Below are 111387 nucleotides of genomic sequence, written 5' to 3' on the forward strand. Positions count from 1 at the left end.
CGTCAGGATGGTGACCTCACCGCCGTGCGCCTCCTTGATCTTCAACGCCTCCTCGATGGCGTACTCGTCCATCTCGTTGATGACGTTGTTCGCCGAACCGCGGTCGACGGTGTTGTCGTCAGAACGCAGGCTGCGGTCCGCGCCCGAATCAGGCACCTGCTTGACGAGTACGACGATGTTCATCGCGCTTCGACGACCCTCCTGTTTGGGTGTAGCGATCACTCGCCCGGTCACGGGCGCAGCCTCCCGCGTGACTTAACGATCGGTCAACCGCGGGCTGCTGTGCAGTTGCCCACGGGCCTATGTTACCCACAAGTAGCATCACCGCTCCGGAGGCTCAGAGTGACACAGGTCACGGAGCGTCGCTACGGCGGGTAGGCTCCCAATCGGGAGGTGACGTACATGTCGGGAGACAGGGCTTCGATGAGCGGGCGCGATCCGGCGGGAGGCATGCGTACCTCCCGCCGGGCCTGTCGCCGGATGATCCCGGACACCTACCGGTGTGCCTGCGGCCGGGTCCGCGACCGCTGCGTACGGGCCAGCGTCCGCGCGCTCTGGTCCGCCGAGCCGATCAGGCGGGTCCGGCCAACGCGTCCCTGATCTTGTCGATCACCGCCGCCTCGCTGCCCGACACCCCCCGGTGCGCCTGCGCCACCTGGTCCGCCGCGGCGAGCACCACCGACCGGTACGCCTCGACGTCCGCCGGGGACTTCGCCCGGAGGATCTCCACCGCCCGGCGCAACGCGGGCAGCACCGTCGCCTCCACCTCCAGCGCGGAGTCCCGGGGCAGCTGCGGCAGCGGGCCGCTGGTGAGTGCCTCCTTCACCACCCCGCTGGCGTCGCCGAGCGCCCCGGACGCCGCGAAGCTCTCCCGCAGCAGCGAGAGCATTCCCGGCTCGGCGTTGGAGACCAGGAAGACGGCGCCGAAGGCCCCGGTCTTGAGGGTGAGCCGTTCGTCGCCCGTCAACGGTTCCATGATCACGGAGTGTAGACGTACGGAGTGGTCGTGGTGACCACAACGAGCCCCAGCCGCTCCAGGATCGGGCGGCTGTCCGGCGAGCAGTCCACCTGCACCAGGGTCTTGCCGCGCTGCTCGGCCAGCCGCGCCCGGTACGCCACCAGCGCCCGGTAGATGCCCTTCTTCCGCCACTCCGGCAGGGTCGAGCCACCCCAGAGCGTGGCGAAGCTGGTGTCGCGCAGATAGCGCACCCAGCCGGCACTGACCACCACGCCGTCCGCCTCGGCGACGACCACCGTGATCGACTGCGGGTCGGCCGCGATCTCCTTCGCCAACCCGATCACCAGGTGGCTGCGGTCCTCCTGCCAGACCGCCTCCTCCATCGCGGCGATCCGCTCCAGGTCCTCGCGGGCGGTCACCTCACGCAGCCGTACCCCCTCGGCCAGGACCGGGACGGCGGCGGCCAGGGCCGCGACCGGACCGACCACGACGGTCTCCAGATCCTCCGGGACGAAGCCGGCGGCGCTCAGCCGGTCGCCCAGGTCGGCCGGCTCGTCGTGGCCGTTGAGCTTCCACTCGACCCCCTCGCCCCGGCTGCGGAAGAACTCGACCTGCCGGGCGATGAGCGCGTCCAGCTCCGCGCCGGCCAGCCCGTCCAGGGTCCGGTAGGTGATGAAGCCGCGGTGGTCCAGGCCCAGGAGGCGGACCAGGGGACCATCCCGGTCGACGGTCACGCCGGCCGGCAGCGGGTTCGGGATCTCCGGGCGGATCTGTGCGTCATAGATAGCGCGCAGACCGCGCGCGTCAAGATCAGTCATCTCACCAGGCTACGCACGGGGCAAAGCGGATAATCGATGACGTGTGGAAGGCGATCCGAAGCTGGTTCGACCCGCGCGAGCTGCGGTCGGTCGGCACCACGCCCGACTACCGCTTCTCCCTGGCCAACGAGCGGACCTTCCTGGCCTGGCTACGGACCGGCCTGGCGCTGATCGCCGGCGGGCTGGCCGCCGCGCAGTTCCTGCCCCGGCTGCCGCTGGCCCACCTGCGCGAGGTGATCGCCGTCGCGCTGCTGCTGCTCGGCGCCGCGGTCGCGGTCCGGGCGGTCGACCACTGGGCGCGTACCGAGCGGGCGATCCGGCTCGGGGAGGAGCTGCCCGCGTCCCGGTTCCCCGCGATCCTCGCCCTCGCCGTCGCCGTCGGCGCGCTGCTGCTCGTCGTCGCGGTCCTGGCCCGGGGGGTCGGGTGACCGGCGACCCGGGGCTCCAACCGGAACGGACCCGGCTGGCCTGGCGGCGTACGCTGCTGTCCCTCACCGGGGTCACCCTGCTGCTGGTCCGGCTCGCGCTCACCGGCGGCCGCCCGGGCGCGCTGCTGGCCGGGCTCGCCGTGCTGGCGTGGCTGGCCGCGCTCGCGACGACCTGGCGCCGGGCCACCGGCACCGGCCCGTCGCGGGGCCAGCGCTGGTCGTTCCCGCTCGCCGCGCTGACCGCCGCGGGTCTCGCCCTGCTCGGCGTCGTGGTGGTGGTGGCCGGGCTGCGCTGAACCGCGACGGTGGGCCATGATGTGCGGCATGGTTCGCCTGTACGGGCTTCTGTTCATGGCGCAGATCGTGCTCGCCATCTTCGCGCTGATCAGCTGTCTCTCCGCCGAGGAGGGTGAGATCCGGGTGCTGCCCCGGATCGCCTGGGTGCTGATCATCCTGTTCTTCCCGCTGATCGGCTCGGTCGCCTGGTTCGCCGCCGGCCGGGAGCACACCGCCCGCCGGCCCCGCACCGCCTGGCCGATGGGCAACGGGTTCTCCGAACAGGACCGCCGCCGACCGGTGGCGCCGGACGACGACCCGGCCTTCCTGTCCTCCCTGGCCGAGCGGTCCCGCCGCGACGACCAGGAGCTGCTCCGACGCTGGGAGGAGGACCTGCGCCGGCGCGAGGAGGAGCTGCGCCGCCGGGAGAGCGACAAGAATCGGCCGGAGGTCTGAGCGCGGCGACCAAGCGCCGGCCGGGCAGAATCGACGGTGTGCGGATCAGCCTGCTCGGCCCCTTGGAGCTGCGCGCCGACTCCGGTGCGCCGTTGCCGCTCGGCGGCGCCCGGCTGCGCCGGCTGCTGATCCTGCTCGCCCTGGAGCCCGGCCGGACGGTCACCGTCGGTCGGCTCGCCGAGGCGGTCTGGCCGGATGCCCCGCCGACCGCCAACGCGCTCCAGGCCCTCGTCTCCCGGCTGCGCCGCAGTGCCCCCGGGCTGCCGGTCGAGGCGCGACCCGGCGGCTACCGGCTGGCCCTGACGCGTGACGAGGTGGACCTGCACCGGTTTGAGGACGCGGTACGCGCCGGCCGCGCGATCCTGGCGGAGGATCCCGCCGACGGGTGCCGGCGGCTGACCGAGGCGTTGGCGCTGTGGCGCGGGCCAGCCCTGGCCGACGTCGCGGACGCCGACTTCGCGCGCGCGCCGGTGGCCCGCCTCACCGAGCTGCGGCTCGCCGCCACCGAGGACCTGCTCGAGGCGTGGCTGGCCGGGGAGCCGCCGGACGCGCTGCTGCCGCAGCTGCGCGAGATGGCCGCCGCCCACCCGCTGCGGGAACGGCCGACCGCGCTGCTGATCCGGGCGTTGCACCGAGCCGGCCGCTCGGCCGAAGCCCTGGCCGAGTACGAGCGGCTGCGCACCACGCTGGCCGACACCCTCGGCACCGACCCGGGACCCGAGCTGGCCGCCCTGCACCTGGAGGTCCTGCGCGGCGGGCGGGAGCCGGCGCACCCGGCTACCGGCGCTCCGCCGGTAGCCGCCGTGCGGGTGGCCCCCACCCGCCGGCCTGCCCGGCCCCACGGTGGTCTCCCGGCCGACCCGACGGAGGCGCTGGAGGCGAACGATGCGGCAGCAGCCTCGCGTGTGGTCAGCACCGGCCCGGCCGCGAGCGACCACCGCGCCGCGACCAGCGGATCCGGCCGGCTCCCCGCGCCAACGCGGGGCAACCTGCCCAACACGCTGACCAGCTTCGTCGGCCGGGAGGAGGCCGTCGAGCGGGTCGCCGCGCTGCTCGACCGGCACCGACTGGCCACGCTCACCGGCCCCGGCGGGGCGGGCAAGACCCGGCTGGCCGTCGAGTCGGGCCGGGCGGCTGCGGACCGCTTCCCGGACGGGGTCTGGCTGGTGGAGCTCGCCCCGGTCACCGACCCGGCCGAGGTGCCGCAGGCCGTGCTCGCCGCGCTCGGCCTGCGCGAACAGGCGCTGCTGGCCCGCGTCGGCCGGGGTGCCCCCGAGCCGGTCGAGCCGGTCGGCCGGCTGATCGACGCGCTCGCCAGCCGCTCCGCCCTGCTGCTGCTGGACAACTGCGAGCACCTGCTCGACGCGGCGGCGGGCCTCGCCGAGCGGCTGCTCACCGCCGGCCCCGGGCTGCGGGTGCTGGCCACCAGCCGGGAGCCGCTGGGCGTCACCGGGGAGGCGCTGCGACAGGTGGAGTCCCTGGCCCTGCCGCCGGCCGACGCGGACCCGACGACCGCGCTGACGTATCCGGCGGTGCGGCTCTTCGCCGACCGGGCCGGCGCGGTCCGCCCGGGCTTCGCCGTGGATGACACCACGGTCGGCCCGGTGGTGCGGATCTGCCGCGCGCTGGACGGCATGCCGCTCGCCATCGAGCTGGCCGCGGCCCGGCTGCGCGCGATGACCGCCGCGCAGGTGGACACCCGGCTCGACGACCGCTTCCGGCTGCTGACCGGGGGCAGCCGGACCGCGCTGCCCCGGCACCAGACGCTGCGGGCGGTGGTGGACTGGAGCTGGGACCTGCTGGACGACGGGGAGCGGGCACTGTGGCGGCGGCTGGCCGTCTTCGCCGGTGGGGCAACCGCGGACGCGGTCGAGCGGGTCTGCGCCGACTCGCCACCACTCCCGCTCGCCGCGGCTGCCGCCGGGCAACCGCCCGGAGCCGTCGCGGACGTGCTCGACCGGCTCTCCGCGCTCGTGGAGAAGTCGCTCGTGGTCGCGGGCGGCGAGGCCGAGCCGCGCTACCGGATGCTGGAGACCATCCGGGAGTACGGCCTGCAGCGGCTGGCCGAGGCGGGCGAGGCGGACCGGATCCGGCGGGCGCACGCCGCCGAATACCTGGCCCTCGCTGAGACGGCCGAGCCACGGCTGCGCAGCGGGGAGCAACTCGACTGGCTGCGCCGGCTCACCGCCGACCACGACAACCTGCACGCCGGGCTGCGGCATGCCATCGCCGCCGGGGACGCCCCGGTCGCGGTCCGGTACGCCGCCGCGCTCGGCTGGTACTGGTGGCTGAGCGGCCAGCGCGCGGAGGGTGCGGAGCTGGCCGCTCAGGTGCTCGCGCTGCCCCGGGTGGACGAGCAGGCCGACCCCGACCGGCTCGCCGTGACCCTCACCATGGCTGCGCTCAACCTGGTCTCCACCCACAAGGACACCGCCACCGGCATGGGTTGGCTGGAGCGCGCGGCGAAGCTGGCCGTCGGGCACGAGGCCAGGCATCCGGTGCTGCGGCTGGTCGGACTGGTCGTCGCGGCGTTCCGCAACGGATTGCCGCCGCAGGCGCCGGAGGTGCTCGTCGCGCTCTTCAAGGACCCGGACCCGTGGGTGGCCGGCACCGCCCGGCTGTTTCAGGCGCACGCGTACCTGAACGCGGGACTGTCCGACGAGACGGCCGAGGCGGACCTGCTCGCCGGGCTGGAGCATTACCGCACGGTCGGGGACCGCTGGGGCATGTCGTTCGGGCTGACCTCGCTGGCCGACCTGTTGGACCGACGGGGTGAGGCGGCCCGGGCCACCCCGTTCCACGAGGAGGCCCTCGCGTACTTCGAGGAGCTGGGGCTCGAGGAGGACGTGCCGGAGATGCGGCTGCGCCTGGCGCAGAACCTGTGGCGGCGCGGTGACCACGATCGGGCCCTGGCGGTGCTGGCCCGGGCCGAACGGGAGGCGGAACTGAGCCGCTCCCACGAGACCCGCGCGGCGGTGGTGCACGGGCGGGCCGAGATCCTGCGGGCCCAGGGCGACTGGGCCGGGGCGCGGGCGTGTCTCGCGGAGAGCATCGGGCTGCTCGGCGACCGTACCGTCGCACCGCAGTGGCGGGCGCTGCACGCCAGCAACCTGGCCGCCCTCGACGCGGTCGAGGGCGACCTGGTGAGCGCCCGGGCCCACCACGACCGGGCGCTCGAACTGGCCCTCGGCTCGCAGGACGCCCCGGTGGTGGCGGCAGTGCTGGTCGGCTTCGCCGACCTGGCGGTATGGCTGGGCCGCCCGGCCGCCGCAGCCCGACTGCTCGGCGCGGCGAGCGGCGTCCGGGGCGGCCCGGATCGCGCGAACCTCGACCGTCCCCGGGTGGAGGCCGCCGCCCGCGCCGCGCTCGGCGAGGCTGGTTTCGCCGAGGCGTACGCGGACGGGCTGGGTTACCGGTTGGAGACCGCTGGTGAGGTGGTCCGGGTCACGCTCGACGCCTGAGCGCCCGGACCGCGAGCGGGGCGAACACGGCGAGCAGGACGGCCGCCCAGATCAGCGAGCGAGCCACTGGGCCGGCCACCGGGCCGGAGACCAGCAGGCCGCGCAGCGCGTCGGCGAGGATGGTGGCGGGGTTGATCTCGACCCACCGCTGCAGCCAGGACGGCATCTTGTCGGTCGGTACGAACGCGTTGCTGGTGAAGGTGAGCGGGAAGATCACCATGAAGCCGAAGATCTGCACCTTGTCAGGCTCGCTGACCAGCACCCCGACCAGCACCGAGATCCACGAGGCGGCCAGGGAGAAGACCAGCAGCAGGGCGAAGGCGGCCAGCAGCCCGGCGAACCCGGTGCCCACCCGGAACCCGAGGAGCATCCCGACGCCGAGCAGCAGCGCCACCGACCACGCCTGCTTGACGGTGTCGGCGACGATCCGACCGGCCAGCGGTGCCCAGCGGGCGACCGGCAGCGCCTGGAGCCGGTCGAACACCCCCTTGGTCAGGTCGTTGTTCAGCCCGAAGCCGGTGGTCATGGTGGCGAAGAAGGCGTTCTGCACGATGATCCCGGGCAGCGCGAACGTCAGGTAGTCGCCCGGGGAGCCGGCGATCGCCGTGCCGAAGACGTACGTGAAGAGCAGCACGAACATCACCGGCTGGATGCTCAGGTCGAGCAGTTCCATCGGGTTGTGCTTGATCTGTACCAGGCTCCGCCAGGCCAGGGTGAAGGTGTGCCGCAGCCCGGCGGCGAGGCTCGGCCGGCGGGCTGGGGCGAGCGGAGCGGCGAGGGTTGCGCTGCTCATACGGGGATCCTTTCCAGGTCAGCGTCGGTTGGGGCGTCCTGCTCGGCCCGGTGACCGGTCAGGGAGAGGAAGACCTCGTCCAGGCTGGCGCTGCGCAGGGCCAGCTCGGCGACGGCGATTTCGGCGGCGTCGAGCCGGCGGACCACGGCCGGCAGCACGGCCGGGTCGTTCACCGGCACCGCGACGGTGGACTGGGCGACCTCGGGAGCGGCCCCGGTCACCTCGCCGATGATGGCCAGCACGGTGGGCAGGTCGGCGGGGTCGATCGGCCGCACGGCGAGCACCTGGCCACCGGTGCGGGCCTTCAGCTCCTCCGGCGTGCCCTGGGCGATGACCCGGCCGTGGTCGACCACGGCGATCTCGCCGGCGAGCTGGTCCGCCTCCTCCAGGTATTGGGTGGTGAGCAGCACCGTCACCCCGTCGGCGACCAGGTTGCGGACGATGTCCCACAGCTCGTTGCGGCTGCGCGGGTCGAGCCCGGTGGTCGGCTCGTCGAGGAAGAGCACCTGCGGCCGGCCGACCAGGCTGGCGGCCAGGTCGAGGCGGCGGCGCATGCCGCCGGAGTAGGTCTTGGCCGCCCGCTCGGCGGCGTCGGTGAGCTGGAAATCGGCGAGCAGCTGCCGTGCGCGGGACCGGGCGTCGCCCCGGGACATCCCGAGCAGCCGGCCGATGAGCAGCAGGTTCTCGGTGCCGGTCAGGTTCTCGTCGACCGAGGCGTACTGGCCGGTGAGGCCGATCAGTTGGCGCACCCGGTGGGCGTCGCGGCGGACGTCGTACCCGCCGACGGTGGCGTGTCCCTCGTCGGCGGCGAGCAGGGTGGCCAGCACCCGGACGGCGGTGGTCTTGCCCGCCCCGTTCGGCCCGAGCAGCCCGAAGACCGTCCCGCTCGGGACGGCCAGGTCCACCCCGGCCAGGGCGGTGGTCGCGCCGAAGCGGCGGACCAGGCCCTCCGCGCGGATCGCGTACGTCATCGACAACTCCTGTCGTTCTCGCTGGTCACCCCACCTTGAGCGACGGCGCTGACGTTACGGCGACAGCCGCTGACAAACCGCTGATTTACCTGCGGGCAGAAACGACGCGACCGCCGTCGCCGGTCACCCGGCGACGGCGGTCGCAGTCCGGTCGTCAGGCCAGGTTGGACGAGCGGGGGTACGCGTCAGCCGGGTCGGTCAGCACGTTGACCAGGTACGGCACGCCGGCGTCGAAGGCGCGGGTCAGGGCCGGGCCGAGGTCGGCGGTCTTCTCCACCGTCTCGCCCGCGCCACCGAGCGCCTCGACCACCTTGTCGTAGCGCAGCCCGGGCTGGAGGTCGGCGGCCACGTCGTAGCCGTACATGGCCCGCATCGGGTGCTTCTCCAAGCCCCAGATGCCGTTGTTGCCGACCACGATGACCACCGGGAGCTGCTGCCGGACCAGGGACTCCACGTCCATCAGCGAGAAGCCGGCGGCGCCGTCGCCCATCAGCACGCAGATCTGCCGGTCGGGGTGGCTGACCCGAGCCCCCATGGCGTAGCCCATGCCGGTGCCGAGGCAGCCGTACGGGCCGGGGTCGAGCCAGGTGCCCGGCTGCGCCGGCTCCAGGTACTTCCCGGCGTACGAGACGAAGTCACCGCCGTCGCCGATGGTGATCGCGTCGGCGGCGAGCACCCGGCGCAGCTCGCCGTAGACCCGGGCCGGGCGGATCGGATCGGTCTCGGCGGCCATCTCCTCGGCGTCGCGGGCCTTCGCGGCGTCCTCGGCGACCCGCAGTTGGGCGATCCAGTCGGCGTGATCGGCCCGCTCGCCGGGGTGCTCGGCCAACGCGGTGAGGATGAGCCGCAGGTCACCGGCGGGGCTGGCGGCCGGCTGGACGTGCCCGGCACGCTGGCTGGGCGCGTCGACGATGTGCACGACCTCGGCGTCGCCGAAGTCGCCGAAGCTCAGCCGGAAATCCAGCGGGGTGCCGATGACCACGACCACGTCGGCGCCCTTGAGGGCGACCCGGCGGGCCTTGGCGAAGGCGAGCGGGTGCTCCGGAGGCAGGGCGCCCCGGCCCATGCCGTTGGTGAAGACCGGCACCTGGAGCGACTCGGCGGCGGCGCGCAGGGCGTCGATCGCGTCGCCCGCGTAGACGTCGGAGCCGGCGATGATCACCGGGCGGGTCGCACCGGCGACCAGCCCGGCGGCCCGCGTGACCTCGTCCGGGTCCGCCTCCAGCGGGGCGACCGGGGCGACGGCCGGCAGGTCGGCGTCGCCGACCGAGAAGACCGCTTCGAGGGGGAAGTCGAGGAAGGCCGGGCCGCGGTGCGGGGTGAGCGCCGCGGTGAGGGCGGCGGTGACCGCGCGCGGGATGTCGTCGGCGCTGAACACCGTCTCGGCGTGCTTGGTCACCGGGGCGACCAGGGGCAGGTGGTCCATCTCCTGCAGGCTGCCGGAGCCCCAGCGGAACTGCGGGGCCCGCCCGCCCAGCACCAGCACCGGCGAGGCGTTGAAGAAGGCGCTGGTCAGGCCGGAGACGCCGTTGCTGACGCCGGGGCCGGCGGTGAGCACGGCCAGGCCGGGGCGGCGCTGGAGCTTCGCCACGGCCTCGGCGGCGAAGACGGCGGACTGTTCGTGCCGGACGTCGTAGATCGGGAAGCCGGTCTTGTGCGCGGCGTCGTAGAGCGGGAAGACGTGCCCACCGGAGAGGGTGAACATCTCCCGTACGCCGTGCGCGCGCAGCGCCGCCAGCGCCAGTTCGCCGCCGTGCCCCTCGACCCGTTCCGTCATCGCCGCTTCCCTTCGTAGCAGGACCGGAGTCACACGCTACTGGCCGGTAGCCCGGATGTGAACCGGCCCCGGGTCGACGGCGGCAGGTGGCCCGTCGACCCGGGCCGCGGCTCAGCGGCCGGTGAAGTTCGGCTTGCGCTTCTCGACGAACGCGGCCATCCCCTCGCGCCGGTCGTCGGTGGCGAAGAGCGCCGCGAAGAGCTGGCTCTCCCAGGCCAGGCCGGAGTTGAGGTCCATGTCCAGGCCACCGTCGACGGCCAGCTTGGCGGCCCGCAGGGCCTGCACCGGGCCGGTCAGGAACGGCTTGGCGTAGGCGACGGCGGCGTCGTAGACCTCGGCGGCCGGGACGACCTGGTCGGCCAGGCCGATCCGCAGGGCCTCCTGCGCGTCGACCATCCGGCCCGTCATGATCAGGTCCTTGGCGCGCGCCGGGCCGACCAGTCGGGCCAGCCGCTGGGTGCCGCCCGCGCCCGGGATGATGCCGAGCTTGATCTCCGGCTGGCCGAGCTTGGCGTCCTCGGCCACGATCCGCCAGTCGCACGCGAGGGCCAGCTCGCAGCCGCCGCCGAGGGCGTATCCGGTGATCGCGGCGACCACCGGCTTCGGGATCCGGGCGATGGCGCCCAGCGCGCTGGACAGGTCGGCGGCACGCGCGGCCATGTCCACGTAGGACATGTCGGCCATCTCCTTGATGTCGGCACCGGCGGCGAAGACCTTCTCGCCGCCGTACACGATGACCGCGCGGACCTCTGCGTCGGCGGTGGCCGCGGCCGCGGCGGCGCGCAACTCCTCCTGCACCTGGGTGTTGAGCGCGTTCATCGGCGGCCGCTCCAGCCGGATGGTGCCGATGCCGTCCTTCACTTCCAGCCTGACGAACTCGCCCACGCTGCCCTCACTTCCTCGTCGAAGTCGCGTGCCAACCTTACGACCCGGGTCGTTGGGCAAGTAGTCTGGTACACGCCCCGCCACCGGGAGTCCGGCCATGATCACCTATTACGACGACAGGTCCGTGCAGGTCACCTCGACCGCCGTGCGCGTCAACGGCCGGACGTTCCCGCTCGCCGAAATCAGCGTGGTCTGGCACCGCCGGGGCAGCCGCTCCTGGCGGGTGCTCGCCGGCCGGGGCGCCATCGGGGCCGCCCTCGCCGGGCCGGTGGCCGCCGCGCTGGTCGGGGTCGGGCTGGCGATCTGGCTGCGGCCCTCGCCCGTGGTGATGGTCGCCGTCGTCGGCGCCTCGGTGCTGGTCGGCCTCGGCGTCGGGCCGCTCGCCGACGTCCTCTTCGAGCACCTCGACCGGTCCTACGACCGGGGCAGCCGGGAACTGGAGATGTGGGCGCGCTGGCGCGGCCGGCCGGTGCGGTTGCTGCGCAGCGGCGACGCGCTGCGGTTCGGCCAGATCTACCGGGCGGTACAGCGCGCCATGGAGAGCGGGCCGGCACCCCGGCGTCAGAAGGCGAGCGGCTCGTCCGGCAGCATCGTCAGGCCGCGCAACAGGCCGTAGAGGTCCTGCTCGCCCCAGAACTGGACGATGCGACCGCCGGCCAGCCGGTACATCTTGCAGGCGCTCTGCACGGCGGTCGCCCCCGTGGCGTCCCGGCGGTACGTCTGCGCCATCGAGACGACCACCCGGTCCTCCGCCGCGAACAGCTCCAGGATCTCCTGGTCGATGACGGTCAGCCCGGGCGAGGAGATCGCGCCCTCGACGTGGTGCCGGCCGCGCACCGCCGCGCCCGAGCCGTAGATCTGCACGTCCTCGGCAACCACCTCGGCCAGCTCGGCCAGGTCCTTGGTGACGAACGTCCGCAGGTACCGCCGGACCACCTCGACGTTGCGCTCCTGCTCGCTCTCCCCCGCCGGGCCGCCGGCGCCGTTCCGGTCCGTCATGGGCCCGGAGGCTACCCGGCCGGTCGTCCCTCCGCTGCCCCAGCGGCTGCCGGGTCGAGTCGATATCGCAAGCGATCAGCTCCACGGGAGGCGCGCACCAACCTGGCCGCCGGCCTGTCGCCGACGACAGACACTTGAACCGGGGTGGTTAGCCTTAATGATGGCCCTCTATTACCGGGACGACGCGGTACAAGTCACCTCCGAGGCCATCCGTGCGGGTGGGCACGTCGTCGCTCTCGCCGAGATCACGTACGTCTGGCACGCGCGCGGCCCGACCACGCTGGCCGTCCGGTCCCGGGTCCTCGGCCGCGGTGTGCTGGTCCTGCTCCTGTCGCTACCGCCGCTGGTGGCGGTGGTCTGCGTGCTGTCCCTCGCCTGGGCCGCGCAGGACCGGGGCAACTGGAAGCTGGCCCTGGTCGTCCTGGCGGGCTGCGCGGTCGCCGCGCTGGCGCTCGCCCCGTTCCTGGAGGTGCCGCTCGGCTGGCTGGACCGCTCCTACGACCGGGGCAACCGGGTGCACGAGCTGTGGGTGCAGCACCACGGGCGGGAGGTGATGCTGCTGCGTACGCCGGACGCGCTGCGGTTCGGGCAGATCTATCGGGCCGTGCAACGCGCTGTCGAGCAGCAGGGCGACCGTCGGTGACCGGCCGCCGCCACCCGGCGGTGCTGGCCGCGGCGACGCACACTGGTGGGCATGGCAATTCCCCTCCCCCGCCCCGGCGCCGTCGTCGGCCTCACCCGTTCCGCCCTGGACCAGGCGCTCGGCTCGGCCGCCGCGTTCGCCGCCGTGCCGGCCCGCGCCTTCGCGGTGCTCGACGACGTGGAGGCGCTGCTGCGGCGGATCAACGCGGTGGTCGACCGGATCGAGGGCACCCTCGACCGCACCGACCGGGTGCTCGCCGACGCGGAGACGGCGGTCAAGGAGGTCGCCGTGATCAGCGCCGCCGCCACCGAGGCCGTCGAGACCGCCACCGGAGTCGGCACCGCCGCCGCGGTGCTGGTCGGCGAGGCCGAGCGGGTGACCCGGGCGGCGGGCACGGTGGTCGCCGAGGCCGACGCGGTGGCCGGGCGGGCGGCCGGCACGGTGGTCGCGGCCGCGGCGGCGGCCGGCACCGCCGCCGAGCTGCTGGCGGCGTACGAGCCGGCGCTGCGGCGGGCCGCGCCGATGGCGGCCCGGTTCGTCGAGCAGCTCAGCCCGGAAGAGGTGACCGCCGCGATCCGGCTGGTCGACGAGCTGCCGAAGCTGAAGGAGCACCTGACCTCGGACGTCCTGCCGATCCTGGCCACCCTGGACCGGGTCGGCCCGGACCTGCACGACCTGCTCGCCGTCACCCGGGACCTGAAGCTGGCCGTCGCCGGCATCCCCGGCCTCAACATGCTGCGCCGGCGGGGCGAACGCCGCAGCGACGAGCCGGCCGATCGCGAGGGCGTGGCCGACTGAGCCGGGCCGCCCGCTGGAGCCGACCGGACGAGGCCGGGGCACCTGCTGGCGTCAGCAGTCGCAGACGGCGGCGGCGCGGGGCGCGGTCAGCTCGTCCACCCGGCGGCGGACGGTCCCCTCCGGGGTGACAACCGGCAGACCTTCCCGCGCCCAGTACTCGAAGCCGCCGATCATCTCCTTCACCGGCCAGCCGAGCCGGGCGAACTCCAGCGCCGATCGGGTGGCCCCGTTGCAGCCCGGCCCCCAGCAGTACGTCACGACCGTCGACCCGGCCGGCACCAGCTCGGCGGCCCGGGCGGCTGTCTCGGCGGTGGGCAGGTGCACGGCACCCGGCAGGTGGCCCTGCCGCCAGGCCGCGGCGCCCCGCGAGTCGACCACCACCAGGCCGGGCGTGCCCGCCTCCAGCGCCGCGTGCACGTCGCTGACGTCGGTCTCGAAGCTGAGCCGGGCGAGGAAGTGGGCGGCGGCGGTCGCCGGGTCGGCCGGCGGTACGGAGAACGTCATGCGGTGATCCTGCGGCCTGGGCGGGCAGCGGCGGGAGTGGCGTGATCGCCGTTCTCCGCTAACATCCCGCCATGGCTCCCGTCGACCGGACCGTGGCGGTGCTCGCGTACCCAGGGATGTCGGTCTTCGAGACCGGCATCGTGACCGAGGTCTTCGGGCTGCCCCGGCCCGAGCTGGAGGTCGACTGGTATCAGCTCATCGTCTGCGCGGAACGTCCCGGGCCGGTGCCGGTCGTCGGCGGCGCCGCCCTGCACACCCCGTACGGGCTGGCGGCCCTCGCCGGGGCCGGCACGGTGATCGTGCCTGGGGTGCCGGACGTCACTGCCGACCCGTCGCCGGAGCTGGTGGCCGCGCTGCGCCGGGCGCACCGCCGGGGCGCCCGGCTCATGTCGATCTGTTCCGGCGCGTTCGCCCTGGCCGGCGCGGGTCTGCTCGACGGTCGGCGGGCCACCACCCACTGGCGCTACGCGGATCTGCTGGCCCGCCGTCACCCGGCGGTCACCGTCGACCCGGACGTGCTCTACCTAGACGACGGCGACATCCTCACCAGCGCGGGCAGCGCCGCCGGGCTGGACCTCTGCGTGCACGTCGTCCGCCGCGACTTCGGCGCGGCGGTCGCCAACGCGGTGGCCCGCCGGCTGGTGATCCCGCCGCACCGCGACGGCGGCCAGGCCCAGTTCATCGAGGCGCCGGTGAGCGTCGACCCGGACGACGACCGGATCGCCGCCAGCATGGCCTGGGCGGTCCGCCACCTGGCCGAGCCGCTGACCGTGGCGGCGCTGGCCCGGCAGGCGCACATGTCGACCCGCAGCTACCTGCGGCACTTCGCCCGGGCCACCGGTGTCAGCCCGATCCGCTGGCTGATCGACCAGCGGGTTCGGGCCAGCCTGCCCCTGCTGGAGACGACCGACGCGCCGGTGGCGGAGATCGCCACGGCGGTGGGTTTCGACAGTCCGGTCACCTACCGGCACCACTTCGGCCGGGCGATGCGCACGTCGCCGTCGGCGTACCGGCGGGCGTTCCGGGCCGGCGCGGCGTAGCCGGTCAGGCGGGCGGGGAGTACAGCTCGTCGATCTCCACCCGGCGGGGCAGCGCCACCCACGCGCCGAGCCGGCGTGCGCAGGCCGCCCCGGCCGCGGCTGCCCAGTGCACCGCGTCGAGCAGGTTTCGGCCCTCGCCCCAGCCCACGGCGAGGGCGGCGGTGAAGGCGTCCCCGGCGGCGGTCGAGTCCACCACGTCGACCTTCACCGCGGGGACGTGCACCGACGCGCCGTCCCGGTCGCCGTACCAGGCGCCGTCGGCGCCGAGGGTCAGCACCGCCCGGGGCACCAGTTCGAGCAGCGCGTCCGGCTCGTCCCGGCCTCGCCCGGTGAGGGCGTACGCCTCGGGCTCGTTGACCACCAGCAGGTCCACCGCGGCGAGCAGCTCCGCCGGCAGCGGCCGGGCTGGCGCCGCGTTGAGCACGACCCGGGTGCTGGCCGCCCGGGCCGCGACCGCCGCCTCGGTCACCGTTTCGACCGGCACCTCCAGCTGCGCGACCAGCACGTCCGCCGCGCGTACGGCGTCCAGCTCGCCCTCGGTGAGGCCGGTGAAGGCGCCGTTGGCGCCGGGGGTGACCAGGATGGCGTTCTCCCCCGCCCCGCCCACCATGACCAGGGCGACGCCGGAGGCCCCGTACACCACCCGGAGCTGGCCGGTGTCGACGCCGGCCGCGGTGATCCGGGCCTTGAGGGTGACCCCGAAGGCGTCCGAGCCGATCGCGCCGAGGAAGACGCAGGACGCGCCCGCGCGCACCGCGGCGATCGCCTGGTTGGCGCCCTTGCCGCCGGGCAGCATCACGAAGTCGCTGCCGAGCACGGTCTCGCCGGGGCGGGGCAGCGCGGCGGCGGTGCCGACCAGATCCATGTTGGCGCTGCCCACCACGGCGACCCGGGTCTGCGGCACGCTGCTCCCTCCTCCGCTCAGGCGGCGCGGGCGGTCCACCGATCGCCGACGCGCTGCACGACCAGCGGCAGGCCGAAGGTCTTCGACAGGTTGTCGGCGGTGAGCGTGTCGGCGAGCAGGCCCTGGGCCACCACCCCGCCCTCGCGCAGCAGCAGGGCGTGGGTGAAGCCGGGCGGGATCTCCTCGACGTGGTGGGTCACCAGCACCAGGGCCGGGGCGTCCGGGTCGTACGCCAGCTCGGCGAGCCGGGCGACCAGGTCCTCGCGCCCGCCCAGGTCGAGCCCGGCGGCCGGCTCGTCGAAGAGCAGCAGCTCCGGGTCGGTCATCAGGGCGCGGGCGATCTGCACCCGCTTGCGCTCCCCCTCCGACAGCGTGCCGTACGCCCGCTCGGCGAGGTGGGCGACGCCGAGCTGGCGCAGCAACGCCTGGGCGCGGATCTCGTCGGTGCGGTCGTAGCTCTCCCGCCAGCGGCCCACCACCGACCAGGCCGCGGTGACCACGACGTCGGCGACCCGCTCGTCGGCGGGGATCCGCTCGGCCAGGGTGGCGGTGGAGAGGCCGATCCGGGTACGCAGCTCGTTGACGTCGGTGCGGCCGATCCGCTCGCCGAGGACGTGCACGGCGCCGGTGGTCGGGTGCAGCCGGCCGGCGGCCAGGTTGAGCAGGGTGCTCTTGCCGGCGCCGTTCGGGCCGAGCACCACCCAGCGTTCGTCCAGCTCGACCCGCCAGTCGACGTCGTGCAGCAGCGCGTTGCCGGAGCGCTTGACACCGACCCCGTCGAGGCTGACCACCAGATCCAGGTCATCAGTCACCGGTCCATCCAACCACGCGGCCCGCGAGGTGCCCCCCACGGGCGGGGTCGCCGCCATAGGGTGGGGCACCGTGTCGTTGGTCACCACACCCGGAGGATGGTTCATGCCCGACACCTTCCAGGAGCCGCGGGGATGACCGCGGTTCTCGAGATCGCCGGTCTCCACAAGGCGTTCCACTCGCTGCGCCAGGGGCGCCGGGTCGCCGTCGACGGCTTCGACCTGCTGGTCGAGTCGGGGCAGATCCACGGCTTCCTCGGGCCGAACGGCTCGGGCAAGACCACCACGCTCCGCGCCCTGCTCGGGCTGGTCCGCGCCGACGGCGGCCGGATGAGCGTGCTCGGGGCGAGTTCCCCGGAGCGGCTGCCGGAGGTGTCCGGGCGGGTCGGCGCGATCGTGGAGAGCCCGCAGTTCTTCGGCAACTTCACCGCCCGGCGCACGCTGCGGCTGCTCGCCGTGGCCGGGGGCGTGCCCACCAGCCGGGTGGACGAGGTGCTGGAGCAGGTCGGCCTGCGGGACCGGAGCGAGGAGCGGGTCAAGGGCTACTCGCTGGGCATGAAGCAGCGGCTGGCGGTCGCGTCGGCGCTGCTCAAGAACCCGGAGCTGCTGATCCTCGACGAGCCGGCCAACGGGCTGGATCCGGCCGGCATCCGGGAGATGCGGGACCTGATGCGCTCCCTCGCCGCGTCCGGGGTGACCGTGCTGCTGTCCAGCCACATCCTGGCCGAGATCCAGCTGATCTGCGACCACGTGACGATCATCAGCCGGGGCCGGCGCGTGGCGTACGGGCGGGTGGACGAGGTGCTGGCCGGCTTCGACCAGCACGAGTGGCAGGTCCGGGTGGCCGAGCCGGAGCGGGCCGTGGAGCTGCTCGCCGAGGCCGGCATGGCGGTCACCGTCCACCCGGAGCACCTGGTGGTGGCCGGGGTGGACGAGCCGGAGCTGATCACCCGCACGCTGGGCGAGCAGGGTCTCTGGGTGCGCGAGCTGATCCCGCTCCGCCCCGATCTGGAGAGCGTCTTCCTGGAGCTGACCGGGACCACCCCGCACCCGGCGGTGCCCCGGCAGGTGGACGGGTCGGTACGCCCACCCGCCCACCCGGACGACGTGGTGATCGATCTCGACGCGCGCGAGAACCAGGAGGTGGACGCGTGAACCTGGTCCGTGCCGAGCTGGAGCGGCTGACCGCCCGCCGCTTCGTGCAACTGATGGTGGTGCTGCTGCTGGTCGCCTTCGCGGTGACCGCCGCGACCACGCTGGCCGGCTCACACAAGCCCTCGACGGAGGAGCTGAGCCGGGCCCGGACGCAGGCCGCGGAGCAGATCGCGCAGCTGGAGGCGACGCACGACCGGTGCCTGGCCATCAAGGCCGGGACGGTGCAACCAGAGGAGCACGACTACGTGCCCAAGGACTGCGCCGAGGTGGACCCGGCGCGGATGGAGAAGCTGCCGACCACGGCGGACTACCTCACCGGGGTGTTCGTCTTCGCCACCGAAGCGAAGCCGCTGCTCTACTTCCTGGTCGCGTTCCTGGTGCTGTTCGGCTTCCTGGTCGGGGCCTCCTACATCGGCGCCGACCTGAACTCGGGCGGCGTGGTCAACCTGCTGTTGTGGCGGCCGCGCCGGTGGGCGGTGCTCGGCGCCAAGCTCGGCACGCTGCTCGGCGGGCTGCTGGTGTTCTCCGCGGTGGCCTCGGCGGCGTACCTGACGGTGTTCTGGCTGATCGGCCAGACGGTCGGGCATCCCGGCCTGGTGAACGGATCGTTCTGGGCGTCGCTGGGTGCCCAGCACGGGCGGGGGATGGTGCTGGTGCTGATCGCCGCGGCGATCGGCTTCGCCATCGCGACGCTGGGCCGGCACACCGCCGCAGCGCTCGGCACGGTGGCCGCGTACGTGGTGGTGTGGGAGCTGGGCGCGCGGCTGGTGCTGCAGATCCTCGACGCGGCCCGGCCGGACCGGTGGATGCTCTCGAGCTACCTGGGCGCCTGGCTCAGCGGTGAGGTCGAGTTCTGGGACAACCACGCCTGCCAGGGTGACACCGCCGGCTTCTGCGAGGGCTTGTACACGCTGACCTGGCGGCCCGGGCTGGCGGTGCTGCTCGGGTTGGCGGTGGTGCTGGTCGGGGCCGCGTTCGCCGCGTTCCGCCGCCGGGACCTGATCTGAGTCGGCCGGTGCGGCCCCGGCGGTGGGGCCGCACCGGCAACTCCTTGCAGAGGCTCGCCAGCTGGTGAAGAATTCCTTCACATGGCGGGGTGGGCGACGACGAGCGGACGGTCAGCCGACCGTCGAGCCGAACACCTCGTCGCGCACCGCGTCCAGCGCGGTGCGCAGCGCGCCGCGCAGGATCGGCTCCTCGGTGAGCCCGGTGGCGACCACCCGCGGCCGGACCAGGGTGATCGCGGCGACCTCGTGCTGCACCCGCTCGGCCAGCGCCGCCCCACCCGCCTGGCCCACGTCGCCGGCGAGCACCACCAGCGGCGGGTCGAGCACCACGCAGGTGCTGGCCACCCCGAGCGCGAGCCGGCGGGCCAGCTCGTCCAGCATCGGTCCGCCGGTCGTGCCGGCGGCGATGGCGGCGCGTACCGCGTCGGCCGCACAGGCGGCGGCGAAGCCGTGCTCGGCGGCCACCGCGCGGACCGCGTCCGCGCCCGCGAGCTGCTGGAACGCCGGCTTGGCCCGCTTGGAGACGTCCCGCGGAATGGGTACGCCGGGCACCGGCAGGTAGCCGATCTCGCCGGCCGCGCCGCTGCTGCCGTGGTGCAGCCGGCCACCGAGCATGATCGCCAGGCCGACGCCCGCGCCCACCCAGACCAGGACGAAGTCCGAGACGCCCTGTGCCGCGCCGGACTGGGCCTCGGCGACGGCGGCCAGGTTGACGTCGTTCTCGAAGACCACCGGGGTGTGCAGGTCCTCGCGGAGCGCGGCGAGCAGGCCACGGTGCCAGCGCGGCAGGTTGAACGCGAAGGTGATGTCGCCGGTGCCCGGGTCCACCAGGCCGGGGGTGCCGAGCACGACCCGCCGTACGCTCGACAGCTCCGCGCCGGCGCTGCTCGCCGCCTCGACCACCGCGTTGTGCACCACACCCACCGGGTCGTCGGTGTCCTTCGTCGACTGCTCGACCCGGCCGATCACCGCGCCGGTGATGTCGGCGCACGCCGCCACCACGCGCTCGGCGTCGACGTCGACGCCCACCACGTACGCGCTGCCTGGGCGGACCGCGTAGAGCTGGGCGTTCGGGCCCCGCCCGCCGGCCTGCTCGCCGACCCGGGTGACCAGACCGCGCTCCTCCAGCCGCTCCACGAGCTGGGAGGCGGTCACCTTGGAGAGCCCGGTCAGCTCGCCGAGCCGGGCCCGGGTGAGCGGCCCGCGTTCGAGGAGCAGTTCCAGCGCCGCGCGGTCGTTGAGCGCCCGCAACAGGCGGGGGGTGCCGGGCAGCCGGGTCGCACTCATGCCAGGTCCTCTATTTTCAGTAAAGTTTGCTAACCACAAAAGTCCTGCCGAGGGTGTCCGCTAGCGTATCGGCCACCCCGATCCGGAGTCGTCGGACGACCCGGCAGGGAAAGGGGAGACTCGTGGGCCTGGATCCAGGACTTCGCCGGCTGGCGCTGGGCACGTTGCTGGCCGCGTACCCCGGCCCGGTCCCGCCCGACTGGGCGGTGGACCTGCTCGCCGAGGGACTCGCCGGACACACCCTCTTCGGCACCAACATCCACGACCCGGCCCAGGTGGCGGCGACCACCGTCGAACTGCGGGCCGGCCGCCCGGACGCGATCATCGCGATCGACGAGGAGGGCGGCGACGTCACCCGGCTGGCCCACGCCACCGGCAGCCCGTACCCAGGCAACGCAGCGCTCGGCGCGGTCGACGACGCGACGCTGACCCGGCAGGTGTACGCGGCGATCGGCGCCGAACTGGCCGCGCTCGGCATCACCCTCGACCTGGCGCCGACCGTCGACGTGAACACCGCCGACGAGAACCCGGTGATCGGCACCCGCTCGTTCGGCGCCGACCCGGTCCGGGTGGCCGCCCACTCGGCGGCGGCGGTGGCCGGCCTGCAGTCCGTCGGGGTCGCCGCCTGCGCCAAGCACTTCCCCGGCCACGGCGCGACCGTCGCCGACTCGCACTACGAACTGCCCACCGTCGACGTGCCCCCGGCGGTGCTGCGCGAGCGGGACCTGCCGCCGTTCGCCGCCGTGGTCGACGCCGGAGTACGCGCCATCATGACCGCGCACATCCGGGTGCCGGCGCTGACCGGCGACGGTCCGGCCACCTTCAGCCGGGCGGTCCTGGTCGACCTCCTGCGCCACGAGTACGGCTTCACCGGCACGGTGATCACCGACGCGCTGGAGATGAAGGGGGCCGCGCTGGCCGCCGGCGGGGTCGGTCCGGCCGCCGTACGCGCCCTGGCCGCCGGGGCGGACCTGCTCTGCATCGGCGCGAAGGTGGACGCCGACCTGGTGGAACGGGTGGTCGAGGAGATCGTCGGCGCGCTCGGCGACGGCCGGCTGGACCGGGCCCGGGTCGAGGAGGCGGCCGGTCGGGCCGCCGAACTGGCCGCCTGGACCGGCGCCGCCGGCACGCCGACCCCCGGCCCGGACGGCCTCGGCTACGCCGCCGCCCTGCGCGCGGTACGCGTCGAGGGCGACGTCACCGGCCTGGCCGCGCCGCTGGTGGTGCAGGTGCACGCCACCTCCACCATCGCCGAAGGGCGGGTGCCGTGGGGCCTCGGGCCGCACCTCGCCCGGGCCGAGGAGGTCCGCGCCGTCGCGGGCGAGACCGACCCAGAGGAGCTGCGCCGGCAGGCCGGAGACCGGCCCATCGTGCTGGTCGGCCGCCACCTGCACCGACTGCCCGGAGCGCGGGAACTGGTCGAGGCGCTGGCCGCCGCGCACCCGGTGACCGTGGTGGAGATGGGCTGGCCGGGGGCCTGGCGCCCCGCCGGCGCCCGCGCTTTCGTCACCACCTACGGCGCCAGCCACGCCAACGGTCGGGCGGCCGCCGAGGTGCTCGGGCTGATCGGCTGAGCCGCCGCACCGCAGCGGTGGGGGCTCGGCCTGGCCGGCTGAGCCGCCCCACCGCACGGTCGCCGCCGAGCGCGGATCGGGCCCTCTGCTCGGTCCGTGAGCACCACCAGGCCCGACCAGACGGGCCGGCTGCCGCCGCAACCGCGACGTCGCCCCCGCCCGGCGCCGCGTCGGCGTAGCCGGGATCGAGCGTCGTCGTGTCGGGCGACCCACGTGACGTGGCCGCCGCCTCCGCGGTTCGCGGGCGCCAGCCCGATGAGCGTTCGTGGGGCGACGCGCCACCCCGGCCACCAGCAGCCCGAGGGCGAGCACGCCGGCCGCCGGTCGGGTCCCTGCTCGGCCCCTACAGACCTGATGGCGTGAACGATTCAGCCCGGTCGCCGTGGCCGAGTCGTTCACGCCATCAGCTCGACAGGGCCCGACGAGGGCAACCTCCGTCGGCCGATGCGTTCACGTCATCAAGTTCGTAGCACCGCGACAGGAACCCGCTGACGGATCGGTTCCGCTTCGCCGGCCGCCCGCTCCGGCGCGGCCGGCGACCCGTCCGCGCGGCCGCGCCCCGGCGTAACCCTCTCTTGAACGCGTTCAAATCCTGTCGTACGCTGAGCGCGACCTCAATTTGAACGCGTTCAAGAAGGGCGACGAGATGGACGTGAAGGTCTGGATGTACCTGGCCTACCTCGCGGTCAGCATCGGTCTGACCGTGTGGGTGGCCCGGGCGCTGTCCCGCAACGGGCTGGTCTTCCTGGAGGACGTCTTCGCTGACAAGCGGCTGGCGGACGCGGTCAACAGCCTGCTGGTGGTCGGCTTCTACCTGCTCAACCTCGGCTACGTGACGGTGGCGATGAAGGAGGCCGACGCGGTGGGCACCACCAGCCAGGCGCTGGAGGAACTGTCCATGAAGGTGGGCTGGGTGCTGCTGGTCCTCGGCGCGCTGCACTTCTTCAACGTCTTCGCGCTCGGCCGGTACCGGCGCGGCCGGCTCCGCCAGCAGCAGGCGGCCGCCCACCCGCCGCTCGCCCCGGTGGGCTACCTGCCGGCGCAGCCCGGCGCCCGGCCGGTCAACCCCGCCACCCCGATGCCCCAGACCGCCGCGATGCCCCAGACCGGCCCGACGCCGCCCACCGGGCCCACGCCACCGGCCGGCCCGACGCCTCCGGTGCGATGACGCTCGTGCCGAGCGGGCAACCAGCGGATCCCACCGGGCACGGGGCCGGTGGGATCCGCTGGTTCACCGTCCTCTACGACGCGCACTGCCCACTCTGCCGGGCCGCCCGGCAGTGGCTCGCGTCGCGCGCTCAGCTCGTACCCCTGGAGTTCGTGCCGGCCGGCTCGGCGGAGGCCCGGCGGCGTTTCCCCGGGCTGGACCACGACGCGACCCTGCGGGACCTGACCGTGGTGGCCGACACCGGCGCGGTGTACGCGGGCGACGGCGCCTGGTTCGCCTGCCTCTGGGCACTGGCCGACCATCGCCGGACGGCGGACCGGCTGGCCCGCCGCGACCTGCTGCCGCTGGCCCGGCGGGTGGTGGCGACCGCCTCCTCGGTACGCGAACTGGTCCGCCAGCCCTGGCCGGACCCGGGATACGGTGACGACGATGACCGAGCAGACTGCGGCGACGACCGGTGCGGATGGCCCGACCACCGGGGCGACGGCCCGGGGTGAGCAGACCCGGCAGCTGATCCTGGAGACCGCGATGCGGCTGTTCCGGGAGCGGGGCTACGCCCGCACCACCATGCGCGCGATCGCCCAGGAGGCCGGCGTGGCGGTGGGCAACGCCTACTACTACTTCGGCTCCAAGGAACACCTGATCCAGGAATTCTACACGGGCACCCAGCACGAGCACCGGGCGGCGGCCGCGCCGGTGCTCGCCCGGGAGCGGGACTTCGCCGCCCGGCTGGCCGGGGTGCTGCACGCCGGCGTGGACGTGCTGACGCCGTACCACTCGTTCGCCGCCACCTTCTTCAAGACGGCGGCGGAGCCGACCTCGCCACTCAGCCCGTTCTCGGCGGAGTCGTCGGAGCCTCGGGAGGCGTCGATCGCGCTCTTCCGCGAGGTGGTGGAGGGCTCCACCGCCCGGGTGGACGCCGAACTACGGCCGGCGCTGCCGGAGCTGCTCTGGCTCGCGTACATGGGTGTGGTGCTCTACTGGGTGCACGACCGCTCGCCGGGGCAGCTGAAGACGCGGCAGCTGATCGACGGCGCCGTGCCGCTGGTCGACCGGCTGGTCGGGCTGTCCCGACTGCGCGTGCTGCGTCCGGTGACCCGCCAGGTGCTCACCCTCATCCACACGCTGCGTCACTGACCCGCCGAGGCGGCCGGCCCGGAGTAAACCCGCAGGTCAAGTCCACTACCGGACAGCACTGAACCGCCGATCACCCCTTGCTCCGGTACCTCGCCGGCACTTAGCGTTACCCATGACGGGACCTGGGAGGAGAGGCTGCGGACCGTGGATCCGGCCCGGGATCCACGGTCCGCGCCCACCCGCGCTCCGGGCTCACCGGTCAGCGGGGGAAGACGCCGTACGAGGTCCAGCCCCGGTCCGGGAAGCCGGCCGCCTCGGCCACCCGCGCCGAGGCGTGGTTGTCGAAGTTGTGCAGGTAGGTGGGCACCGCTCCCTCGTCGAGCACCCGCCGGGCCGCCTGCGCCACCAGCCGCCGGGCCAGGCCCCGGCCCCGGGCGCCCGGCACCGTGCCGACGGCCAGCTCGTGCCCGTACGCGTCGTGCCGCTTGATCCCCGCGCCGGCCAGGTAACGGCCGTCGGCGTCGCGGACCACCAGTACCTCCCGGTCGAAGAGCCGCAGCCAGGGCGGCAGACCGGGCGCGGTCGGCGGGATCCACTCGCCGGCGTCGGGCAGCGGCGCCGGGGCGGTGCTCCACCGGAACCGGCCGGCGTGGGTGGTGAACTCCGGCAGCCCGACCGCCGCCGGCAGGGCCGGCAGCAGCTCCTCGACCGACCGCGCGGGCACCAGGGCCCGGACCGCCGGAACCCGGTCGGGTGGCACCGAGAGGATCGCGCAGTCGGGCGACGCGACCGCGTGGGCTGGCCGCAGCCGCCCGTCCCAGGCCGGCCGGGCCCGGCGGTGCGAGCGGACCACGTGCAGCCCGGGGCCGGCCGGCCACTGCCCCAGCCAGGTCGCCAGGTGCAGGAACAACCGCCGGTCCAGCACCGGGGCCACACCTCCTCGCCTGGCCGCGCGCCCTGTCGTGATCACGGTACGCCCGGCCGATCCGTCCGTAAGGAACTCGCAATAGATCGGCTACCCGACCCGTCGATACGCTGGCCCGACGACGGGAGGTACGCGGTGGCGCAGCGGGTGCTCGTGGTCGACGACGATCGGACGGTCGCCGACGTGGTCTGCCGGTACCTGGAGCACGCGGGCTACGCGGTGAGCCACGTCGGGGACGGGGCGAGCGCGCTCGCCTCGGTGGCCCGGCAGCCGCCGCAGCTGGTGGTGCTCGACCTGATGCTGCCGGTGCTGGACGGGCTGGAGGTGTGCCGACGGCTGCGGGAGCGGCCGGACGACGTACCCATCGTCATGTTGACCGCGCGTGGCGACGAGGCCGACCGGATCCTCGGCCTGCAACTGGGCGCGGACGACTACCTGAGCAAGCCATTCTCCCCCCGGGAGCTGGTGCTGCGGGTCCGCTCGGTGCTGCGCCGGGCCGGCGGTGAGCCGGCCGGCGTACCCCCGGAGGTGCTGGCCGACGACGGCCTGGTGGTGGACACCGGGCCCCGGGTGGCCCGGCTGCACGGCCGGGAGCTGACCCTGACGCTGCGGGAGTTCGACCTGCTGGTGCACCTGATGCGGCATCCGGCGCGCGCGTTCCGCCGGGCCGAGCTGCTGGAGCGGGTGTGGGGGTGGAGCTTCGGCGACCAGTCCACAGTGACGGTCCACGTGCGACGGCTGCGGGAGAAGGTCGAGGCAGATCCGGCGAACCCGCGCCGGATCGTGACCGTCTGGGGCGTCGGCTACCGGTACGAGCCGGGCGATGCGTGACCTGGCGCTGATCTTCGGGGTGGCGCTGCTGGCGGCGCTCGGCGTCGGGCTGGTCGGCGCGGTCGCCCTGCGGCTGCTGCGCGGCCGGTCGATCACCGGGCACATCGTCGTGCTGCTGGCCGTCACGGTGGGGGCGGTGGTCGCCGGGGTGGCGGTGGTCGCCGAGGCGATGTTCCTCTCCCCGCACGACCTGGAGGTGGTGTTGATCACCGTCTCGGCCGCGGCGGTGGTGAGCCTCGCGGTCGGCTGGCTCTTCGGCCGCCGGCTGGCCGCCGCGGCGGTGTGGGCGGATCAGGCGCGGGAGCGGGAACGGCGGATCGAGAAGGGCCGCCGGGACCTGGTCGCCTGGGTCTCGCACGACCTGCGCACCCCGCTCGCGGGGCTGCGGGCGATGGCCGAGGCGCTGGAGGACGGGGTGGTCGGCGACCCGGAGACGGTGGCCGAGTACCACCGCCGGATCCGGGTGGAGACCGACCGGATGACTCGGCTGGTGGACGACCTGTTCGAGCTCTCCCGGATCAACGCGGGCGCGCTGCGGCTGTCGCTGTCCGCGGTGCCGCTCGGCGACGTGGTCTCGGACGCCCTGGCCAGCACCGCGCCGCTGGCCGCCGCCCGGCGGATCCGGCTGGTGGCCGCCGAGTCGGGGTGGCCGACGGTGACCGCGAGCGAGCCGGAGTTGGCCCGGGTGGTGGGCAACCTGCTGCTCAACGCGGTCCGCTACACCCCGGACGACGGCACCGTCCGGGTGAATGCCGGCGGCGACTCCGACACCGCGTGGCTGGCGGTGACGGACACCTGCGGCGGCATCCCCGAGGCGGACCTGCCCCGCCTGTTCGACGTGGCGTTCCGGGGCGAACCGGCGCGCACCCCGCGCCCGGGCAACGGCGCTGTCGAGGCGACGGGCGGGCTGGGGCTGGCCATCGTCCGTGGGTTGGTTGACGCGCACGGCGGGCGGGTAGACGTACAGAACGTCGCCGGCGGCTGCCAATTCATCGTCCGGCTCCCGGCGGCGGGAACCTGACGCATCGACGCTGCGTCATATCCATTTCCATACATGTACAAATTTTTTTGGGACGGTAATGGTCATGCCGAATCAGCCGAATGACCGGTACCAGCAGGACACTGAGCGCAGCTGGCCGGCGGACGGGCCGGCCGGGCAGTTTCCGGCGCAGCCCGCGTACCGGGAGGCGCGGAGCGGTGGGCGGCTCTCCTGGGCCCAGCTGAACGCGCTGCCGGCCGGCGCCTCGACCCGGCACGGCCTCAACACCCGCTGAGGCTCCGCTGGCGGACCGGGGCGAAAGCGACGACACACCCGGGCGCTCCACCCGGGCTCTTCGCACATGTGTGCGGTAGCGTCTTGTGGTCCGAAATCCCGGTCTACGACAGGAGAAGCTCCGCGCATGGGCAAGAAGACGATCCACGTCTCCGACTTCAGTGGCACGGTGCTGGGCGCCGACGACGAGGTGGTCAAGGTCGTCGTGCTGGAGCACCCTGACCTGGTCGCCGGGCCCGTGCAGCTGGACGCCACCCCGGTCGAGGTGGAGAGCATCGACGACGCGGCGCTGGACGTGGCCGTGGTGGAGATCCACGACAGGCACGGGGGCGGCGAGCCGCGCCGGGTGGTGCTGACCGCCAGCGAGTTCGACGCGATGGCCACCGACGTGCCCATGGCGCAGCTCCTGCGTACCGCCGAGCGGGTCAAGCCGCCGAAGGCTCGGCGGAGCGCGGAGAAGGTCGACTACGGCACCATCGAGCACGCCGGGAAGCCGCACCGCGGCCGGGTCACCGAGGAGGAGGCGCGGCTGGTGCGCGAGCGCCTCGACGAGGTCAACAAGCGCCTGGCCGACGCCGGCATCCGCCAGATCGACCCGGCCGACCCGGAGCACGCCGAGCGGTACGGCTTCCCCACCGCCGGCTGACGTCGCCGGACCGGCCGGGTACGCGTCGCGTGCCCGGCCGGCGGCGCCACCCGGCCGACCGCCGACCCATGCCCGCGCCGGTGGTCAGCGCTGCCGCGTGATCTCGGCCAGAGCGGCGGCGACCGCCGTCTCGATGGCACCCTTCTCCAGCCCGAGGCCCGTCAGCACCCCGTCGCCGTCCTCCTCCTCGAGCAGGGCGAGCAGGATGTGCTCGGTGCCGATGTAGTTGTGGCCGAGCCGCAGCGCCTCCCGGAAGGTGAGCTCCAGGACCTTCTTGCCGCGGGCACCGTAGGGGATCAGGTCGGGGACCTGGTCGGCCTTCGCCGGCAGGGCCGCGGTGACGACCTCCCGCAGCCGCTCCAGGGGTACGCCCTGCGCCGCGATCACCTGGGCCGCCAGCCCGTCCGGCTCGGCGAGCAGGCCGAGTGCCAGGTGCTCGGGGCCGATCTCGGCGTTGCCGGCCGTGCGGGCCTCCTGCTGCGAGGACATCACCACGTTGCGCGCCCGCGAGGTGAAGCGGCCGAACCCGGCGTTCGGGTCGAGCGCGGCGGCCGTCTCGGCCTTCGCCACGGACCGCTTCTGGGCGGCCTGCTTGCTGACCCCCATGCTGCGTCCGATCTCCGTCCAGGAGGCGCCCGAGCGCCGGGCCTGGTCCACGAAGTGACCGATCAGGTGGTCGGCGATGTCGCCCAGGTGGTCGGCGACCAGGACGGCGTCGGCGAGCTGGTCCAGCGCGTCGGTGTGCGCCTTCTTGATGCCTTCGATCAGGTCGTCGAGGCGTACGGGGTGGGTCATCTTCAAGGGCTCGGTCATGCGTCAACCATAGGTTGACGGGTGCCGGCCGTCAACCACTGGTTGACGATGAGGCCGTCGTGGCGCGTCAGCGGTGGGCTACGACCACACCGCGAGTTCGTTCAGCTCGGTTATCTCCTGACCGCTCTGCTGGGACAGCCGAACGTATCTGGCGTTGGTCCCGGCCGGCAGGGTGACTTTGAGGAAGCGCGCCCGGCGGGCCTCCGCCCGCGGCGACCAGGTGGTTCCGTCGTCGCTCGTTTCGATCACGACCGGGCTCGACACGGACAGGCCATGCGCGAACACCGCCGCGACCGGACGTCGCGCGCCGAGGTCGACCTGGAGAAACGTGTTGGACCGGCAGGCTCTGGCCGATCGGGTCGCCGGCGGAGTTGGCGGAGTGCCGGAGGGACCCGTTTCCTGGCATCCCTGGTGGCGATAGGACTGTCCGTAGGCGCCGTCGGTCAGGGAACACGGCACGAGGGGTGTCGCCTGGCCCCGCTGGTCGGCGACCGCGCACTCGTCGTCACGTGACCGGGGCGGTCCGAGAGCCCCGACGAGCCTGACCCGCTGGCTGTCCTGGCGGGTGGTGTATTTCGTGCCGTTGTCCTCGATCTCAGCGGTCGCGCTGACGTAGAGGTAGCCGCGAAGGTCCCCGACTGCCCGCGCGTCCAACGCTTCGCCCGGCCGCACGCCCTCGGCCACCCACACCACATCGCCGGCTTCGTCGTCAGTGATCGCCGTGGCCGTGTACTGCGGGGATTTCCGACCCTGCTGGACCGGGCGGTCGGCCCACCTCACGCTGACCTTGCTGGGGTCCGGGCGGACGGCCAGGTCCGCCGGCTCCCAGAAGGCGAGGGTGGGTACGGCGAGCTCGGTGCGTTGGATCTTGAATCGGGCATGTACGGCGGGCCGGCCCGCCGTATCGCCGGGGAGTTGGGCACTGAGTGCCATTGTCGACGCGGTACCGAACGTGCCCTGGGTATCTCGACCGGTGAGCCGGAACGTGTAGGTGCCGGTGCTGTCGGTCTTCGCCTTCCGGGCGCCCTTGCACACTTCCACGGCGCGAGCGAGGCACAGCAGGCCAAGACTGGTGACCGTGGCCAGGACGCCACCGACGACCTCCGCCGCGTCCGGCTCCTTGTACAGCACGACGCTCACCCCGGCCGCCGGGGCACCATCGGCTCGGGTCAGCCGCCCGGAGACGGTCACCTCGGCGTCGTCCGGCACCTTGCTGGCCGTACAACCCGCGACGAGCAGGGCAACCAGTGCGAGAGGTGCGACCACCCGGCGGCGAAGACGAGTGGGACGGGATGCTCGCATGACGGAACCATATAGTGAAATGCGTCTTCTCCGGCTCCTGCCCGGCGGGACGGGCATCAAGCGCCGGCCGTAGGGGTCACCAGAAGAAGTCAGGGCCGGTCTGCATGACCGGCCCTGATCGTGTTACTGCTGTGCGCCGCCAGGGACTCGAACCCCGAACCCGCGGATTAAGAGTCCGCTGCTCTGCCAGTTGAGCTAGCGGCGCTCGCTGGCAACGGGGAGAAACGGTAACACGCCCCTCGGCGGGGCCGGCCGGGACCACCCGCGCCCGCTACGGGCGGATCACCGCCCGCCGGCCACGGAGCTCGCCCTGCTCCAGCATGCGGTGCGCCTCGCCGACCGCCGACAACGGCAGCGGCACGACCTCGCGCGGAGCGAGCCGCCCGGCGGCCAGCACGCTGTTCACCGCGCCGGCGGCCTCGGCCAGCTCAGCGGTGGTGGCGTGGGAGATCACGAAGCCGGTGATGGTGCGGTCGTTCCGGTAGAGCGCGCCGACCGGCAGCACCGGGCGGCTGTCGCCTCCGGCGAGCAGCACCACCCGCCCGCGCAGGGCGAGCAGGTCGACGGTCGACGCCAACTCGTTCCGCCCGGCGGTGTCGAGATACACGTCGACCCCGTCCGGGCAGGCTGCCCTCAGCCGCTCGACCAGGTCGGGGGCCCGGTAGTCGAACACCTCGGCAGCGCCGTTGCGCTGGCAGAACTCGACATCGGTCGCCGAGGCGGTGGCCACGACGCGGGCACCGGCGTCGGCGGCGAGCGCCACGAGCGCGGCGCCGACGCTGCCCGCGCCGCCGGCGACCACCACGGTCTCGGTGGGCCGGAGCCGGCCGTGGACGAACAACGCCAGGTACGCCGTGGCGACCGGGTGGAGCATGGTCACCGCGATCGCCGGATCGACCCCGTCGGGCAGTCGGTAGAGCCGGTCGACCGGCACCACGGCCTGCTCGGCGGCGCTGCCCTGCCGGCCCCCGTGCCCGAGGCTGTTGCACCAGACCAGCTCGCCGACGCAGAAGCCGGCGGCGCCCGGCCCCACCGCCGCGACCCGCCCGGTCAGGTCACGGCCGACCACGAAGGGCAGCGGCAGCGGGTGGGGAACGCTCCCGAGCGGACGAAGGTGTCGACGTGGTTGACGGTGGTGGCGATCGCGTCGACCAGGACGTCGGTCGGCCCGGGGCGAGGTGGCGGCAGTTCGCCGTACCGGATGTCCGTGGCCGGCCCGGGGCGCTCGATGTAGGCGGCTCGCATGCCCTCATTGTGGTTGCCGGCCGAGGAGCGGACTTTTGAGCCGGGTACGCAAAAGGCTCCGGTCCGATGCAGGACATCGAACCAGAGCCTTGATCGCTGGTGCGCCGCCAGGGACTCGAACCCCGAACCCGCGGATTAAGAGTCCGCTGCTCTGCCAGTTGAGCTAGCGGCGCTCGCTGGCAACGGGGAGAACACTAGCACGGCCCCTGACCCGGGTTCCAATCCGATCCCCGGCTCCCCCCTTCGGTCGAGCTTAAGGGACAAAGCTCCCCAAAACCGCCATCCGCGGCTCCGAAGGGCCCAAGGTCATGGCGTTGATACGGCACGATGTGCGCCAGGCACGCGAGAGCTGAGGTGGGGATGGGCAGGTTCGGGCGGGCCGGGGCGATGATGGGCGCCCTGGTTCTCACGGCGTCGTTGGCACTGACCGGGTGCGGGGACGACCAGAAGAAGCCGGCGGCCGCAAGCGGCGGGCAGCAGCAGGCCGGGGCGGACATCCCGGCGGGCGGTACGCCGAGCGAACCCGTGAACGAGGCCCCGCTGCCGCTGCCGGTGAGCCCGACCGACGGGTCGACCCGGCGCCCGGTCAGCACCGAGATCAGCGCGACGGTCCCCGGCGGCGGCAAGGTGTCGAAGGTCGTCCTCACCGCGGCGAACGGCACGAGCGTCGCCGGCCGGATGCGGCGCGATGGTTCGTCCTGGGTGCCCTCCGCCCCGCTGAAGTACGCCACCCGGTACACCGCCACGGTCACCGGCACCGGCACCGACGGCCGGACCCACCAGGGCACCAGCACCTTCACCACGATGGCCAAGCCGAAGTCGATGATCGGGTCGGGGCTGTACCTGTTCAGCGGCAAGACCTACGGCGTGGCGATGCCGGTGGTGGCCGAGTTCTCGCCGGGCATCCCGAAGAAGGACCGGGCCGCGGTGCAGAAGCGGATGTTCGTCCAGACCGACCCGCCGCAGCCGGGCGCCTGGCACTGGGTCGACAACGGCACGCAGGCGTACTACCGGGCGCCGGAGTACTGGCAGCCGGGCACCACGATCACGGTACGGCTCGCGCTGGCCGGGATCCCGCTGAGCAACGGCCGATATGGCAACGTCGACCGGAGCGCGACCGCGAAGATCGGCCGGGCCTTCGAGATGAAGGTCGACAACGCGACCAAGCAGATGAGCGTGTACGAGAACGGCGCGCTGGTCCGCACCCTGCCGGTGAGCCTCGGCAAGAAGAGCACCCCCTCCTCCAGCGGCACCATGGTGGTGATGGAGAAGAAGGAGTCGACGGTCTTCGACACCCGGGACGAGCCGGATCCGCGGAACCGGTACGTCACGAAGATCGACTTTGCCCAGCGGCTGACCTGGGGCGGCGAGTACATCCACGCCGCGCCCTGGTCGGAGGGGGTGCAGGGGCGGCAGAACGTCTCACACGGCTGCGTGAACGTCTCGATGGCCAACGGGCGGTGGCTCTTCGGCCAGACCCTGGTCGGCGACCCGATCACCGTCAAGGGCACCGAGCGGAAGCTGGTGCCGGGCAACGGCTGGACGGCGTGGAGCATGAGCTGGTCGCAGTTCGTGGCGGGCAGCGCCCTGCCGGTGCCCGACGGCGGGGCCGAGCCGACGTTCTGAGCCGGGTCGAGGTGGCTCGGTGACCTGCCGGGCCACGGCCGGCGGCCGCCGGGCGGCGCCGGACCAGGGCAGAGACGGGCCCCGCTCGGGCAGCGCCGCAACATTCCCGAATCGTTACATCGCGTTCGGCGTGTTTCGGTTCACTTCCGGCAACGGGTATCGGTACTCGCGCGTCTGTAGGGGACGATGGGACCGGGGATGACGACTGTGGGGGAACCATGCGAGCTAGCCAGGACGAGCTGATCCGGCGCGGCGCCCGGCACGGCACGCGGCGGCGCGTGTTCGCGGCCGCGGTGCTCGCCGCCGCGATGGCGCTGACCTCCGCCTGCACCGGCGGTGGTGGGGACGACAAGCCGTCGAGCTGGCAGGGGGGCGAGGAGAGCGGCCCGAAGGCCGCCGCCACCATCACCGAGCCCGCGGCCGATGCCAAGGACGTGGCCGCCTCGACCGCCATCACCTTCACCACCAAGGAGGCGAAGGAGAGCACCGTCGAGCTGAAGGACTCCGCCGGCACGGCGGTCGAGGGTGCGCTCGCGGAGAACGGCAAGAGCTGGCTCCCCGCCGGCGCCCTCAAGTACGGCGAGACGTACACCGCGACGGTGACCGCGACCGGCGACGACGGCAAGCCGGCGACGGCGACCAGCAAGTTCACCATCATGGCCAAGCCCGCCAAGCAGATCCGGGTCAGCAGCTTCCTCGGTGACAACCAGACCGTCGGCGTGGGCATGCCGCTGATCGTCAAGTTCAGCCGGGCCATCCCGCAGGACTACCGGGACGACGTGCAGCGCCGGATGACGGTCACCGCGAAGCCGGCCCAGGAGGGCGTCTGGCACTGGGTGAGCCCCACCGAGGTGCGCTACCGGCCGAAGAAGTTCTGGCAGGCCAACAGCACGGTGTCGTACCGGGTGCAGGCGGGCGGGCTCCCGCTCGGCGACGGCTGGTACGGCCGCTCCGACCTGACCGTCGACATCAAGATCGGCCCGTCGTTCATCATGACCGTCGACAACCGCACCAAGCGGATGACGGTCACCAAGGACGGCAAGGTGATCCGCACGATCCCGGTGAGCCTCGGCAAGAAGACCACCCCCTCGTCCAGCGGCACCATGGTGGTGATCGAGAAGCTGCGCAAGACGGTCTTCGACACCCGCGAGGAGCTGGGCCCGCAGGAGGGCTACCGCACCGACATCGACTTCGCCCAGCGGCTCACCTGGGGTGGCGAGTTCATCCACGCCGCGCCCTGGTCAGAGGGGGTGCAGGGCAAGGTCAACGTCTCGCACGGCTGCGTGAACGTCTCGATGGCGGAGGGGGCCTGGCTGTTCACCAACACCCGGATCGGCGATCCGATCACGGTGAAGGGCACCGAGCGCAAGCTCCAGAACGGCAACGGCTGGACCGACTGGAACATGAGCTGGGAGGAGTACGTGAAGGGCAGCGCCCTGCCGTACGAACCGCCGGCGCAGCCGGGTGACGACACCAGCCCGAGCGCCGGCCCGAGCGACCAGCCCAGCGCCACGCCGACCGCCTGACCGGGGCGTACCCACCAGGAGCCCTCTCCCGACGGAGAGGGCTCCTGGCGCGTCCGGACCCGGTGACGAACGAAGCCCCCTCCCGCAGGAGGGGGCTTCGTTGCTGGGGTGACTGATGGGAATTGAACCCACGACAACCGGGACCACAACCCGGTGCTCTGCCAACTGAGCTACAGCCACCATGCTCTCCGCGCCGGTCGACCCGGGCGGGGCGCGGACTAATAATAGCCACACCCCTGCCGCCCCCGTCCACCGGGTTCCGGCGGGGCGTCAGAGCTGGGCGGCGATCGCCTTGGCGCTCTCCACGTCCGGGCCGGGCAGCGGGACGAAGATGGTCCGGCGGTAGTACTCCAACTCCCGGATGCTCTCCCGGATGTCCGCCAGGGCCCGGTGGGCCAGCCCCTTCTGCGGTTGACCGAAGTAAACCCGGGGGTACCAGCGCCGGCAGAGCTCCTTGATCGAGGAGACGTCGATCATCCGGTAGTGCAGGTGCGCGTCGAGGCGGGGCATGTCCCGGGCGATGAAGCCGCGGTCGGTGGCGATCGAGTTGCCGCACAGCGGCGCGCCGCCGGAGTCCTTGACGTATTTGGTGATGTAGTCGAGCACCATGTCCTCGGCCTCGGCGAGGGTGACCGTGGACCGGCGGGCGGCCTCGGTGAGCCCGGACTTGGCGTGCATGGTCTGCACGATCTCCGGCATCCCGTCCAGCGCCGCGTCGTCGGCGTGGATGACCACGTCGACGCCCTCCCCGAGCACGTTGAGGTCGGGGTCGGTGACGAGCGCGGCGACCTCGATCAGCGCGTCCCGGCCGAGGTCCAACCCGGTCATCTCACAGTCGATCCAGACGAGAAGATCAGCCACCGGACCAGACTACGCGTCGCCGACCCGCCCGCGCCTCGGCACCATGGCCGAGGTGGACCAGTAGGGTTTGCCCCGTGCCAGCCGAACCCGTCGCACCACCCGCCGTCACCGACGACGATCCGGGCGGGCGTACGGCCCGTCGGCTCGTCACGGTGGTGGCGCTCGCGGCGGTGCTGCCGGCGCTCTATCTGCCCGGCACGGTCCACGACTTCTTCGACCTGAAGATCTACATGCGGGCGATGGACTGGTGGGCGGCCGGCCACCCGCTCTACGACTACGTCCAGGCGGACCGGGTGCAGGGGGCGCTCTACTTCACCTACCCGCCGTTCGCCGCGCTGCTGCTGCGGCCGTTCGCGCTGCTACCGCTCGGCGCCACCGTGGCGATCTTCACGGTGCTGACCGTGGTGGGCGTGGTGGTGACGACCCGCTGGCTGGTGCTCCCGGTCATCGCGCGGCACGACCTGCCCAAGCTGTTCACCCTCGCGGTGGCCGTCCTGCTGGTGTTCGCGGTGGAGAGCACCCGGGAGACGCTCACCTTCGGCCAGATCAACATGCTGCTGGTGGTGCTGATCCTGGCCGACCTGCTCTTCGCCGTACCTGGGGGGCGGCCCTGGGCCGGGGTGGGCGTGGGGCTGGCGGCGGCGCTCAAGCTCTTCCCCGGCATCTTCGTGCTCTACCTGCTGGCCACCCGGCGCTGGCGGGCGGCGGCGCTCGCCTCGGGGACCGCGGCGCTGGCCACCCTGCTGGCCGCAGCGCTCGCGCCGAGCGACTCGTGGCGGTTCTGGACCCACGAGCTGTGGGCGACCGATCGGGTGGGGCGCACCGACTACACCGGTAACCAGTCGCTGTTCGGCCTGCTCAGCCGGATCACCGCGCCGGAGAAGCCGGCTCAGCTCCCCTGGCTGCTGCTGGTAGTCGTGGTGGTCGGGTACGGGCTGTGGCGGGCCGCCCGCGCCGCCCGGGCCGGGGACGCGCTGGCCGGGCTCACGCTGACCGGCCTGGTGGGTGGCCTGGTCAGCCCGATCACCTGGACGCACCACCTGTACTGGTTCATCCCCGCGGTGGTGGTGCTGGTCGACGCCGGGCTGGACGCGGACCGGGACACGGTGGCGGGTGTCCGGCGGCGCCGCTGGCGATTCGCCCTGGCGATCGGCACCGCCTTCGTGATCATCTACGGGGTGGTGACGTTCCAGGACTGGGGCGTCGCGCCGGCGCGTACCGACAGCTTCGGCGAGTTCGTCGCGCGCAACGCGTACGTGCTGCTCAGCCTGGTGCTTCTGGCGGCGCTGCCCGCCCGCCGGGCGGCCGATCGGGACCGGACCGGCACAGCCTGAAAGTTGCACCAAATGGACAGACGTCGCGACGAGCGCTGTTCGGCGCTAATCTGGTCACAACTACCTCAGTTTTCTCCCAGGTAGCACCGATCCCCCGGTGACGGTGGCCCTTCGCGTCGGCAGCGCGGAGGGCCACCCGCCGTTCGGACCCTAGGACTCCAGCCCCGCGTCCCCGGGTGACGCCGCCGCCCGCGGCGGGACGTCCACCGGTCGGGGGGTCTGCGGCGTGGTCGCCGTGGGCCAGGCCCAGCTCGGGTCGGCCGGCAGATCTGCCAGGGTCTCCGCGCGCCGGCTCGGCACCGGCTCGATCGCGGCCCGGGACCGGGCGGGGGCCGCCGATCCGACGGCGACCAGTTGCCGCTCCGGCCAGACCGGCCGCTCCCCCGCCACCTCGGGCGCGCCCAGCCCGCTGAGCGAGCTGACCCCGAGCCGCCCGGCGAGCACCGGGACCTGGTCGGGTTCGACGACGAAGACCACCTCGCGCGGGCGGACCGGGCGCAGCAGGAGCAGCACAGCGAGGACCACCAGCAGCACCCCACCGGCGAGCAGCGCCCACGCCAGCCCGGGGAACCAGCCGGCGCGCAGCTCGGCACGCAGGTCCAGGGCCAGGTCTCCGCGCCCGTCCGGCCGCATCACCACCAGGCTCAGCGACCGGCCGGCCAGCTCGGCGGGGCTCCACTCCAGGGCGCCGGTCCCCTCGCGTACCCAGAAGCCCTGACCGGCCGGGACGGTGGTGGCGGTGGTGGCGGTGACCGGGCCGGCGGGCTCGAGGCGGACCGGCAGCGGGCCGCGGGCCAGCGCGACCCGGCTGACGGTGGCGTGCGGGACGGCCTCGAGCCAGCGGCCCACCTGGTCGCTCGGGGCCAGGCCGAGGAAGGCCGGCCCGTCGGCGGTGCGGGCGGTCAGCCGCAGGCGGGCCTTCGCGGTCCGGACGAACGGCGCCTCGGCGCGGAGCAGGTCGTCCACGTCGGTGACCACGACGGCCTGCCCGGACGTGCGGACCGTCTCGAAGCGGGCGCCGAAGCCGCCGTCCGGGTCCGCGTGCCGGGCCACGGTCCAGAGCCCGGCACCCGCGAGGAGCGCCGGGATTCCCACGGCCAACAGCAGCATGCCGGCGATCGTTCGCACGAACCGCATTCGGGTCCTCTCCCTCGGTAGCCAACCACCCGGCCGACCTTACCGACGGGAACCGCACAATCGCCGGATATCCACGGCAAGCACCCCGAGGACCGTGGAAAGCGCGCCGGCCCGCCGGAAGATCCGACGGGCCGGCGGCAACCGCGCAGGTCAGGACTTCGCCGCGGGCTCCCGACGGGTACGCAGGAAGGCCAGCCCGCCGAGGACCAGACCGGCGAGGCCGGCGACCAGACCGGCCACGCCGAGGGCCGTGCCGGCGCCCCCGTCGGAGTCGTCGTCACCGCCCGACGCGGCCGGCGAGGCGTTCGCGGCCGCGTTCGCCGCAGCTGGCGAGGCGGACGGCGACGCGGCGGTCAGCTTGAGCACCGGGGCCGGGTTCTCCGGCTCTTCCTTGCCCGGCGTCGGCACCTCGATCCAGCGGGACACGTTGCCGTCCGAGTAGGTCTGGATCACCTTGAACACCATCTGGTCGACCTGCGGCAGCGGTCCCATCGACACCGGGAACTCCTGGAACTCGCCCGGCTTGACCCCGCCGCCCGCCGGCGCGGTGAAGGTGAGCTTGGCCACCGCCTCGGTGAGCTGGCTGCCGTGCACCTCGATCGGCGGGTCCACCTTGCGCTTCTCCGACTGCACCGTCCACCCCGGCACCGGCATGGTGGAGACCGAGCCGACCGGCGCGTCCTCCGGCAGGAAGACCTCCACCTTGGTGGTCGAGGCCGTGTCGCTCTCGTTCGGCACCCGGAAGGCGAAGCGGCCGTAGCTGCCCTGGGTCGCCTCCTTCGGGTTGACCGTGACGTGCGCCGAGGCCGGGCCGGCGAGGCCGAGCACGGCGGTGGCGACAGCGGCGAGGGTGAGCGTGGCCGCGGCGGCGGGACGCCGGAGACGGAACATGGGCGGAGCCTCTCCTACTTGATCGGCACGGTGGCGGTCACCGTGGCCTGGTCGATGTCGGACGTGCGGACGGTGAAGCGGAACTCCCACTGCCCCGCCGCCGGCAGGTTGATCTCACCGGTGGCATGGTTGTCGGTCAGCGGCAGCATCGGGATGTCGATCGGCTCGATCCCGGCCGACGGCAGCGCGGCGGTGGCCTTCCACTCCTTCACCGGCTGCGGTCGGTTGTCGGTGGTGTACGCGTACAGGTGCATCGAGTTGTTGCCCCGCTCGGCCGGGTCCAGCTCCACCTGCAGCGAGTAGAGCGGGCTGGTCAGCGTGGTGGTGAAGTAGCCGGTGGACGTGCCGGCCACGTTGGCGGCCTCGGTGCGGGCCGGCGTGGTCTGCACCAGGTTGGCCGTGACGCCGAGCACCACCGCGGTGATCACCAGCTCGGCCACCACCGCGCGCCGCATCAGCCCCGGGCGGCCCGCCGCGGTGCGCCGCCGCACCAGCGACCGGGAGTACGTGGCCACCGCGATCACCAGCACGAACAGACCGATCTTGGTGAGCAGCAGCTGCCCGTACGTGGTGTCCAGCAGCGCCTTCGGGGTGGCCACCTCGATCAGCCCCTGCACGGTGCCGGCGAGCAGCAGCGCCCCGACCGCCACGGCCGCCCAGCGGGACCAGATCGGCAGGATCGCCTCCAGCTCCCGCTCGTCGGCCCGGCGCAGCAGGAACACGACGAGCATCACCAGGCCGCCCAGCCAGACGGCCATGCTGCCCAGGTGCACCGCGTCCACCACCACCGAGACCGCCGGCACCGGCGAGGCGGCCGGGTGGCCGGCCAGCGGCCAGGTGAACACCGCCGCCCCACCGAGGACGGCCAGGATGATTCCGTCGGTCCGGCCGAGCGGCCCGGCGAAGAGCGGCCGCAGCAGGAACGCCGCCGCGGCGAGCAGGCCGAGCCGGACCAGGTGCGCCGTGCCGTACGTGCTGCCCAGCACATCGCCGAGACCGGACCCGGTCACGGCGAACAGGCCCCCGCCGGCCGTGTACGGCACCTGCAACCACAGCTCCGCCAACGTGGCGGCCACCAGCAGGCCCAGCCCCGACCAGGCCAGCCGGGCCGGCCCGCGCCGGGACAGCCGACGCGGCCACAGCGCGGCCAGCACCAGCGCCGCGCCGACCAGCAGCAGGAGACCCAGGTAGCTGAGGTACTTCGCCACCTTCACCGCGTTCTCCACCACCGGATTGGCGCGGCTGTCCGTACCGGTGTCGGTCGGCGGGGTCGACGGGGCGCCCACCGAGTAGGTGAAGGCGCCGGAGACCGGGTGGCTGTCGGCGGAGATCACCCGGTAGCTGACCAGGTAGGTGCCGCGCGCCCCGGACGGGTCCACCGGGATGGTCACCACCGCGTCCTTGAACGTCGGCTCGCCCCGGTCAGCCCGGGAACCGTCGGGGGCGATCACCCGGATCTTGCCGGGGACCTTCCGGACCCCCTCGCTGAAGGTCAGCACCACCTCGGCCGGCGCGTTCGGCACCACGGCGGAGGCGGTCGGGCTGGTGCTCACCAGCACCGCGTGGGCGCTGGCCGGGGTGGCCGGGGCGAGGAGAAGGGCGACCAGGGTGACCAGCAGGCCGGCGACGGTCCCCAGCCGGGCGGCCCAGTGGCGTTCGGCGGCGGCCCGTCGGTCGGCCCGGCGGCGGTCGGCGGCGGGCACGGGCCGGCGGCGTACGGCAGCAGTCATGACCAACATGCTTCCCGACGCGACCGGCGATCGGCGACCCCTGATCATCCGCGTCCGGCAGCGAGCGCGGTGGAGCGGGGCCGATCCGGCTCGCCGCTGACCCGGCCCAGCGCCCAGAGCAGGCCGGCCTGCACCACGGCGGCCAGGTGGCCCAGCTCGTGCACGGCGGCGGTGGTCGACGCGGCGATGTCCACCAGGCTGGTGCCGGCCAGACAGACCGCCAGCACCAGGGCCACCGGCAGGAACGCCCGGGCCCGCTCCGGCCGCCAGGCGGCCAGCGCGAAGCCGACGGCGAGGGCGGCGTCGAAGGAGGCCATCTCCCGGCTGGTGTGCGGGTCCGCCGCGACCCCCAGCCCGGCCAGCAGGATCGGCAGCGCAATGGCGAACTGCGCCGCCGCGGCCACCGCCACGGCCACCCGGAGCACCTGGCGGCGGGCCCGTACGGCGGCCGCGGCGCCGGAGCGCGCCGCCGCCCGGTCCGCGGCGACCGCGGCCAGCACCGGGGCGGTCAGATCGGGTACGTCCACCGCCTGCAACCGGGTGAGCCGGGTCACCCGCTCGGCGTGGGCCAGCCAGGAGCGGCAGCCCGAGCAGGAGCCGGTGTGCGCCGCCAGGGCCGCGGCTGGGGCCTGCGGGTCCTCCCCGTCCAGCCGGGCCGAGAGCGCCACGCGCACGTCGTCGCATGTCATGAGCGGGTAGTCGGAGAGCCGAGGGGAAAAGTTCCCGACGTGGGCGGGACCACGGAAAGGGCCGAAGGACCCTGCCCGACCCCGGTACGCCGCGTAACCTCGTCAGTCGTGATCCCCGCCCCGCGCGACAGCTCCGCCGGCCACCGTGCGGCGGGGCTCGACGCTGCGCCGGATCCGGCGACGCACTGGGCGCTGGCCGCCCGCGACGGCGATCCGGTGGCCCAGGCCGCCTTCGTCCGGGCCACCCAGGCCGAGGTGTGGCGCTTCGCCGCCGCCCTGGTCGACCCGGACAGTGCCGACGACCTGACCCAGGAGACGTACCTGCGGGCGTTCCGGGCGCTGCCCGCCTTCGAGGGACGGTCCACCGCGCGTACCTGGCTGCTCGGCATCGCCCGGCGGGCCTGCGCCGACCACCTGCGCACCGTGGTCCGCCAGCGGCGGCTCGACGAGCGGCTCGCCGCGCACGCGGTCACCGAGCGGCCGTACCCGGACCCGGCCGGGCAGCTCGGCGCGACCGACCTGGTCCGCCGGCTCCCCACCGAGCGGCGCGGCGCGTTCGTGCTCACCCAACTGCTCGGCCTGTCCTACGCCGAGGCCGCCGCCGTGGAGGGGGTCCCGGTGGGCACCATCCGGTCCCGCGTCGCCCGGGCCCGCAGCGAGCTGATCGACGCCGTCGGCGACGCCCTCGCCGGATGATGGCGGAACTTTTCTCGGATCCGGGGCGACCAATGACCGTGACCGCACCGAGCACCCGGGCCATCCGCTGGCCCGCCGTCCGACCCTGGCTCGGCATCGCCGTCCGGCTCGGGCTGGCCGCCGTCTGGTTGTTCGCCGGCGCCACCAAGGTCGGCGACCTGGCCGCCTCCGGCCGCGCCGTCAACGCGTACCAGGTCATGCCGTACGACGTGGCCGCCGTGATCGGCGCCGCGCTGCCCTTCGTGGAGCTGGCGCTGGGCGTACTCCTGCTCGTCGGGCTGGCCACCCGACTGGCCGCCGGCGTCTCCGCGGCCCTGCTGGTGGTCTTCATCACCGGCATCGCCTCGGCCTGGGCGCGCGGCCTGGCCATCGACTGCGGGTGCTTCGGCAGCGGCGGCCAGCTCGCCGCCGGCCAGGCCCCGACCTACCTCCCGGAGATCCTCCGGGACCTGGGATTCCTGGTCATGGCCGGATTCCTGCTGATCTGGCCCCGCACCCCGTTCTCCGTGGACGGCTGGCTGGCGGGCGCGGCACCCGAGGAGGGCGAGGATGAGTAGTCGGAAGGGCCAGAAGAAGGCGGCCCAGGTGGTCCGCGCGCAGATCGCCCGGGAGAAGCGACGCACCCGCACGATCATCACGTCGATCGCCGCGGTGGTGCTGCTGGTGATCGCCGGGCTGATCGGCTGGACCGTCTACTCCAGCCAGAAATCGAAGTCCTTCACCTCCCCGCCGAACGCCAACCACACCGGCACCGGCATCGTCCTCGGCCAGGGCCCGGTCACCATCGACCTGTACGAGGACTACCTCTGCCCGGTCTGCAAGCAGTTCCAGGACACCAGCGGGCCGACCATCACCCAGCTGATCAACGAGAACAAGGTGCGGGTGGTCTACCACCCGGTCGCCTTCCTGAACCGCTTCTCCAGCACCCAGTACTCGACCCGCTCCGCGGCCGCCTCCGGCTGCGCCGCCCAGGGCGCGCGGTTCAAGGAGTTCACCGACGCGCTCTTCGCCAAGCAGCCGCCGGAGAACAGCGCCGGGCTGAGCGACAACGAGCTGATCGACATCGGCGCGAGCGTCGGGGTGAACCGGGACGCGATGAGCTCCTGCGTCCGGGACGGCACGTACAAGACGTGGACCGCACACGTCACGGACGACGCCGCCAAGTCCGGCGTCACCGGCACCCCGACCATCAAGGTCAACGGCAAGGAGCTCACGGACCGCAGCCCCGAGGGGATCAAGGCGGCGGTGGCGGCGGCCGGCAAGTGAGCAGCGTACCGCTGCGCCGGGCGGGGGTGGTGGTCACCGCCGCGCTCGCCGCCCTCCTCGCCCTCGCCGCCCCGGCCGCCGCGCACGGGGCGGACGCCCCCGCCGGCACCGACTACCGGGCCGAGGTGACCTCGCTCAGCCCCGCCCGGCCCGGGCTCACCGCCCGCATGGTCGAGGCGGGGGCCCGGCTGGAGCTGACCAACCGCACCGGGCCGGACGTCGAGGTGCTCGGCTACTCCGGCGAGCCGTACCTGCGCATCGGGCCGGGCGGGGTGTACGAGAACACCCGCTCCCCCGCCACCTACCTGAACCGGACCATCACCGGCGACACCCAGCTCCCCCCGCAGGCCGACCCGGCGGCGGCACCGGCCTGGCGGCGGGTCTCCGACGGGCCGTCGGCCCGCTGGCACGACCAGCGGACGCTCTGGCTGGAGTCGGACCTGCCGCCGCAGGTCACCGCCGACCCCACCCGGGAGCAGCGGGTCCGCGACTGGGTGGTGCCGGTGCGCGCCGGCGGCGAGCCGATCGAGGTACGCGGCACCCTGGACTGGGTGCCGCCGCCCGACCCGTACCCGTGGTGGGCGGCCGCCACGCTCGGCTTCCTGCTGGTCGGCGCGGCCGGGCTGGTCCCGGGCGGCTCGGCGGCCGGTGGGCGCGCGCTGCGCGGGGTGGGCGCGCTGCTCGCCCTGGGCGGGCTGGCCACCGTGGCGCTCAATGTCGGCCGGGCGCTCGACGCCGGGGCCGAGGGCGCCGGCGGGGTGCTGCTCGGGCTGGTCAGCGGACAGACCTGGCCGCTACTCACCGGGCTCGGCGCGCTCGCCGCCGGCGGGTACGCGCTGGCCCGCCGGGAGGCCGCCGACTTCACGCTCGCCCTGGCCGGGGCGTGCCTGGCGCTCTTCGCCGGAGTGGCGAACCTGGCCGTGCTGTCCCGCTCGGTGGTGCCGGTGCTCTGGCCGGCGGGCCTGGCCCGGGTGCTGGTGACGCTGATCCTGGCCACCGGGGCCGGTGCGGTCGCCGCCGGCCTGCTGCGCCTGCACGCCGCCTCCCGCGCCGCGCGGCAGGCACCCCGCCACCCACGCCCCACCGCCGCCGCGCCCGCACGTCACTGACTCACGCCCGCCCGCCCCGGCGTCGGCACTCAGTCACGGAAAGAGTGGCCATCCGCGCCAGCAGGGGCACCTTGCCGTGTTTCTACGGATCTTGGGCGCCCTGGTGGGGGTGGTCAGGACAGGTGGCGGGGAGCGGTGCGGGGGTTGAAGCCGTACGGGAGTTCCAGGCGGTGCTTCGCCAGGAGGGGCTTGTCGGTCAGCAGGTCGACCGTGGGGGCGTCGGCCACGATCCGGCCGGCGTCCAGGATCACCGAACGGTCGCAGAGTTCCGCCGCGTACGGCAGGTCGTGGGTGACCATGAGCAGGGTCACCGGCAGGGCACGCAGGATCTCCGCCAGCTCCCGCCGGGCCGCCGGGTCGAGGTTGGACGACGGCTCGTCGAGGACCAGGATCTCCGGGTGCATGGCGAGCACGGTGGCCACCGCCACCCGGCGGCGCTGCCCGAAGGAGAGGTGGTGCGGGGCGCGGTTTCGGTGCTCGCTCATCCCCACCGCAGCCAGGGCCTCGTCCACCCGGGCGGCCAGTTCCGCCCCGCGCAACCCCAGGTTGGCCGGCCCGAACGCGACATCCTCGGCCACGGTGGGCAGGAAGAGCTGGTCGTCCGGGTCCTGGAAGACGATGCCCACCCGGCGGCGGATCTCGGCGAGGGTGGCCCGGTCCCGGCCGACCGTCAGGCCGCCGACGCTGACCGTCCCGTCCGTCGGAGTGAGGATGCCGTTGAGGTGCAGCACCAGGGTGGTCTTGCCGGCCCCGTTCGGCCCGAGCAGGGCCACCCGGTCCCCGCGCGGCACGGTCAGGTCCACCCCGTGCAGCGCGACGTGACCGTCCGGGTAGGCGTACCGGACGCCGCGTACGTCCAGGGAGGGAGGTGTCTGCACGGACCCGATCATCTCAGGACGACCGCGACGGCGGCGATGGTGGCCGCGGCCAGCGGCACCGTCGCGGCGACCGCCCACTGCCCGGCGGTGGCCGCCCCCGCGCCCTGCCACACCGCCGGCATCCGCCCCGTGTAGCCGCGGGACACCATCGCCAGGTAGACCCGCTCGCCGCGCTCGAAGGCACGCAGGAAGAGCGCACCCACCCCGGCGGCGAAACCCCGGAGCTGCCAGAGGAACCGCGGGTCGTCGCCCCGGGACACCCGGGCCACCCGCATCCGCCGGGCCTCGCCCACCAGCACGTCCAGGTAGCGCAGCATGAACGTGGCGATCTGGGTGAGAATCTGCGGACAGCGCAGCCGGTCCAGGCCGACGATCAGGTCCCGCGTCGTCGTGGTCGCCGCCAGCAGGAGCGACGCGAGCACGCCGAGGGTGCCCTTGGCCAGGATGTTCCACGCGCCGTGCAGCCCGTCCACCGACAGGCTCAGCCCGGCCACCTCGACCCGCTCCCCGGTGCCGAAGAACGGCAGCGCGAACGCGAAGAGCACGAACGGCAGCTCGATCAGCGCCCGGCTGAGCAGCCAGCGCGGGCCCACCCGGGCCAGCGCCGCCACGGCGACAACCAGCAGGGCGTACGCGCCGAAGGCCCAGTACGCCTCGCGGGGCGTGGCGACCACCGCGACGGTGAAGAGCACCATCGCGGCGATCTTCACCTCCGGCGCGAGGCGGTGCACCGGTGAGGCGGACTCGCGGTAGAGCACGTGGACGTGCCCGGCACCCATGACGGCGCGTCCCTCAGCGGGTGCCGGCCGCGCGGGCGTCCCGGTCGCCGGCCGGCTCGGACGAGCCGTCCGCCGGGCCGGTCGCGGTGCCGCCCGCCGGGGCGGCCGGGTTGCCGGCCGTCGCGGTGCCGCGGCGGCGGGCCAGCCAGAACAGGCCGCCGCCCAGGGCGAAGGTGAGCAGCACGCCGATCACGCCGGAGAGCCCGGTCGACAGGAACCCGTTGCCGACCCCGCGGACGCCGTAGTCGGCCAACGGGCTGTCCGCCAACTCGTGGTCCTTGGCCCGCTGGGCCGGGCAGCTCCCGCCGGTGATCTCGTCCTCGGCGTTCACCGTGCAGCCCTTCAGCAGCGACGAGTCGAGCCCGTCCGGGTGCGACGAGGCGTAGTTGCTGACCACGCCGGCGAGCAGCAGGGCGACCAGCAGACCGCCGAGGACGAAAGGCCAGGGACGCTTGCTCATCGGACACCTCCGGTGGCCGGGACGGCGGGAGCCGGCACGGCCGGCTTGCGGGCGCGCAGCGCGTACACCAGGTCGGGACGGACCTTCGCGACGGTGACCACGGTGGTCGCGGTGATCAGGCCCTCGCCGATCCCGATCAGCAGGTGGACGCCGGCCATCGTGCCGGCCAGTCCGGCGAGGTTGCCGCCCAGGTCGGCGGTGCCGCCCAGCCAGTACTGCAGGACGAAGCCCTGGCTGGCGACCACCACGCTGACCAGCGCGGAGACGAAGGCGGTGACGCCGAGACCCGCCGGGGTACGCGGCAGCACCCGCAGCAGCAGCGCGATCAGCAGGTACGCGGCGGCGGTGCCGAGGATCGCCATGTTGGTGATGTTGAGGCCGAGCATGGCCACCCCGCCGTCGCCGAAGACCAGGGCCTGCACGACCAGGACCACGGCCACGCAGAGCGCTCCGACCCACGGGCCGACCAGCAGCGCGGCGAGGGCGCCACCGAGCAGGTGGCCACTGACCCCGGCGGTGAAGATCGGGAAGTTGAGCATCTGCACGGCGAAGATGAACGCGGCCACCAGGCCCGCCATCGGGGCGAGCCGGTCATCGAGGTCACGGCGCCCGCGCAACACGCAAAGGGTGAGCACGGCGAGCGCGACCGCCGCGAAGATCGCGGCAACGGGACCGTCGATGATCCCGTTCGAGATGTGCATCGCCAGTGTGTCCACTCGACCTCCTCCATGCCGACACCGGTGAGCTTATTGGCAGCCGATCGTTGTTGCCAATCCCTTGCAACAAGCCATGGTGATCATCACTCCGCCGCGCGTCGCCACCGCCCCCGTACGGCCGCGCGGCGGTATCGTCTCCGCCATGACCGACCGCCTCAGCCCCGGTGACCCCGCCCCCGAATTCACCCTCCCCACCGACAGCGGCGGGACCCTCTCCCTGGCCGACCTGCGCGGCCGCAAGGTCATCCTGTACGCGTACCCGGCCGCCATGACGCCCGGCTGCACCAAGCAGGCCTGCGACTTCCGCGACTCGCTTGCCTCACTCCAGGCCGCCGGCTACGAGGTGGTGGGCATCTCCCCCGACAAGCCGGAGAAGCTGGCCAAGTTCCGCGACCGGGACGCCATCACCTTCCCGCTGGTCGCCGACACCGACAGGGCCGTGCTCACCGCGTACGGCGCGTACGGCGAGAAGCAGCTCTACGGGAAGACCGTGACCGGGGTGATCCGCTCGACCTTCGTCGTCGACGAGGACGGGAAGATCGAGCGGGCGCTCTACAACGTCAAGGCCACCGGGCACGTCGCCAAGCTCCGCCGGGACCTCGGCCTGGACTGAGGCTTCGGACCCAGCCGCCGGCGGGCGGGACTGCACACCGTCTCAGCGCGACGCTCTAGACTCATCGGGTCGGCGGGAGTGGCGGAACGGCAGACGCGCAGGCCTTAGGAGCCTGTGTCCGAGAGGACGTGGGGGTTCGAAACCCCCCTCCCGCACCAGCAGCGGTGTCGTGAAGGTCACGAAGGTGGGTTCACGCCGCGCCATTCGGCGCAGGATGGCGGGCGTGAACCTGCGCTTCGTCCTCGACCCCGATCTCACCCCCGAGCTGTGCGAGCAGATCGTCGCCCTCTGGGTGGACGTCACCAACGCCGGCGGCGCGGTGGGCTTCGTCGCCCCGGTGGCCACGGCCGAGGTCCGTCCCCTCGCCGAGGAGACCTTCGCGGGTCTGGTCGACGGACCGGACCGGCTGCTGGCGGGCTACGAGGGGGACCGCCTCGTCGGCATCCTGATCATCTCCGACAACCGGTTCCACCTGAAGACGCACTGGCGGGTGCTCAAGCGGGTGATGGTGCACCCCGACACGCAGGGCCGGGGGTACGGTGCCGCGCTGATGCGCGAGGCCGAGCGGATCGGCCGGGAACTGGGCCTGACGGCGCTGCACGTGACGCTCCGGGACGGCCTCGGCCTAGGCGCGTTCTACGGCCGGCTCGGCTACCGGGAGGTGGGGCGGCTGCCCGCCGCGCTGCGCCTTGGCCCCGGCGACGACCGGGACGAGGTCTTCATGTGGCTCGACCTGGACGCCGGCACCGCGGCGGCCTGACGGCGCCGGACCGGCTGCCCGGGCGGGCGGCCGGGTCACCAGGCGACGCCGATCCCGTCGCCCGGGTACCAGTGCCGGGCCGGGGTCTCCCGGTACGCGAGGAAGCGCCGGCCGGTGCGTTCGGCGTGCTGGGCCAGGACGTTGGTGGCCGTGGCGTTGTCGGTGAGCAGCATCGCGCCGGGTGCGAGTTTCGCCTCGATCGTCTCGAACTCGCGCTGCTCGTGCACCCGGCTGTGGTCGCTGTCGTGCAGGAAGAGGTCGACCGGCCGGTCCAGCGCGTTGATGGAGGCGATGGAGTCGCCGATGACGAGGTCGACCACCTCGGCCCAGGGTGTGGCCCGGGCGAGGTAGCCGGCCTCGGGGTTGATGTCGAGCGAGGTGAGCCGGCCGGGGTGTCCTTCGGCGGCGTTGCGGAGCAGGGCGGCGGCCAGGACGCAGCTGCCGAGGCCCTTGTCCACGCCGGTCTCCACGACGTGGGCGGGTTTGCGGGCGCGGACCATGGCGTACCAGCCGATCCGGCGGGCGTAGCGGACGTGCCGGTCGGCCAGGCCACGCCGGGATGCGGTGGCGGTGGCGGTCTCGATGTGCCCGCGCAGCTTGTCGTCGCCTTCCAGCTCGGCGAACCAGGCGCGCACCTGCCCGACGGGGACGTCGCACACCACGCTGACGAACCAGGCGAGGTGGTGCCGGCTGAGCGTGGTCAGGTCGTATGTGTAGTTGTGATGCTCCCGGGAGGTGAGCAGCCAGCGGGCGGAGGTGCGCAGCACCTTGGCGTCGTGCTTGGCGACCTTGGCCAGGCGGGTCGGAAAGGCGGCGACCGGCGCCAGCCGGGTGCGGGCGATGGCCCGACGGAGCTTCGTTGCGTCCACCTGTGCGGTTGTACCAGGTTGGGGGACGACTGGCGAGGAAAGTTTGTCGCCGTCCGGATGGCCGGTGGGTGGCCGGTCGTAGGAGGGGCCCGCGCGCCGGAACGTGACTCAGTAGCATCGCCCACATGTCAGATCAGCAGCAGCTTGCCGTCGCCGCGCCGGACGAGCCCGCCCAGTCGTCCGAAGTGGAACACGAGGGCTCGGAGAGGGATCCGGTGCCGCCGCGGCGCCGGCGACGGGGCCGACGGATCGCGCTGATCACGCTGCTGGTGGTGGCGTTGCTGGGCCTGGGCGGCGTCGGGGCGGGCGCCTTCTACCTGCGTTCCGTGGATTCGCAGGTCGAGCGGGTCGACGCCTTCGAGGGGGTGCCGCAGGAGGCCCGGCCGCCGGTCGCCGCCAAGGGCGCGATGAACATCCTGGTCCTGGGCAGCGACTCGCGGGACCCGGACAGCACCCAGGGCTCCCGGTCGGACACGATCATCATCGCCCACCTGCCGAAGGACCGGAAGAGCGCGGAGCTGATCGCTATTCCGCGGGACACCTGGGTGCACGTGCCGCGGTCGAAGGACGGCAAGCACGGCGACCGCGACGCGAAGATCAACGCCGCGTACGCCTGGGGCGGGGTGCCGCTGATGGTGCAGACCGTCGAGCAGTTCACCCGCGTACGGATCGACCACGTGGCGATCATCGACTTCGCCGGGTTCAGGGACATCATCGACGCCATCGGGGGCGTCGAGATCGACTCCGAACGGACGTTCACCTCGATCCACCCGCCGTTCCGGAAGTTCGCCAAGGGCCCGCAGCACATGGACGGGGAGACCGCCCTCGACTACTCGCGGCAGCGCAAGCAGTTCCCGGACGGCGACTTCGCCCGGATCCGGCACCAGCAGCAGGTGATCCGGGCGATCCTCGACAAGGCCGCCTCCGGAGGCATCCTCACCAACCCGGGCAAGCTCAACGACTTCGTCCGGGCGTCGTCGTCGGCGGTGTCGGTGGACAAGGGGATGTCGCTGCTGGACATGGCCACCGACCTGCGCAACCTGCGCGGCGGCAACCTGTTCTTCTTCACCAGCCCGACGAAGGGCACCGGCCGGGTCGGCAGCGAGAGCGTCGTGTTCCCGGACACCGCGAAGGCGCAGTCGTTCTACGACGCGGTGCGGCGCGACGCCGTCAAGGAGATCGTGGGCAGCGCGCGGCAGTGACCGTAACGGCCGGCTGGTGTCCCCCGGCGGTCAGCCGCCAGGGGATGCCGGGAGGCCGCGGGGCCGACGCGTGCCGAGCAGCTCGATCATGGCCTGGTGCGCAGGCTTCGGCCGGAACTGGGCGTCCAACAGGCACGCCGCGCCATAGCCGCGGTGGTAGCCAGGTATCCAACTGCGAGCGTCGGTGAAGCCCCAGACGGTGAGCGACACACAGGTGGATACGGACAGGCAGGCCGCCAGCACGTCACGGTAGACGGTGGCCTGCTGGCGCAGCTTCTCCGGGCTGGCCGGCAGCTTGATCCGGACGTCGAGTTCGGTGACGGCGACGGAGACGCCCAGCGCGGCGAAGCGCTGCAGGTTGCCGGCGAAGTCCTTGGGCGGCCGGTTCCACTCCAGGTGGCTCTGGAAGCCCACCCCGTCGACCGGCACCCCTTGGGCGCGTAGGTCCCGGACCAGCTTCAGCAGGGCGTCGGCCTTGCGGGTCCGGCCCTCAACGCCGTAGTCGTTGATGAACAGGCGCGCGCCGGGGTCGGCACCGTGCGCCCACCGGAAGGCGTCCGCGATGTAGCCGGGGCCGAGCTTGCGTAACCACAGGGTGTCCCGCAGGGTGCCGTCCTCCGCCAGCACCTCGTTGACCACGTCCCAGGCCCACACCCGGTCCCGATATCGGGAGACCACGGCGGTGATGTGCGCCCGCAGCACCGCGCGGAGCCGTTCCGGCGACCAGTCCGGCGAGACCCACTGCGGCACGTCGGTGTGCCAGACCAGGGTGTGGCCGTACACGGACTGCCGGTTGCGCTGGGCGAGGTCGACGAGTTGGTCGGCGCCGACCCAGGTGTACACGCCCTCCGACGGCTCCAGGTTGCGCCACTTCATCGCGTTCTCGGCCGTCACCGTGTCGAACTCGGACGCCAGCACGTCCCGATACGCGGGGTCGAGGTTCAGGGCCCGGCCGTCGATGGCCGTGCCGATCCGGACCCCGGGCGGCATGAGGTCGCGCAACTTGTCGCGTTCTGGGGTTGGCGCGGCCGACGGCGTCGGGGAGCTGGCGGCGGACGGGCCGGCGGAGCGCTCGTGCCCGCTGGCGGTGACGACCACCAGGGCCGCCAGCAGGACGGCGCTGACCACCAGGGTCGCCGCGAGGATCAGGATCGGCCGGCCGGGGCGGCGAGGAGCCTCCGTCACCGCGTCGACGGGTCCGCGGCGGCGTCGAGCGCCCACGGCGCCCGGGTGAAGTTCAGCCGGGCCCGGTCGGCGAAGTCCGCCCGGGCCAGGCCTGGCACCGCGTCGTCGGTGAGCATGGCGGCCAGTATCCGGGACACCTCCGCCGGGTCCCGGGGCACCCGCGCGAGTCGCCGCGCCGCCGGCTGGGCGATCTCGTCCAGGAAGTCGTCGCACTTCTTCTGGTACGGCACCAGGGTGAACGGCACGCCGGCCAGGTAGGCGAAGACGGCGCCGTGCAGCCGCATGTGCAGGCCCAGGTCGCACCGCTTCATCTCGTCCCAGCACGCCCGTACGCCGTCCCGGGCGGTCACCGTCCGCACGTCGCAGAGCCCGTCCACGGCGGCCCGCAGCCGCTGGCTGACCCGTTCGTCGCCGTGCACCGGATGGGTGTTGAACACGAACACCGTCAGGTCGACCGGCTCCTTGAGCACCAGGGCCCGTACGCCCTCGACCAGGGCGTCCTCCCGCAGTCGCGACTCCTCGTCGGCGGCCTCGTAGTCCACCCCGAGCAGGGTCACCCCGAGCCGGGCCCGGCCGCGCGGGGCGGCGCGGGGGGCGCCGGTCGGGACCGGCTCGCCGAGCGCCTCGGGCAGCAGGCCGGCGAGGTCCCCAGCGGGCACGAGCCGGCCCGGGTAGTCGGCGCCGCGCAGCAGTTCCGCGGAGGCGAGGTCGCGGACGCCGATGAAGTCGATCCGGCGCAGCACCTCGAGCAGCCGCCGCTCGGCGGCCGACGAGAGGAACGGCCCGACGGAGACGCCGACGGCCGCCATCGGGTGGCCGGACACCCGGGAGAAGAGCGAGAAGAGCTTCTTCTCGCTGAGCGGGCCCATCTCTCGGAACACCGAACCGCCGCCGAAGACCACCATCGAGGAGTGCCGGAGCAGGGCGGCCTTGTTGAGCAGGGTGCCGGCCCGGCCGGTCACGCCGGACCGGGCGTACCAGCGGGGGTCCATCCCGGTGCGGTCCTCGGGCAGATCCACCAGCGGCGGCGCGGCGAAGATGGGCTCTCGGGCTCCCCAGTAGACCCGCATCGCCCAGTCCAGGACCACGCAGAAGGCGTTGTCGCCGACGTTGTCCATGCCGTAGTAGCCGACGACCAGGGGACGCCGGGCGGCGGGCGCCGGTTCAGGACGCACGGGAACCCTCCCTTGTCAGGCGCCGCCGGACGTCCCGCCAGGACGGTAGAGCCGCGTCTCGGACCACCCGCCGGCGCACCGCGACCCAGAACAGGCAGCAGAGCGCGACCTCGGCGACGACGGTGGCGGTCGCCGCACCCATGATGCCCCACAGCGGCGTGGCGACCGCCAGGGCGGCCAGGTAGACCGCCGCACCGGCGCCCTGGTATGCGACCTTGCGGCGGAGCAGGCCGCCGCTGGTGAGCAGGGACGCCACGGCCGCGCCACCGAACCGGAACGGGATGGCCAGCGCCAGTACGGCGAGGACGTCCGCCGAGTCGGCGTACTCCGGGCCGAGCAGGAGGGGCAGCACCGGGCCGGCGGCGACCGCCACCACCGCCGCGACGGCCGCCCCGAGCACGACCATGCCGGCCCCACCGTAGCGGTAGGCCAGCAGGATGGCGTCTCGGTCGGAGCCGGCCCAGCGGTGCAGCTTGGCGAGGAAGTACTGCTGGTAGACGACCCGGGGCACCAGGTAGACGGCGGCCAGGACGGACATCGGCACGGACAGCAGGGCGGCCGCCTCGGGGCTGAGGAACTCGCCGGCCACCACCGTGCCGAGGTACATGCCGAGCAGGTAGAAGACGTTGCCCAGGACGAAGGGCAGGGCGGCGCCGAGCACGCCGCGTACCGCGACCGGCTGGGCCGCCGGGGCCGGGCCGGCGGGCCGGGGATGGCCGTCCAGCGGCATCGTGCCGCGGACGAACGGGCGCATCACCAGCAGGCTGGCCAGCACGGTCAGCAGGGCGACGGCGGCGTAGCCGGCCGCCGCGGCGACCACGCCGAGGCCGAACGCCCACACCCCGAGCACCACCGCCACGCGGCCCAGGTGCGGCGCGAGTTGCAGCGCGGAGAGCCCCCGATAGTCGCCCCGCAACTGCTGCACCGAGGCGACCAGCCCCAGCGCGGCCTGGGCGAGCACGACGGCGGCCAGCAGGACGCGGACGGTCGCCGTCCGCGAGTCGGGCAGCGCGACGACACCCCACAGCAGCACCGCCGCGACGATCAGGGCGCAGCAGCCGGCGACCGCGCGCAGGGCGGGGCGCACCCAGCGGTACGCCCCGGTGCCCTGCTGCCCGAACTGCTGCAACCAGAGTTCGGAGACGCCGAACACGGCCAGCGGGGCGGTCAGCGAGATCAGCGCCAGCGCGGTTGTGAACGTGCCGAAGGCGGCCTGGGAGAGGCTGCGAGCCAGCAGGATCTGCGTGCCGAACGCGGCGATCGTCACCCCGACCTGGCTGAGCCCCAGCATGCCGAGGTGCACGAGCATGGTGACCAGCCGGTTGCGGGCCCGTCGGGGCCGGGCCGGGTCGCCGGTACGCAGCTCAACGGCCGAGGGTGACAAGCCACTTCCCCGCTTCGCTCAGCGTACGCAGGGCCTTGATGCCCAGGCCGCTCCCGGGCACCCGCGACGGCCGGTACATGTCGACGAGGCGGAACCAGAACCCCAGCCCGCCCAGCCGGCCCCGGGTGACGTTGCCGTCGTGGCGGCGGAACTGCACGACCGGGTGCGCCAACCGGCGCGGGTGAACCCCGGCCCGCAGCGCGCGCAGCACCAGCTCGATGTCCTCGAAGAGCCGGAAGCTCTCGTCGTATCCGCCGATGTGGTCCAGCACCCGCCGATCGATGGTGGTGCCCGAGTGCTTGAACGGAAGCCGGGGCCGGGTCAGCACGCCCAGCAGCATGCGGCCCGGTGTGGCGTACTCGGGCAGTCGGATGACCTGGGCCCGCCCCCCGCTGACCTCGCGATAGTCGGTGTAGACCCAGCTCGCCCCGGTGGTGGTGATCAGGTGGTGCAGCCGGGCGAGCGCGTCCACGGACAGCTCGTCGTCGGAGTCGAGCACGGTGACGTACCGGCCGGTCGAGGTGCGCAGGGCGAGGTTGCGGGCCTGGGCGATGCCGGTGGGTGGCTGGGCGACCACTCTGACCCGGGCGTCGGAGGAGAGCATCGCCTCGTCCATCACCTGCGTGACCGGCACCTGGGAGCCGTCGTCGACGACGACGACCTCGAAGTCGGGGAAGTTGTTCGCGAGCACGGACCGCACCGCGTTGACCAGCAGGACGGCGCGGTCCCGGACGACGATGCAGACCGAGAAGGTGGGCACCACCCGCGGTGTGTAGACCGGCTCGGCCAGCTGCCGACCGAGCGGGCGGGTAAGGCTGCGGCCGGGGAGCTCCTCACCGTGGTCCCGCAGCGACGTCGAGGACCAGGAGCTCATCGGCCTGCCTCCTCCGTCACCGGGCCGACGTCGGCGCCGTGCTGCGCGGTGGGGCGGTGCTCCGCCGCCGTCTCGCCGGTCTCCTGGTCGACGCTGAGGATCAGCAGCAGGCCGAAGACGAAGAGCCAGAGGAAGTACGGGTAGGCCAGCGGCTTCTGGGTCAGCCCGAACAGGACCAGGGTGGCGAACAGCACGACCAGGGGCAGCCGGCCGGCCCGGCTGATCCGGGCCCCGACCAGCCGGTAGAGGCCCACCAGGACGGCGAGGGTCAGGCCCACCCCGACCACGCCCCAGACGACGAGGACCCGCAGCCAGTCGTTGTGCATGTCCCACGGCTCGTAGCCGAAGCCGAACAGCCACACGTCGAACGGGGAGCGGTGGAGGATCTCGGCCACGTCGTTCCAGATGGCGCCCCGGCCGTGCATGAAGGTGTCGGAGCGGACGTCCAGCGACCCCACCTCGGTGAGGGTCACCCGGGCCTTGTTCCAGATGGTGGCGCTGCTCAACGCCCCGGCCAGCCCGACGACGACGGCCGCTCCCCCGACGACCGCCAGGGGCAGTCGCCGGCGTGCCGCGCCGGCCCGCCACCCGCGGAGCCGCCTCGCCTCGAACGCCGCCACGATGACGGCCAGGCACACGATGGTGAAGCGGTGCAGCGACACGATCCCGGTGGCGACGAAGAGTGCGATCAGGGCGTACCGCAACGCGGTACGCAGTCGCGGGCCCAGGACGTAGATCATGAACACCGCGAACATGAGCAGCCGCCCGAGCGACATCGGGTGGTAGTAGCCGCCGGACGCCCGGCCGATCTTCTGCCCCGGCAGCTCGAAGTAGAAGGAGTACGGGATCACCCCGGCCACCTGCAGCCAGGCCAGTACGCAGTGCACGACCGCCCCGGCCACCACCACCCCGGCGACCAGGGTCAGCCAGCGCTGCGGGAGCCAGTCCCGCCGCAGCAGCATCAGGCCGAGCAGGGCCAGCGGGGCGAACCCGACGATCAGCCGCAGCGCTTCGGCCGGGATGGCCGAGGTGGGCTCCAGGTGGGGCCCGTAGATCGAGTAGCGGCGGACGTCGAAGAGGGCGAGCAGGTCCGCGCGGGCCGGGGCAGCCAGGTAGGCGATGCCGGACATGACGAGCATGGCGACGAGCGCCACCAGCATGAACAGCAGGGCACGGGCGGGCAGCCGGCGACCCGCGAGCACTGCCGCGGCGAGCGCGGCCAGCATCAGCAGGGCACCCACGACCGTGGTGACGACGCCGAGGTCGACGCTGTCGCCCGCCTTCGACTCACCGAGGTCGAACAGGGGTTTGACCGCGATCAGCGCCAGGGCCCCGATGACGGCGAGGCGGGCGAGGCGCTCGATCCGGGACGCCAAAGTGCCCGGCGGCAGGGTGGCCGGTGCCGGATCCCGGGCCGGGTGGGTCAGCGTCTCCATCGGGCGTGTGTCTCCCATGGTCTGTCGCCACGACCCGACCGCCGGTGCGGTCGATCCGTCGTCGGCCCGGTCGGTGTCGGGCCCACGACCACGCCGTGGCGGCGGCGGTAGGCACCTGACCACCGTCCATGGTGTCTGGTTGGTGTTCGGGCCCGGAAAACAGAAGGACGATATCAGCGGGGTACGGCACCGCGATGCCCCGCACAGTGTGGCCCAGACCGCATCTCCGGCCGCCGAGCTGGGCTTTCAGCAGGCACTTCCGACCGATCCGGCTGATCCGACTTTCCCGCTTGGCGCGCTCTCTGCCCGATACGTCACACGCCTTGCGGCCAGCGCGACCGGTCCGGCAAGCTGGCAGCCGTTCACGGCCCGGGTCCGCCGCGACCGACGGATCGGATCCCACCCGGGCCGCCCCTCGCGAAAGTGTGGACGCGTGCCGGAACCGAGTGAGCCGAGACCGATCAGCGTGGTGATCGCCGCGCACAACGAGGCGACCGTGATCGGTGGTTGCCTCGACGCGCTGCTCGCCGACGCCGAGCCCGGTGAGCTGGACATCGTCGTCGTCGCCAACGGCTGCACCGATGCCACCGCCGAGGTCGCCGCCGCCCGCCCCGGGGTGCGGGTGGTGGAGCTGGCGGAGGCCGGCAAGGCCCGGGCGCTGAACGCCGGCGACGCGGTCGCGCGGGGATTCCCGCGGTTCTATCTGGACGCGGACGTGGTGCTGAGCCCGGGCGCGTTGCGCCGGATGGCCGAGGCGCTCAGCGTCGACGGGCCGGCGCCGCTCGCCGTGACGCCGCGCCGGGAGATGGTCACCGGTGGGCGATCCCTGCCGGTGCGGGCCTACTACGCGGTGAACACCCGGCTGCCCATCTTCGGCGACGCGTTGTTCGGTCGCGGCACGGTGGGGGTGTCCGCGGCGGGACGGGCCCGCTTCGACGCCTTTCCCGGGGAGATCGCCGACGACCTGTTCCTCGACTCGCTCTTCTCCTCGACGGAGAAGTGTGAGGTGACGGCCGCGACGTCGTACGTGCAGGCGCCCCGTCGCACCCCGCACCTGGTCCGCACCCTGGCCCGGGTCCGGGCCGGCAACACGATGCTGCGCGCCACCCACACCGGGGTCCGCTCGTCCGCCCGCTCGTCGTGGTTGCGAGACGTGGTGCTGCCTCGGCCGTGGTTGGCCCCGGCGGCGGCGATCTACGTCACGCTGACCCTGGTTGCGGCGCTGCGGGCCCGCCGCCATCCACGCGACGGCTGGGGCCGGGACAACTCCACCCGGTGACGGTCCCGCAGCCCGCCGCCGGGGGCGGTCAGCGCTGCCGACGCCGCAGGAGCAGGGCGAGCAGCCCGACCACCAGCGCCCCGCCCAGCGCGGCGAAGATGACGGCCGGCAGCGCGGAGGGGCTCGGCTCGTCGGCCTCGAGCCGGTCCCGGTCGGCGGCGCTCTGCCGGTACGCCTGCGCGAGCAGGTTCGTCGGCTGGGCGTCGGCGACCGCGTCCAGGTGGGAGACCGCGGTGGCGGTCCGCCCGCTGAACCAGGCGTCGAGGCCGCTGCGGTAGAGCTTGTCGGTGGCCGAGAGGGTGTTGTCGACCCCCGCCTCGGTGAGCAGCCCGGTGACGGTGGAGACCGGCACCAGGGCCCGGTTCGCCCCGCCGTCGGCGGCACGGTCGCTGTCGAGCACGCCGACGACCCGGCCGGCGGTGTCCACGGCGATGCCGCCGTGTGAGTAGATCCCGAGGTCGTCGTTGACCCGCTGGACGGCGACGCTGCCCTGGTTGCCGGTGCCGGTCACCTGGACCACCTTGGAGTCAAGGGTGAACCGGGCGCCACGGAAGGCGGTGTCGGTGGTCTGGTAGCCCAGCACCAGCAGCACGGTGCCCGGACCGGGCGGGGCCGCGGTGGCCAGTTCGACAGCGGGCAGCTTCGCCTGGGGCAGCTTGACGACGGCGAGGTTGCCGGCGTCGGGTTCCAGCACCCGCACCACCTCGCCGGGAATCGCCGGGCTGGTGGCCAGGTCGCCCCGGGCAACGTTGAACTGCGCCGACACCTGGCTGGTGAAGGGTGCGGCGGGGTCGGTGCCGGTGAACCGGGTGACGGCCAGCTTGGACCGGACGTAACCGTCGAGACCGGTGGGGGCGAGTCGCTTCTGGTCGACGAGGATCCGGCCCAGCGTGTAGAGGGCCCGCTCGCGGGCCGAGTCGTCGGTCGGCCGTACGCACTGGCCGTTGGTGAGCACCGTGCCGTCGGCGTTCACCACGAAGCCGGAGCAGCGCCGCTTGAAGGTGACGGGGGTCGGGCTGATCGGAGCGCCGGTCTTGGCGTTGCGGAGGAAGCCGGTGAAGCTCGCCTCGACGAACACCAGGGACGGCGCGGCGATCGCCAGCGCCCGCTCCTCCGGGCTGTACGGCGCCGCCTGGGCCCAGGGCTTGAGTCCGGGCGCGCTGGCCGACGCCGTCGCGGGCGTCGTGGCGAACCCGGTGCCCGGGTCCGACCGGTTCGGGGACGACTCCTCGCCCGAGTTCGCCCACAGCAGGGCGCCGGTGCCGGCGGCGGCCACCAGGACGACGAGCCCGGCGACGAGCGCCGCCCGCAGTCCCCGTGACCGCGTCGGCGCGGGCGAGGGCTGGATGCGGCGGGCCGGGTCGGCGAACGGGTCGGCCGGCGGCGCCTCGGTCGGCAGCACGGGCCGGGCCGGCGAGATCGGCGCGGCCTCGACCGGCTGCTGCGGCACCGCGGTGGCGTGCATCGCCCACGGCAGCGGAGCGCCGGACGTCGGGGTGGGCGTGCCGGAGACCGGGGCCCCGGAGACGGGCTGCGGCGGTTGGGTGACGGTGCCGGTGGCCGGGATCAGCACCTCCGCCTCCGACTCGGCCGGCTGCAACTCCATGCCGAGGGTCTGGAACAGGCGTTGCGCGCCCATCCCTTCCTCCGACGCGTACGCCGCCCAGGGCCGCGCGGCGGCGAAGTCGGCGTTGACGTAGCGCTGCCCGCCCGGGGCCTGGGCCATCGCGTTGGCCGCGTTGACGAACGCCTGCCGCCAGGGCTGGTCGGCGGCCGCGGCACCCTCGAGCACGGCCACCGTCACCAGCCGGTCCTGTCCGTCGACGGCCCACCACGCCGTACCCACCTGGCAGACGCCGAGCGCCTCGGTGAACCTGTACGGACCAACCGGCTGCATGCCCAACTCCTCTGTTCACTCGCCGTGCGGATAGTACAGAGAGCCCGCCCGCGCTCTCGTCCTCCGGTCGAGGGGCACCGGCTGGCCCGGTCGGGTCCCGTCGGCGGGCCGGAGGTTGCGTTCTGAAAGTTTTCATGCATAGAGTCACGGCATGAATGAAGGGGCGGCGTCCGGCGAGCCGCTGCTCGACTTGTTCCACGGCGTGCGGCTCACCCCGACCCAGCGCCGGATCGCGCACTGCCTGGTGCAGCACGCGGCCGCGGCGGCGTACCTGTCCGCGGCCGAGGTCGCCGAGCTGGCCGGGGTGAGCCAGCCGTCGGTGACCCGGTTCGCGATGGCGCTCGGCCACGACGGCTACCCCGCGCTGCGCCGCCGACTGCGGGAGCTGACCGCCACCGGCGCGGCCGACCCGGCCGACGCCGGCAACGCCCTGCAGCGGGCGGTCCGTGCCGAGATGGGCAACCTCGACCGGCTCGCCACCCAACTCGCTGACGCCGACCGGATCGCGGAGGTGGGCAAGCTGCTCGCGGCCAGCCGCCCGCTGCCGGTGCTCGGGCTGCGCGCCGCCGCGCCGCTGGCCGCGTACTTCGCGTACTTCGCCGCGAAGGTGCACCCGGACGTGCGGGTGCTCGACGACGGTGGCAGCCTCCTCGCCGACCGGCTCGAACAGGCCGCCGCCGCGGGGGCAAGCGCGCTGCTCGCGTTCGTGCTGCCCCGCTATCCCCGGGAGACCCTGGACGCGCTACGCGAGGCCCGGGACGCCGGGCTGACCGTCGTGGCGATCACCGACTCCCCGGTGAGCCCGGCCACCGACCACGCCGAGGTGGTGCTCCCCGCCGCCGTCGGCACCGACCTGGTCTTCGACCTGCACACCGCACCGATGACCCTGGCCATGGTGGTGCTCCAGGCGATCTGCGACGCCACCCCGGCCGAGACCCAGGCCCGACTCGAGGCTTTCGAGTCGTCCGCCGCCCGCCGTCAGTTGTTCCTCGGCTGAGAGGAGTACGCAATGCACCAGCCCGTCCGCGCCGCCCGCGGCACCACACGCACCGCCAAGGGGTGGCCGCAGGAGGCCGCCCTGCGGATGCTGATGAACAACCTCGACCCGGAGGTGGCCGAGCGCCCCGAGGACCTGGTGGTCTACGGCGGCACCGGCAAGGCCGCGCGGGACTGGCCGTCGTACCACGCGCTGGTCCGGACGCTGACCGACCTGCGCGAGGACGAGACGATGCTGGTGCAGTCCGGCCGTCCGGTGGGCGTCATGCGTACCCACGAGTGGGCGCCCCGGGTGCTGCTGGCCAACTCCAACCTGGTCGGCGACTGGGCCACCTGGCCGGAGTTCCGCCGGCTGGAGCAGCTCGGCCTGACCATGTACGGGCAGATGACCGCCGGCTCCTGGATCTACATCGGCACCCAGGGCATCCTGCAGGGCACGTACGAGACGTTCGCCGCGGTGGCGGCGAAGCGCTTCGGGGGAAGCCTCGCCGGCACCCTCACGCTGACCGCCGGCTGCGGCGGGATGGGTGGGGCGCAGCCCCTCGCGGTCACCATGAACGGCGGCGCCTGCCTGATCGTGGACGTGGACCGCAGCCGGCTGGAGCGCCGGGCGCACGACCGCTACCTGGACGAGATCGCCGAGTCGCTGGACGACGCGGTCGAGCGGGCGCTTGCCGCGAAGCGGGACCGCCGCGCGCTCAGCGTCGGGGTGGTGGGCAACGCGGCCACCGTCTTCCCGGAGCTGCTGCGCCGGGGCGTCGCCATCGACATCGTCACCGACCAGACCAGCGCGCACGACCCGCTGTCGTACCTGCCGGAGGGGGTGGAGCTGGCCGACGCCCGCGACTACGCGGCGGCCAAGCCGGCCGAGTTCACCGACCGGGCGCGGACGTCGATGGCGAAGCACGTCGAGGCGATGGTCGGCTTCCTCGACGCGGGCGCGGAGGTCTTCGACTACGGCAACTCGATCCGCGGCGAGGCGAAGCTCGGCGGCTACGAGCGCGCCTTCGACTTCCCCGGCTTCGTGCCGGCGTACATCCGGCCGCTGTTCTGCGAGGGCAAGGGCCCGTTCCGCTGGGCGGCGCTCTCCGGTGACCCGAAGGACATCGCGGCCACCGACCGGGCCATCCTCGACCTGTTCCCCGAGAACGAGTCCCTGGCGCGGTGGATCCGGATGGCCGGCGAGCGGGTGGCCTTCCAGGGCCTGCCGGCCCGGATCTGCTGGCTCGGCTACGGCGAGCGGGACAAGGCCGGGGTGCGGTTCAACGAGATGGTCGCCGCAGGTGAGCTGAGCGCGCCGGTGGTGATCGGCCGGGACCACCTGGACTGCGGCAGCGTGGCGAGCCCCTACCGGGAGACCGAGGCGATGGCCGACGGCTCCGACGCGATCGCCGACTGGCCGCTGCTCAACGCGCTGGTCAACACGGCTAGCGGGGCGTCGTGGGTGTCCATCCACCACGGCGGCGGGGTGGGCATCGGCCGGTCCATCCACGCCGGGCAGGTCTGCGTCGCCGACGGCAGCGCCCTGGCGGGGCAGAAGATCGAGCGGGTGCTCACCAACGACCCGGCCATGGGCGTCATCCGGCACGTCGACGCCGGCTACGACGACGCCCGCGAGGTCGCCACCCGCACCGGCGTCCGGGTGCCCATGGCGGAGGGCGCGGAGGGTACGGCGTGAGCGATCTCGCCGTGCGGTTCCGCAAGCTGTGGGACGAGCTGGCCCCCGTCGGGCGGGACGCGGGCAGCGGCGGCTACCTGCGGTACTCCCTGACCGAGCCGGAGCTCACGCTGCGCGCGTGGTTCCGGGAGCAGGCCGGGCAGCGCGGCATGCCGGTCACCGAGGACGGCAACGGCAACCTGTTCGCCTGGTGGGGCGACCCGGCGGCCGCGGACGCAGTGCTCACCGGCAGCCACTTCGACTCGGTGCCGCACGGCGGCGCGTACGACGGGCCGCTCGGGATCGTCAGCGCGTTCCTCGCCGTGGACGAGCTGCGGGCGGCCGGCGTCGCCCCGGTCCGGCCGGTGGCGGTGGCCGCGTTCGTGGAGGAGGAGGGGGGCCGCTTCGGCGTACCCTGCCTGGGGTCGCGGCTGCTCACCGGGGAGATCGCGGTGGAGCGCGCGGCCGGGCTGCGCGACGCGGCCGGGGTGAGCTTCGCCGAGGCGCTGGGCGACCGGCCGGCGGGTGCCGACCCGGGCCTGCTCGGCCGCTTCGCGGCCTTCGTGGAGCTGCACGTGGAGCAGGGCCGCGCGCTGGTCGACCAGGGCGCGCCGGTCGCGGTGGCCAGCGCGATCTGGCCGCACGGCCGCTGGCGCCTCGACTTCCACGGCGAGGGCAACCACGCGGGTACGACCCGGATGGCCGACCGCCGCGACCCGATGCTCACCTACGCGTTCACCGTGCTGGCGGCGAACAAGGAGGCCCGGCTGCGCGACGCGCACGCCACGATCGGCCGGGTGGCCGTCGAGCCGAACGCCACCAACGCGATCCCGTCGCGGGTGACCGGCTGGCTGGACGCCCGGGCGGCCGAGCCGGAGACGCTGCACGGCCTGGTCGAGGCGGTGCGGGTCAAGGCCGCCGAGCGGGCGCGTCGGGACGGCACCGAGCTGACCTGCACCGAGGAGTCGGCCACCCCGCTGGTGGCGTTCGACGGCGGGCTGGCCGACCGGCTGGCCCGGCTGCTCGACGCGCCGGTGCTGCCCACCGGGGCGGGGCACGACGCGGGGGTGCTGGCCGCGCACCTGCCCACCGCGATGCTCTTCGTCCGCAACCCGACCGGGGTGTCGCACTCCCCCGCCGAATCCGCCACCGACGCCGACTGCGCCGCCGGGGTGACCGCCCTGGCCCGGGTGCTGGAGGAGCTGGCATGCCGCTGACCCGCTGGCTGGCCGAGTACGCCTGGCTGCCCGACCAGGCCGAACCCACGCCCGACGTGCTGATCGAGGCCGAGGGCGGCCGGATCACCGCGGTCACCCCGCTGGTCGGCGGGGGCACGCCGGCCGCCGGGGTCGAGGTGCTGCGCGACGCGGTACGGCTGCCCGGGCTCACCCTGCCGGGCCTGGCCAACGCCCACTCGCACGCCTTCCACCGGGCGCTGCGCGGGCGTACCCACTATGGCCGGGGCGACTTCTGGAGCTGGCGGGACGTCATGTACGCCGTGGCCGCCCGGCTCGACCCGGAGTCGTACCTGGCCCTGGCCCGGGCCGCGTACGCGGAGATGGCGCTCGCCGGGATCACCTGCGTCGGGGAGTTCCACTACCTGCACCACGGCCCGGACGGCACCCCGTACGCCGACCCGAACGCGATGTCGGCGGCGCTGGTCGAGGCGGCCGCGCACGCGGGCATCCGGATCACCCTGCTGGACACCGCGTACCTGACCGCCGGGGTGGACGGCGCGCCGCTGACCGGGCCGCAGCGGCGGTTCGGCGACGGGGACGCGCTGCGCTGGGCGGAGCGGGTGAGCGCGTTCCGCCCGGAGAACGACCACGCCCGGGTGGGCGCGGCCATCCACTCGGTGCGCGCGGTGCCGGCGGAGCAGCTCGCCACCGTGGCCGGCTGGGCCGACCGCAACGGCGTGCCGCTGCACGTGCACCTCTCCGAGCAGCCGGCCGAGAACGACGCCTGCCGGGCCGTGCACGGCTGCACCCCGACCCGGCTGCTGGCCGACCACGGGGTGCTCGGCCGGCACACCACCGCGGTGCACGCCACCCACCCGACCAGCGCCGACATCGCCCTGCTCGGGGAGAGCCGGACCGGGATCTGCCTGTGCCCCACCACCGAGCGGGACCTGGCCGACGGGATCGGGCCGGCCCGCCGGATGGCCGAGGCGGGCAGCCCGCTCAGCCTCGGCAGCGACAGCCACGCCGTCGTTGACCTCTTCGAGGAGGCCCGTGCGGTGGAGCTGGACGAGCGGCTGCGTACCCGCCGGCGGGGGCATTTCACCGCCGCCGAGCTGGTCACCGCCGCCACCGTCGCCGGGCACGCCGCGCTGGGCTGGGGCGACGCCGGCCGGCTGTCCGTCGGGGGCCGGGCCGACCTGGTCACCGTACGGCTGGACAGCGCCCGGACCGCCGCCGTGCCGCCGGTCGGGGTGTTCTTCGCGGCCGGCGCGGCCGACGTCACGCACGTGGTGGTCGACGGGCGGACCGTGGTCGCCGACGGCCGGCACCTGACCGTGGACGTTCCCGCCGAGCTGCAGGCCGCCATCGCGGAGGTGACCACGTGACCGGCTTCCCGCAGCGGCCGGTGCGGCCGGGCGACCCGGCCCGGCCCACGGTGCGCCACACCGGCAGCCTGCTGGTGGACAACATCGGCGAGCTGGTCACCAACAGCTTCGGCGAGGGCGAGGGCGGGCCGCTCGGCATCCGGCGGAACGCCGCGCTGCTGGTCGAGGACGGGGTGGTGGCCTGGATCGGGCCGGCCCGGGGCGCCCCGGCCGCCGACCGGCGGATCGACGCCGCCGGCGCCGCCGTGCTGCCCGGGTTCGTGGACAGCCACGCCCACCTGGTCTTCGCCGGGGACCGGGCCGCCGAGTTCGCCGCCCGGGTGGCCGGCGAGCCGTACACCGGAGGCGGCATCCGCACCACCGTCGGCGCCACCCGCGCCGCCTCCGACGACGAGCTGCGGGCCACCGTGCACCGGCTGCGCGGCGAGGCGATGCGGCAGGGCACCACCACCATCGAGATCAAGAGCGGGTACGGGCTCACCGTCGCCGACGAGGCCCGTTCGCTGCGGATCGCCGCCGAGTTCACCGAGGACACCACGTTCCTCGGCGCGCACGTCGTCCCCGCCGAATACGCCGACCGCCCCGACGACTACGTCGGCATGGTGTGCGGGCCGATGCTGGCCGCCGCCGCCCCGTACGCCCGCTGGATCGACGTGTTCTGCGAGCGGGGCGCCTTCGACGTGGACCACGCCCGGGCGATCCTCGCCTGCGGGCAGGCGGTCGGGCTGGGCGTACGGGTGCACGCCAACCAGCTCGGCCCCGGCCCGGGCGTGCAGCTCGGAGTGGAGCTGGGCGCGGCCAGCGTCGACCACTGCACCCACCTGTCCGACGCCGACGTCGACGCCCTCGCCTCGCACCGCATCGACTGCATGTGCGCCGAGGGTCAGCACACCACCACGGTCGCCACCCTGCTGCCCGGGGCGGAGTTCTCCACCCGGTCGCCGTACCCGGACGCCCGGCGGCTACTCGACGCGGGGGTGACCGTGGCGCTGGCCACCGACTGCAACCCCGGGTCGTCGTACACGTCGTCGATGCCGTTCTGCATCGCGCTGGCTGTACGCGAGATGCGGATGACCCCGGCGGAGGCGGTCTGGGCCGCGACCGCCGGCGGGGCGGCGGCGCTGCGCCGCCGCGACGTCGGCCGGTTGGCGCCCGGCGCCCGGGCCGACCTGATGATCCTCGACGCCCCGTCCCACCTGCACCTGGCCTACCGGCCGGGAGTTCCCTTGATCCGCCAGGTTCTGCACACCGGAGTGCCGCAGTCAACTTCTCGGCCCTGAGGGACCGTACTTGTTCGGTCCTACAGGGTGGTTGACCAGCCCCAGAAACCTCTGAAGGGAGGGATCTACGTTGTACACAGGTCAGAAGACCCACTCCGGGGTGCTTCCTCAGCCCCGGACCCTGGAATCCGCGTCAGCAGACACGGCCCCGAGAAGCCACGAAACGGGACGCGGACGCCACCCGGCAGCCGGTGTGCGACATGGGCGAGGGGAGACCGGCGCAAGCCGGCGTCACCCGGAACCTGCCTCGGCGGGAACCGGAGCGGGCCGTGAGGCCCAAACCCACCCGGCGGTGTTCGTGGTTGACCGCCATCACCGGCCGTTGCAGCCGTGCACGCCGGCACGAGCACGCAAGCTGCTCGCGGGCGGGCGTGCCGTGGTCCACCGGCACACCCCGTTCGTGATCCGGCTCAAAGACCGCGAGCTCGCCTCCTCGCAGGTGGACGGGGTTGAGGTCGGGATCGATCCGGGGTCGAAGTTCACCGGCATCGCGGTCTTCCGCACAGAGAACGCGGATGACGACATGGTCCGGACCGGCTTGTTCGGAATTGAGGTTCGCCATCGGGGTGGGCAGATCCGGGACAGGTTGGCCGCCCGCGCCGCTCTACGGCGTGGCCGTCGGTCGCGGAACCTGCGCTACCGGTCATCCCGATACGCCAATCGGCGTAGGCCGCAAGGGTGGTTGGCGCCATCGTTGCGGCACCGGGTCGACAACACCATGTCCTGGGTTCAGCGGCTTTGCCACTGGGCACCCGTGACCCGGCTGCATGTGGAGCGGGTCGCGTTCGACACCCAACTCCTGCAGAACCCCGACATCTCCGGCGTCGAGTACCAGCACGGCACCCTGCACGGCTACGAAGTCCGCGAGTACCTCCTCGCGAAGCACGGACGCAAATGCGCCTACTGCGGGGCAGTCGGAGTGCCGCTGAACATCGACCACATCGTGCCCCGCTCACGCGGCGGCTCCGACCGGGTATCGAACCTGACCTTGGCCTGCATCCCCTGCAACCAGGCCAAGGCCGCCATCCCCATCGGCACCTTCCTCGCGGACCAGCCCGCCGTGCTGGCCCGGATCCGACGACAACAGAAACTGCCACTCCGGGATGCCGCAGCGGTCTCGACGACTCGGTGGGCGTTGTGGCACGCCCTTGTGGCCACTGGCCTGCCAGTGCAGGTCGCCACCGGCGGGCGCACCAAATGGAATCGACACCGCACCGGCGCTCCGAAGAGCCACACCCTCGACGCCCTCCACGTCGGCGTACTCACCACCGTGTGGTCCTGTCCGAAGCAGGTGCTCGTGGCCACCGCCACCGGGCGCGGCAGCTATGCCCGCACCCGTGCCGACCAACACGGCTTCCCCCGACTACGACTACCCCGAACCAAAACCATACGCGGCTTCCAAACCGGCGACCTGGTACGCGCTGTCGTACCCACCGGCAAGAACACCGGCCGACATGAGGGCCGAGTCGCTGTCCGAACCACCGGCCGTTTCAACATTCGCACCCGCCACACACTCGTACAGAGCGTGCACCACCGACACGTCCACCTGCTGCAACGCGCAGACGGATGGGCCTACACACGAGAGGAGGAACGGCGCTTCCACCCGGCCCCCAACGACCGGGTGTCCACGCCGCATACCTGATGACCGTCACCATCCAGCCCACCGGGATCTCCCCCGCCGACGTGCTCGCCGTGGCCCGCGGCACCGCCAAGGTCGTCCTCGGCCCGGCAGCCGTAGACGCCATGACGGCCAGCCGGTCCATCGTGGACGGCATCGAGGCGGCCGGCCGGCCCGTCTACGGCGTCTCCACCGGCTTCGGGGCGCTCGCCAACACCTTCGTGGCTCCGGAGCGGCGGGCCGAGCTGCAGCACGCGCTGATCCGCTCGCACGCCGCCGGGGTGGGCGCGCCGATGCCCCGCGAAGTGGTCCGGGCCATGATGCTGCTGCGGGTACGCTCGCTCGCCCTCGGCCGCTCCGGGGTCCGGCCGCTGGTCGCCGAGGCCCTGGTGGACCTGCTCAACCACGAGGTCACCCCGTGGGTGCCCGAGCACGGATCGCTCGGCGCCTCCGGCGACCTGGCCCCGCTGGCGCACTGCGCGCTGGTGCTGCTCGGGGAGGGCTGGGTGCTCGGCCCGGGCGGGGAGCGGATCCCCGGCGGCGAGGCGCTGCGCCGGGTCGGCTTGGCGCCGATCGAGCTGGCCGCCAAGGAGGGGCTGGCGCTGATCAACGGCACCGACGGCATGCTCGGCATGCTGCTGCTGGCCATCCACGACGCCCGGCACCTGTTCGCGATGGCCGACGTCACCGCCGCCCTCGCGATCGAGGCGATGCTCGGCTCGGAGCGGCCGTTCCTGCCCGAGCTGCACGCCATCCGGCCGCACCCGGGCCAGGCGGAGTCGGCGGCGAACATCCACAAGCTGCTGCAGCACTCGGCGGTGATGGACTCGCACCGGGACGACCTGGCGCACGCCGTGCAGGACGCGTACTCCATGCGGTGCGCCCCGCAGGTCGCCGGCGCGGCCCGGGACACCCTGGACTTCGCCGCCACCGTCGCCGGGCGGGAGCTGCTGTCCGTGGTGGACAACCCGGTGGTGCTGCCGGACGGGCGGGTCGAGTCGACCGGCAACTTCCACGGCGCGCCGCTCGGCTTCGCCGCCGACTACCTGGCCATCGCCGCCGCCGAGGTGGGCGCGATCGCTGAGCGGCGGGTCGACCGGCTGCTCGACGTCACCCGCTCCCGGGATCTGCCCGCGTTCCTCTCCCCCGACGCCGGGGTCAACTCCGGGCTGATGATCGCCCAGTACACGGCGGCCGGGATCGTCGCCGAGAACCGGCGGCTGGCCGCGCCCGCGTCGGTGGACTCGCTGCCCACCAGCGGCATGCAGGAGGACCACGTCTCGATGGGCTGGGCGGCGGCCAAGAAGCTGCGTACCGTGCTGGACAACCTGACCAGCCTGCTCGCGGTGGAGCTGCTGGCCGCTGTCCGCGGGCTCCAGCTCCGCGCCCCGCTGACGCCGTCGCCGGCGGGCCGGGCGGCGCTGGCCGCGCTGCGCGACGTGGTGGGCGAGCCCGGGCCGGACGTGTTCCTCGCCCCGGTCATGGAGGCCGCCCGCGACGTGGTGCGCGGTCCGGAGCTGCGCGCGGCGATCGAACGGGAGGTCGGACCGCTCGGCTGACCGGATTCGGGCCGCCGGCTGACGTCGATGCCCGGGTGGCTGTCGGTCGCCGCTGCTACCGTTCCGCGCCGTGACCGACGACGAGGCCGTGGTGACGGCTGACATCCCGGGCCGTGCCGGCGCCCCGGACGACGACGGGCTGGCACTCGACGACGAGATACGGGCCTTCGTCCGCCGCCAGGTGGCGCTGGCCGAGCTGCCGGCGGCGGCGATCGTCGCCGAGACGGTGGAGTGCCTGGACGGCGAGGCCGACCGGGTCCGGATCGACGAGCTGGCCTGGCCGGTGGTGGCCGAGGAACTGACCGCGCACCTGACCGCGCAGCAGAGCTGGCCGGCGAGGACCGACAGCGACCGGCTGGCCGCCGCGTTCCGGGCGCTGTCCGCCGCCGGCATCGGCGCGGGAGAGCTTCGCCTGCTGCCAGAACTGTGGTCTCGGCGAGATCGGCGCCGAGGTGCCGCGTGAGGTCATCCCGCGCGGATACGCCTTCTACCACCAGCAGGACGCAGAGCGGGCGGTGGACGGGTCACCGGTGTTCCTCGCGTACGGGCTCTTCGAGCAGCCGCCGTCGGTGGAGATCGGCGAGGAGGTGGCGGCGGCGCTGCGGGCCGAAGGGCTGACCGTGCGGTGGAACGGCGACACCGGCAGCCGGATCCAGGTGCCGATGGTGTGGCGGCGTCGACGGGTGGGTCGCCTCGCCGCCGTGCCGCCCACCCTGGATGACGACGTCGACGTCGAGGTGGGGCTGCTCAGCGCCTGGACGGGGGTGCATGCCCCGCGCGACGGGGTGCAGTCCGCGGCGCGGCTGAGCGCTCTGCACCTGCCGTGGCTGCCCGCGGACGCCCGGCTGCGCCTGTCCACCGAGTCGCTGACCGTCACTGTCCGCCGTGCGGGCGACGCGCTGGTCGGCGAGTATGCCGATCCGGACCGCCGCCCTGCCACCGTCGGTCGGTACGAGGGTCTGGCGCTGCTGGGCGGACCGCCGGCCACCGTCCCCTCGCCCGCCGACTACGTCGATGCCACCTACGAACACTCGACCGGGCGCGGCAACGCGGTGGCACTGGAGGCCGCGGAGGCCATCGCGATCGCCCATCGCCTGCAACCGCACACCCGCGACTTCCTCTCCTGCCTCGGCCGCTCTGGCGGTGTGGTGCAGATGGGCTGGGAGGCGGACCGGCTCTGGCTGGAGACGCCGCACCCGGAGACGGCCACCGTGACCGGCCGGCACGTCAGCCTCGCCGAGGCGGCCCGCATGATCACGGTCCTGGCGACGGAGGACCGGGTCGCCGTCGACGAGCTGGGCGACACGGTGACCAAACCCTGGTGACCGGTGGCCGGGTTGGTGCCCCCGGTTTCAGGGCTGCGGGAGCACCTTGGCGGCCAGCTTGGCCAGCTCGCGCAGCGCCTTGCCGCGGTGGCTGACCGCGTCCTTCTCCTCCGGGGTCAGCTCCGCGTTGGTCCGCTCCTGGCCGTCGCCGAGGAAGATCGGGTCGTACCCGAAGCCGCCGTCGCCGCGCGGGGCGCGTAGCAGCCGGCCGGCCTGGCGGCCGTCGACCAGGTGTTCCTTGCCGCTGGGCAGCACCAGCGCGACGGTGCAGACGAAGGAGGCGCCCCGGTGCTCGTCGGGCAGGTCGGCGATCTGGTCCAGCACGAGCTGCAGGTTGGCCTGGTCGTCGCCGTGCCGGCCGGCCCAGCGGGCGCTGAACACGCCCGGCATGCCGTTGAGCGCGTCCACGGCGAGCCCGGAGTCGTCGGCGATGGTCGGTAGCCCGGTACGCCGGCAGCCCTCCCGGGCCTTGATCAGCGCGTTCTCGCCGAAGGTCAGGCCGGTTTCCGGCAGCTCCGGGTATTCCTCCACGTCGTCCAGGCCGAGCAGGGCGATGCGGTGCGCACCGAGCGCACCGTCGAGGATGCGCTGGAGCTCGACCAGCTTCTTCCGGTTCCGGGTGGCGAGCAGGACCTTGTTCATCGGTGATCACCTTCGTTCGCGACTGCGGGGCTCGCAACGCTCCGCGCGTTCACTGGAGCGCCTTCCGCTGCGCCTCGGCCAGATCCAGGCAGCCCACCATGCCCAGGTCGAGCAGGGCGTCGAGCTGCTCACGGGCGAAGACGCCGGCCTCGCCCGTCCCCTGCACCTCGACGAAGTCGCCGGTCCCGGTGCAGACCACGTTCATGTCGACCTCGGCGGCCACGTCCTCCTCGTAGCAGAGGTCCAGGCGCGGCTCGCCGGCGATGATGCCGACGCTGACCGCGGCCACCGAGCGGTGCATCACCTTCTCCACCTTGCCGGTCAGGGCCTTGCGCTCGGCCAGCCAGGTCACCGCGTCGTGCAGCGCCACGTACGCGCCGGTGATCGCCGCGGTCCGGGTGCCGCCGTCGGCCTGGAGCACGTCGCAGTCGAGCACGATCGAGTTCTCGCCGAGCGCCTTCAGGTCGACGCAGGCCCGCAGGCTGCGGCCGATCAGCCGGGAGATCTCGTGGGTCCGCCCGCCGATCTTCCCCCGCACGCTCTCCCGGTCGGAGCGGGTGTTGGTGGCGCGGGGCAGCATCGCGTACTCGGCGGTGACCCAGCCGAGCCCGGAGCCCTTGCGCCAGCGGGGCACCCCCTCGGTCACGCTGGCCGTGCAGAGCACCCGGGTCGCGCCGAACTCGACGAGGACGGAGCCCTCGGGGTGGGTGCTCCAGCCCCGGGTCAGGGTCACCGGTCGGAGTTGGTCGGGCCGCCGCCCGTCAGGTCGCGCCATGCCTGCACCTTATGCGGTGCCGTGATCGAAGCGTTCCGGGGTGTGCCCGAACGGACGGCGCGGCGCGGGTCAGGGCGTGCCGGGAGCCGCCGGGGCGGAGTCGGCCGGCGCGACGCCGTGGGCGCGGAGGAAGCCGGCGACCGCGGCGGGCCAGCCGAACTCCTCGGCCCGGCGGCGGGCGGCCGACCGCCGCGCCGCCTCCGGGCGCTCCAGCAGCCGGACGACCGCGTCGGCGATCGCCGACGGGGTGCCGTGGGCGGCGAGCCCGCCCGGCCCGATCACCTCCGGCAGCGCGCTGGCCGCGTTGGCCACCACCGGGGTGCCGCTGGCCAGCGCCTCCAGCCCGGCCAGGCCGAAGGTCTCCACCGGGCCGGGCGCGAGCACCACGTCGGCGGTGGCCAGCAGCGCGGCGAGCGCGGTCCGGTCGGGCAGGAAACCGGCGAAGTGCACCGGCAGGCCGGCCGCGCGCCGGGCCAGCGCGGGCCGCAGCGGCCCGTCGCCGACCATTACCAGCACCGCGGGTATGCCGGCGCGGCGCAACCGGGCGAGGGCGGCCACCGCCAGCTCTGGGCGCTTCTCCACCGACAGCCGGGCGCAGTGCACCAGCAGCACCTCGGTGTGGTCGGCGTACCGCTCGCGCAGCACGGGGTCGGCGCGGCCCGGGTGGAACGTGGTCAGGTCGACCCCGAGCGGCACCAGGTCCACCGGCCGCCCGGCGAGCCGGTCGAACTCCTCCGCCGCCCACCGGGTGGTGCAGACGACCCGGTCGTAGTGGCGCAGGGTCTCCCGGTTGAGCCGGTCGGCGACCCGCCGGGCCGCGCCGCGCGACAGCCGCCACTGCCCGAGCAGCCCGGTCAGGCTCTCGTGCGAGACCATCACCGACGGCACGCCGTGCGCCCGGGCCCACCGGCCGGTCCAGCGCAGGGTGCTGCGGTCGGAGACCTCCAGCCGGTCGGGCGCCAGGTCGGCGAGCACTCCGGCCAGCCGGCGCCGGTCGGCCAGCAGCCGGTACCCGCCGCTGCCCGGCAGCACCGGCCCTGGCAGCGTGACCACCCGACCCCACGGCTGGCGGGTGTCGCCGTACCGCTCGCCGGGGATCACCAGCACCGGTTCGTGGCCGGCGGCCAGGTAGCCCGCGCCGAGGTGCCGCAGGGCGGTACGCAGCCCGCCGGAGCGGCCGGTGACGAAGTTGGCCAGCCGGACGATACGTACGCCGCTCACCTGGGAGCCCGCAGGCCGGCGAGCGGCGTGCCGGCGACGGCGGCCTGGTAGTGCCCGAGCAGTTCGTCCCCGACAGCGCTCCAGCTGCGGCGGCTGACCGCCGTCCGCGCGGCGGCGCCATAGCGGGCGCGGCGGTCGGGATCGGTGGCCAGCTCGGCGACGGCAGCGGCGAGCGCGTCGCCGTCGTCGGGCGGGACCAGCAGCCCGGTCACGCCGGATTCGACCAGGTCGACCGGGCCGCCGCTGGCCGGCGCCACCACAGGCACCCCGCTGGCGGCGGCCTCCTGCAGTGTCTGCCCGAACGTCTCGTGCGGACCGGTGTGGACGAAGACGTCGAGGCTGGCGTAGAGGCGGGCCAGCGCCTCCCCGTGCTGCACGCCGAGGAAGCGCACCCCGGGCAGGGCGCGTGCGAGCTGCCGGCGGACCGGGCCGTCACCGGCCACCACGACCCGTACGCCGGGCAGCCGGGCGGTCGCCGCGAGCAGTTCCACCCGCTTCTCCGGGGCGAGGCGGCCGACGTAGCCGACGAGGAGTTCACCGCCGGGCGCCAGGGCCCGGCGTAGCGGGTCGCTGCGCCGGGTCGGGTGGAACAGTTCAGCGTCCACGCCCCGCCGCCAGAGCCAGATCCGCTGGATCCCGTTGGCGATCAGGTCGGCGGCGGCGCGGGTGGAGGGCGCGAGGTTGCGCTGGGCGCAGTTGTGGATCTCGCGGAGCCGGCGCCAGGCCGCGGCCTCACCCCAGCCCACCCGGTACGCGCGGGCGTAGGAGGCGACGTCGGTCTGGTAGACCGCGACGACGGGCAGGTCGTGCCGGACGGCCAGGGTCGCCCCCGCCGCGCCGAGGACGAACGGGCTGGCGAGGTGGACCACGTCCGGCCGGTGGCCGAGCAGCGCGGCGGCCAGGCCGGCGGTTGGCACGCCGAGTCGGAAGCCCTGGTAGCGCGGCAGCGGCAGGCTGGGGATCCGCACCACGGGCCAGGGGTGCCGTTCGGCGGGCCGGTGCCGGCCGCGGGCCGGTGCCGGCGCGATGACCAGCGGCTCGTGTCCCCGTGCCACGAGGTGCTCGGCGGTCCGGACGACGGAGTGCGCCACGCCGTTCACGTCCGGCGGGAACGACTCGGTCACGATGGCGATCCGCATGGCCCGAGGGTGCGGGCCGGACGGGTGCGTCAGGCGACCAGCCGCTGACGGATCGGCGAACAGTACGGCAACGCGGCGCGCCGCCGCCGTGGTCAGACCTCGTAGCAGGCGCCGGGGCGCACCACGTCCAGCGGCCCGGCGTACGCCCCCGACGCCGACTCGACGGTGTGCGCCTCGCTGCCCCAGGCGGCCACCAGGTGGGTGAGCAGCAGCCGGCCCACCCCCGCCTTGGTCGCCGCCTCGCCCGCCTCCCGGCCGGTCAGGTGCAGGTCCGGCGGGTTCTCCACGCCGTCGAGGTAACTGGCCTCGCAGAGGAAGAGGTCGGCGCCCTGGGCGAGGCGCAGCAGCGCGTCGCAGGGCGCGGTGTCCGACGAGTAGCAGAACACCCGGTCGTCGTGCTCCAGCCGCACCCCGTACGTCTCGATCGGGTGGTTCATCCGGTCGACCGTGACGGTGAACGGGCCGATCGGGAAGGTGCCGGGCTGGAGCCCGTAGAACTGGTACACGTCCTCGACCGTGCTGTCCTCCTGCCCGTAGGCGGTGGCGATCCGGTCCGGCGCGCCGGAGGGGGCGTAGACCGGCATCGGTGGGTACGGGCCGTCCGGGGCGTACCGGCGGACCACCACGTAGGACACCGCGTCGAGCATGTGGTCGCAGTGCAGGTGGGTGAGGAGGATGGCGTCGGGGGCGTGCAGCCCGACGTAGCGCTGGAGGGTGGAGAGCGCCCCGGAGCCGAAGTCGATCAGGAGGCGGAAGCCTTCCGCCTCCACCAGGTAGGCGGAGCAGGGGGACTCGGGGCCGGGGAAGCTGCCCGCACAGCCGAGGACGGTCAGTCGCATCCAGTCGCCCCGATGTCACGCTTCGTAGTCGACACGTCGGCAGTCACCCCGCCGATGATCACAACCGACGCGTACGCCACGCTGCGCAGCCTACGCGTCGGTCCGGGCGGGCAAGAATGATCCAACGGAAGTTGTCATCAACGTGACACCCGTACACGTCCGGTGACGGCACGGCGCGGTCGAGCCGGCCGGCCGGCGCCGCCGACCGACCCGAACCGCGGACCGTCAGGCCCAGAGTTGCCCCTCGAGGGCGTCCTCGGCATCCGCCAGGGTGCCCCCGTACGCCCCGGTCGACAGGTACTTCCAGCCGCCGTCGGCGACCACGAACGCGACGTCGGCCGGACGCCCCGCCTGGACCGCCTCGTGCGCCACCGCCAGGGCGGCGTGCAGGATCGCGCCGGTGGAGAAGCCGGCGAAGATCCCCTCCACCTCGACGAGCTGCCGGGTACGCAGCACCGCGTCCCGGGTGCCCACCGAGAACCGCCGGGAGAGCACCCCCGCGTCGTAGAGCTCGGGGACGTACCCCTCATCGATGTTGCGCAGGCCGTAGACCAGCTCGCCGTAGCGGGGCTCCGCCGCGACGATCTGGATGCCCTCGACCTTCTCCCGCAGGTAGCGCCCGGTGCCCATCAGGGTGCCGGTGGTGCCCAGGCCGGCCACGAAGTGGGTGATCGTGGGCAGGTCGTGCAGCAGTTCCGGCCCGGTCGTCTCGTAGTGCGCCCGGGCGTTCGCCTCGTTGCCGTACTGATAGAGCATCACCCAGTCGGGGTGCTCGACGGCGATCTGCTTGGCGGTGGCGACGGCCTGGTTCGAGCCGCCGGCGGCCGGCGAGAAGATGATCTCCGCGCCATACATCCGGAGCAGCTGGACCCGCTCGGTGGAGACGTTCTCCGGCATCACGCAGACCAGCCGGTAGCCGCGCAGCTTGGCCACCATGGCCAGCGAGATCCCGGTGTTGCCGCTGGTCGGCTCCAGGACGGTGTCACCCGGACGGAGCTGGCCCGCCTCCTCAGCGGCGCGGACCATGAACAGGGCCGCCCGGTCCTTGATGCTGCCGGTCGGGTTCCGGTCCTCCAACTTGGCCCAGAGCCGCACCGGCGGCGCCCCGTCGGGCACCGCCGGCGAGAGCCGGGGCAACCCGACCAGGGGCGTACCGCCGCAGGCGTCGAGCAGGCTGTCGTACCGCGCCATGCCGACCGCCGTCAGCGGACGGCAGCGCGGTGACCGGCGAGCGCGGCAGCAGCGGCGAAGCCGAACGCGCCGCCGGCCACGGCCGGCAGGATGGTGACGCTGTCACCGTCGCTGAGCTTGGCATCGAGCGCGCCGAGGAAACGGACGTCCTCGTCGTTGACGTAGACGTTGACGAACCGGTGCAGCGCGCCGGCGTCGGTGACCAGCCGGGCCTTCAGGCCGGCGTGCCGGGAGTCCAGGTCGGTGAGCAGGTCGGCGAGCGTGTCGCCGGCGCCCTCGACGACCTTCGCGCCGCCGGTGTAGCTGCGCAGGATGGTGGGGATGCGAACCTCGATGGCCATGATGTCTCGTGCTCCTTGAACGGGTCGTGCCAGGTGACGGGAGAAAGGAAGAGGTGCCGGTGCTGGAAGGTCAGCGGCCGGAACACTCGTAGTCGACCGTCGCCGGGCTCTGCCCGAACATGTAGGACTGGACGGCGTGCGGGTCCACGGCGGCATCCACGATCCGGACCGGCTCCTCGGTCACCACGCCGTCGACGATGCGGAAGGAGCGGATCTCTTCCGTGTCGGGTTCGCGGGTCGAGACGAGCAGGTAGTGCGCTCCCGGCTCACCGGCGAAGGAGATGTCCGTGCGGGACGGGTAGGCCTCCGTCGCGGTGTGCGAGTGGTAGATGACGACCGGCTCCTCGTCGCGGTCGTCCATCTCCCGCCACACCCGCAACTGCTCCATCGAGTCGAACTCGTAGAAGGTCATGGAGCGGGCGGAGTTCTCCATCGGGATGTGCCGGGTCGGGGTGTCGCTGCCGGCGGGACCGGCGACGACGCCGCACGCCTCGTCCGGGTGGTCCCGACGCGCGTGGGCCACGATCGCGTCGATGATCGACCGGTCGATGCTCAGCACGCCGACCAGCCTAGCGCCTGGTCGTGCGGGGCGGCGAGGTGGTGGCCGTCACGAATCAGTCGATCAGGGCGTTGAGCAGGGATTCCTGCAGATACCCCAGGTACGCGTAGACCGACAGTTGGAACACCCGGGAGGAGGTCGGGTCCTCGGCGACCGCGTCGTCGAGCTCCTCCCCGAGGTCGGTGCCGTCCTTGATCTCCAGCCGGACCCCCATCGCCAGCCGGGCGTCGTTGAGCGCCCGCAGCCACGCCTCGGCCGCCTCCGCGTCGAGGCGTACCTCGCCGCCGGCCTCGCCGTCGGGCAGCGCGGCGAGGATCGCGCCGGCCTGGTCGATCTTGGCGGTCTTGAGGTCGCCCTCGGTGTAGCGGCGGAACTCCGCGGTGCCCGCCGCGTCCTCCGGGTAGACCGCGGGGAAGAGCCGGCCGACCACCGGGTCGCCGTGGTCGAAGCCGTCGGTGAGCAGGCCGACCACCTCGGAGGCGACCTTGCGCAGCACCCGGGCCTCGTCCACCGCGAAGGTGGCCACGTAGCGGTCGCCCTGGCGACGGAACATGCTCACGCCATCGCCTCCCCGCGGTCGGCGCCGGCGTACGGCGTCGTCGTGCCGCGCCTGATGGTTCGCTCGCTCACGACCGGTCCACCGTCGCCCAGAGGCCGTACGCGTGCAGCTGCGACGCGTCGTGCTCCATCCGCTCCCGGGCGCCGCTGGAGACGACCGCCTTGCCCTTGTGGTGCACGTCCAGCATGAGCTGCTCGGCCTTCTCCCGGCTGTATCCGAAGAGCTTCTGGAACACCCAGGTCACGTACGTCATGAGGTTGACCGGATCGTCCCAGACGATGGTCACCCAGGGCCGGTCGGAAGCCGGCACCTCGTCAGTGTCCGGCGTCTCGACCGGCGCAACCTGTGGAGCCGCCATGCCCCCCATCGTGCCACCGGATCCGGGAAACCGATGAACCGGAACGCCACCCTGGTCCGGATCACCCGCCCGGGCCGCGTACGGCGACCCGGACGGCCGGTTGGCGACCCCGACCTCAGGCGAGCAGGATGCCGTGGTCGACAGCATCGGTGAGCACCGCGCCCAGCGAGAGCCGGATCACCTCGAAGCGACGGGACACCTCGCGGGACAGTTCCAGCTCGACCTCGCGCAGCACCCGCTGCGCCCAGGAGCGGGCGCCGTTCGGGTCGTCGTTGTCGGGGGCGCGCCAGTGCTGCCAGCAGCCACCGGAGAGCGCCACCCCGAAGGGTGGCAGCACCTCGTCGCGCTGCGCGCCGGGGAACCCGGCCAGGGCGTCCATGGCCCCGGTGCCGCTGAGGCCGGCCACCCCGGCCGTGCTGGTCACCAGCAACACCCGGTCCAGGTCCCCGCTCGCCGGCTGGTCGGCGAGACCCCACCGGACGGCGTGGGTGATCCGGCGCCGGACCCCCTCGGCCAGCGGCGCGCCGAACACCCGGGCCGCCAGGTCGTCGACGATGCCACGGACCGCCTCGTCGCACTGGGCGGTGGCGAGCAGCGACAGCGCCTCCATCTCCCGGTCGAGGAGCTGCGGCAGGCCCGCGCAGCCGACCCCGAAGACGACCTCCTGGACCACCCGGAGGTGGATGTTGGCCAGTTCCAGGGCGAGGTGTTGGCGGATCCGCTGGGCGCAGGAGCGGGCCTGGCGGTCGAGGCGTTCGGTGAGGTCGCCCGGGTCGAGCCCGGGCAGGACGGCCACCCGCTGGTGCGCGCCGGGCGGCTCGGGCGGGTGGGCGCTGGCCCGTCGCAGTCCCTCGTCGGCCGCCCAACCCACCAGGGCGCGGCGCAGGTCCGAGTGGTCCTCCTGCCGCACCGGGTACCAGCGGGCCGGGGCGAGGCCGGGCACCGCGGACAGCAGGGCGGCCCGGTGCGCCGCCAGGGTGACCTCCACCGGGTCGACCCGGCGGCCGGCGGACCGGGGCGCGGGTGGCCCGGTGCGGCCTGCCGACGGGACGGAGGCCTCCGGGCCCTCCGGCATCGTCGGGCCGTCCGCCGGGGCCGCCCAGCCGGCCGCCCCGGGGGTGACCGCGAAGAACACCTCGACCCGGGCCCGGGCCACCTCGGTGAGCAGGTGCAACTCGGCGGCGGTGAACGCCTGGTCGGCGGAGATCACGAAGAGCAGGGCGCCGGCCCGGCCGACCGCGTCGAGCAGCACCCGGTCACCGGCGACGCCGAGGGAGCCGGTGTCCGGCGTGTCGAGCACCGCGAAATGGCGCAGCAGCGGGTCGGGCAGGCTGAGCTCCACCCGGCGGGGCGGCCGGGCCAGCGCCGGGCCGGCCGCGAGCGGATCCGCGCCGTACGAGTGCGGCTGGCGGTAGCCCGGCACGTACGCGGCGCGGGTCGGCACCTTGGCGTGGTTGACGAGCAGGTAACTGCCGGCGGGCACGGCCAGCATGCCGGGCGCCTGCTCGAGCAGGCCGGCGAGCAGCTCACGCCGCCCGGCGCCGGCCGGACCCGCGACGACGACGGCCAGCGGCTCCTCCGGGCCGGGCTCGGTCACCCCGAGGCGGGTGGGCAGCGGGGTGGCTCGGCCGGCGCACTCGGATCGGGCACGTCGACCGAGGGCAGCGGGCGCTGCTTCATCAGGTGGCCTCCCAACCAGGCGGCCGGTTGTGGTCCGGTCGCGTGGGAAATCCGGGGGTGACTCTCGGTGCCGGAAGCCTACTTCTGTCGCAAGTCCGACAGCGAACACTCCCGATACTCAGGGCTAATCGGCCGGTTACTCAACTTCCCTGCGTGACGCTGCGGGTGCGCGGGGATTAGCGTCGATATGCTGCTCGGATGAGTCGGTGGGACTTCGTCGGCCGGACGGATGAACTCAACCGTCTGTTGTCCACGGTGGGCGGCCCCGAGGGGCGCGGGTTGTTCTTCAGCGGCAGCGCCGGGGTCGGCAAGAGCCGTCTGCTGCGCGAAGGGGTGGCCGCCCTCCCCACCGACCGGTACGCGGTCTGGTCCGTCTCGGCCAGCGCCACCACGGCCGCGCTGCCCTTCGGCGGGCTGGTGCAGGTCCTCCCGGCCGAGCAGCCGCAGGGGCTCTCCCCCGCCGGCATCCTCCGCTGGGCCGTGGACATGCTCCAGCAGCAGGCCGCCGGCCGGCCCATCGTGCTCGCGATCGACGACGCGCACCTGCTCGACCCGCCCTCGGCCGCGCTGGTCCACCTGCTCGCCCGGGTCGAGAACGCGACCGTGATCGGCACCCTGCGCAATGGCGAGCAGATCCCACTGCCGATCCGCGCCCTGTGGACCGACGACCTGGTCGACCTGGTCGAGCTGGGTCCGCTCGGCCCGACCGAGACCACCGGTCTGCTCGCCGCGATCCTGGACGGCCCGGTCGACGCCAAGTCGTCCGAGCGGCTGTTCCAGCTCTCCGCCGGCAACCCACTGCTGCTGCGCGAGCTGGTGCTGGCCGCCTCCGGGGGCGGCGAGCTGCGCCGGACGTACGGGATCTGGAAGTGGACCGGCCGGCTGGAGCTGGCCCCCAACCTCACCGACCTGATCGACATCCGGATCGGCCAGCTCACCCCTGGCGTACGGTCGGTGGTCGAGCTGGTCGCGTTCGGCGAGCCGCTCGGCCTGCAGCTGCTCGAGAAGGCGGTCGACCCGACCGACGTGGAGGTCGCCGAGGAGCGCGGCCTGATCACCATGGTCCACGACGACCGCCGGTTGAACGTCCGGCTCGCCCACCCCCTCTACGGCGAGGTGATGCGGCGGCAGTGCCCGGTCAGCCGGACCCGCCGGCTCCAGGCCACCCTGGCCGGGCTGCTCGAGCAGGTCGGCAAGCGCCGCCGGGACGACCTGCTCCGGGTGGCGGTGTGGCGCCTCGACTCGGGCACCGCGCAGGACCCGGCGCTGCTGCTCGACGCCGCCGCCCAGGCCTTCGGCCGGTACGACGTGCCGCTGGCGACCCGGCTGGCCCGGGCCGCGCTGGACGCCGACGGCGGTTTCGACGCCGCCGAACTGCTCGCCACCATCCTCATGTTCGGCGACCGGCCGGACGAGGCCATCCAGGTGCTCGACTCCGTCGCCGGGGAGATCGGCTCCGACCGGCGCCGCAGCCGCTGGCTGACGGTCCGCGGCATGGTCAGCTACTGGGGGCTCAGCCGCGAGTCCACGGTGGAGGAGATCGCCGCACGCGGCGACGAGCTGACCGACTCGGCCGACCAGACCCGGGTCCGCGCCTTCGAGGCGATCATGCGGCTGCACCGGCTGGACACCGACCGGGCGCTGCGGCTCGCCCAGGCCGTGCTGGACCGCCCGGCCGCCCCCATCGCGGCCCGGGAGCTGGCCCGCTGCACGATCGCCCACCTGCAGGCCGCGCAGGGGCAGTACCTGCGCAGCGCCGCCGCCATCGCCCGGGTTCAGACGGAGGCGGCGCGCTGGCGGGGCGACATGCCCTACCTCCAGCTCGCCATGGAGCTGGCCCGGGGCACCCGGCTGGCGCTCTCCGGCGACCTGGCCGGCATCGACGCGATCGTGGCCGACGAGTTCGCCGACCAGGCCGGCGCGGGCGACTTCCGGCTCGGCACCGGCTACCTGGCCATCCTCCAGGCGTACGCGGCGCGGCTGCGCGGGCGCGGCGACGAGGCGCTCAAGACCAGCCTCGGCGCCTGCGCGGTGCTCGCCACCAGCCGGGTGTACGCCGGGCTGGCGCACGCCGAACGCGCCCAGGCGGCGGCGCTGCGCGGCGACGCGACGCACGCGGCCGAGGCGATGGCCGAGGCGGACCGGACCCACGCCCCGGGCATGGCGGTGCTGTACCCGTGGCTGGAGCAGGCCCGGGCCGCGGTCCACGCCGCCAGCGGTGACCTGCCGACGGCCGGCAAGCACCTGTGCGCGCTGGCCGACCGGCTCCGCGAGGACATGCTCGCCGGCCACGAGCTGCTGGTCCTGCTCGACCTGGTCCGGCTGGACCAGGCCGCCGCCCCCGTCGGGCCGATGTGCACCGACGGTGGCCGGCGCACGGTGGCCCAGCGCCTGGCCGAGCTCTCCGAGCGGATCGACGGGGTGCTGCCGCCGCTGGTCGCCCGGTACGCCCGCGCCGCGGTCGAGGGCTCCCCCACCGAACTGCTGGCCGTCGCGGACGGCTTCGCCGCCCGGGACCTGACCGTGTACGCCGCGGAGGCGGCCGCGATGGCCCTGCACCGGCTCGGCCGCAGCCGGACCGGCGCGACCGCCCCGGCCAGGGAGCGGCTCGCCGGCCTGCTCCGCCGCTGCGACGAGATCTCCACCCCCGCCCTGCGGCGGCTGCGCCCCGCGCTCACCGACCGCGAGTGGGAGGTCGCGCGGCTCGCGGCGGAGGGGGTCACCAGCCGCGCCATCGCCGAACAGCTCTACCTGTCCACCCGCACGGTGGAGAACCACCTCCAGCGGGTCTACAGCAAGCTCGGGGTGACCGGCCGGGCCGAGCTGCGGGCCGCACTGTGGTCGATGCCGGGGCACGACGGCGGGGATCCGACCTGAACTCTTAGGGTGGAGCGGTGAGCACCCTTCGCCCCGCGCTGCTGACCGACCACTACGAGCTGACCATGGTCAGCGCCGCGCTCCGCGACGGCACGGCCGACCGCCGCTGCGTCTTCGAGGTGTTCACCCGGCGGCTGCCGGCGGGCCGCCGCTACGGGGTGGTCGCCGGGACCGGACGGCTGATGGAGCTGATCCGGGACTTCCGGTTCGACGCCGAGGAGATCGAGTTCCTCCGCCGCAGCCGGGTGGTGGACGACCGGGCCGCCGAGTGGCTGACCAACTACCGCTTCACCGGTGACGTCGACGGCTACGCCGAGGGCGACCTCTTCTTCCCCAGCTCCCCGATCCTCACCGTCTCCGGCGGCTTCGCCGAGTGCGTGGTGCTGGAGACGCTGGTGCTGTCGGTGCTCAACCACGACTGCGCGGTCGCCGCGGCGGCCGCCCGGATGGTCACCGCCGCCCGCGGCCGGACCCTGATCGAGATGGGCTCCCGGCGGGCGCACGAGGGGGCGGCGGTGGCCGCGGCGCGGGCCGCGTACCTGGCCGGGTTCCGGTTCACCTCCAACCTCGCCGCCGGCCACCGCTACGGCATCCCCACCGCGGGCACCGCCGCGCACGCCTTCACCCTGCTGCACGACGACGAGCGGGCGGCGTTCGCCTCGCAGGTCGCCACGCTGGGCAAGGACACCACGCTGCTGGTCGACACGTACGACATCAGCGAGGGCATCCGCAACGCCATCGCGGTGGCCGGACCCGAGCTACGGGCCGTCCGGATCGACTCGGGCGACCTCGCGGTGATCGCCCAGCAGTCCCGGGAGCTGCTCGACTCGCTCGGCGCCACCGAGACGAAGATCATCGTCAGCGGCGACCTCGACGAGTACGCCATCGCCGCGCTCGCGGCCGAGCCGGTCGACATGTACGGGGCCGGCACCGCCGTGGTGACCGGCTCCGGCGCGCCGACCGCCGGCCTGGTCTACAAGCTGGTCGAGGTCGAGGGCCGCCCGGTGGTCAAGCGCTCCGAGCGCAAGGCCACCATCGGCGGCCGGAAGGTGGCGGTACGCCGGCACAAGCCGACCGGCACCGCCACCGAGGAGATCATCGTGCCGCAGGGGGTGCCGGACCGGCAGCCGAACGACCGACTGCTCCAGCACTCGTTCATCGTCGGCGGGGAGCCGATCGCGCTGCCCACCCTCGACGAGTCGCGGGAGCATCTGCGGCAGTGCCTGATCTCCATCCCGTGGGAGGGCCTGAAGCTCTCCGGCGGCGACCCGGCCATCCCGGTGACCGTCGTACCCGCGACCTGAGGAGGACGTCGGCGTGAGCAACGCGTTGATCATCGTGGACGTGCAGAACGACTTCTGCGAGGGCGGCTCCCTGGCGGTGGCCGGCGGGGCGGGGGTGGCGGCCGGCATCTCCCGGCTGCTCGCCGCCGAGCCGGACCGCTGGGACCACGTGGTGGCGACGAAGGACTACCACGTCGACCCGGGCCCGCACTTCGGCGATCCACCGAACTATGTCGAGTCCTGGCCCCGGCACTGCGTGGTCGGCACCCCCGGGTCGGAGTTCCACCCCGACCTGGAGACCGGGCGGGTGGAGGCGATCTTCCACAAGGGCGAGTACGCGGCCGCGTACTCGGGGTTCGAGGGGCACGCCGAGGACGGCGAGTGCCTGGCCGACTGGCTGCGGCGGCACGACGTCGACCGGGTCGACGTGGTGGGCATCGCGACCGACCACTGCGTGCGGGCGACCGCCCTGGACGCCGCCCGGGAGGGGTTCCGGACCACCGTGCTGCTGGACCTCACCGCCGCCGTCGCACCCGAGACGCTGGACGTGGCGCTGCGGGCCATGGACGGGGCCGGGGTCACCATGGTCGGCGCGCCTGTGATCAGGGCCGCTTGACCAGGTAATCGGTTGCCGACTGTCGTACCCCCCGTCGAGGATGTGCGCCGGAGGTACGGACCGTCGTGAACTTGAAGCCTTACCGGGAGGCGCTCGCCCTGCCCGGTCTCCGGTCGCTGCTGCTGGTGTCGGTGCTCGCCCGCATCCCGCTCACCGCGACCGGGGTGACGCTCACCTTCCACGTCGTGCTCGACCTCGGCCGGGGGTACGGCGCCGCGGGCCTGGTCGGCGCCGCGTCGACCGTCGGCGCCGCGCTCGGCTCCCCGCTGCTCGGGCGGCTGGTCGACCGGCGCGGGCTACGCCCGGTGCTCCTGCTGACCACCATCGCCGAGGGCGTCTTCTGGGCCAGCGCCCCTGAGCTGTCGTACCCGGTGCTGCTGCCGGCCGCGTTCCTGGCCGGGCTGTTCGCCCTGCCGGTCTTCTCGGTGGTCCGCCAGTCGGTCGCCGCGCTGGTGCCGGCCGAGCGGCGCCGCCCGGCGTACGCGCTGGACTCGATGTCGGTGGAGCTGTCGTTCATGGTCGGCCCGGCGCTGGCCGTGGCCCTGGCGACCGCCGTCTCCCCGCGGCTCACCATGTGGGCGGTGGGCGTCGGCATCGTCGCCTCCGGGATCGGGTTCTGGCTCCTCGACCCGCCGACCCGCAGCGCCGACGAGCCGGCCGGCCCGCACCGGAAGGTGCCCCGCCGCGAGTGGCTGACGCCCCGGCTGCTCGCCGTGCTGGCGGTGAGCCTGGCCACCACCCTGGTGCTCGGCGGCACCGACGTCGCCGTGGTCGCCGTGCTCCGGGCCGGCGGCGAGGTCGGGTGGACCGGCGCGGTCCTGGCCATGTGGGCGGTGGCGTCGCTGGTGGGCGGCTTCGCGTACGGGGCGGTCACCCGCTCCATCTCGCCGCTGGCCCTGATGGCGGCGCTCAGCCTCACCAGCATCCCGGTCGGGTTGGGCGGGTCGCACTGGTGGCTGCTCTGCCTGGCGCTCATCCCGGCCGGGGCGCTCTGCGCGCCCACCCTCGCCTCGACCGCCGACGCGGCCAGCCGGCTCGCCCCAGCCGGCGTACGCGGTGAGGTGATGGGCCTGCACGGCTCCGCGGTCACCGTCGGCATCGCGCTCGGCGCGCCGCTCGCCGGCGCGGTGATCGACGCTTCGGCGCCGCCGTGGGGCTTCGCGGTCACCGGGGCGATCGGCGTGCTGGTCGCCCTGGCGGTGCTTCCGATCGAGCTGCGTCACCGCCGCCAGGCCACCGCCGAACCGGCCACCCCGGAACTGGCCCCCGCCACCCTCTGATCCTCCGCCGCCTCCCCGCCCGGCGCCCTGGCACCGGCGGGGAGCCTTCCCGGGCCGACCGGCCCTCGTCGCGCCTACGAACCTGATGACGTGAACGGATCACCGGGGACTGTCTGCCTGGGCTCGCAGGATCGCTGACGAAACGGCGTCGCAGAATGCTTGACGCGGAGGTCATGACCGATCCTTGCTGGTCCTGCTACCGGTGATGATCGGACCGCTTACCCAGGTGCTGCGACCGGCGGCGAAGTCATCTCATGGGGGGATCCTGGCTATGGGCTTGGCTGACGACCTCGCGGAGTGGGTGGACGTTGACTACGCCCAGTTCTATCTGGGGCGGGCGATAGGCCTGTTCGCGGACAGATCGTTCCTGCAGGCAAAGGGTGTCTTCTGGACTGAGAACCCGCTCGGCGACGCGTTGTATCAGATGCTTCGCGCTCTGGTGATGGCCGGTGTCCTGGAGTGCCGCGACGAGCCGGAGCTCCAGTTTCGATGGAAACCTGGCGGCCCGTGATGGGCCCCGCGCCGGGCAGCGGGCCCGCCCGCGTCAGTCGGCCCCACGAGGGTGGAAGTCGCCTTCAGGTCCACGAGGGTGCGGGTCGCCACCAGCGATGAGCTGAGCGAATCGTTTACGTCATCAAGTTCGTAGCGGCTGGGGAGTCATCTCTCGACGCGCGGGCTGACAGCCCCCGGGGCAGGGGCCGCAACGGCGACGGGCGCCGCACCCCAGAGGGTGCGGCGCCCGTGGCGCGGTGTCGGCGGCGGGTCAGCGCCGGTCGAGGTTGCCGGAGGTGTCCTCCTGGTAGCTGGCGCCACCGTTGGACTCGCTGGTCAGCGGCTTGGCGCCACCCTCCGGTGGGCCGGCCAGGCTCTGCCCGGCGGCCAGCTCCGGGAACTTCAGGTCGAACGCCGGGCGCTCGGAGCGGATCCGCGGCATCCGGTCGAAGTTCCGCAGGGGCGGCGGGGAGGAGGTGGCCCACTCGAGCGAGTTGCCGTAACCCCACGGGTCGTCGACCTCGACCACCGGACCGGCCTTGTACGACTTCCAGCAGTTGTAGATGAACGGCAGGGTCGAGATACCGGTGATGAACGCGCCGAGCGTGGAGATCGTGTTCAGCGTGGTGAAGCCATCGCCGGGCAGGTAGTCGGCGTACCGCCGGGGCATGCCCTCGTTGCCCAGCCAGTGCTGCACCAGGAAGGTGGTGTGGAAGCCGATCATGGTCAGCCAGAAGTGCACCTTGCCCAGGCGCTCGTCGAGCATCCGACCGAACATCTTGGGGAACCAGAAGTAGATGCCGGCGAACACGGCGAACACGATCGTGCCGAAGAGCACGTAGTGGAAGTGCGCCACCACGAAGTACGAGTCCTGCAGGTGGAAGTCCAGCGGCGGGCTCGCCAGCAGCACACCGGTCAGACCACCGAAGAGGAAGGTCACCAGGAATCCGACGGAGAAGAGCATCGGCGTCTCGAAGGTGATCTGGCCCCGCCACATGGTGCCGATCCAGTTGAAGAACTTCATACCGGTCGGCACGGCGATCAGGTAGCTGAGGAAGCTGAAGAACGGCAGCAGCACCTGGCCGGTGGCAAACATGTGGTGCGCCCAGACGCTCATCGACAGGGCGGCGATGGAGATGGTCGCGGCGACCAGACCCTTGTAACCGAAGATCGGCTTCCGGGAGAAGACCGGGATGATCTCGGAGATGATGCCGAAGAACGGCAGCGCGATGATGTAGACCTCGGGGTGGCCGAAGAACCAGAACAGGTGCTGCCACAGCATCGGGCCGCCGGTGGCCGGGTCGTACACGTGGGCGCCGATCAGCCGGTCCGCGGCGAGCGCGAAGAGCGCGGCGGCCAGCAGCGGGAAGACCAGGATGACCAGCAGGCTGGTGACCAGCATGTTCCAGGTGAAGATCGGCATCCGGAACATGGTCATGCCGGGGGCGCGCAGGGTCAGGATCGTGGTGATCAGGTTGACCGCGCCGAGGATGGTGCCCAGACCGGAGATGGCCAGGCCGACCACCCACATGTTCCCGCCGACGCCCGGCGAGTGCTCGCCGTTGCTCAGCGGCGTGTACGCCGTCCAGCCGAAGTCGGCCGCGCCACCGGGGGCGATGAAGCCGGCGGTGGCGATGGTGCCGCCGAACAGGTACAGCCAGTAGGCGAACGAGTTCAGGCGGGGGAACGACACGTCGGGCGCGCCGATCTGCAGCGGCACCACGTAGTTCGCGAAGGCGAACACGATCGGTGTCGCGAAGAACAGCAGCATGATCGTGCCGTGCATGGTGAAGAGCTGGTTGTACTGCTCGGGCGACAGGAACTGCAGGCCCGGCCGCGCCAGCTCGGCGCGCATGATCAAGGCCATCAGGCCGCCGATCATGAAGAACGCGAACGCGGTGACCATGTACATGATCCCGATCTGCTTCGCGTCCGTGGTGCGCAGCAGCCGCGCGATGGCCGACCCCTTGACCGGCTGGCGGACCGGCCAGGGCCGGGTCACGACCGGCTTGGGTGCGACGGTGGTCACGAGTGGCCTCCGGTTCTGGGTTGTCCCGCTCGGCACGCGCTGGTCATCTGCGCAGCCGTCATCCGCAAGGAGGATAGTCCCCGGCAGGTGGCACCGCCTCCGGGGGTCGGCGGCTACGATCACCGCCGCCCGGCGGCGGGCGTCAGAGCGGGCCCACGAGAAGCCGGTAGTGCTCCTGGAAGATGCGCCCGCCACGACCACGCAGCAACGGGTCGCGCAGCGCGGGCGACACGTCGCGGGTCCGGTTGCGGTCCCGGGTCCGGTCCCGCACCCAACGGGTACGCGGCCGCCGCCGGCTCTCGTACGCGACCAGCGCGGCATCCACGTCGCCGGCGGCCTTCAGCGACTCGGCGAGCACCACGGCGTCCTCAAGCGCCATGGCGGCACCCTGGGACAGCGTCGGCGCGGTGGCATGAGCCGCGTCACCGACGAGCAGCACCCGGCCGTGGAACCAGCGCCCCAGCTCGACCTCCTCGGTGATCTCGGCGTGCACGCCGTGCAGCGCGGCGAGCACCTCGGGGACCGGGCCGCCGTAGTCGCCGAACAGCTCGTGCAGCCGGGCCAGGGGGTCGGCCGGGACGGTGGTGCCGGCCTCGTCGGCGTAGCAGTGCAGCCGCCCGGCGCCGATGGGCACCACCAGGAAGCCGGCGCGCTGGCCGAGCAGGGCCGTCCAGTCGGTGACCCGCGGGCCGTCGCGGACGATGGCCCGGTAGACCACCTGGCCGGCGGGGCGGGGCGGGCCGCCGAGCGCGGCCAGGGTACGCACCGCGGAGTGCGGCCCGTCGGCGCCGATGACCAGGTCGTACTCCGCGCAGGTGCCGTCGGTGAAGCCGACGGTGACGCCGTGGGCGCGCGGCTCGACGGCGCTGACCTCGGCACCGTGCCGGACCGCGCCGCCGGCGCCGGTGAGCAGCACTCGGTGCAGCTCGGCGCGGGGCAGTGCCCGGCACTCCCCGACGCCGGCCCACAGGGCGTCGAGGTCCACCTCGCAGAGCGGGGCGCCGGACGCGTCGAGGAACCGCTGGCGGTGGATGACCTCGCCGAGCGGGCGCAGCGGGCCGTCCAGATCGAGCCGGCGCAGCGCCCGGGCCGCGTTGCCCGGCAGGTAGAGACCGGTGTCGGCGCGCTCGGTGGGCGGCAGTTTCTCCGTGACGTCGGGCCGGAACCCCGCCAGCCGCAGCGCTCGGGCCACGGCGAGACCGGCGATGCCTGCGCCGACGACGAGGATGCGCAGGGGTGAACCACCCATGGTGGGGTACGCCTCCGGAGGGGTTCGGCACGCGTTGGAGGCACGACACTACTCGCCGCAACCGAGGGACGAAAGGGCCCATTGGCCCTGACGGGCCCGCTCGTCGGCGCGGGCGCACGATCCCACCGGCAGGAGTCCCACGCCGACCGGGGGAAGTCGGGGGCGGTTGCGGTCAGCCGCCGAGGGCGTCGATGTCGCGCATCTCCTCGGCGGTGAGCGAGAAGTGGAAGACATCGGCGTTGGCCCGGATCCGCTCCGGGGTGACCGACTTGGGGATCACCACGATCTCGTGGTCGATGTGCCAGCGGAGTACCACCTGCGCCGGGGAGACGTCGTGGGCCTGGGCGATGCGCACCAGCACGGGGTCGGAGAGGTCGCTGGTCTTGAACGGGCTGTAGCCCTCCAGCACCACGCCCCGGTCCCGGTGGGCGGCGTGCACCCGCCGGTCGTACAGCGTCGGGCTCCACCGGATCTGGTTGACCGCCGGGGTCTCCTCGGTGGCCTGGATCAGCTCGTCGATCTGGCTGGTGCTGTAGTTGCTCACCCCCACCGTGCGGGCCAGGCCCTCGTCCCGGGCGGCCAGGAACTCCCGCCACATGGGGATGCTGTCGCCCGGGGATGCCGGCGGCCAGTGGATGAGCCACAGGTCGACGTAGTCGGTGTCGAGGGCACGCAGGCTCGCCTCGATGGTCTCCCGCTCCCGGCCCGCCCGCTCCGGCGGCAGCTTGGTGGTGATGAAGACGTCCTCCCGGCGCAGCCCGCTCTCCTTGACCGCCCGCCCCACCTCCTGCTCGTTGCCGTACATGGTGGCGGTGTCGATCATCCGGTAGCCCGCGTCGAGGGCGGCGAGCACGGCGTCGTAGCCGGCCTGGCCGGTGGCCTGCCAGGTGCCGAACCCGAGCAACGGGATCCGGACGTCGCCGGAGAGCGGGACGGTGGGCTGCTGGTCAACACCTGTCATGGCGGCTGTTCTACCCCTGATCGGGCCCACCATGCCGGCGACCCGCCGGAGGGCGGGTCGGGCGGCGACGGCGGAAACGGGACGATCCGCCCCGCGACACCCCTGCGGATCACCTCGGCGTACCGGACAATGCGGGAGTGGCTGACCGGCTGGAGGAGTACCGGCGGAAGCGGGACGCGGCGCGTACCCCGGAGCCGGTGCCGGAACGGGCCCCGGAGCGGAAGCGGACCTCCCGGCGCAAGCCCCGCTTCGTCATCCAGCAGCACCACGCCCGCAGCCTGCACTGGGACCTGCGGCTGGAGCACGACGGCGTGCTGGCGTCCTGGGCGGTGCCGCGCGGCCTGCCCCGCGACCCCGGCCGCAACCACCTGGCCGTGCACACCGAGGACCACCCGATGGAGTACCTCACCTTCCACGGCGAGATCCCGGCCGGGGAGTACGGCGGCGGGAAGATGACCATCCACGACACCGGGACGTACCGCGCGGAGAAGTGGCGCGACGACGAGGTGATCGTGGTGCTCGACGGGAAGCGGACGAAGGGCCGGTACGTGCTCTTCGCCACCGGGGGCCGGGGGCGGGACTGGATGGTCCGCCGCACCGGCCCCGCTCCGGAGGGCTGGGCCCCGATGCCTGAGCTGGTCCGCCCCATGCACCCCACCCCCGGCAAGCGCCTGCCGAAGGACGAGACGGCCTGGGGGTACGAGCTGCGCTGGGGCGGGGTGCGGACCGTCGCGTACGTCTCGGGCGGCCGGCTGCGGCTGCTCGACGAGTCGGACGAGGACGTCAGTGGGACATACCCGTGGCTGCGGGCGATGGCCGAGGAGTTGGCCCCCACGGAGGCCGTGCTGGACGGGGTGCTGGTCCGGATCGACCCGGCCGGGCGGGTGAAGGCGCCCACGAAGCGGGACGGCCAGTTCCTCGCCGTCGACCTGCTCTGGCTGGAGGGCGTGACCACCCTCGACGTGCCGTACGCCCAACGCCGCGAGCTGCTCGACGGTCTGGCGCTGGCCGGGAAGCACTGGCAGACTCCGCCGTGGTTCCCGGGAGTCGGCGCGGACGCCCTGCGGACCGCCCGCGAACAGGGGCTGCCGGGAGTGGTGGCCAAGCGCCTCGACTCCCCGTACGAGCCGGGCCGGCGCAGCCGGCACTGGCTGAGCATCGACCCGAGCTGAGGATCACGATGCACCTGACGCACCTGGACTGCCCGCGCTGCGGCCGGGAGCATCCGGCGGACAAGCTGCAGAACCTGTGCGAGTGCGGGTCCCCGCTGCTGGCCCGCTACGACCTGGCCGCGGTGGCCGCGTCGATGACCCCGGAGCAGTTCGGCCTGCGGCCGGCCGACCTGTGGCGCTACCGGGAGCTGCTGCCGGTGGCCGACCAACGCTTCGTGACCACGCTGGGCGAGGGCTGGACGCCGCTGCTGCGCGCCCCCGCGTACGGCGACGAGATCGGCATCCCGGACCTGATCGTGAAGGACGAGGGGCTCACCCCGACCGGGTCGTTCAAGGCCCGGGGCGCGGCGGTGGGCGTGAGCCGGGCCCGGGAGTTGGGTGTCGAGCGGATCGCCATGCCGAGCAACGGCAACGCCGGGGCGGCGTGGGCGACGTACGCGGCCCGGGCCGGGATGGGCGCGACCATCGCCATGCCGCTGGACGCGCCGACCATCTGCCGGCGGGAGTGCCTGGCGGCCGGGGCCGACCTGCGGCTGGTCGACGGGCTGATCAGCGACGCCGGCCGGTGGGTGGCCCGGCTGGTCGCCGAGTCGGGCGGGCGGATCTTCGACGCCGGCACGCTGCGCGAGCCGTACCGCCTGGAGGGCAAGAAGACCATGGGGTACGAGATCGTCGAGCAGCTCGGCTGGCAGGTGCCCGACGTGATCATCTATCCGACCGGCGGCGGGGTGGGGCTGATCGGCATCCACAAGGCGCTGCACGAGCTGCGCGAGCTGGGCTGGGTGGAGGACCGGCTGCCGAAGCTGGTCGCGGTCCAGTCCACCGGCTGCGCGCCGATCGTCCGGGCGTTCGCAGCCGGGGAGACACGGGCCACACCGTGGCAGGACGCGCAGACCGTGGCGTTCGGCATCACCGTGCCGGCCCCGCTCGGCGACGAGCTGATCCTGACCGCGCTGCGGGAGAGCGGCGGGACCGCGATCGCGGTGGACGACGCGGAGATCCTCGCCGACCTGCGGGACTTCGCCGCCCGGGAGGGGCTGCTGCTCTGCCCGGAGGGGGCGGCCTGCCTGACCGCGGCCCGGCAGCTGCGGGCCGGGGGCTGGATCCGGGCCGGCGAGCGGGTGGTGGTGCTCAACACCGGCGCCGGGCTGAAGTACCCGGAGACGGTGGACGTCTCCGGCGTGCCGATGGTGTAAGGAGGGGCACCTTCTTAACCCTTCGGGTGGAGCAGGGTTGACAGCCGCCTCAGTCGGTGGTCGGGTCGGTCAACCGCCAGGCCGCGTTGATCAGGCCGATGTGCGACAGCGCCTGCGGCATGTTGCCGAGTTGCGCGCCACTGTCCAGGTCGATCTGCTCGGCGAACAGGCCCAGGTCGTTGGCGTGGCCGAGGACCGTCTCGAACAGCGCCCGGGCCCGGTCCGGTTCCCCGGCCATCACCAGGCACTCGACCAGCCAGAACGAGCAGAGCACGAAGCCCGCCGGGTCGGTGTTCCAGCGCCGCACCAGGCCGTCCTCGGTGCCCAACTCCCGTTCGACCACCTCGATGGTGGAGCGCATCCGCGGGTCCGTGGCGGGCAGGAAGCCCACCACCGGCAGGAACAGCGCCGAGGCGTCCAGCTCCGCCGAGCCGAACGCCCCGGTGTACGCGCCGATCTGGTCGTTCCATCCCTCGCGCAGCACGGTCTCGCGTATCTCGTCCCGGATGCCCGCCCAGCGCCGCGGGTCGGCCCGGTCCCCGAGCTGCGGCGCGAGCTGCACCGCCCGGCGCAGCGCCGCCCAGCAGAGCACCTTGGACGACAGGTAGTGCCGCTCGACGTCCCGGGTCTCCCACATGCCCCGGTCGGGCAGCCGCCAGGTCGCGACCACCTGCTCGGCCAGCCCGACCACCATCTCCAGCAGTTCCGCGTCGAGCGTCTCGCCGAGGTAGTGGTGCAGCCGCCAGACCGCCGAGATCACCTCGCCGGGCACGTCGAGCTGCCGCTGCCGCCAGGCGTCGTTGCCGACCCGCACCGGCCGGCTGTCCGCGTACCCGCGCAGGTGCGCGCAGTCGTGCTCGGAGAGGTCCCGTTCCCCCTCCAGCCCGAACAGCACCGGCACCGGCTGGTCACCGACCCGCCCGATCGACCGGGCCGCCCAGGCGAACAGGCGCGACGCCTCGTGCGGGCAGGCCGCCACCCAGAAGGCCCGCATGGTCATCGAGAAGTCGCGCAGCCAGGCGTAGCGGTAGTCGTAGTTGCGGTCGCCGCCGATCTGCTCCGGCAGCGAGGTGGTCGGCGCCGCGGCGACCGCGCCGCTGCGGGCGTACGTCAGGCCGGTCAGCACGGTCGCGCTGGCGCGGACCGGGTCGGGGTAGTGGCCCGGGTAGTGGTGGCTCTCCCGGTACGCCTCCCACGCCTGCGCCGTCTCGTTGAGCGTGACGACCGGGTCGAGCCGGGCCGGCGGATCCCCGTAGACCGGGGCGTACGCCAGGTCGAAGCCGATCTGCTGGCCGGCGGCCACCTCGAAGGTGTGCCGCACCCGGTCCCGGTCGGTGCGCAGCGCCTGCCCGCCGCCGCGCAGCGTCAGGGTCACCGGTCCGGCGGCCGCCAGCACCCCGCCGTCCGGCTGCTCGTGCAGATACGGGGTGAGCAGCCCGTACTCGGGTCGCGGGGCGAAGTCGAGGTGCATCCGGACCCGCCCGGACAGCCCTTCGACCACCCGGATCAGCACGGCGGGTGAGTTCATCCCCAGTTCGTGCCCCCGGGCACCCACTTCGGCGGCGAGCGCGTCGGTCACCGCCACGCTCCCCTCCGGGGTGTGGTGGACGGTGCGCAGCACCAGGGTGTCCGGCCGGTACGCCCGCTCCACCCGGCTGTCGGCCAGCGGGGCGATCCGCCAGTGCCCGCCGGCCGGGTCGAGCAGGCGGGTGAAGACGGAGGGGGCGTCGAACCGGTCCGGGCACCACCAGTCGACCGAACCGTCGCGGCTGACCAGCGCCCCGGAGCGGCAGTCGGAGAGAAATCCGTAGTCGGAGATCGCCGGCTGGTGCACCCGCTGCGGGTACCCGGACCCGCCCGGTTCAGACCGCGCCGGTCACCCGGTGGGCGGCTCGTCCTGTCCGGCGGCCTCGGCCGCGTCGGCCTCCTCCTTGGTCCGGTGCACGGCCTGGTCGGCGTGCTCCGGCGGCCCGTACACGGTGTAGAGGACGAGCGGGTTGGGGCCGGTGTTGACGAAGTTGTGCTTCGTGCCGGCTGGTACGACCACCAAGTCGCCCGCGACGACCTCCTGCTTCTCCCCGGCCACCCGGGCCTCTCCGGTGCCGCTGACGAAGGTGAGGATCTGGTCGAGGTTCTCGTGCACCTCCTCGCCGATCTCTCCGCCCGGCGGGATGGTCATGATCACCAGCTGGGTGTGCTGCCCGGTCCAGAGCACCCGCCGGAAGTCCGGGCTCTTCTCGGCGACGGTCGCGATCGTGAAATGCTCCATGGCGGCCACATACCCGGTCGTACCCGCCGGTCACACCGGGACTCGCAGATGGTGGAATTTGCCACCAAGCCCGGGTTTGGATCCCCTCTGGACGGGCATCTGCTGCGTCAGGACCGGTGCATGCTGGGGCCGGTCGAGCCAGGTCCCCGCTGTCGTACCGCCGTACGGCTGCGGTGGTGGGAGACGGCCAGAGCGCGGCGACGTTACGACCCCGGTCGAGCGGCGCCGTGCGCTCGTCCCCGTGCCCGTTCCCGTTCCCGTCAGTCGTGGGTGTCGGCCACCGGTCGCCCGCCGACGCACCGCACCCGCAGCTCGTACTCGCCCCCGGGGCCGACGAACCGGACCTTGACGTGGTCGTCCGGCCCTCGTTCGGCTTCCTTCTCCCGGTAGCCCTGGGCGGGCGACCAGGTGACCAGACGGGCTCCCGCCGGCCCGCACTCCGCCACCGCCGTGCCGCCCGGGGTGGAGAAACTGCTCCGGACCCCGGTCGGGCCGCCGGTGGGCGGGGGACTCGCCGCAGCGGCGGTCGGTGTCGGACTCCCGGTCGGACTCTCGACCGGCCTCGGGGAGACCGGCTCGGGGGACGCGAGCGCCCGCTCGACCTCCTGCTGGTCGCGTACGCCGCCGGGGGTGCCGGCGATGCCCTCCCCGACCAGCCGGATCGCGCCCAACCCGACGAGGGTGGCGGCGACGGTGGCGGCCAACCACCCGACGGCGGCGAGGAGCTGACGACGGCCCATGCGCCGAGTGTCCCCGAGGGAAGGTTAAGGCCGGCACTGGGGAACGTTAAAAGAGTCGGCGCGGCTCCGGCGACGTTCTGCGGACAGGGCGGTGGCCGCCGACCCGGGGTCGACGGCCACCGCTTCCCATCGATGCTGGCTACCGCACGGATACGCTCTGCTTGTTGTAGTTCTTGCCGTCGCCGTCCGGCTTGTAGTTGCTCTCCACGTTGCCGGCGATGTCGATCGAGAACCAGTTGACGGTGGTGTTTCTCGCGACCGTGATGCTCTGGTTGCCCTCCCGCATGCCGGCCAGGGCCAGCTTCGGGGAGTTGTAGGTCGGCCGGCTGCCGTCGAGCGTGTAGTAGACGTTCGCTGGCTCGCTGGTGCTGAAGGTGAAGGACGTCGAGCCCGGTTCCTGCTTGACGATCTTCACCGTGCTCTTCGGCTGGATCTTGTCCGTCGCGTACGCCCGGGCGACCTCAAGGATGCCGATGTTGCCGTTGGCGAACTCCATCGCCTCCTCATGGCCCTCGGCGAACGGCGGCTGGAAGCCGACCGCGGTGAACCGCTTGGTCGTCGGGTTGTAGACGTCCGCGCCGACCTCGAAGTCCCAGCCGATGAGACTCCACGCAGACCAGCGGGGTCACCCACTCCCGGGCGTGCTCCTGACAGTAGAGGAACACCCCGACCTTCGAGCCGTCCCGGTGCTTGCCGATCCGCAGCACCTTCATCTGGAACGGGTCGCGGGACACGCTCGCCGGCGCCTTCAGGTTGTCAGTCAGCTTGGTGGCCGCGGCCGCGGCCACCACACCCGCGCCGGCGTTACCCCGGTAGGTGCTGGCCGTGAGCAGCGTGGCGGCGTCGGCGTTGCCGTTGACCGCGGCGACGACCTGTGCCGCGGTGCTGCTGATCGCGCCGGAACCGTTGGTGGCCAGGCTCACCGTGACGGCCTTGCCGGACACGTTGACCGTCAGCGGGGCGTTCGCCGCGCCCGGGTTGACCAGCGACATGGTGATGTCGTTGCCGCCCTCGGAGCCGTACGCCTTGGAGGTGACGTAGACGATGCTCGCCGAGGCGGTGCCGAACTGCGCCTGCGCCTGGCGCCGGTAGCCGTTCGTCTTGTACGGCAGGTCGATCAGCTGGGTCAGCTTCGGAAACTCCGCGGCCAGCGCGGTGAATCGCGCGGTGACCTCGGTCGGATCCATGTAGTGGTCGACGAAGTCCGACACGTACGGGTGCTCACCGGTGACCTTGCGCGGGTTGCCCAGCCACTTGCCCACGTCGACCGTGACCGAGCCGCCCTTGCTGCTGGTGATGGTGGCCCTGGCCGGCGCGGCGCCGATGGCGACCAGGTTGCTGAACCGGTGGTACACGTACTGGCCGGCGTCGGTGAACCGGGACATCGTGGCGGTGCCGCCGGAGCCGATCTCGGTGCCCGCTCCGCTGTCCCAACTCGCCGTCAGCACCGTCGTCGAGTCGGTGCCGGCGCTCACCTCGATGTTGAGGAAGAGCTGGTTGTCGAGGCTGACCAACTTGATTAGGAATCGTCGGTGATCCTAGGTTAGCCGTGTGGACGGTGGCGTCTCGCTTTGGGGCTGGTTCGGGGGAGATTCCGGTGAGGTGGGCCGGTCGTGATCGCGGGTTCTCCTGGATCGATGGCGGGGCGATGAGCCGGTGACCGGAAAGCTGCCGCTGGCTGAGGGCGAGGCCTCCCGCACCGCTTGCGCCCGCGCTTTGCTCCGATCGGGGGTGGACGAGGAGAGCGGTGAGGTTCTGTCGCAGGCAGTGCTTGCGCAACGTGTTGGCTGGTGTGCCGAACTGGTGGCGGGCATGGTCTCCGGCCTGTTGGCGGAGCGGTGGAACTGCGCGGATGTGGAGGTGTTGGCCTCCGGACACGACGCGGGTGGCCGGAAACTTCCGTCGAACGCGTGGATGGCGCTGCGTCGTCTGGGTTGGACGGTTACCGCGCCGGCGGGTGTGAGGGTCAATGACCGGATCGTGCGCGTGGCGCAGGAGCAGGCGGGGCGCATTCTGCGTTCGGCGTCGTGGCGTGCTGCATTGACCTCCGGGGTGCTGGCGACGTGGCCGGCCGATCCGAGTAAACGCACCGTGCAGGAGTGGGAGCAGGTTCGGGCGTCGATCCCTGGCGGGCAGCATCTGCCGTCGAGCGTCATCAAGTCCCGCACCCGGCAGGCCGCCAGGTTCCTTGCCGTCAATGGCCGGCTGCCGGTGGACGTGTTCGAACTTGAAGGCGTCCCGAGGGTCCCGCGGATGCTGCTGCTGGCCGCGTGTGACCGGCAGCAGGCCAGCATCGAACGCAGCGACACCGACCCAGCGAGGGTGTTGCTGCGCTTGCAGTTGCCCACGCGCCCAGACCCGAGAGCCTATGCAGATTGGACGTGGGTGGCCTGTCCGATCATCCTGCCGCCCACGGTCCCCGCCTCGGCGGTGCTGCACCTGCCCACCCTGCGCGTGACCGGCCGACAGGTACGCGCCGATCTCGCGTACACGCACGCCGTGCCGAAGGCCCGGCGCACCGGTCACACGGTCGCGGTCGGCGTGGACTGGGGCCTGAACACCCTCCTCAGCGCCGGGGCCCTGCGGCTCCACGAGGACGGGCGGGTCACCGCGTTGGGGGCCGGTGGCCAGTTCCGGGCCGCCGGCATCCTCGCCAAACAGCACCGCCTGCGCCGGCACGGTGAGCGGCTACACGCCAAAGCCGACCACTACCAACGCCTCACCGGCCGTGACGAGCGGCATCACCTCGTCGGCAAACTGGCGGTACTACGCGACGAGATCCGCCACGTCTCCGACCGCCGAACAAACCTGAACGCCGCGCTCGCCTGGGCCGCCGCCAGATGGGCCGTGGACCAGGCCATCGCCGCCCGGGCGACCGTCATCTACGTCGAAGACCTGCGGTCGATGGAAGCACGGGGCATGGGCGCCACCCTCAACACCCGCCTGTCCCAGCAGGTACGCGGGCAGATCGTCGACCGGATGCGGCACCTCGCCGCCGAGGCCGGTATCGCCGTCGTCACCGTCCCCGCTCGGAACACCTCGAAGCATTGCCCGCAGTGCTTGACTCCGCTGCAGCATCGCAAGGCCCCCGACAAGCCGACTGTGGCGGGTTGGAAGTGGGCGATCTGCCCCAACCAGTCCTGCCGCTGGCAAGGCGACCGCGACCACGGGGCATGGCGGCGCATCGCCGCCCGCGGCCTGACCCATCAGGCAAAGACCGTCACCGACAAGACCACCGGGCACATGGTCATCCGCGCCGTGGCCGACAAACTCGAAGCCGCAGCCGTCGTCACCCCGACCACGAAGACCAGCCGGGGGGACCGGTCGAAGACTGGCCCCACCCGGCGCAAGCCATCACGCCCCGCGCCCAGGCGACGCAGGGCACCCTCCCCCACCCGGCCTCACGGCTCGGCGGGTAAGCGTCCGGAGGGACACGCACCAACGGACCGGCCAAGGCTGCCCCGCGCAGCCCACCGACACCAGGGCGTGAACACGACCAGCACACCCACCACCGGCCACCGGCCACGCGGAGCCGCCCTGGGCGCAGGATTCCACCTGCACGCCCACGCCTCCCCACCACGGTGGGAAACGATCCCGGAAACCCAATCCGACTCAGGATCACTAAGCTGATCAGGGACGCTGGAGAACCACTCGGTCAGATCATCCGGGCCGGACTGTCCGCACCGCCAAGCCGCCGAGGCGACCAGCTTGAACCGCACGATTGACCGAACGAGCGCTCATTCGGTCCGCGCCGCGGCAAGCGGACGGAGGACTGACCGGGGCGGCTCCCGGGGGCTACCGTGCCCCTGTGCCCCGGCTGCTGCTCATCGAGGACGACCTCGCCATCCGTACCCCCCTGATCCGGGCCCTGCGCGAGCGCGGCCACGCGGTGGCCGCGGCCTCGACCGCGATGACCGGGCTGCGCGACGCGCTCGACGACCGGCCCGACCTCGTCGTGCTCGACCTGGGGCTGCCCGACCTGGACGGTCGTGAGCTGGTGCGGATGCTGCGGGCGGTCAGCTCGGTGCCGGTCATCGTGGCCACCGCGCGGGACGACGAGACCGAGATCGTCCGGCTGCTCGACGCCGGGGCCGACGACTACCTGGTGAAACCGTTCACCGCGGCGCAGCTGGACGCCCGGATCCGGGCCGTGCTGCGCCGCGCGGCCGGCGACGCCGGGGCGGAGGACGTGGCGCTCGTGGTCGGCGGGTTGCGGGTCGACCCGCGTTCCCGGCAGGTGAGCCTGGACGGCGTCCCGGTCGAGCTGACCCCGCGCGAGTTCGACCTGCTGCACCATCTCGCCGGCCGTCCCGGGCAGGTGGTCAGCAAGCGGGAGCTGCTCACCGAGGTCTGGCGGATCCCGTACGGCGGCGCCGACAAGACCGTCGACGTGCACCTGTCCTGGCTGCGCCGCAAGCTGGGTGAGAGCGCTCAGCAACCGCGCTACCTGCACACCGTCCGGGGGGTCGGGGTGCGGCTGGAGGCTCCCGGGACCGCCCGGTGAGGGGCCGGCTGGCGCTGCTGGTCGCCGCCGTCAGCGTGCTCGTCCTGACCGCCTTCCTGGTGCCGCTGGCGCTGCTGCTGCGCACCGTCGCGGCGGACCGGGCGACCGTCCGGGCCACCGCCGACGCGCAGCGCCTGGCAGCGGTGGTCGGCACGGCCGATCCGGACACCATCCGGCTGACCGTCGAGCAGTTCGCCGCCGACTCGGGCCGGTCGTTCAGCGTGTTCCTGCCCGACGGCACGGTGCTCGGCACGCCGGTGGCGCGTACCCCCGCGGTGGCGCTCGCCGCGCGGGGGCAGAGCCTGACCGCCGAGTCGGCCGACGGGCGGGAGGTGGTCATCGCGGTCCAGGGCCGGCCGGACGGCACCGGGGTGATCCGGACCGTGGTCCCCCGGTCGGAACTCACCGCCGGGGTAACCCGGGCCTGGCTGGTGCTGGCGCTGCTCGGCGTGCTGCTGGTGCTGGTCGGGCTGATCGTCGCCGACCGGCTGGCCCGTACGCTGGTCCGCCCGATCGGCGAGCTCTCCGCGGTGTCCCACCGGCTGGCCAACGCCGAGCTCGACGCCCGGGTCACCCCGGCCGGACCGCCCGAGCTACGGGAGGTCGCCGGCGCGCTGAACCACCTGGCCGGGCGGATCCAGGTGCTGCTACGCGAGGAGCGGGAGCAGGTGGCGGACCTGTCGCACCGGCTGCGTACCCCGTTGACCGCGTTGCGGCTGGAGGCCGAGTCGCTGCACGACCCCGACGACGCGGCCCGGCTGACCGCCGCGGTGGACGGCCTGGAACGCGCGGTCACCGGCCTGATCCGGCAGGCCCGGTGGCGCAGCTCGACGTCGGACGGCCCGGCCGGCTGTGACGCTGCGGCGGTCGTCGGCGAGCGGGTGGCGTTCTGGTCGGTGCTCGCCGAGGACACCGGCCGCACCGTCACCCTCGACCTGGCGCCCGGCCCGCTCCCCGTGGGGGTGCCCGAGGACGAGCTGGCCGCGGCCGTGGACGCGCTGCTGGGCAACGTCTTCGCACACACGCCGGACGGGACACCGTTCACCGTCCGGCTCGTCCCCGACGCGGGGCAGGTCGCGCTGACCGTCGCCGACTCCGGCCCGGGACTGCCGTCCGGCACGGTCCGGCGGGGCGCCAGCCACGCGGGGTCGACCGGGCTGGGCCTGGACATCGCCGACCGGGCCGCCCGGGCCAGCGGCGGGCGGCTGGAGCTGCACAGCGCCCCCGGCGGTGGGGCGCTCGTGCTGCTGCGGCTCGGGCCGCCCCGGCCTTAACCCGGGCTTAGCCACCGGGTAGCGCGCCGCTATCCACTCCGGACCGATCCTCGATCGCACAACCGAGGAAAGGTGGAGACGATGCGACGAACTTCCCTGGTCCTGGCGGCGGCAGGCGGGGCCGCGGTGCTGGCGGTGACCGGTGTGGCCCTGGGCGTGACCACCGCCGACCGGACGACGCCCGGTAGGGCGCTCGCCGCGGCGACGGCCAGCCCCACCATCGAGGACAACCCCAAGCCGGACGACGACCCGACGTCGGCCGCGCCGAACGGCACCGTCGACGGCACGGTGAGCGGGAAGCGGGCCGGCGAGATCGCGCTCGCCCGGCTCGGCGGCGGGCGGATCGTGGAGATCGAGGCCGAACTGGAGCACGGCCGTCGGGTGTGGAGCGTCAAGGTCGCCAAGGGCGGCACCACCTACGAGGTCAAGGTCGACCGGGGCGACGGCACCGTGGTCGAGATCGAGCGGAAGCTCGCCGACGACCGCCGCGACCGCGCCGGCAGCGACGACCGCAGCCACGACGTCGGCGACGACCACGGCGGCGACCGGCCCCGCGCGGGCACCGACGACCGCGGTGACGACCACGGCGGCACCCGCACCGGCAGCGACGACCGGAACCACGACGTCGGCGACGACCACGGCGGGGACCGGCCCCGCGACCGCGACGACGACTGAACACACCTCCCCGCACAGCTCCGGGGCCCGGGCAGGCATCATTGCCCGGGTCCCGCCGTATCAGCATGCGGCACAGCGCAGCCGGTTGGACGCTAGTTGTCGCCGGTCACCACGAATATCCAACTGGTGCCGCCGACGAGGAAGTTGCCGTTCCAGCTCGCATTGGCCACGGAGACGACCAGGGCCACCAAGGCGAATCGGCCGATACAGTCAGCTTCTCCGCCCCAAAGCGGCTGAGATTGCGGATCATGCTCGATGCTGGCTGCATCGATCACGCCGCGTTTGGCAGGCTGACGGCTGCCCAGTCCGCGGCACCGCGTGTGGCGATGTTGCGGGCTGCGTTCACGTCGGCGTGCTCAGCGAAGCCGCACGACGTGCATCGGAAGGTGGATTGGTTGGGGCGGTTGGTTTTGGCGATGTGCCCGCAGGTGGAGCAGCCCTGCGAGGTGTACGCCGGGTCCACATGAACGAGCGCCACCCCGGCCCGGGCCGCCTTGTAGGCGATGAACTGGCCGAGCTGGCGGAACGCCCACGAGTGCAGAGTGACCCGCTGGGGCCGTCGGAGCCGTACCCGGTCGCGGATGCCGCTGAGGTTCTCCAGGGCGATCCCGCGGCCGGTGCGTTCGGCCTCGGTCACGATCTGCTTGGCGATACGATGGTTGGTGTCGGCCGCGAACCGGGCTTCCTTACGCCGGCGGGCCTTCAACAGCCGCTTAGCGGACTTGGTGCCGATGCGCTGAAGTTTGGCACGTAGCCGCCGGCTACGATGCCTGACCCGGTTGAGGCCCTTGCCGCTGTGTCGGGTGGCGTCGTTGGTGGTGGCGATGTTCGCGATGCCCAGGTCGACGCCGAGGAAGCCGTCAGGCTGCTTCACCTCGACATCAGGGATGTCGCAGGTGGCGTGCAGGTACCACTTGCCGTCACGGCACACCAGGTCGGACTCGCCGCTGCGGTGGGCGGACAGCACCGCGTATTGCGCGTTAGAGCAACCGAATCGGATACCGGCCTGCCGGCCCGCCGTCGTCCAGATGGAGACCATGCGGGAGTGCATCTGCCAGGACAGGCACCGGTCGTCGAACGGTTGCGCGGCGTCCCGGCGGAACCGGATCGGCTTTCCCTCAGCCTTGCGGCGGCGTTTCGACCCGGGCTTGCCGAGGTTGCCAGCACGGATGTTCGCCTTCAAGGTGGCGTACGCGCCAGCGACCTTGCGGGCGACGTGGATCGCCGGCTGAGCCGACAAGCCCATCGCCTTCAACCGGCCGTAGGTGAGCCGCTGCAACGACTGCTTGCCGAACACCCGAGACCGGAACGCCTCGCCGGACACCAGGTTCGCGGCCTCGTTGCACAGGCTCAGCGTGTCCCGCAACGCCGCCTCCTGACCGGCGTCGGGGAACAGCCGTACCTGCACGACCAATTTCACGTCCACAGTGTACCGTCCGGTCTATGTCGCCGAGATGGGTCCCCGATCCCAACATCCGACGAGGCCGCAGCGTCGCTCACGACCTGCATGCACATCTGGTCTTTCTCACCAAATCTCGCCAGGGCGCGCTCAACGACGTAATGCTGGCCCGTTGCGAGCAGGTAATGGCCGCCGTGTGCGCCGGCATGGGAGCCGAGCTGAGCGAGTTCACCGGCGAGGACGACCATGTACATCTGCTCGTGCACTATCCGCCCAAGCTGGCGATCTCCACGCTGGTCAACTCCCTCAAAGGCGTGTCGGCCCACTACCTACGCAAAGAGTTCAAAGAACGGATCAACCGCCACCTCAAGCATGGTCACCTGTGGTCACCGTCGTACTTCGCTGCATCCTGCGGCGGGGCGCCCCTGGCCGTGGTCGAGGAGTACATCGCCAGCCAGAAGCACCCCGGCCCCTGACGCGATTCCTGCCGGCCCTAACGGCCGAGATTCCCCACCAGATCTCGTTCGGGCAATCAAGGCCGGCGAGTTCAGTTGAGACTGCGGCGGACCGCAAACCGTACGGAATCCCGGGGCCACCAATGCTGGTGGCGTTGCCAATCACCGGGGCGGACTGGCGGTCACCGAGGTGGTCGGAGAACTGGCCGACGGCGAAACAGCGCGGCCGCGGCGACGACCAGGGCCGCCAGGAGCCAAAGGTGGGAGGTGGGAGGCGACGTCGACATGGGAGGGCCTTCTGGGCGGATCGAGCGAGCGCAGGACCGACTCTGCAGGTGGTCGGGGATGCCCGTGTTCCGCCCCGGCGGTGCCCTCCCACCACCGTCGCTGGCCGACGGCTGCCATCGACATCCCGGTTTGGCGGAAACCGTGGGCGAACGCGAATCGCCCGATAGATTTAAGTATGGGGCCCGCCCACGAGGTTCGAGCGGCAGAAGGGGTCTACCGTCCTGTCCTCAACTGCCGCCGGGGTGAGCTGGAGGCACTGGCCCATCTCGACAAGGTCGCCGCTCCGCTGCTCGCTCCGATCATCGACGTCCACGTGGTGGCGCCGTGCACCGTGGACCTCGTCGGCCGGCTCCCGGCCGGGCTGCTTCCCTCGGTCGACGTCTCGGCGCTGCCGGACGGGCCGCAGAGTGAGCTGGTCCGCTGGGGCGTACCGCTGGTGCCGGTGATCGGGCTCGCGGAGAGCAACCGGCGGCTGGTGGCGCACGGCGCCGCCGCGCGGGCGTACGCCCACCGGGCGGTGCTGCGGCTGCGGACCGGGCAGGACCGGGCCGGGCCGGACGCGACGACCAGCGCGGTGGAGCGGGCCTGGCGGCTGGCCCGGCTGATGCCGGAGCAGTGCGACCTGCTGATCGACGTGGGCGACGTGTGCTGCCCGGCGGACATCCGGCTGGCCGAACCCCGGGTCCGGCGGCTGGCGGAGTGGGCCCGCCGGCACGCCTGGCGCTCGGTCACCGTGGCGGCCGGCGGGATGCCGCCGACCCTGGCCCGCCTGCCCACCGACGAGCCGGTCCGCCTCGACCGCTTCGGCTGGCAGCTCTGGCAGCGGTTGACCGACCTCGGCGTCGGCTACGGCGACTACGGCGTCTGCTGCGCGGTGCCGGGCGCGGAGGGGCCGGGCGACCGGCTGCCGACGCTGCGCTACACCACGGACGAGGCGTGGTGGGTCTACCGCTGGTCGCGGCGGGGCGGCCGGGGCGACGAGCGGTTCGCCGACCTGTGCCGCACCCTGGTGGCGGCCCCGCACTGGCCGACGGCCGGGGCGGGGTTCTCCTGGGGCGACCACGAGATCCTGCGCCGGGCCCGGCGGAGCGCGGGTGCCGGCTCGCCGTCGAACTGGATCGCCTGGAGCACCTCGCACCACCTGGCGCACGTGCTGGCGGCGCTGCTCCCCGCTGAGCGGGAGCAGCGCGACGAGCCGTGGCACGCGGAGGGACGTTCCGGTCGGCCGCACGCCCGCGGTGACCCGCACCGTCGGGCCGGGTGACCGGCGCTCGTCACTCCTTGGTGGTGAAGCCGAACTGGACGATGCCCTCCTCGTCGACGACCGCGTCGACGGAGGTGTCGTTGAGCAGCTGCGCGGCGTCGGCGTCGAGGAAGATCCGGGCGCCCTGGTTGTCGACCACCTGGTCGCCCTGCGTCGGCTGCGGCACCAGCTCGATGGAGAGCGACCCCGCGTCGGTGTCGGCGGCGATGCGCAGCCCGCCGCCCTCGGCGACGTCCTGCTGTTCGGCGAGGTCGCGGATCACCAGGACGGCGTTGTCGGTCATGGTCAGCATGGCGGACTCCTCGTGGCAGGTTCGGGATCGGGAACGGGTGACCGCGGCCCTCACGTGGCCGGGCCCGGACCCCGGGACGGCGATTTCAGTCCTCGCCGGGCAAATCAGGGCAGGTCGCATCGCCCTCATGACCCACGGTGCCCCCTGCGCGGGCATCCGTCAAATAGAGCTGGATCAGTCGACACCGGGGCCGCGGGCCGCGTACCCGAACGGGTGACAGGAGGCTGAGCAGGGGTTTTCCGGCCCCGAAGGCGGGTATGCGTTGGGGTTTCGACACCGCGCCGACCGCCGCGACCGGTAATAACTTTCGATGTGGAGCCTTCTCTGGAAGAAAACTCCATGACAGCATCGATGCATGCATCGTCGTCTCTTTCCGCGCGTGCTCGCGGTGCTGGCGGTGGTCGCCACCGCGGCCACCGCCGGCGCCTCGACCGCCACCGCCGAGTCGCCCACGCCCGCGCAGACCCGGCTCAACGCGACCATCGACGCGGTCCTCGCCGACTCCCGGCTGGGCGGGGCCCAGGCGGGCGTGGTCGTGGTGGACACCAGCACCGGACGGACCCTCTACACCCGCAACGCCGACCGCCGACTGATCCCCGCTTCGAACACCAAGCTGCTCACCTCGACCGCGGCGATGGAGCTGCTCGGCCCGGGCCACCGCTTCACCACGGACGTGGCCAGCGACGGCGTACGCCGGGCCGGCGTGCTCACCGGCGACCTGTACCTGCGCGGCGGGGGCGACCCGACCATGCTCGCCGAGGACTACGACCGGCTGGCCGCGCAGGTCGCCGCCGAGGGCGTACGGGTGGTGACCGGGACCCTCGTCGCCGACGACACCCGCTACGACCGCACCCGGCTGGGCCCGGACTGGACCTGGGACGACGAGTCCTACTACTACGCCGCGCAGGTCTCCGCGCTGACCGTGGCGCCGAACACCGACTACGACGCCGGCACCGTGATCGTGCACGCCGCCCCGGGCCGCGAGCCGGGTACGCCCCCGGTGGTCACCATGACCCCACCCAACGGCTGGCTGCGCATCGACAACCGGGCCGAGACGGTCGCCACCGGCGAGACGAGCATCTCCTTCGAGCGCGAGCACGGCGGCAACACCATCGTGGTGACCGGCCAGATCGCCGCCGGCGAGGACCCGACGAGCGACTGGATGACGGTCTGGGAGCCGACCGGCTACGCGGCCGACATCTTCCGGTCGGCGCTGCTGCGGCACGGGGTCCGCGTCCTCGGCCGGACCGTGCTGGGCCAGGCCACCCCGAGCGACGCCACCACGCTCGCCCGGCACGACTCGATGCCGCTGGCCGAGCTGATGGTGCCGTTCCTCAAGCTCTCCAACAACGGCCACGCGGAGGTGCTCACCAAGGAACTGGGCCGGGTCATGTCCGGCTCCGGAACCTGGTCCGCCGGGCTCGCCGCGATCGGCACGTACGCGGGCAACTCCGGAGTGGACACCGGGACGCTGCGCCAGCGCGACGGCTCCGGTCTCTCCCGGCGCAACATGATCCCACCGGCCCAGTTCGTGGCGCTGCTCTCCGCCGTCCGGGCCGAACCCTGGTTCGACACCTGGTACGCCGCCCTGCCGGTGGCCGGCAACGCGGACCGCTTCGTCGGCGGCACCCTGCGCAGCCGGATGCGTGACACGGCCGCCGCGAACAACGTGCACGCCAAGACCGGCAGCCTGACCGGGGCGTCCAGCCTCTCCGGCTACGTGACGGACGCGGACGGGCGGCTGCTGGCCTTCTCGATCGTGCTGAACAACTACCTGACGTCGTCGGTCAAGGGGCTGGAGGATCAGATCGCGATCGCGCTGGCCTCGTACACCGAGAAGGGGACGACCACGGCGCGGCTGACCGTGCCGACGGCGCCGGAGGTGCCCCGGGTGCCCGACGGCAGGGAGTGCTCTTGGGTGAAGCCGATCGTCTGCTGACCCGGGTGGGGGCCCGGCCCGCGGGACGGGCCGGGCCCCCACCCGTCAGGCGCTGGGCCGGCGCGGGCGCGGGTCGGCGGCCGGGTCGCCGCGCTCGATCAGGGCGTCGATCTCGGCGGGCGGCAACCCGTGCAGGGCGAGCACCCGCCGCCCCCAGCGGTGCAGCCGGCACGGGTGCGGGCTGGCGTCGTTACGGCAGACCGTCCCGCCCGACCACCGCCGCGGCGCGTGCACCACCACGGCCCGCACCGCGAACTGGGCGTCCTCGCCGGTCACGTACGGCGGCAACGGGATCTCCCGCAGCACCTCGCCGGACGGGTCACCCGGGGCGGACGGGGCGACGGGACGGACGACGGACGCAACGCTGCACATCGGGCGAGCCTCCACAAGGGATGGTTGGACCGGGACCTCGGAGTAAGGTACGACGGCCCACCGCGCCCCCGACGGACAAACTGTCCCGGCGTCACCGGCCGCAGTGCCGGCATACCCGACGGGTCCGCAGGTGATAACTGACTGCGGCGATGCCCAACCCCCAGCCCCACACCCAGTAGCCGGACTCGGCGAACCAGAAGAAGGCCAGCGGGTAGCGCCCGTCGCCCAGGTCGACGTTGCCGGTCGCGGTCTCGACGGCGAGCTGGGCGAGGCCGACGCCGAAGTAGCCGACCAGCCCCACCGCGAAGACGGCCGCCGGTGCCAACGGCAGCAGGCGGGGCACCGTACGGCCGGCGAGCAGCGGCACCCACCGCGGCCACACCCTCCCCCACCGGTACACCAGTGCCAGCGGCAGCAGCACCCCGGCGAGCAGGAACCCCACCTCGAACGCCACCATCGAGGCGCCCTGCGCCAGCGGCAGATCCCCGAAACCCGCCGCCACCTGGGCGGCGAGCCGCACCAGACAGCCGGCGACCGCCGCCCACGCCGCGCCCCGGGCCCAGCGCGGCACGGGCCCACCGGACACTCGGACCCGGCCGCACCGGCCGCAGTCCCCCCGGAATCGGCGAAGGTGCGCGAGCGCCGCCGCGTGCAGCAGCGCCACGCCGGTGAGCGCACCGGCGCGGCTGAGGAACCCGGCCAGGGTGAACGCCGGGCTGAGGTCGAGGATGAGGAAACCGACCAGGTCCAGCAGAAGCAATGCGCACGAGAGCAGGACAGCGGCGCAGACCGCCCAGGCCGCCGCGGCCAGCGCCGGCCGCCAGGCGTGGGCCCGGGCCAGCCCGACGCCGGCCACCGCCGCGGCGGCCTGGAGCGCCACGGACCACCAGCCGGTGACCACCACCAGGTCGACCCCGAGCGGCCCGAACGACGGGGGCCCGATCAGCGCCCAGGCCGCGCGCAGCGCGCCGTAGCCGATCGCCCAGGCCACGGCGGCGTACGCCAGCCAGGCGGAACGGCGCTGGGTGGTGGCGACGGTCGGCGGCGGCACGGTGAGCGTCATGGGTCCACATTGCCGCCGCCGCGTCCCCGGTCCCTCCCGAGCGGGAGGGGACCGGCTCCCCCGGACGGGGGACCGCGCTCAGCCGATGTCCTGGCGCAGCCGGGCGGCGGTGCGTGCGGCGCTGTAGTCCGGCCCGACGCCCTGGACGATGATGGCCGAGCCCTCGATGTGCCGCAGGCGCAGTGGCAGGATCTCCTGGTACGCCGGGGAGGCGTACCAGGCGCGGGCCTGCTCGATGTCCGGGAACTCGATGATCACCACCGTGCCCGGCCACTCCCCTTCGATCACCTCCGGGGTGATGCCGTGCACCCGGAACCGCCCCTGGTACGGGTCGAGGGTCGCCTGGATCTTCTCCAGGTATTCCAGGACGTCCTCGTTGATCTGCGGAGTACGCAGATGGGCGAGCGCGAACGCGGGCATGGTCCCTCCACGGTGACGTGCGCCGACTCCACGGCGCAGGGCCTGGCACTGATTCTGCGGCCGGCCCGCCACCAGGTCGACCACCCGCCAGGTAACGGCGGTCAGAGCCGTTCCAGCACCACCACGACCGCTCCGGAGCCGCCGCGCTTGCGGACCGGCTGGCCGGCGTCGGGCGGTCCCCAGTGGACCCGGTCGAGCGAGCCGACCGGGCTGAGGTCGACGCGGGCCGGCACGTCGGCCAGCGCGATTTATCCCCTGGTGGCTGGTCGGGCTGATCGCGTCCGGGATGCTTATGCTGCCCCGGTGCGGGTTTTCGAGATCGCCGGGAAGCTGGCTCTCTTCCTGGCCGGGTTGAGCGCGATCGTCGATCTCATCGATCCAGCGAAGCTGCAACACTGGAGTCGCCGCGCCAACGAGTACGCAGAACGCAGATCTGAATACCGGATAATCGCCCGAATCGCTGAGCTGCGGGATGAAGCCCATGGCTTCTTCGTCAAGAACACCTCTGTGGCGACCGTAGGCGGCGTGGTGCCGCACTCCAGCCTTGTCCGCACCCCGCCGCAGACCGCCCCATCCGGCTTGGACGAGGATGCCTTCATCATCTTCTGGCATACCGTGACGGACGAGCTCCGGGACACCTACGACCTGCGCGATGGTGAAAGTCGCGAGAAAGTCCTGGCGGCGTCCGCGCTGGTGGAACGTCGCATCGACGAGTTCCTGTCACGCGAGCTACCCGAGAGCGAACGGCGGCTGGTCAGCAGGGCCACCGACGCGAAGGAGCGAAGCTTCGGCCTCGCCGCGGTGCTGATGATGCTGGCCACGATCGCGATGGCCGTCGCCGCCAATACTCTCGATCTCAGCGGATTGGCGGCCCAAGGACAGGCGGTGCGGATCCTCGGATTTGTCGGCGTGGCCTTGACGGTCGTTACGGTCTTCACGCTGGCCGCCATGCCGCTCGCCATGCCCGGCGCGGTGGAGGGAACACTGCTCGGCACAGCGGCGCGATTCCTCCGGTTCCTCGCCAGACCCGTACGCCCGGTCCGCATCACCGCGCTGTTCCTCTTTGTCGGGGGCTCGCTGATAGACCTTGTGGTCCTGCTCCTCGAATAGGCGCGGCACGCGCGGCCCGGACGCCCTGGGCACTACCTCACTGACCAGGCCCGGATTGGCACCGTTTGTCACCGACCAGTAGCTGCGGTGACCAGCTGACCGCCGCTTCGGCGTCCGGGTCCCGCCCCGCGTACGCGAGCACCAGCACCAGCACGGTCAGGGCGGCCGCCCCCAGCACCAGCCGGCGTCGGCGCCGGCGGGCCCGGGCCAGCCCGACCCGGGTGGCTGGCCCGTCGGGCGCGACGCCGACGGCGGTGCGCACCTTGGCGACCACCGGTCCGAGCAGCTCGGCAAGGCGGTGCGCGACGCTCTCCGAGGAGTGCCGGGCGGGCGCCGCCGGGCTGACTGCCGGCGGCGCGACCGCGGTTGGTTCGACGGCCGGGGAGGTGGGCGGTTCGGGTCCGGTCTCCCCCGGCTGCTCGACGACAATCTCCGGACGGGCGTCGTCGCGAACCGGCGCCGCGTCGGCGTGCTCGCGAAGGAATGCGGGGCCGGCACGGTCGGGTGGCGGCGCCGGATCGGCGTGCGCGCCGGTCGCGGCGGGGCCGACCGACGCTGCCGGGCCGGTCGCCGCGGCCGGTCGCGGCGTGGGCGGGGCCGCGCCGTCGGCGGGGAGCCGACGCGGCAGCGTGACCGGCTGCTCCGGCGCCGGCTCGGCCGGCGCGTGG

The 111387-nt window shown here is 73.4% G+C and carries 111 protein-coding genes, 4 tRNA genes and 1 pseudogene (1 of these 116 only partly in view); 53 read left to right on the forward strand and 63 right to left on the reverse strand.

Annotated features, from left to right (window positions below):
• The 3 genes from ACY34I_RS19120 to ACY34I_RS19130 all read right to left on the reverse strand — a co-directional run.
• Nucleotides 1–183: electron transfer flavoprotein subunit beta/FixA family protein (locus tag ACY34I_RS19120; RefSeq protein ID WP_462756471.1), on the reverse strand; the 183-nt coding region annotated here is incomplete at its 3' end.
• Nucleotides 184–571: 388 nt separating this feature from the next.
• Complete coding sequence (locus ACY34I_RS19125; protein ID WP_462756341.1) at nucleotides 572–976, reverse strand: hypothetical protein; 405 nt, start codon at nucleotides 974–976, stop codon at nucleotides 572–574.
• Nucleotides 977–978: 2 nt separating this feature from the next.
• Nucleotides 979–1776 carry a GNAT family N-acetyltransferase gene (locus tag ACY34I_RS19130; RefSeq protein ID WP_462756342.1) on the reverse strand — a complete coding sequence of 266 codons (798 nt, stop codon included), beginning with the start codon at nucleotides 1774–1776 and terminating at the stop codon, nucleotides 979–981.
• A gap of 41 nt (nucleotides 1777–1817) precedes the next feature.
• Here ACY34I_RS19130 and ACY34I_RS19135 point away from each other — a divergent pair, with 41 nt between their 5' ends.
• From ACY34I_RS19135 to ACY34I_RS19150, 4 genes are read left to right on the forward strand one after another with little or no spacing between them, the layout of a single operon-like run.
• Complete coding sequence (locus ACY34I_RS19135; protein WP_148796011.1) at nucleotides 1818–2204, forward strand: DUF202 domain-containing protein; 387 nt, start codon at nucleotides 1818–1820, stop codon at nucleotides 2202–2204.
• Nucleotides 2201–2500, forward strand: a complete 300-nt coding sequence (locus ACY34I_RS19140) for a DUF202 domain-containing protein (protein WP_462756343.1) — start codon at nucleotides 2201–2203, stop codon at nucleotides 2498–2500. The genes ACY34I_RS19135 and ACY34I_RS19140 overlap by 4 nt, the downstream gene beginning before the upstream one ends.
• 28 nt (nucleotides 2501–2528) lie before the next feature.
• Entirely contained in the window at nucleotides 2529–2936 is a 408-nt protein-coding gene (locus ACY34I_RS19145; RefSeq protein ID WP_462756344.1) for a PLD nuclease N-terminal domain-containing protein, read from the forward strand.
• A 38-nt stretch (nucleotides 2937–2974) separates the two neighbouring features.
• On the forward strand, nucleotides 2975–6397 hold the full coding sequence (locus tag ACY34I_RS19150) for an AfsR/SARP family transcriptional regulator (protein WP_462756345.1): 3423 nt from the start codon (nucleotides 2975–2977) through the stop codon (nucleotides 6395–6397).
• On the opposite strand, the gene ACY34I_RS19155 is transcribed toward ACY34I_RS19150, so the two are convergent.
• The 4 genes from ACY34I_RS19155 to ACY34I_RS19170 form a co-directional block, all read right to left on the reverse strand.
• Nucleotides 6381–7190: an ABC transporter permease gene (locus ACY34I_RS19155; protein ID WP_462756346.1), complete on the reverse strand. Its 810-nt coding sequence runs from the start codon at nucleotides 7188–7190 to the stop codon at nucleotides 6381–6383. The two genes, ACY34I_RS19150 and ACY34I_RS19155, sit on opposite strands and share 17 nt — an antisense overlap.
• Nucleotides 7187–8161: an ATP-binding cassette domain-containing protein gene (locus ACY34I_RS19160; RefSeq protein WP_462756347.1), complete on the reverse strand. Its 975-nt coding sequence runs from the start codon at nucleotides 8159–8161 to the stop codon at nucleotides 7187–7189. Before ACY34I_RS19160 ends, ACY34I_RS19155 begins: the two co-directional genes overlap by 4 nt.
• Before the next feature lie 154 nt (nucleotides 8162–8315).
• Nucleotides 8316–9938 carry an acetolactate synthase gene (locus ACY34I_RS19165; RefSeq protein ID WP_462756348.1) on the reverse strand — a complete coding sequence of 541 codons (1623 nt, stop codon included), beginning with the start codon at nucleotides 9936–9938 and terminating at the stop codon, nucleotides 8316–8318.
• Between the two features lie 111 nt (nucleotides 9939–10049).
• On the reverse strand, nucleotides 10050–10823 hold the full coding sequence (locus ACY34I_RS19170; protein WP_462756349.1) for an enoyl-CoA hydratase/isomerase family protein: 774 nt from the start codon (nucleotides 10821–10823) through the stop codon (nucleotides 10050–10052).
• Nucleotides 10824–10920: 97 nt separating this feature from the next.
• Between ACY34I_RS19170 and ACY34I_RS19175 the strand changes: the two genes are divergently transcribed.
• Nucleotides 10921–11439 (forward strand): DUF6232 family protein, encoded by a 519-nt coding sequence (locus ACY34I_RS19175; protein ID WP_462756350.1) that lies wholly within the window; start codon nucleotides 10921–10923, stop codon nucleotides 11437–11439.
• On the opposite strand, the gene ACY34I_RS19180 is transcribed toward ACY34I_RS19175, so the two are convergent.
• On the reverse strand, nucleotides 11385–11822 hold the full coding sequence (locus tag ACY34I_RS19180; RefSeq protein ID WP_462756351.1) for a nuclear transport factor 2 family protein: 438 nt from the start codon (nucleotides 11820–11822) through the stop codon (nucleotides 11385–11387). The two genes, ACY34I_RS19175 and ACY34I_RS19180, sit on opposite strands and share 55 nt — an antisense overlap.
• Nucleotides 11823–11982: 160 nt before the next feature.
• Here ACY34I_RS19180 and ACY34I_RS19185 point away from each other — a divergent pair, with 160 nt between their 5' ends.
• Both ACY34I_RS19185 and ACY34I_RS19190 read left to right on the forward strand, forming a co-directional pair.
• A complete protein-coding gene (locus ACY34I_RS19185; protein WP_148796230.1) occupies nucleotides 11983–12465 on the forward strand; it encodes a DUF6232 family protein in 483 nt (160 codons plus the stop codon).
• 51 nt (nucleotides 12466–12516) lie between these two features.
• Entirely contained in the window at nucleotides 12517–13263 is a 747-nt protein-coding gene (locus tag ACY34I_RS19190; RefSeq protein ID WP_462756352.1) for a hypothetical protein, read from the forward strand.
• A gap of 51 nt (nucleotides 13264–13314) precedes the next feature.
• On the opposite strand, the gene ACY34I_RS19195 is transcribed toward ACY34I_RS19190, so the two are convergent.
• Nucleotides 13315–13767, reverse strand: coding sequence for a rhodanese-like domain-containing protein (locus tag ACY34I_RS19195; RefSeq protein WP_462756353.1), 453 nt, complete (start codon nucleotides 13765–13767; stop codon nucleotides 13315–13317).
• Nucleotides 13768–13838: 71 nt separating this feature from the next.
• Here ACY34I_RS19195 and ftrA point away from each other — a divergent pair, with 71 nt between their 5' ends.
• Nucleotides 13839–14807, forward strand: coding sequence for a transcriptional regulator FtrA (gene ftrA / locus ACY34I_RS19200; RefSeq protein ID WP_462756354.1), 969 nt, complete (start codon nucleotides 13839–13841; stop codon nucleotides 14805–14807).
• Between the two features lie 4 nt (nucleotides 14808–14811).
• Here the strand turns inward: ftrA and ACY34I_RS19205 are convergent, their stop codons facing one another.
• The gene (locus ACY34I_RS19205; protein WP_462756355.1) at nucleotides 14812–15711 is read right to left on the reverse strand and encodes a ribokinase; all 900 of its coding nucleotides are present in this window, start codon (nucleotides 15709–15711) and stop codon (nucleotides 14812–14814) included.
• 17 nt (nucleotides 15712–15728) lie between these two features.
• Nucleotides 15729–16628 carry an ABC transporter ATP-binding protein gene (locus tag ACY34I_RS19210; protein WP_462756356.1) on the reverse strand — a complete coding sequence of 300 codons (900 nt, stop codon included), beginning with the start codon at nucleotides 16626–16628 and terminating at the stop codon, nucleotides 15729–15731.
• Nucleotides 16629–16655: 27 nt separating this feature from the next.
• On the opposite strand from ACY34I_RS19210, the gene ACY34I_RS19215 reads away from it, so the two are divergent.
• Nucleotides 16656–17675 carry an ABC transporter ATP-binding protein gene (locus ACY34I_RS19215; RefSeq protein WP_462756357.1) on the forward strand — a complete coding sequence of 340 codons (1020 nt, stop codon included), beginning with the start codon at nucleotides 16656–16658 and terminating at the stop codon, nucleotides 17673–17675.
• Nucleotides 17672–18682, forward strand: a complete 1011-nt coding sequence (locus ACY34I_RS19220; protein ID WP_462756358.1) for an ABC transporter permease subunit — start codon at nucleotides 17672–17674, stop codon at nucleotides 18680–18682. The genes ACY34I_RS19215 and ACY34I_RS19220 overlap by 4 nt, the downstream gene beginning before the upstream one ends.
• Nucleotides 18683–18793: 111 nt before the next feature.
• Here ACY34I_RS19220 and ACY34I_RS19225 read toward each other — a convergent pair whose 3' ends face one another.
• Nucleotides 18794–19969, reverse strand: coding sequence for an ROK family transcriptional regulator (locus ACY34I_RS19225; RefSeq protein ID WP_462756359.1), 1176 nt, complete (start codon nucleotides 19967–19969; stop codon nucleotides 18794–18796).
• Nucleotides 19970–20091: 122 nt separating this feature from the next.
• On the opposite strand from ACY34I_RS19225, the gene ACY34I_RS19230 reads away from it, so the two are divergent.
• From ACY34I_RS19230 to ACY34I_RS19245, 4 genes are all read left to right on the forward strand, one after another.
• The gene (locus ACY34I_RS19230) at nucleotides 20092–21543 is read left to right on the forward strand and encodes a glycoside hydrolase family 3 N-terminal domain-containing protein (RefSeq protein WP_462756360.1); all 1452 of its coding nucleotides are present in this window, start codon (nucleotides 20092–20094) and stop codon (nucleotides 21541–21543) included.
• Between the two features lie 646 nt (nucleotides 21544–22189).
• Entirely contained in the window at nucleotides 22190–22711 is a 522-nt protein-coding gene (locus tag ACY34I_RS19235) for a hypothetical protein (RefSeq protein WP_462756361.1), read from the forward strand.
• Nucleotides 22708–23208, forward strand: a complete 501-nt coding sequence (locus ACY34I_RS19240; RefSeq protein ID WP_462756362.1) for a thiol-disulfide oxidoreductase DCC family protein — start codon at nucleotides 22708–22710, stop codon at nucleotides 23206–23208. The genes ACY34I_RS19235 and ACY34I_RS19240 overlap by 4 nt, the downstream gene beginning before the upstream one ends.
• Nucleotides 23141–23848: a TetR family transcriptional regulator gene (locus tag ACY34I_RS19245; protein WP_148796046.1), complete on the forward strand. Its 708-nt coding sequence runs from the start codon at nucleotides 23141–23143 to the stop codon at nucleotides 23846–23848. The genes ACY34I_RS19240 and ACY34I_RS19245 overlap by 68 nt, the downstream gene beginning before the upstream one ends.
• A 199-nt stretch (nucleotides 23849–24047) precedes the next feature.
• Here ACY34I_RS19245 and ACY34I_RS19250 read toward each other — a convergent pair whose 3' ends face one another.
• On the reverse strand, nucleotides 24048–24713 hold the full coding sequence (locus tag ACY34I_RS19250) for a GNAT family N-acetyltransferase (protein WP_462756363.1): 666 nt from the start codon (nucleotides 24711–24713) through the stop codon (nucleotides 24048–24050).
• A gap of 135 nt (nucleotides 24714–24848) precedes the next feature.
• On the opposite strand from ACY34I_RS19250, the gene ACY34I_RS19255 reads away from it, so the two are divergent.
• The 4 genes from ACY34I_RS19255 (at nucleotide 24849) to ACY34I_RS19270 (ending at nucleotide 27463) form a co-directional block, all read left to right on the forward strand.
• Nucleotides 24849–25544, forward strand: coding sequence for a response regulator transcription factor (locus tag ACY34I_RS19255; protein ID WP_462756364.1), 696 nt, complete (start codon nucleotides 24849–24851; stop codon nucleotides 25542–25544).
• Nucleotides 25537–26565 carry a sensor histidine kinase gene (locus ACY34I_RS19260; protein WP_462756365.1) on the forward strand — a complete coding sequence of 343 codons (1029 nt, stop codon included), beginning with the start codon at nucleotides 25537–25539 and terminating at the stop codon, nucleotides 26563–26565. The genes ACY34I_RS19255 and ACY34I_RS19260 overlap by 8 nt, the downstream gene beginning before the upstream one ends.
• A 64-nt stretch (nucleotides 26566–26629) precedes the next feature.
• Entirely contained in the window at nucleotides 26630–26818 is a 189-nt protein-coding gene (locus ACY34I_RS19265) for a DNA repair protein (protein ID WP_148796055.1), read from the forward strand.
• A 126-nt stretch (nucleotides 26819–26944) separates the two neighbouring features.
• Nucleotides 26945–27463 carry a hypothetical protein gene (locus tag ACY34I_RS19270; RefSeq protein ID WP_462756366.1) on the forward strand — a complete coding sequence of 173 codons (519 nt, stop codon included), beginning with the start codon at nucleotides 26945–26947 and terminating at the stop codon, nucleotides 27461–27463.
• Nucleotides 27464–27547: 84 nt separating this feature from the next.
• Here ACY34I_RS19270 and ACY34I_RS19275 read toward each other — a convergent pair whose 3' ends face one another.
• From ACY34I_RS19275 to ACY34I_RS19300, 6 genes are all read right to left on the reverse strand, one after another.
• Nucleotides 27548–28276 carry a Clp protease N-terminal domain-containing protein gene (locus ACY34I_RS19275; protein ID WP_462756367.1) on the reverse strand — a complete coding sequence of 243 codons (729 nt, stop codon included), beginning with the start codon at nucleotides 28274–28276 and terminating at the stop codon, nucleotides 27548–27550.
• A gap of 78 nt (nucleotides 28277–28354) precedes the next feature.
• Entirely contained in the window at nucleotides 28355–29578 is a 1224-nt protein-coding gene (locus ACY34I_RS19280) for a discoidin domain-containing protein (RefSeq protein ID WP_462756368.1), read from the reverse strand.
• 132 nt (nucleotides 29579–29710) lie between these two features.
• Nucleotides 29711–29783, reverse strand: a tRNA-Lys gene (locus ACY34I_RS19285).
• 66 nt (nucleotides 29784–29849) lie between these two features.
• Nucleotides 29850–30647, reverse strand: a complete 798-nt coding sequence (locus ACY34I_RS19290; protein WP_462756369.1) for a zinc-binding dehydrogenase — start codon at nucleotides 30645–30647, stop codon at nucleotides 29850–29852.
• Nucleotides 30629–30823 carry a hypothetical protein gene (locus ACY34I_RS19295; protein WP_462756370.1) on the reverse strand — a complete coding sequence of 65 codons (195 nt, stop codon included), beginning with the start codon at nucleotides 30821–30823 and terminating at the stop codon, nucleotides 30629–30631. The genes ACY34I_RS19290 and ACY34I_RS19295 overlap by 19 nt, the downstream gene beginning before the upstream one ends.
• A gap of 97 nt (nucleotides 30824–30920) precedes the next feature.
• A tRNA-Lys gene (locus ACY34I_RS19300) sits at nucleotides 30921–30996 on the reverse strand.
• Between the two features lie 187 nt (nucleotides 30997–31183).
• On the opposite strand from ACY34I_RS19300, the gene ACY34I_RS19305 reads away from it, so the two are divergent.
• Together ACY34I_RS19305 and ACY34I_RS19310 are read left to right on the forward strand one after the other, a co-directional pair.
• Complete coding sequence (locus tag ACY34I_RS19305) at nucleotides 31184–32449, forward strand: L,D-transpeptidase (protein WP_462756371.1); 1266 nt, start codon at nucleotides 31184–31186, stop codon at nucleotides 32447–32449.
• A 218-nt stretch (nucleotides 32450–32667) separates the two neighbouring features.
• Nucleotides 32668–33975, forward strand: coding sequence for a L,D-transpeptidase (locus tag ACY34I_RS19310; RefSeq protein WP_462756372.1), 1308 nt, complete (start codon nucleotides 32668–32670; stop codon nucleotides 33973–33975).
• A 104-nt stretch (nucleotides 33976–34079) separates the two neighbouring features.
• On the opposite strand, the gene ACY34I_RS19315 is transcribed toward ACY34I_RS19310, so the two are convergent.
• Both ACY34I_RS19315 and orn read right to left on the reverse strand, forming a co-directional pair.
• Nucleotides 34080–34155, reverse strand: a tRNA-His gene (locus ACY34I_RS19315).
• 90 nt (nucleotides 34156–34245) lie between these two features.
• Entirely contained in the window at nucleotides 34246–34836 is a 591-nt protein-coding gene (orn, locus tag ACY34I_RS19320) for an oligoribonuclease (RefSeq protein ID WP_148796081.1), read from the reverse strand.
• 74 nt (nucleotides 34837–34910) lie between these two features.
• Here orn and ACY34I_RS19325 point away from each other — a divergent pair, with 74 nt between their 5' ends.
• Complete coding sequence (locus ACY34I_RS19325) at nucleotides 34911–36170, forward strand: glycosyltransferase 87 family protein (protein WP_462756373.1); 1260 nt, start codon at nucleotides 34911–34913, stop codon at nucleotides 36168–36170.
• Between the two features lie 150 nt (nucleotides 36171–36320).
• On the opposite strand, the gene ACY34I_RS19330 is transcribed toward ACY34I_RS19325, so the two are convergent.
• The 4 genes from ACY34I_RS19330 to ACY34I_RS19345 form a co-directional block, all read right to left on the reverse strand.
• Nucleotides 36321–37307, reverse strand: a complete 987-nt coding sequence (locus ACY34I_RS19330) for a hypothetical protein (protein ID WP_462756374.1) — start codon at nucleotides 37305–37307, stop codon at nucleotides 36321–36323.
• Nucleotides 37308–37457: 150 nt separating this feature from the next.
• Entirely contained in the window at nucleotides 37458–38198 is a 741-nt protein-coding gene (locus tag ACY34I_RS19335; RefSeq protein ID WP_462756375.1) for a YcnI family copper-binding membrane protein, read from the reverse strand.
• Nucleotides 38199–38212: 14 nt separating this feature from the next.
• Nucleotides 38213–39928: a copper resistance CopC/CopD family protein gene (locus ACY34I_RS19340; protein ID WP_462756376.1), complete on the reverse strand. Its 1716-nt coding sequence runs from the start codon at nucleotides 39926–39928 to the stop codon at nucleotides 38213–38215.
• Between the two features lie 44 nt (nucleotides 39929–39972).
• Entirely contained in the window at nucleotides 39973–40617 is a 645-nt protein-coding gene (locus tag ACY34I_RS19345; RefSeq protein WP_462756377.1) for a zf-HC2 domain-containing protein, read from the reverse strand.
• A gap of 108 nt (nucleotides 40618–40725) precedes the next feature.
• Here ACY34I_RS19345 and ACY34I_RS19350 point away from each other — a divergent pair, with 108 nt between their 5' ends.
• Genes ACY34I_RS19350 through ACY34I_RS19365 form a run of 4 tightly spaced genes read left to right on the forward strand, consistent with a single transcriptional unit; the run spans nucleotide 40726 to nucleotide 43688 of the window.
• On the forward strand, nucleotides 40726–41313 hold the full coding sequence (locus tag ACY34I_RS19350; protein ID WP_462756378.1) for a sigma-70 family RNA polymerase sigma factor: 588 nt from the start codon (nucleotides 40726–40728) through the stop codon (nucleotides 41311–41313).
• Nucleotides 41314–41345: 32 nt separating this feature from the next.
• The gene (locus ACY34I_RS19355) at nucleotides 41346–41870 is read left to right on the forward strand and encodes a MauE/DoxX family redox-associated membrane protein (protein WP_462756379.1); all 525 of its coding nucleotides are present in this window, start codon (nucleotides 41346–41348) and stop codon (nucleotides 41868–41870) included.
• Nucleotides 41863–42579: a DsbA family protein gene (locus ACY34I_RS19360; protein WP_462756380.1), complete on the forward strand. Its 717-nt coding sequence runs from the start codon at nucleotides 41863–41865 to the stop codon at nucleotides 42577–42579. The genes ACY34I_RS19355 and ACY34I_RS19360 overlap by 8 nt, the downstream gene beginning before the upstream one ends.
• Nucleotides 42576–43688 (forward strand): hypothetical protein, encoded by a 1113-nt coding sequence (locus ACY34I_RS19365; RefSeq protein ID WP_462756381.1) that lies wholly within the window; start codon nucleotides 42576–42578, stop codon nucleotides 43686–43688. The genes ACY34I_RS19360 and ACY34I_RS19365 overlap by 4 nt, the downstream gene beginning before the upstream one ends.
• 113 nt (nucleotides 43689–43801) lie before the next feature.
• Here ACY34I_RS19365 and ACY34I_RS19370 read toward each other — a convergent pair whose 3' ends face one another.
• The 4 genes from ACY34I_RS19370 to ACY34I_RS19385 are packed head-to-tail and all read right to left on the reverse strand — an operon-like array spanning nucleotide 43802 to nucleotide 46521.
• Complete coding sequence (locus tag ACY34I_RS19370) at nucleotides 43802–44578, reverse strand: energy-coupling factor ABC transporter ATP-binding protein (protein ID WP_462756382.1); 777 nt, start codon at nucleotides 44576–44578, stop codon at nucleotides 43802–43804.
• Nucleotides 44575–45345, reverse strand: a complete 771-nt coding sequence (gene cbiQ, locus ACY34I_RS19375) for a cobalt ECF transporter T component CbiQ (protein WP_462756383.1) — start codon at nucleotides 45343–45345, stop codon at nucleotides 44575–44577. The genes ACY34I_RS19370 and cbiQ overlap by 4 nt, the downstream gene beginning before the upstream one ends.
• Nucleotides 45346–45358: 13 nt before the next feature.
• The gene (locus ACY34I_RS19380) at nucleotides 45359–45805 is read right to left on the reverse strand and encodes a PDGLE domain-containing protein (RefSeq protein ID WP_462756384.1); all 447 of its coding nucleotides are present in this window, start codon (nucleotides 45803–45805) and stop codon (nucleotides 45359–45361) included.
• Nucleotides 45802–46521: an energy-coupling factor ABC transporter permease gene (locus tag ACY34I_RS19385; protein ID WP_462756385.1), complete on the reverse strand. Its 720-nt coding sequence runs from the start codon at nucleotides 46519–46521 to the stop codon at nucleotides 45802–45804. Before ACY34I_RS19385 ends, ACY34I_RS19380 begins: the two co-directional genes overlap by 4 nt.
• Nucleotides 46522–46663: 142 nt before the next feature.
• Between ACY34I_RS19385 and bcp the strand changes: the two genes are divergently transcribed.
• From bcp to ACY34I_RS19400, 3 genes are all read left to right on the forward strand, one after another.
• Nucleotides 46664–47134: a thioredoxin-dependent thiol peroxidase gene (bcp, locus tag ACY34I_RS19390; protein ID WP_462756386.1), complete on the forward strand. Its 471-nt coding sequence runs from the start codon at nucleotides 46664–46666 to the stop codon at nucleotides 47132–47134.
• A gap of 72 nt (nucleotides 47135–47206) precedes the next feature.
• Nucleotides 47207–47292: transfer RNA gene (locus tag ACY34I_RS19395), tRNA-Leu, on the forward strand.
• Nucleotides 47293–47357: 65 nt separating this feature from the next.
• Nucleotides 47358–47894 carry an N-acetyltransferase family protein gene (locus ACY34I_RS19400; RefSeq protein ID WP_462756387.1) on the forward strand — a complete coding sequence of 179 codons (537 nt, stop codon included), beginning with the start codon at nucleotides 47358–47360 and terminating at the stop codon, nucleotides 47892–47894.
• A 35-nt stretch (nucleotides 47895–47929) separates the two neighbouring features.
• Here the strand turns inward: ACY34I_RS19400 and ACY34I_RS19405 are convergent, their stop codons facing one another.
• The gene (locus tag ACY34I_RS19405; protein WP_462756388.1) at nucleotides 47930–48763 is read right to left on the reverse strand and encodes a class I SAM-dependent methyltransferase; all 834 of its coding nucleotides are present in this window, start codon (nucleotides 48761–48763) and stop codon (nucleotides 47930–47932) included.
• 125 nt (nucleotides 48764–48888) lie between these two features.
• Between ACY34I_RS19405 and ACY34I_RS19410 the strand changes: the two genes are divergently transcribed.
• Entirely contained in the window at nucleotides 48889–49965 is a 1077-nt protein-coding gene (locus ACY34I_RS19410) for an LCP family protein (protein ID WP_462756389.1), read from the forward strand.
• Between the two features lie 30 nt (nucleotides 49966–49995).
• Here ACY34I_RS19410 and ACY34I_RS19415 read toward each other — a convergent pair whose 3' ends face one another.
• The 5 genes from ACY34I_RS19415 to ACY34I_RS19435 are packed head-to-tail and all read right to left on the reverse strand — an operon-like array spanning nucleotide 49996 to nucleotide 56037.
• Nucleotides 49996–51150, reverse strand: coding sequence for an endo-1,4-beta-xylanase (locus tag ACY34I_RS19415; RefSeq protein WP_462756390.1), 1155 nt, complete (start codon nucleotides 51148–51150; stop codon nucleotides 49996–49998).
• Nucleotides 51147–52325, reverse strand: coding sequence for a polysaccharide pyruvyl transferase family protein (locus tag ACY34I_RS19420; RefSeq protein ID WP_462756391.1), 1179 nt, complete (start codon nucleotides 52323–52325; stop codon nucleotides 51147–51149). The genes ACY34I_RS19415 and ACY34I_RS19420 overlap by 4 nt, the downstream gene beginning before the upstream one ends.
• On the reverse strand, nucleotides 52315–53709 hold the full coding sequence (locus ACY34I_RS19425) for a lipopolysaccharide biosynthesis protein (RefSeq protein WP_462756392.1): 1395 nt from the start codon (nucleotides 53707–53709) through the stop codon (nucleotides 52315–52317). Before ACY34I_RS19425 ends, ACY34I_RS19420 begins: the two co-directional genes overlap by 11 nt.
• Entirely contained in the window at nucleotides 53690–54583 is an 894-nt protein-coding gene (locus tag ACY34I_RS19430) for a glycosyltransferase family 2 protein (protein ID WP_462756393.1), read from the reverse strand. Before ACY34I_RS19430 ends, ACY34I_RS19425 begins: the two co-directional genes overlap by 20 nt.
• Entirely contained in the window at nucleotides 54580–56037 is a 1458-nt protein-coding gene (locus ACY34I_RS19435; RefSeq protein WP_462756394.1) for a hypothetical protein, read from the reverse strand. Before ACY34I_RS19435 ends, ACY34I_RS19430 begins: the two co-directional genes overlap by 4 nt.
• A 415-nt stretch (nucleotides 56038–56452) precedes the next feature.
• On the opposite strand from ACY34I_RS19435, the gene ACY34I_RS19440 reads away from it, so the two are divergent.
• Nucleotides 56453–57298: a glycosyltransferase family 2 protein gene (locus ACY34I_RS19440; RefSeq protein WP_462756395.1), complete on the forward strand. Its 846-nt coding sequence runs from the start codon at nucleotides 56453–56455 to the stop codon at nucleotides 57296–57298.
• A 28-nt stretch (nucleotides 57299–57326) separates the two neighbouring features.
• Here the strand turns inward: ACY34I_RS19440 and ACY34I_RS19445 are convergent, their stop codons facing one another.
• The gene (locus tag ACY34I_RS19445; protein WP_462756396.1) at nucleotides 57327–59195 is read right to left on the reverse strand and encodes a trypsin-like peptidase domain-containing protein; all 1869 of its coding nucleotides are present in this window, start codon (nucleotides 59193–59195) and stop codon (nucleotides 57327–57329) included.
• Between the two features lie 151 nt (nucleotides 59196–59346).
• On the opposite strand from ACY34I_RS19445, the gene ACY34I_RS19450 reads away from it, so the two are divergent.
• The 8 genes and pseudogenes from ACY34I_RS19450 (at nucleotide 59347) to ACY34I_RS19485 (ending at nucleotide 70196) form a co-directional block, all read left to right on the forward strand.
• Nucleotides 59347–60192: a MurR/RpiR family transcriptional regulator gene (locus ACY34I_RS19450; protein WP_148796126.1), complete on the forward strand. Its 846-nt coding sequence runs from the start codon at nucleotides 59347–59349 to the stop codon at nucleotides 60190–60192.
• Between the two features lie 12 nt (nucleotides 60193–60204).
• Nucleotides 60205–61869 carry a urocanate hydratase gene (hutU, locus tag ACY34I_RS19455; protein ID WP_462756397.1) on the forward strand — a complete coding sequence of 555 codons (1665 nt, stop codon included), beginning with the start codon at nucleotides 60205–60207 and terminating at the stop codon, nucleotides 61867–61869.
• Entirely contained in the window at nucleotides 61866–63065 is a 1200-nt protein-coding gene (locus ACY34I_RS19460; RefSeq protein ID WP_462756398.1) for an allantoate amidohydrolase, read from the forward strand. Before hutU ends, ACY34I_RS19460 begins: the two co-directional genes overlap by 4 nt.
• A complete protein-coding gene (locus ACY34I_RS19465; RefSeq protein ID WP_462756472.1) occupies nucleotides 63062–64414 on the forward strand; it encodes a formimidoylglutamate deiminase in 1353 nt (450 codons plus the stop codon). Before ACY34I_RS19460 ends, ACY34I_RS19465 begins: the two co-directional genes overlap by 4 nt.
• 50 nt (nucleotides 64415–64464) lie before the next feature.
• Complete coding sequence (gene hutI / locus ACY34I_RS19470; protein WP_462756473.1) at nucleotides 64465–65694, forward strand: imidazolonepropionase; 1230 nt, start codon at nucleotides 64465–64467, stop codon at nucleotides 65692–65694.
• 292 nt (nucleotides 65695–65986) lie between these two features.
• A complete protein-coding gene (gene iscB / locus ACY34I_RS19475) occupies nucleotides 65987–67336 on the forward strand; it encodes an RNA-guided endonuclease IscB (protein ID WP_462756399.1) in 1350 nt (449 codons plus the stop codon).
• Nucleotides 67333–68871, forward strand: coding sequence for a histidine ammonia-lyase (gene hutH / locus ACY34I_RS19480; RefSeq protein ID WP_462756474.1), 1539 nt, complete (start codon nucleotides 67333–67335; stop codon nucleotides 68869–68871). The genes iscB and hutH overlap by 4 nt, the downstream gene beginning before the upstream one ends.
• A gap of 181 nt (nucleotides 68872–69052) precedes the next feature.
• Nucleotides 69053–70196 (forward strand): annotated as a pseudogene (locus ACY34I_RS19485) (DUF6891 domain-containing protein).
• A 27-nt stretch (nucleotides 70197–70223) separates the two neighbouring features.
• Here the strand turns inward: ACY34I_RS19485 and rdgB are convergent.
• From rdgB to ACY34I_RS19540, 11 genes are all read right to left on the reverse strand, one after another.
• Entirely contained in the window at nucleotides 70224–70838 is a 615-nt protein-coding gene (rdgB, locus tag ACY34I_RS19490) for an RdgB/HAM1 family non-canonical purine NTP pyrophosphatase (RefSeq protein WP_462756400.1), read from the reverse strand.
• Between the two features lie 49 nt (nucleotides 70839–70887).
• Nucleotides 70888–71613 carry a ribonuclease PH gene (gene rph / locus ACY34I_RS19495; RefSeq protein ID WP_462756401.1) on the reverse strand — a complete coding sequence of 242 codons (726 nt, stop codon included), beginning with the start codon at nucleotides 71611–71613 and terminating at the stop codon, nucleotides 70888–70890.
• A 69-nt stretch (nucleotides 71614–71682) separates the two neighbouring features.
• A complete protein-coding gene (locus ACY34I_RS19500) occupies nucleotides 71683–72834 on the reverse strand; it encodes a glycosyltransferase (protein ID WP_462756402.1) in 1152 nt (383 codons plus the stop codon).
• Nucleotides 72831–73973, reverse strand: a complete 1143-nt coding sequence (locus ACY34I_RS19505) for a glycosyltransferase family 4 protein (protein ID WP_462756403.1) — start codon at nucleotides 73971–73973, stop codon at nucleotides 72831–72833. The genes ACY34I_RS19500 and ACY34I_RS19505 overlap by 4 nt, the downstream gene beginning before the upstream one ends.
• A gap of 92 nt (nucleotides 73974–74065) precedes the next feature.
• Nucleotides 74066–74812, reverse strand: a complete 747-nt coding sequence (locus ACY34I_RS19510) for an MBL fold metallo-hydrolase (RefSeq protein ID WP_462756404.1) — start codon at nucleotides 74810–74812, stop codon at nucleotides 74066–74068.
• Between the two features lie 225 nt (nucleotides 74813–75037).
• Entirely contained in the window at nucleotides 75038–76003 is a 966-nt protein-coding gene (locus ACY34I_RS19515; protein ID WP_462756405.1) for a PLP-dependent cysteine synthase family protein, read from the reverse strand.
• 11 nt (nucleotides 76004–76014) lie between these two features.
• Nucleotides 76015–76344, reverse strand: coding sequence for a MoaD family protein (locus tag ACY34I_RS19520; protein WP_462756406.1), 330 nt, complete (start codon nucleotides 76342–76344; stop codon nucleotides 76015–76017).
• 70 nt (nucleotides 76345–76414) lie between these two features.
• Nucleotides 76415–76903 (reverse strand): M67 family metallopeptidase, encoded by a 489-nt coding sequence (locus ACY34I_RS19525; protein ID WP_148796148.1) that lies wholly within the window; start codon nucleotides 76901–76903, stop codon nucleotides 76415–76417.
• 55 nt (nucleotides 76904–76958) lie between these two features.
• Nucleotides 76959–77456 carry a DUF2017 domain-containing protein gene (locus tag ACY34I_RS19530; RefSeq protein ID WP_462756475.1) on the reverse strand — a complete coding sequence of 166 codons (498 nt, stop codon included), beginning with the start codon at nucleotides 77454–77456 and terminating at the stop codon, nucleotides 76959–76961.
• Nucleotides 77457–77529: 73 nt separating this feature from the next.
• On the reverse strand, nucleotides 77530–77820 hold the full coding sequence (clpS, locus tag ACY34I_RS19535; RefSeq protein WP_111242404.1) for an ATP-dependent Clp protease adapter ClpS: 291 nt from the start codon (nucleotides 77818–77820) through the stop codon (nucleotides 77530–77532).
• A gap of 115 nt (nucleotides 77821–77935) precedes the next feature.
• Nucleotides 77936–79417 carry a P-loop NTPase family protein gene (locus ACY34I_RS19540; RefSeq protein ID WP_462756407.1) on the reverse strand — a complete coding sequence of 494 codons (1482 nt, stop codon included), beginning with the start codon at nucleotides 79415–79417 and terminating at the stop codon, nucleotides 77936–77938.
• Nucleotides 79418–79698: 281 nt separating this feature from the next.
• On the opposite strand from ACY34I_RS19540, the gene ACY34I_RS19545 reads away from it, so the two are divergent.
• From ACY34I_RS19545 to ACY34I_RS19565, 5 genes are all read left to right on the forward strand, one after another.
• The gene (locus ACY34I_RS19545; protein ID WP_462756408.1) at nucleotides 79699–82377 is read left to right on the forward strand and encodes a LuxR C-terminal-related transcriptional regulator; all 2679 of its coding nucleotides are present in this window, start codon (nucleotides 79699–79701) and stop codon (nucleotides 82375–82377) included.
• 17 nt (nucleotides 82378–82394) lie between these two features.
• On the forward strand, nucleotides 82395–83681 hold the full coding sequence (locus tag ACY34I_RS19550) for a nicotinate phosphoribosyltransferase (RefSeq protein WP_462756410.1): 1287 nt from the start codon (nucleotides 82395–82397) through the stop codon (nucleotides 83679–83681).
• A 13-nt stretch (nucleotides 83682–83694) separates the two neighbouring features.
• Entirely contained in the window at nucleotides 83695–84276 is a 582-nt protein-coding gene (locus ACY34I_RS19555; RefSeq protein WP_462756411.1) for an isochorismatase family protein, read from the forward strand.
• A 65-nt stretch (nucleotides 84277–84341) separates the two neighbouring features.
• The gene (locus tag ACY34I_RS19560; protein ID WP_462756412.1) at nucleotides 84342–85556 is read left to right on the forward strand and encodes an MFS transporter; all 1215 of its coding nucleotides are present in this window, start codon (nucleotides 84342–84344) and stop codon (nucleotides 85554–85556) included.
• A 277-nt stretch (nucleotides 85557–85833) separates the two neighbouring features.
• Entirely contained in the window at nucleotides 85834–86067 is a 234-nt protein-coding gene (locus ACY34I_RS19565; protein ID WP_462756413.1) for a hypothetical protein, read from the forward strand.
• Between the two features lie 252 nt (nucleotides 86068–86319).
• Here the strand turns inward: ACY34I_RS19565 and ctaD are convergent, their stop codons facing one another.
• From ctaD to ACY34I_RS19580, 3 genes are all read right to left on the reverse strand, one after another.
• Nucleotides 86320–88077, reverse strand: coding sequence for an aa3-type cytochrome oxidase subunit I (gene ctaD / locus ACY34I_RS19570; RefSeq protein ID WP_462756414.1), 1758 nt, complete (start codon nucleotides 88075–88077; stop codon nucleotides 86320–86322).
• 142 nt (nucleotides 88078–88219) lie between these two features.
• Nucleotides 88220–89326, reverse strand: coding sequence for an FAD-dependent monooxygenase (locus ACY34I_RS19575; protein ID WP_462756415.1), 1107 nt, complete (start codon nucleotides 89324–89326; stop codon nucleotides 88220–88222).
• Nucleotides 89327–89498: 172 nt separating this feature from the next.
• Nucleotides 89499–90287 carry an aldo/keto reductase gene (locus ACY34I_RS19580; protein WP_462756416.1) on the reverse strand — a complete coding sequence of 263 codons (789 nt, stop codon included), beginning with the start codon at nucleotides 90285–90287 and terminating at the stop codon, nucleotides 89499–89501.
• Nucleotides 90288–90424: 137 nt separating this feature from the next.
• Here ACY34I_RS19580 and ACY34I_RS19585 point away from each other — a divergent pair, with 137 nt between their 5' ends.
• A complete protein-coding gene (locus tag ACY34I_RS19585) occupies nucleotides 90425–91459 on the forward strand; it encodes a DNA polymerase ligase N-terminal domain-containing protein (RefSeq protein WP_462756417.1) in 1035 nt (344 codons plus the stop codon).
• Between the two features lie 8 nt (nucleotides 91460–91467).
• The gene (locus ACY34I_RS19590) at nucleotides 91468–92655 is read left to right on the forward strand and encodes a threonine synthase (RefSeq protein WP_462756418.1); all 1188 of its coding nucleotides are present in this window, start codon (nucleotides 91468–91470) and stop codon (nucleotides 92653–92655) included.
• Nucleotides 92656–92704: 49 nt separating this feature from the next.
• On the opposite strand, the gene ACY34I_RS19595 is transcribed toward ACY34I_RS19590, so the two are convergent.
• The 5 genes from ACY34I_RS19595 to ACY34I_RS19615 form a co-directional block, all read right to left on the reverse strand.
• Nucleotides 92705–94489: a glycoside hydrolase family 15 protein gene (locus tag ACY34I_RS19595; protein ID WP_462756419.1), complete on the reverse strand. Its 1785-nt coding sequence runs from the start codon at nucleotides 94487–94489 to the stop codon at nucleotides 92705–92707.
• 42 nt (nucleotides 94490–94531) lie between these two features.
• The gene (locus ACY34I_RS19600; RefSeq protein ID WP_462756420.1) at nucleotides 94532–94924 is read right to left on the reverse strand and encodes a cupin domain-containing protein; all 393 of its coding nucleotides are present in this window, start codon (nucleotides 94922–94924) and stop codon (nucleotides 94532–94534) included.
• Between the two features lie 260 nt (nucleotides 94925–95184).
• On the reverse strand, nucleotides 95185–95664 hold the full coding sequence (locus ACY34I_RS19605; RefSeq protein WP_462756421.1) for a septum formation initiator: 480 nt from the start codon (nucleotides 95662–95664) through the stop codon (nucleotides 95185–95187).
• Nucleotides 95665–95803: 139 nt separating this feature from the next.
• Entirely contained in the window at nucleotides 95804–96160 is a 357-nt protein-coding gene (locus ACY34I_RS19610; protein WP_462756422.1) for a chitobiase/beta-hexosaminidase C-terminal domain-containing protein, read from the reverse strand.
• Between the two features lie 7 nt (nucleotides 96161–96167).
• Nucleotides 96168–97178 carry a hypothetical protein gene (locus ACY34I_RS19615; protein WP_462756423.1) on the reverse strand — a complete coding sequence of 337 codons (1011 nt, stop codon included), beginning with the start codon at nucleotides 97176–97178 and terminating at the stop codon, nucleotides 96168–96170.
• 142 nt (nucleotides 97179–97320) lie between these two features.
• On the opposite strand from ACY34I_RS19615, the gene ACY34I_RS19620 reads away from it, so the two are divergent.
• From ACY34I_RS19620 to ACY34I_RS19635, 4 genes are all read left to right on the forward strand, one after another.
• Nucleotides 97321–99294, forward strand: a complete 1974-nt coding sequence (locus tag ACY34I_RS19620) for a zinc ribbon domain-containing protein (protein ID WP_462756424.1) — start codon at nucleotides 97321–97323, stop codon at nucleotides 99292–99294.
• 178 nt (nucleotides 99295–99472) lie between these two features.
• Nucleotides 99473–100168 (forward strand): response regulator transcription factor, encoded by a 696-nt coding sequence (locus tag ACY34I_RS19625; protein ID WP_462756425.1) that lies wholly within the window; start codon nucleotides 99473–99475, stop codon nucleotides 100166–100168.
• Nucleotides 100165–101442, forward strand: a complete 1278-nt coding sequence (locus ACY34I_RS19630) for a sensor histidine kinase (RefSeq protein ID WP_462756426.1) — start codon at nucleotides 100165–100167, stop codon at nucleotides 101440–101442. Before ACY34I_RS19625 ends, ACY34I_RS19630 begins: the two co-directional genes overlap by 4 nt.
• 81 nt (nucleotides 101443–101523) lie before the next feature.
• Nucleotides 101524–102117 carry a PepSY domain-containing protein gene (locus ACY34I_RS19635; protein WP_462756427.1) on the forward strand — a complete coding sequence of 198 codons (594 nt, stop codon included), beginning with the start codon at nucleotides 101524–101526 and terminating at the stop codon, nucleotides 102115–102117.
• 92 nt (nucleotides 102118–102209) lie between these two features.
• Here the strand turns inward: ACY34I_RS19635 and ACY34I_RS19640 are convergent, their stop codons facing one another.
• Together ACY34I_RS19640 and ACY34I_RS19645 are read right to left on the reverse strand one after the other, a co-directional pair.
• Nucleotides 102210–102392 carry a hypothetical protein gene (locus ACY34I_RS19640; protein WP_462756428.1) on the reverse strand — a complete coding sequence of 61 codons (183 nt, stop codon included), beginning with the start codon at nucleotides 102390–102392 and terminating at the stop codon, nucleotides 102210–102212.
• Complete coding sequence (locus ACY34I_RS19645) at nucleotides 102389–103537, reverse strand: RNA-guided endonuclease InsQ/TnpB family protein (RefSeq protein ID WP_462756429.1); 1149 nt, start codon at nucleotides 103535–103537, stop codon at nucleotides 102389–102391. The genes ACY34I_RS19640 and ACY34I_RS19645 overlap by 4 nt, the downstream gene beginning before the upstream one ends.
• 23 nt (nucleotides 103538–103560) lie before the next feature.
• Here ACY34I_RS19645 and tnpA point away from each other — a divergent pair, with 23 nt between their 5' ends.
• Both tnpA and ACY34I_RS19655 read left to right on the forward strand, forming a co-directional pair.
• Nucleotides 103561–103992, forward strand: coding sequence for an IS200/IS605 family transposase (gene tnpA / locus ACY34I_RS19650; protein WP_462756430.1), 432 nt, complete (start codon nucleotides 103561–103563; stop codon nucleotides 103990–103992).
• A gap of 442 nt (nucleotides 103993–104434) precedes the next feature.
• Complete coding sequence (locus ACY34I_RS19655) at nucleotides 104435–105523, forward strand: beta family protein (protein ID WP_462756431.1); 1089 nt, start codon at nucleotides 104435–104437, stop codon at nucleotides 105521–105523.
• A gap of 10 nt (nucleotides 105524–105533) precedes the next feature.
• On the opposite strand, the gene ACY34I_RS19660 is transcribed toward ACY34I_RS19655, so the two are convergent.
• The gene (locus ACY34I_RS19660) at nucleotides 105534–105815 is read right to left on the reverse strand and encodes a HesB/IscA family protein (RefSeq protein WP_148796188.1); all 282 of its coding nucleotides are present in this window, start codon (nucleotides 105813–105815) and stop codon (nucleotides 105534–105536) included.
• A gap of 355 nt (nucleotides 105816–106170) precedes the next feature.
• Between ACY34I_RS19660 and dacB the strand changes: the two genes are divergently transcribed.
• Entirely contained in the window at nucleotides 106171–107754 is a 1584-nt protein-coding gene (gene dacB, locus ACY34I_RS19665) for a D-alanyl-D-alanine carboxypeptidase/D-alanyl-D-alanine endopeptidase (RefSeq protein WP_462756432.1), read from the forward strand.
• 45 nt (nucleotides 107755–107799) lie between these two features.
• Here the strand turns inward: dacB and ACY34I_RS19670 are convergent, their stop codons facing one another.
• The 4 genes from ACY34I_RS19670 to ACY34I_RS19685 all read right to left on the reverse strand — a co-directional run bounded on the left by ACY34I_RS19670 (nucleotide 107800) and on the right by ACY34I_RS19685 (nucleotide 109842).
• Nucleotides 107800–108126 (reverse strand): hypothetical protein, encoded by a 327-nt coding sequence (locus ACY34I_RS19670; RefSeq protein WP_462756433.1) that lies wholly within the window; start codon nucleotides 108124–108126, stop codon nucleotides 107800–107802.
• Nucleotides 108127–108217: 91 nt separating this feature from the next.
• A complete protein-coding gene (locus ACY34I_RS19675; protein ID WP_462756434.1) occupies nucleotides 108218–109189 on the reverse strand; it encodes a hypothetical protein in 972 nt (323 codons plus the stop codon).
• A 78-nt stretch (nucleotides 109190–109267) separates the two neighbouring features.
• Nucleotides 109268–109609 (reverse strand): DUF1330 domain-containing protein, encoded by a 342-nt coding sequence (locus ACY34I_RS19680; protein ID WP_462756435.1) that lies wholly within the window; start codon nucleotides 109607–109609, stop codon nucleotides 109268–109270.
• A 101-nt stretch (nucleotides 109610–109710) separates the two neighbouring features.
• Nucleotides 109711–109842 carry a hypothetical protein gene (locus tag ACY34I_RS19685; RefSeq protein ID WP_462756436.1) on the reverse strand — a complete coding sequence of 44 codons (132 nt, stop codon included), beginning with the start codon at nucleotides 109840–109842 and terminating at the stop codon, nucleotides 109711–109713.
• Nucleotides 109843–109912: 70 nt separating this feature from the next.
• Between ACY34I_RS19685 and ACY34I_RS19690 the strand changes: the two genes are divergently transcribed.
• Nucleotides 109913–110719: a hypothetical protein gene (locus ACY34I_RS19690; RefSeq protein ID WP_462756437.1), complete on the forward strand. Its 807-nt coding sequence runs from the start codon at nucleotides 109913–109915 to the stop codon at nucleotides 110717–110719.
• A 37-nt stretch (nucleotides 110720–110756) separates the two neighbouring features.
• On the opposite strand, the gene ACY34I_RS19695 is transcribed toward ACY34I_RS19690, so the two are convergent.
• On the reverse strand, nucleotides 110757–111387 hold the 3' portion of the coding sequence (locus ACY34I_RS19695; RefSeq protein WP_462756438.1) for a hypothetical protein. The gene runs 53 nt beyond the window's last position; the window shows 631 of its 684 coding nt (coding positions 54–684); its start codon lies off the right edge, out of view — the gene reads right to left on this strand; it ends in the stop codon at nucleotides 110757–110759.

This window comes from Micromonospora sp. RTBAU3-60 (assembly GCF_054963695.1).

Bases quoted from the DNA above. Each gene is read 5' to 3' on its own strand.
- ACY34I_RS19530 (WP_462756475.1), bottom strand. From the start codon at position 77,456: ATGTTCCGTCGCCAGGGCGACCGCTACGTGGCCACCTTCGCGGTGGAC.
- ACY34I_RS19435 (WP_462756394.1), bottom strand. From the start codon at position 56,037: ATGGGAGACACACGCCCGATGGAGACGCTGACCCACCCGGCCCGGGAT.
- ACY34I_RS19655 (WP_462756431.1), top strand. From the start codon at position 104,435: ATGGGGCCCGCCCACGAGGTTCGAGCGGCAGAAGGGGTCTACCGTCCT.
- ACY34I_RS19340 (WP_462756376.1), bottom strand. From the start codon at position 39,928: ATGACTGCTGCCGTACGCCGCCGGCCCGTGCCCGCCGCCGACCGCCGC.
- ACY34I_RS19610 (WP_462756422.1), bottom strand. From the start codon at position 96,160: ATGGAGTTCGCCAACGGCAACATCGGCATCCTTGAGGTCGCCCGGGCG.
- ACY34I_RS19310 (WP_462756372.1), top strand. From the start codon at position 32,668: ATGCGAGCTAGCCAGGACGAGCTGATCCGGCGCGGCGCCCGGCACGGC.
- ACY34I_RS19305 (WP_462756371.1), top strand. From the start codon at position 31,184: ATGGGCAGGTTCGGGCGGGCCGGGGCGATGATGGGCGCCCTGGTTCTC.
- ACY34I_RS19235 (WP_462756361.1), top strand. From the start codon at position 22,190: ATGGACGTGAAGGTCTGGATGTACCTGGCCTACCTCGCGGTCAGCATC.
- ACY34I_RS19215 (WP_462756357.1), top strand. From the start codon at position 16,656: ATGACCGCGGTTCTCGAGATCGCCGGTCTCCACAAGGCGTTCCACTCG.
- ACY34I_RS19275 (WP_462756367.1), bottom strand. From the start codon at position 28,276: ATGACCGAGCCCTTGAAGATGACCCACCCCGTACGCCTCGACGACCTG.
- ACY34I_RS19165 (WP_462756348.1), bottom strand. From the start codon at position 9,938: ATGACGGAACGGGTCGAGGGGCACGGCGGCGAACTGGCGCTGGCGGCG.
- ACY34I_RS19330 (WP_462756374.1), bottom strand. From the start codon at position 37,307: ATGCGGTTCGTGCGAACGATCGCCGGCATGCTGCTGTTGGCCGTGGGA.
- ACY34I_RS19175 (WP_462756350.1), top strand. From the start codon at position 10,921: ATGATCACCTATTACGACGACAGGTCCGTGCAGGTCACCTCGACCGCC.
- rdgB (WP_462756400.1), bottom strand. From the start codon at position 70,838: ATGAACAAGGTCCTGCTCGCCACCCGGAACCGGAAGAAGCTGGTCGAG.
- ACY34I_RS19580 (WP_462756416.1), bottom strand. From the start codon at position 90,287: ATGACAGGTGTTGACCAGCAGCCCACCGTCCCGCTCTCCGGCGACGTC.
- ACY34I_RS19680 (WP_462756435.1), bottom strand. From the start codon at position 109,609: ATGCCCGCGTTCGCGCTCGCCCATCTGCGTACTCCGCAGATCAACGAG.
- ACY34I_RS19270 (WP_462756366.1), top strand. From the start codon at position 26,945: ATGGGCAAGAAGACGATCCACGTCTCCGACTTCAGTGGCACGGTGCTG.
- ACY34I_RS19410 (WP_462756389.1), top strand. From the start codon at position 48,889: ATGTCAGATCAGCAGCAGCTTGCCGTCGCCGCGCCGGACGAGCCCGCC.
- ACY34I_RS19660 (WP_148796188.1), bottom strand. From the start codon at position 105,815: ATGCTGACCATGACCGACAACGCCGTCCTGGTGATCCGCGACCTCGCC.
- ACY34I_RS19225 (WP_462756359.1), bottom strand. From the start codon at position 19,969: ATGAGTGCGACCCGGCTGCCCGGCACCCCCCGCCTGTTGCGGGCGCTC.
- ACY34I_RS19345 (WP_462756377.1), bottom strand. From the start codon at position 40,617: ATGACATGCGACGACGTGCGCGTGGCGCTCTCGGCCCGGCTGGACGGG.
- ACY34I_RS19190 (WP_462756352.1), top strand. From the start codon at position 12,517: ATGGCAATTCCCCTCCCCCGCCCCGGCGCCGTCGTCGGCCTCACCCGT.
- ACY34I_RS19265 (WP_148796055.1), top strand. From the start codon at position 26,630: ATGCCGAATCAGCCGAATGACCGGTACCAGCAGGACACTGAGCGCAGC.
- ACY34I_RS19520 (WP_462756406.1), bottom strand. From the start codon at position 76,344: ATGGCCATCGAGGTTCGCATCCCCACCATCCTGCGCAGCTACACCGGC.
- ACY34I_RS19180 (WP_462756351.1), bottom strand. From the start codon at position 11,822: ATGACGGACCGGAACGGCGCCGGCGGCCCGGCGGGGGAGAGCGAGCAG.
- cbiQ (WP_462756383.1), bottom strand. From the start codon at position 45,345: ATGGGTGCCGGGCACGTCCACGTGCTCTACCGCGAGTCCGCCTCACCG.
- ACY34I_RS19545 (WP_462756408.1), top strand. From the start codon at position 79,699: ATGAGTCGGTGGGACTTCGTCGGCCGGACGGATGAACTCAACCGTCTG.
- ACY34I_RS19430 (WP_462756393.1), bottom strand. From the start codon at position 54,583: ATGAGCTCCTGGTCCTCGACGTCGCTGCGGGACCACGGTGAGGAGCTC.
- ACY34I_RS19130 (WP_462756342.1), bottom strand. From the start codon at position 1,776: ATGACTGATCTTGACGCGCGCGGTCTGCGCGCTATCTATGACGCACAG.
- ACY34I_RS19245 (WP_148796046.1), top strand. From the start codon at position 23,141: ATGACCGAGCAGACTGCGGCGACGACCGGTGCGGATGGCCCGACCACC.
- tnpA (WP_462756430.1), top strand. From the start codon at position 103,561: ATGTCGCCGAGATGGGTCCCCGATCCCAACATCCGACGAGGCCGCAGC.
- ACY34I_RS19605 (WP_462756421.1), bottom strand. From the start codon at position 95,664: ATGGGCCGTCGTCAGCTCCTCGCCGCCGTCGGGTGGTTGGCCGCCACC.
- ACY34I_RS19260 (WP_462756365.1), top strand. From the start codon at position 25,537: ATGCGTGACCTGGCGCTGATCTTCGGGGTGGCGCTGCTGGCGGCGCTC.
- hutU (WP_462756397.1), top strand. From the start codon at position 60,205: ATGCACCAGCCCGTCCGCGCCGCCCGCGGCACCACACGCACCGCCAAG.
- dacB (WP_462756432.1), top strand. From the start codon at position 106,171: ATGCATCGTCGTCTCTTTCCGCGCGTGCTCGCGGTGCTGGCGGTGGTC.
- ACY34I_RS19335 (WP_462756375.1), bottom strand. From the start codon at position 38,198: ATGTTCCGTCTCCGGCGTCCCGCCGCCGCGGCCACGCTCACCCTCGCC.
- bcp (WP_462756386.1), top strand. From the start codon at position 46,664: ATGACCGACCGCCTCAGCCCCGGTGACCCCGCCCCCGAATTCACCCTC.
- ACY34I_RS19280 (WP_462756368.1), bottom strand. From the start codon at position 29,578: ATGCGAGCATCCCGTCCCACTCGTCTTCGCCGCCGGGTGGTCGCACCT.
- ACY34I_RS19575 (WP_462756415.1), bottom strand. From the start codon at position 89,326: ATGGGTGGTTCACCCCTGCGCATCCTCGTCGTCGGCGCAGGCATCGCC.
- ACY34I_RS19145 (WP_462756344.1), top strand. From the start codon at position 2,529: ATGGTTCGCCTGTACGGGCTTCTGTTCATGGCGCAGATCGTGCTCGCC.
- ACY34I_RS19195 (WP_462756353.1), bottom strand. From the start codon at position 13,767: ATGACGTTCTCCGTACCGCCGGCCGACCCGGCGACCGCCGCCGCCCAC.
- ACY34I_RS19590 (WP_462756418.1), top strand. From the start codon at position 91,468: ATGCACCTGACGCACCTGGACTGCCCGCGCTGCGGCCGGGAGCATCCG.
- ACY34I_RS19380 (WP_462756384.1), bottom strand. From the start codon at position 45,805: ATGAGCAAGCGTCCCTGGCCTTTCGTCCTCGGCGGTCTGCTGGTCGCC.
- ACY34I_RS19155 (WP_462756346.1), bottom strand. From the start codon at position 7,190: ATGAGCAGCGCAACCCTCGCCGCTCCGCTCGCCCCAGCCCGCCGGCCG.
- ACY34I_RS19450 (WP_148796126.1), top strand. From the start codon at position 59,347: ATGAATGAAGGGGCGGCGTCCGGCGAGCCGCTGCTCGACTTGTTCCAC.
- clpS (WP_111242404.1), bottom strand. From the start codon at position 77,820: ATGGCGGCTCCACAGGTTGCGCCGGTCGAGACGCCGGACACTGACGAG.
- ACY34I_RS19600 (WP_462756420.1), bottom strand. From the start codon at position 94,924: ATGGAGCATTTCACGATCGCGACCGTCGCCGAGAAGAGCCCGGACTTC.
- rph (WP_462756401.1), bottom strand. From the start codon at position 71,613: ATGGCGCGACCTGACGGGCGGCGGCCCGACCAACTCCGACCGGTGACC.
- ACY34I_RS19635 (WP_462756427.1), top strand. From the start codon at position 101,524: ATGCGACGAACTTCCCTGGTCCTGGCGGCGGCAGGCGGGGCCGCGGTG.
- ACY34I_RS19670 (WP_462756433.1), bottom strand. From the start codon at position 108,126: ATGTGCAGCGTTGCGTCCGTCGTCCGTCCCGTCGCCCCGTCCGCCCCG.
- ACY34I_RS19210 (WP_462756356.1), bottom strand. From the start codon at position 16,628: ATGAACCATCCTCCGGGTGTGGTGACCAACGACACGGTGCCCCACCCT.
- ACY34I_RS19355 (WP_462756379.1), top strand. From the start codon at position 41,346: ATGACCGTGACCGCACCGAGCACCCGGGCCATCCGCTGGCCCGCCGTC.
- ftrA (WP_462756354.1), top strand. From the start codon at position 13,839: ATGGCTCCCGTCGACCGGACCGTGGCGGTGCTCGCGTACCCAGGGATG.
- ACY34I_RS19675 (WP_462756434.1), bottom strand. From the start codon at position 109,189: ATGACGCTCACCGTGCCGCCGCCGACCGTCGCCACCACCCAGCGCCGT.
- ACY34I_RS19160 (WP_462756347.1), bottom strand. From the start codon at position 8,161: ATGACGTACGCGATCCGCGCGGAGGGCCTGGTCCGCCGCTTCGGCGCG.
- ACY34I_RS19295 (WP_462756370.1), bottom strand. From the start codon at position 30,823: ATGCGAGCCGCCTACATCGAGCGCCCCGGGCCGGCCACGGACATCCGG.
- ACY34I_RS19505 (WP_462756403.1), bottom strand. From the start codon at position 73,973: ATGCGGATCGCCATCGTGACCGAGTCGTTCCCGCCGGACGTGAACGGC.
- ACY34I_RS19360 (WP_462756380.1), top strand. From the start codon at position 41,863: ATGAGTAGTCGGAAGGGCCAGAAGAAGGCGGCCCAGGTGGTCCGCGCG.
- ACY34I_RS19370 (WP_462756382.1), bottom strand. From the start codon at position 44,578: ATGATCGGGTCCGTGCAGACACCTCCCTCCCTGGACGTACGCGGCGTC.
- ACY34I_RS19445 (WP_462756396.1), bottom strand. From the start codon at position 59,195: ATGCAGCCGGTTGGTCCGTACAGGTTCACCGAGGCGCTCGGCGTCTGC.
- ACY34I_RS19125 (WP_462756341.1), bottom strand. From the start codon at position 976: ATGGAACCGTTGACGGGCGACGAACGGCTCACCCTCAAGACCGGGGCC.
- ACY34I_RS19515 (WP_462756405.1), bottom strand. From the start codon at position 76,003: ATGGCGCGGTACGACAGCCTGCTCGACGCCTGCGGCGGTACGCCCCTG.
- ACY34I_RS19510 (WP_462756404.1), bottom strand. From the start codon at position 74,812: ATGCGACTGACCGTCCTCGGCTGTGCGGGCAGCTTCCCCGGCCCCGAG.
- ACY34I_RS19185 (WP_148796230.1), top strand. From the start codon at position 11,983: ATGGCCCTCTATTACCGGGACGACGCGGTACAAGTCACCTCCGAGGCC.
- ACY34I_RS19240 (WP_462756362.1), top strand. From the start codon at position 22,708: ATGACGCTCGTGCCGAGCGGGCAACCAGCGGATCCCACCGGGCACGGG.